This window comes from Pectobacterium zantedeschiae (assembly GCF_004137795.1).
Taxonomy (GTDB): domain Bacteria; phylum Pseudomonadota; class Gammaproteobacteria; order Enterobacterales; family Enterobacteriaceae; genus Pectobacterium; species Pectobacterium zantedeschiae.
Map to the genome: position 1 here is coordinate 6,033 of NZ_NWTM01000007.1, position 90,588 is coordinate 96,620.

The following is a 90,588-nucleotide window of genomic DNA, read 5'->3' on the forward strand; positions in this document are numbered from 1 at the left end:
TCGCCGGCTTTAACGTCGTTATCGACCTTACCGGTTACGGCGATGGTCTGGCCGGATTCGGCCGCATTAATCACGTTATCGGCGGTGACATTGTCAATTGAGATAGACGCCGTTGGCGCTACCGTATCCACACCGTAAGCATGGCTGGTATTGGCGGTGGTCACATTGCCTGCCGTGTCGCGGGTGGTGACGCTCGCACTGACATCACTGTTGGCGGCCAGTACCGAGCCCGGCACACTGACACTCCAGGTTTTGCCGTCCGCATTCACCGTGGTCTGGTAGGTCTCGCTGCCGACTTTCACCGTCACCGCATCACCGGCCTTGACGTCATTATCGACCTTACCGGTGACCGCAATGGTCTGCCCGGACTCGGCCGCATTAATCACGTTATCGGCGGTGACATCATCGATAGTAATCGACGCGGTAGGCGCCACCGTATCCACACCATAAGCATGGCTGGTATTGGCGGTGGTCACGTTGCCCGCTGTATCACGGGTGGTGACGCTCGCACTGACATCGCTATTCGCCGCCAGTACCGAACCGGGAACATTGACACTCCAGGTTTTACCGTCGGCATTCACCGTGGTCTGGTAGGTCTCGGTACCCACTTTTACCGTGACCACATCACCGGCCTTGACATCATTATCGACCTTACCGGTTACGGCGATGGTCTGGCCGGATTCGGCCGCATTGATCACGTTATCGCTGGTGACATTGTCGATAGTAATCGACGCGGTAGGTGCCACCGTATCCACACCATAAGCGTGGCTGGTATTGGCGGTGGTCACGTTCCCTGCCGTATCGCGGGTGGTGACGGTCGCACTGACATCACTGTTGGCAGCCAGTACCGATCCCGGCACACTGACGCTCCAGGTTTTGCCATCCGCATTCACCGTGGTCTGGTAGGTCTCGGTACCCACTTTCACGGTAATGCTGTCACCGGCCCTGACGTCGTTATCGACCTTGCCGGTCACGGCGATGGTCTGGCCCGATTCGGCCGCGTTAATCACGTTATCGCTGGTGACATCGTCGACAGTAATCGAGGCCACTGGCGCATCGGTATCGACACCGTAGGTGTGATTCGTGTTCGCCGTCGTCGCGTTCCCCGCCGTATCACGGGTGGTGACCGTCGCACTGACATCACTATTAACTGCCAGCACCGAGCCCGGCACCGTGACGCTCCAGGTCTTGCCATCGGCATTCACCGTCGTCTGGTAGGTCTCGCTGCCGACTGTCACCGTCACCGTATCACCGGCTTTGACGTCGTTATCGACTTTACCCGTTACCGCAATGGTCTGGCCGGACTCGGCCGCATTGATCACGTTATCACTGGTGACATCATCGATAGAAATTGAGGCTACGGGAGGTAAGGTATCAACCGTTACCGCTTCACTTCCCCCTGTGCCAGGAATACCCGCAGCATCAGTGTAGCTACCGTCAGGGATACTGACGCGGACCTCTCCCTCAAAATTTGCGGCTGGCGTCAATGTCGCCGTCCAACTGGTAGGATCGTTAGGATCCTGCACCAGATTCGTTACAGAGCCATTTGTTACGGTGATATCACTGAGGTCAAAACCAACGGGCGGTTTTGTGAAAACAAAACTGATTGTGCCATCACTATTAATGACAATGGTGACAGAAGGAGGGGTGGTATCGGTGGTATCCGTTGCGGCGGTAAGCAACGTAGATGAATCTGCGCCATCCAGCACGGACGAGGCTCGGTCAGTAAACGATATACCTGCGGTATCATAACCAATAGGGGCAGTCACGACATCAGCTGTTAAATCCAGCACAACCGTTGAATTGAAATGCCCACCACCGCCGTCACCCGCTTCGCCAGTGTCATCATTACCAGCGGCAGTCGCCTCTAGCACTTGTGTTGGGTCGGCGCCCTGAGCGATAGCATCTTGTATAGCAGCGACATCAGTGGCGACATCCGCATTTTTCTGAGAAGATGCACTGCTTACATCGCTCCAGCGGCTCTCACGCCCCAGGTCCAGTGTCTTGCCATCAGGTAATGTGATTGAAACCGCGCCGTTAGCACCAGTGACAACTTCTTCACCACTGTAAACCCGATCGCCAGCAACCAGTAGTCTCTGGCTCCCATCAAGCGCGACGACAAAAACTTGTCCAATAACGAATTTAATAATACCGATCACACCGTTCAAAATTATGTCTCCTTGATATCTATAATTATTTTTATGATATTGCGATATTGCAGCTATAGATTTTGACTATCATCCTGATAGGGTTGATTTGCTGTGTGTCGTCCTGACATTTTAAAAAAAACGCTACGATAGTGTTGCCGTTATGCGTCAAACGCTTGACTAGATGAGCGATATAATAAAAAATTCAGAATATTCTTTCCAGAACTTTACTCATTTAGGGTAAATCTTATTTACTCTCTCAATGCAACCTTTAGAAAAAAGATTAAAGCATTGATATTAAATGAATAAAAAAAACAAATTCACTAAGTGCTTGCATGGCACTCAAATACTTTAATAGGAATAATCACAAATAAAGTTTTTGTGAAGGAAAACTGCTGATGATTCGTAGATACCATTTTGCTTTATTACCTTTTATTACTGTTTTTTCCACAGCGACGTATGCCGATACGATCCAAGAAGCAATAAAAAGTACGCTCTACACACACCCCGAAGTGAGCGCATCGATTAATAGCCGTTTTTCTGCCGAACACGATTTACGCGCAGCAAAAGGTGGATACCTTCCTTCCATCACGCTGAGTGCTGGTGCTGGCCGCGAAGAGACAGATAGTCCCTCAACTCGTACCAGCATCAATAAACGCGTTGAACTCACTCGCCAAGAATCAAGCATCAATCTGAGCCAAACAGTATTCGATGGTTTTGCCACCTCCAGCGAAGTGGGCAGACAGCGTGCCACCGTTAATTCACGTGCCTATAAAGTATTAAATACCAGTGAAGCAACGGCGCTAGATGCTGTTCAGGTGTATCTTAATGTCCTGCAACGTCAGGAATTCGTGCGTTTGGCAGAAGCTAACCTTGCAAGCCATGAGCGCATTTACGATCAAATAAGGCTGCGCAGTGAGCAAGGCGTTGGCCGATTGGCCGATCTGGATCAGGCTGAAGCGCGTTTGGCGCAAGCACGAAATAACGTACTGACAGAACAAACCAATCTTAACGATGCCAAAATCAACTATATGAGTATTGTAGGCAAAGTGCCGGAGAATTTGGTGATGCCCGATGCGTCTGCGATAAAGCTCCCCGCCTCGTTGGAGGAAGCACAGCGCATCATGCTGGCGAACAGCCCGGCACTGAAATCCGCAGAGTCGGATATTGAAGCGACTCAGCAGCAATATGAGACCTCAAAATCAACGTTTTACCCACGCGTCAATGTTGAACTCTCCCGCACAATGGATAAGAACGTTGACGGGACACGCGGTCAGAACAATGAGTGGCAAGCGATGCTGCGGATGCGCTACAACCTGTATGAAGGCGGTAGCAGCAAGGCCAACATGGAATCCAAAGCCTATCAGGTAAAAGAAGCACAGGATGTCCGAAATAATGCCCTGCGCCTGCTGAATGAAGAACTCAAGCTAGCCTGGTCAGCGTTAAGCAACTCACGTCAGCAAGTTCCGATTGCTGCCGAATACGCAGACCGCAGTCTGAAAGTACGTACTGCCTATCAGAAGCAATTTGGTCTGGGGGAAAGAACGCTGTTGGACTTGCTGGACAGTGAAAACGAGCTGTTCACCGCACAACGCCGTCTGGTCGAAGTTCGCTTCATCGCCCTCTATACCGAATATCGGATCACATCACGTATGGGAGAGCTATTAAACCGTTTAGCGATCCCTGCTCCTGATGCGGGTACTAGTTTGACAAACGTGACAACCCACGCAGAGTTGCCTAGCCTCAATTAATATATTTCATTAGTCAGACAGCGATAAATTATGGTTTATATGCGAGGGAATTACGTTGCGTAAGGGAACGTTCAGTTAAATGAAGTTGCATTCAGTAGAAGAGACGAAGGGTTCTGATGAATTGATCGCCCATGAGCCTATCGTTCATGAACCCCTCGGCCATGAAAATAGTGACCCTCGCAGCCGTCACGATGATCCCTTATTGGATAGTTTGCTAATCCTCTGTACCTTGCAGGGGAAATCTGTCAGCCGTACAACACTCACCGCAGGGCTACCATTAGCCAACCAGCGGTTGTCCGTAAAATTGCTCCCAAGAGCGGCTGCACGCGCAGGGTTACAAGGGCGCGTTCTCAAGCGTTCTCTGAATAAAATTTCCGAGATGTCACTCCCTGCGATGCTGCTCTTACGGGAAGGGAGAGCGGCGATTCTACTAGGCTGGAACGCGGATGGCAGTGCACGCCTGATGCCCAGTGAAACGGAAGGCGGTGAAATTTCTGTTGAGCACAATACGCTGCAACAGAATTACCTTGGTTTGGTGATGTTCGCCCAACCTCGCCATCAGTTTGATCTACAGAATCCGTCTCTGATTCCTCGCACCAAATCCTGGTTCAAGGATACGCTTAAGCTTTCACGTTCACTTTATCTCGATGCCGTCCTCGCCAGTTTGCTGGTGAATATTATCGCGCTTGCCACACCACTATTCGTAATGAATGTCTATGACAGAGTTGTCCCGAATCAGGCAACAGCGACATTGTGGGTGCTGGCTATCGGCGTTACCGGCGCTTTCGTTTTCGATTTAATACTCAAAACGCTGCGTGGTATTTGCCTCGATATGGCAGGCAAAAAAACCGATCTGATTATTTCTGCCACGCTATTTGAACGCATTACCGGTATGTCGATGAAGGCTCGACCAGCACGAGTTGGTAGCTTCGCGCAGAATATTCATGAATTTCAGTCACTAAGAGATTTCCTTTCTTCACTAACGCTGACGACGCTGATCGATTTTCCCTTTACCCTGCTTCTGCTGTTGGTTATCGGCATCATCGGCGGCCCGCTGGTTTGGGTTTCCATACTGGCCTACCCTATTGCCCTGCTGGCAAGCTGGGCGATGCAAAAACCGCTGTCCGCTACGATCGAGAAAACGATGCATCTTGCCAGTGAACGGCAGGCTACGCTAATCGAAACCTTGAGCTGTCTGGATGCAATCAAAGTCAACAATGCGGAAAGTGAACGACAGCACCTGTGGGAACAAACGATTGGCAGCTTAAGCAAGCTGGAAATGCGGGCAAAAGCGTTATCGTCACTGGCGGTAAACCTCACGCAGTGGTTCCAGCAATTTGCTGGCGTTGCCATGATTGTCGTCGGCGTCTACATGCTGATTAACGGCAAACTCAGTATGGGTGGGCTTATTGCCTGTTATATGCTGAACGGCAGAGCGTTGATGCCTTTAGGTCAATTGTCTGGTTTGGTCAGCCGTTACCAGCAGGCCCGTTTAACCATGCAAACCACTGAACAAATGATGCAGTTGCCTCAGGAGCGTAGCGATAACGAACGTCCACTGAAGCGTGAGAGCATCCGAGGTGGTATCGAATTTCGCGATGTGACGTTCAATTACCCAGAACAAAAAACCAGTTCGCTACAAAGCATCAGCCTGACTATCGCTCCCGGTGAAAAAGTGGGCGTCATTGGCCGCAGCGGCTCGGGTAAAAGTTCGCTACAAAAGCTGATCGTAAACCTCTATCAGCCCAATGTGGGCAATATTCTGATCGACGGCGTCGATGCCCGTCAGTTGGATGTCAGCGATTTGCGCCACAATATCGGCTATGTTCCCCAGGATATTCAGTTATTCAGCGGTTCGCTGCGCAATAACCTCATTAGCGGCGCTCGTTATGTCGAAGATGAAGCCATGCTGCGAGCCGCAGAGATTTCCGGGGTAAATGAGTTCGCACGTCTGCACCCAGATGGTTACAACCTTCAGGTTGGCGAACGCGGTCAACAACTTTCCGGTGGGCAACGTCAGGCTGTCGCAATAGCCAGAGCGCTGTTGCTCGATCCGCCCATTCTAGTGCTCGATGAACCCACCAGTTCGATGGATAACACCAGCGAAGATCGGCTAAAGCAGGCTCTGGCTCCCGTGATTGCGGAAAAAACGCTCTTGCTGGTGACCCATCGAGTTTCCATGTTGGCGCTGGTCGATCGTTTAGTGATTGTCGACAGAGGTAAAATTATTGCTGATGGGCCGAAAGCGATCGTGATGGATGCGTTGAAGAAGGGGCAGATCAATGCGTCTCGGTAAATATATCAAACGAATCAAAAGATATTTTGTCGGCGGAGATGAAGAAAGCCTGCAAACGATGCCAGAAGTGAGCCGGGCAATGGCTGAGGATTCGCCACGCTCTATTCGCTTCACGCTATGGGCCATCGGCGCTTTTTTCCTGTTTTTTATCCTGTGGGCTGGTCTTGCGAATATTGACGAAGTCACTCGGGGCGACGGGAAAGCGATCCCTTCTTCCCGATTGCAAAAAATCCAAAACCTGGAAGGTGGCATTGTCACGGAAGTGTTTATCCGTGAGGGGCAGATCGTCAATGCTGGCGACCCTCTATTACGCCTTGATGATACGCGCTTTGCTTCTAATGTCGGTGAAACCGAAGCAGACCGGCTTGCGCTGCTGTCACGAATTGAGCGCCTGAACGCCGAAATTAGCGAGCAGGCGTTAGTGCTTTCCGAAGAAATTACGACGCAAGCCCCTAAAATCGCAGCAGGAGAACAGGAGCTTTATAATAGCCGTCGCCAGCAGCTTCATAACGAGATATCCGGTCTGGAAGAGCAGTTGATCCAGCGCCGTCAGGAACTGCGGGATTTCTCAGCCAAGGAGATTCAGTTCCGTAATAGTCTCGGCTTGCTTCAGCAAGAAATTAAAATGTCAGAACCGCTGATCGCAGAAGGCGCCATTTCTAAAGTAGAAGTTTTACGTTTGCGCCGTGCTGAAGTCGAAACTCGTGGTCAGCTTGATTCCATTAAACTCTCCATTCCGCGGGCAGAATCTGCGATTAAAGAGAGCGAGAATAAAATAGAGGAAACGCGCAGTCGCTATAAAAGCGAGGCGTTATCCCAGCTCAGTGAAGCACAAACTAACCTGAACAAAATTGAAGCCACGGGTAAAGCACTTGAAGATCGGGTAAACCGAACGCTGGTTGTATCCCCCGTTCGCGGTATCGTGCAGCAAGTTCTGGTGAATACTATCGGGGGTGTCATTCAGCCGGGTAGCGACCTGGTGGAAATTGTTCCGCTGGATGACAAACTGTTAGTCGAAGCTAAAATTCGCCCTCAGGATATTGCCTTTTTACATCCTGGTCAGGATGCCATTATAAAATTAACAGCCTATGACTACACCATCTACGGTGGTTTAAAAGGTCAGTTGGAACAAATTAGCCCAGACACGGTAACCGATAAAGAAGGAAACAGCTTTTATATTATCCGGCTGCGGACTGATAAGAATTATTTAGGTACGGCAGATAAACCACTTCTTATCATTCCTGGTATGGTGGCCTCTGTTGATATAATAACGGGAAAGAAAACGATCCTCAGTTATTTGTTAAAGCCGATTATTCGAGCAAAAGCAGAAGCACTACGAGAAAGATAATAAAAAGGCGTTCCATAAAAAGAACGCCTTTTCTATTTCATTCATCAACGATCGTCCATATCGTGATAAATCTGAGTTTGGCTCCGCCCCATCGCTTTAGCCTGATACATGGCTGAATCAGCATTAATTGCCAGCGTCAGAGAGTCGGAACCATGCTCTGGGTACAATGCAATACCGATACTGCATGATATATCAAGCATTTTCCCATTGATCTCAAAAGGTTTATTCAATGCGTTATGAATTTTATCTGCAACATAAAGTGTATTATCAATTTCTTTAATGCCCTGAAGCAGAATAATAAATTCATCACCGCTACGGCGATATACCGTATCCGAATCTCGAACCGCACCACGCATACGTGCAGCCGCTTCCTTTAATAACAAATCGCCAACAGCATGTCCGAATGAATCATTTATCTGTTTAAATTTGTCGAGATCCAGGAACATCAGCGCGATTTTTCTACCCGTTTGTTTAGATAACAAAATCGCCTGTTCCATTTGTTCAGCAAACGTCAGGCCGTTAGCCAATGACGTTAATGAGTCATAGTGCGCTAGCTGGCGATAGTGTTCCTCACTGCGCCGCAGCATATCGATGGCATGATAGCGTTCTATGGCGATAGCAATTAGCTGTGCCGATTTCTCTATAGAGAAAATTTCCTCTTCGGTCGGAACATACACTTTACGGTGATAAACACTTAAAACACCTAATATTTCTTTATTCTGACCGATGATAGGTTCAGACCAACACGAACGCAGCCCAGCATATAATGCGAGCCCTTTATACAACGACCAGTGTGGATGGACAGAGATATCGTCAGCGATTACCCGTTTACCGGTATAAGCCGCTGTACCAAAAGATGCAACGCCATCGGCGATTTTCACGTTGTGAATGGCATTTTTATAAAAACCTGGCAAGCTAGGCGCAGATCCCAGCGTCAGACATTTCTTGTCTTTATCGACTAACAGTACAGAACAGACTATACGACCAGGATTTTTTTCCTCAACGCTGAAAATGATCGCATCCAGAATGTCCTTTAGCGGCGCGCCACTTGATAACAGCTCCAACGCACGATTGTATGAATTATCATGATGCTCTTGCGATTTCCGCTCCGTAATATCTAACTTAATCCCTACATATTGAGTCGTGTTACTCGCTTTATTATATATTTTAACGATATTGGCCTTTTCCCAATACAACTGCCCATCTTTACGCCGGTTAACGAACTCACCGCTCCAAACATTACCTTTATTTATGGTAGCCCACAGATCTTCATAGACGCTGGCATTGGTCATACCGGAGTTTAATATATTCGTTTTTTTGCCAATAACCTCATCCGGCATATAACCAGACATGGTAATGAACTGGCGATTGACATAAATAATTTCACAATTTTCATCTGCGATCATAATTGACGCAGGACTATATTCCATTGCAAAGAAAGTCATGTTAAGAAAATCTTGTTTTTTCTGCTCAATTTTAAACTTTTGTTTAATTTTTCTATTTTTCACAGAAGAAAACAATAGCAATAGCAAAAGTAAGGTTATTATAATTTCATACACAATAACACTCTCCTCAGGCCCGAGTGGTCCTGATCGTACAAATCACAACACTGATGACGAAAAATCCCGGTAACAACCCCCTACCCCGTAGATTCTCGGGATTGGTACATTTCCGGAGAGCAGAAAGGATGAAAGAGAAAACGCTCCATGAAGCAGGAGTATTTAGAAACATAGCAACGTCAGCATAAAGCCCTCGCATATGACTGTGCGCAAATAAAAACAGCAAATTCAAAAGAGTATCTTAATTTAATAGTAGTAATTGTTCGGGTTATAAGCTTTTCTAATGGAATAAAAGAATATTCCTAAAGGTGTATAGCGATATATTTTGAACATCAATTTTTTGTAAGCAAATCAATTATACCAATAAGTATCATTGTTTTAATCAACAAAATCTATCACAAAATGATTTTCGATCGTTAACAGTAAACATTATATTTTTTTACCATTAAAAATCAAATAATTAAAAGAAAAAAATAAAATCATTAACGCAAGCGTCTGATTATATATGTCATAATTTGATGCAAAATCTCCTGTTCCCTTCGACTTTGTTTTTTAGAAATTAAACACTGACATAACAAATAAAACAAGAATTAAATAACAAAAATAAAACAAAACTCAGCATTATAACTTGAAATATAGGAAAGAAAACAAAGCAACTGGGTAGGTGTTTTTTTATACGACAACAAAGTATTAGGGAATATAATGAATTGATATGGGGGGGGTAGTGAAGGACGTGCGGAGGAACTCTACTTAGTAGAGTGATAGCCTAAACAAAAAGTTATCACCTATAGCTCGAGCGTCAACGCCTCAAAATTTTCAAACGGTTGTGGACGAGAGAGATAGTATCCCTGAGCAGCATAAGCATGAGATGCCTGAACAATTGCCCATTCCTCCTGTGTTTCGATTCCCTCAATCACCACATAATTACAAAAACGCGACAGTAGTGCGATCAATGCAGGGAAAACCGTGCGCCCCTCACCACTTTGTTGCAGGAGAATAAAAAGTTCACGCGCTACTTTAATGCAGTCATACTGCGCCAGCATAAGTGATGAAAAATTAGCCATACCACAACCAAAATCATCCAACCATAGGGTTTGTGCTTCAGGGAGCTTGGTTAAGATTTCTTTTGGCAGCCCTCCCTGATTTTCGACCATTTCAAAACGAATCCAGGGCATTGCTGCGATCAGACGTTTGGCTTCAAGATTATTTTGCAGCGCCAATAACGTCATGCCATCAATGTTGACGGAGGCAAAAAGATCATCGCGAATAAATCGAGAATTCCACTGAGATAAAAGTTGCAGTTGTTCTACAATAATTAACAGGCGGGTTTCAACATCAATATTCGCGAAGTATTTTTCAGGAGAGATGAATTTTTGCGGCAGGGTGGGAGAAAAAACGGAAGTCAGTAACTCAATAGCCATTAATTTACCTGATGTTCGATAAATGGGCTGAAAAGTATACCGCCGTTGACATTGGAGCCAGTAATCAGCGTCTAATGTTTCCACACTTTCCTGTTGGAAAAACCCTACCCCAACCTGATTAAGATGACCTTCCTGCTGCACTATGAGTTCCGCCATTAAACTGACACTATTAGTTATAAAATTATATCATATGGACATGCACCGTCATCGACTCTCCTGATGCAAACATCATCGGTAATACCGATTAAATCAATGTCCATTGATATTACAAAAATAAGTGGTTCAATATCACAACTAAATTTATTTAAATTGTAAATCAATAAATTAAAACCCAAGAAACAAATGTCGCACTGGCTGATTCATACAGTCTAAAGCATAGGTATAAAACCAATTTAACGAACAGATGGTAATTTTACCCTGTAACCTCACTATTTATGCAGCCAATAGGTTGCATGCTGAAGGCCGCCAAAACACACAGTAAACTGCCTCGGAAGCAAGGCGCACAAAGACAACAGCGAGTCAGCCCGCACTATATTATCGATCAATGACAGTTACGCGTGTCTAAACGGGCATCAACGGGTATAATCTGCGCCCTGTTTGTAAGGTAGAAGAACATCATGGCGTTACTCATCACCCATAAATGTATTAACTGTGACATGTGTGAACCTGAGTGTCCTAATCAGGCCATCTCCATGGGCATGGATATTTATGAAATTGATACCACCCTCTGCACCGAGTGTGTTGGCCACTACGACACACCGACATGTCAGAAGGTTTGTCCAATCGACAATACGATCGTCAAAGATCCAAACCATGTTGAAGGTAATGAGCAGCTGTGGGAAAAATACGTGCTCATGCACCACGCCGATAGGATTTGAGAATCCATTTACGAACGGTCAGCTTTCGATAATCACCGTCGCACAGGCATAGCGTCTTTCATCAGCCAGTGTCACATGTACATGTCTGACACCCATCTGTTCAGCCAGCTCAGCCGCTTTAGCAAAAAACCGCAGACAGGGTTTGCCCAGAGCGTCATTAAAGACCTCAAACTGATTGAACGCGAGCCCGTTGCGAATCCCTGTACCGAATGCTTTTGCTGCCGCTTCTTTCACGGCGAAACGCTTGGCGAGGAAACGGACAGGCTGCTGGTGCTGCTGATAATGCGCCCATTCCGCATCCGTCAGAATACGGCGAGCCAACCGCTCGCCTGAACGTTCAATCACCACTTCAATACGGGCGATTTCTACAATATCCGTTCCCAACCCAAGAATCGCCATCAGCGGCGTGCTTCCCGCATCAGACTCTTCATTTCGGCAACCGCATCCTTCAGCCCACTCATCACAGCACGCCCGATAATCGCATGCCCGATATTTAATTCGTGCATTTCCGGCAACGCAGCGATCGGCAGAACGTTATGGTACGTCAAACCATGACCGGCATTAACCTTGAGCCCTTTCGCCGCTGCGTAAGTCGCAGCATCACGGATACGTTCGAACTCATGCTGGCGAGTTTCATCATCTGCTGCATCGGCATATGCCCCAGTATGGATTTCGATATAGGGTGCCCCGCTGGCCACAGCAGCATCAATTTGCCGTTTGTCCGCATCAATAAAGAGAGAAACTAATATGTTAGCCTGGCTAAGTCTGGCTACCGCGTTATCGATTTTTTCTTGCTGACCTGCAACATCCAGCCCGCCTTCCGTTGTCACTTCCTGGCGTTTTTCTGGTACCAGACAGCAAAAATGCGGCTTCACCTCACAGGCGATGTTCAGCATTTCTTCCGTGACAGCCATTTCCAGATTCATACGAGTTTGAAGCGTTTCTCTCAGGATCCGCACATCACGATCCGTGATATGGCGACGATCTTCACGCAAGTGCACCGTGATGCCATCCGCCCCCGCCTGTTCAGCGACAAAAGCCGCCTGAACGGGATCGGGATACGCCGTTCCACGTGCATTACGCAGTGTCGCAATGTGATCAATATTAACGCCCAGCAACAATTCAGCCATGATAAATCCTCGGTAAAGTCATGCACGGTACGTGGCAGTTTACACTGATGTCACAGCGTCAGGGTACTGACGAAAAGGGATTATTTATCAGAAGAGGTGGGTTTGGGTAAATTAGCAGCAGGAACGAACTGCCGAAACAGCTCACGACTTTTCAACGGTTTCCCCCCCAGATAAGGCTTTAACGCGATGCGGGTGAAACGCTTTGCAGCCTTCAGAGTGCCAATGTCAGGAAATTCACGCGACGCCAGTGAATGTAACTCATGTCCGGTAAAACTTTTATTATCGACAACCAGGCTGGCAATAAACCCCCTTTCCTCTCGGTATTGATAGGTCATAGTATCTGCCACGGGTTCACCGCTGCCCGCACAATGCAGGAAATCGACGCCATATCCCAAATAGCCCAGTAAGGCGAGTTCAAAGCGCCTTAATGCCGGTTCAGGAGAAGCATCTTGTGCAGCAAGGTTTTGTAAACAGTGGAGATAATCAAAGAAAAGGGCAGAATAATTGGTTTCATGCTCCAGCACGCGAGACAGCAGTTCATTAACGTATAAACCGCTATACAGCATCGAGCCAGTCAGCGGCAGCGCCAGCGAGACGGGTTCTGCACTGCGTAATGTTTTCACTTCTCCCCGCCCGCTCCAGCGCACCAGCAGCGGAGTGAAAGGCTGTAAGCAACCTTTCAGGCTAGAGCGGCGAGCTCGTGCGCCTTTGGCAAGCACACGAACCCGACCATCGCTTTCACTAAACAGATCCAGCAATAAACTGGTTTCACTGTAAGGTCGCCCATGTAAGACAAATGCGCGCTGCCAGCCTTCCATCGGCGTGAACCTTACAGGTCTTCGCTATAACCCAAGCTACGCAGGGCTCGTTCGTCATCTGCCCAGCCGGATTTCACTTTGACCCACAGCTCAAGGTGCACCTTGGCTTCGAACATCTCTTCCATATCCTGACGAGACTCGATACCAATGGTTTTAATTTTGGCACCTTTATTGCCAATGACCATCTTCTTCTGGCCTTCACGTTCAACCAGAATCAGGCCATTGATGTCATAACCGCCGCGATCGTTAGTCACGAAACGCTCGATTTCGACCGTCACGGAATACGGCAATTCTTCACCCAGGAAACGCATCAGCTTTTCACGGATAATTTCCGATGCCATAAAACGCTGAGAACGATCGGTGATGTAATCTTCCGGGAAGTGATGTGTTGCCTGTGGCAAGTGCTTACGCACAATGCTGGCAATCGTATCAACATTCGTGCCCTTCTCCGCAGAGATCGGAACGACATCAAGGAAGTTCATCTGTTGGCTCAAGAACTGGATATGCGGCAACAGCTTGGTTTTATCTGTGACGTTATCGACTTTATTAATCGCCAACAGTACCGGGAGTTTCTGATCGCGCAGTTTATTCAATACCATGTCATCGTCGTCGTTCCAGTGTGTACCTTCGACAACGAAAATGATCAGCTCAACATCACCAATTGAGCTGCTAGCTGCACGGTTCATCAGGCGGTTAATCGCCCGTTTCTCTTCAATATGCAGCCCCGGTGTATCCACATAGATAGCCTGATAAGGCCCCTCTGTATGAATCCCCATGATGCGGTGCCGCGTCGTCTGGGGCTTACGTGACGTAATCGAGATCTTCTGCCCCAGCAATTGATTCAATAACGTCGATTTTCCGACGTTTGGTCGACCAACAATCGCGACAAAACCGCAGTGTGTCTGTACTTCGCTCATTCAAGCTCCAGTTTTTTCAACGCTTGTTCAGCCGCAGCCTGTTCAGCTTTACGACGGCTCGATCCGGTGCCAATGACCGACTCACTAAAGCCGCTCACCTGACAGTGGATAGTAAATTCCTGATCGTGGGCTTCCCCACGAACCTGTACCACCAAATAGGTTGGTAAAGGTAGATGACGCCCTTGCAGAAATTCCTGCAACCGCGTTTTCGGATCTTTTTGCTTATCGCCGGGACTGATTTCATCCAGACGCGTTTGATACCAATTCAAGATCAAACGTTCGATATTCAAGATGTCACTGTCGAGGAAAATTCCACCAATCAGCGCTTCGACCGTATCAGCCAGAATTGATTCACGACGAAAACCACCGCTTTTTAACTCACCGGGACCAAGGCGCAAGCACTCTCCCAGTTCGAATTCACGCGCAATTTCCGCCAGCGTGTTTCCCCGTACCAGCGTTGCTCGCATCCGGCTCATATCCCCTTCATCAACCTTGGGGAAACGGTGATACAGCGCATTGGCGATCACAAAACTCAGGATGGAATCACCCAGGAATTCGAGTCTTTCATTGTGTTTGCTGCTGGCGCTACGATGCGTCAACGCCTGTAACAAAAGCTCGTACTGCTGAAAAGTATAGCCCAGCTTTCTTTGTAAACGATTTATCAGGATGGGATTCATGTGTTACCAATAGATCAACGATGCGTCAAAAACAGCAGCATACGGAACAGCCCTGCTTACCAATTTGGTCAAAACTGTTTCGTTTGCATTGGCTCCCATAAGGGAGCCTGCCTTTCTGCCCGTCATACTTCGCGCTGCATGTTCGTTAACGAGGTTCAAACGATAACGTTTTGTCCTGCAACTCGCACTATTTAGGGCATGTTCTTTCAAAAAGAACGTTTCAGAAAATATTCTACAACGGACAGAATCAGAATGCTGCCTGTATCTTATTTTCATCAATGCTTACTTTTGATTAATGAATACCACCAATGCGACTCAAACGTACACCTGTAGGCCATTCACCTTCCTGCTTCTCAAAGCTCATCCAGATAGCTGTAGCTTTGCCGACCAGATTTCTCTCGGGTACAAAGCCCCAATAACGACTATCCAGGCTGTTGTCTCGGTTATCACCCATCATGAAGTAGTGCCCTGCTGGGACAACCCATGTCGCAAGCTGCTGCTGCGATTGCTGATAATAACCACCGAGCTGATCCTGCTGACCCGGCACCAACAGAATATTGTGCGTTACATTGCCTAATGACTCTTTGCGCGCGCCCATACGGACACCCTCTACGCTGTTGTCATTGGCAGGCACCTGATAGAAACCGCCACGCGACTCCACCCCAGGTTGGTTGAAAGTCTGAACAAAGTCACTAGGTTGCACATTACTGTATGTGACCGCCAGTGCCGTATCACAAGCCTGCTGCCCCTGACACGATGGACGGATCGTTACCTGCTTGGTCAACGGGTTATAGCTGACGCGATCGCCCGGCACACCAACCACGCGTTTGATAAAGTCCACCTTCGGATCGGACGGATATTTAAACACCACCACATCGCCACGCTTCGGGTGCCCCGTTTCGATCAGAGTTTGCTGCGTGAAGGGTTCTTTAATGCCATAGGCAAATTTTTCCACCAGAATAAAATCACCGATCAACAACGTCGGCATCATCGAACCAGATGGAATTTGAAACGGCTCATAAATAAAGGAGCGCACAACCAATACCAAAGCAACGACAGGGAATACGGATGCTATCGTCTCAATCCAGCCTGGTTGTTCAATGGCTTTCGATGAAACCGCGCCATCAGCCAGATCGGTGCCGCTCATAGCAGCAAATTTTTTCCGGCGAGCGGGCGCCCAAACGAAGCGCTCTAAACACCAGACTATCCCCGTGACCAGCGTCACCAATGCCAGAATTACGGCAAACATATTGGCCATGCCAACTCCTCAGAATTTATTTACTGTCTTTGCCGACGTGCAAAATTGCCAGAAACGCTTCTTGTGGCAGTTCGACATTACCGACCTGCTTCATGCGTTTCTTACCGTCTTTCTGTTTCTGCAACAGTTTCTTCTTACGGCTAACGTCGCCACCATAACACTTGGCCAGTACGTTTTTACGCAGTTGCTTAACCGTAGAGCGCGCAATAATGTGGTTACCAATCGCAGCCTGAATCGCAATATCAAACTGCTGACGCGGAATGAGTTCTTTCATCTTTTCGACGAACTCACGGCCACGATATTGTGAATTATCACGGTGAGTAATCAGGGCCAATGCATCGACACGCTCGTTGTTGATTAATACATCAACGCGCACCATGTCTGATGTCTGGAAACGTTTGAAGCCGTAATCCAGCGATGCATAACCACGAGAGGTTGATTTCAGGCGATCAAAGAAATCGAGCACCACTTCAGCCATCGGGATTTCATACGTCAACGCAACCTGATTACCGTGATACACCATGTTTGTCTGCACGCCACGCTTCTCAATACAAAGCGTAATCACATTGCCTAAATATTCCTGAGGCATCAGCATATGACACTCAGCAATCGGCTCGCGCAGTTCCTGAATATTATTCAGCGGCGGCAGTTTAGACGGGCTATCGACATAAATGGTTTCTTTAGCCGTCGTTTCTACTTCATACACTACCGTCGGTGCCGTGGTGATCAGTTCCAGATCGTACTCACGCTCCAGACGTTCCTGAATGATCTCCATGTGCAGCAGACCCAGAAAACCGCAGCGGAAGCCAAAGCCCAGTGCGGTAGAGCTTTCTGGTTCATAGAACAGAGAGGCATCATTGAGACTCAGCTTACCTAAGGCATCACGGAATGCTTCGTAGTCGTCAGAACTGATAGGGAACAGGCCCGCGTAGACCTGCGGTTTGACTTTCTTGAAGCCCGGCAACGCTTTTTCAGCAGGCTGACGCGACAGCGTCAGGGTATCCCCAACGGGTGCCCCCAAAATATCTTTGATGGCGCACACCAGCCAGCCTACTTCGCCGCAGTTCAATACATCGCGGTCGATCTGCTTTGGTGTAAAAATACCGAGACGGTCAGCGTTATACACCTGACCCGTACTCATCACCTTAATTTTGTCGCCTTTACGCATCGTGCCATTTTTGATACGCACAAGCGACACAACGCCAAGGTAGTTATCAAACCAGGAGTCGATAATCAGCGCCTGCAACGGCGCATCAGGACTGCCTTCCGGCGGAGGAATATCCCGAACCAGACGATCCAGAACATCCGGCACGCCAATCCCTGTTTTTGCAGAGCAGCGAACCGCATCAGTGGCATCAATGCCGACGATATCTTCAATTTCCTGAGCAACACGATCTGGGTCAGCGGCAGGCAGGTCGATCTTGTTCAGAACAGGCACGACTTCCAGATTCATATCTAACGCGGTATAGCAGTTAGCCAGCGTTTGAGCTTCAACACCCTGTCCGGCATCAACAACAAGCAGCGCACCTTCGCAGGCAGCGAGCGAGCGAGAAACCTCATAAGAGAAGTCAACGTGCCCTGGCGTATCAATGAAGTTCAGCTGGTAAGTTTGGCCGTCCTGCGCTTTATAATCCAGCGTCACGCTTTGTGCTTTAATCGTTATTCCGCGTTCACGCTCCAGATCCATGGAATCCAGAACCTGCGCTGCCATTTCACGCTCGGTTAAACCGCCGCAAATTTGGATAATGCGGTCAGATAACGTCGATTTACCGTGGTCGATATGGGCAATAATGGAGAAATTTCGTATATGCTTCATTATAAAAATTTTTCTACCTTGATATTCCTGAAATTCTTGCCGATGGGCATGCGCATAGGTGAAAACAGCAGCGATGTTATTCCACCTGAATCGCAGCATTCTACATGCGAGAAGCGTGAAAACCTAGTCATGTCCGGTGCATTCCCCTTGATTATGACGGTTTTATTTGGAATAGCAGAACAACGAGAGGAAAGCAGGAAGTAAAGTGTCATTACGTGGTAAACATCGTGTCGAAAGATAACAAAATAGTGAACACGTTCTCCGCACCGTGCGCCATTTACGCTCAGGCGCACCGATCAATTTTGTAATAGCGTGCCAGGCAACGCGATTTGCAGGATAACAGGCTCATAACGCTTATTTTTACCTAACCGCTTTGCCCACTGCTTCACGCCGATAAACGCCAATCCACTACCCAACAATGCACCGATAACCGCAGCCAGATCGGTACCGAACAACGTTTGGCAAATCGCTGCCCCAAACAACAATCCAACCAATGGGACAACGTAAACCAGAGCAGCGGAAAACAATAGCCGTCCTTCAGAAATCCCCAACTCTACTTTTTGGCCGATTTCCAAAGGTTTATCGTAAGAGACATACAGCGTATTTTCAGCGGAAAGTCCGAGCTGGCTTAATAAGCCCGTTCCACACGACGAGCGTGATTTACAGGTGCCGCAGCCTGCACTTGGTTCACACCGCAGCTCCGCGACGCCATCCTGCCATGACACAACCGTTGCCCACTCTTTAATCATGGCAGCGCCTTCAAAACAATACTGTCAGCCACGCGCTTAGCCGTAGAAGGAGGAATATCACCGACAACGGTAATCTCACGATTGCCCCGTATGACAGTGTGAATGGAGCGTCGCCCTGTCAGCAGAGACTGTTCCTCACTCACGTCAGAAGACGGGCTGATATTAATCGAGAAACTGAACAAACCATCGCCGTACAAACGTGTTTCAATCGGAATCGATGAGCCGGGCAAGACTTTTTTGCTGTGCGAAAGCGCTTTCATCCCCGCAGGCAACCATTCTGGTTCCCAGGTAAAATCACTTTTCTCTGCGGCAGGCGTCGGTAAAACAGGAGGAAGTTTAATCCCTTCCAGCGGACGCATCACGCCAACCACATCATCGTCAACAATCAGCGATGTCGTTAAAAATTGCTCCAACCGCTTGTCGCCATTACGATCCTGTAAATCAATGCGCAGGGGAAGTTTCGATTCCGCATCAATCCACACCATATAGCTGTACCGCGTCCCATCGCGTGAAATGACCCGAATCCCTGATGCCAAACGATCGGCAATACGCACCCTTCCGTCAGCGGGAATAAAGTCATAATAAGGCGATAGTTTCTGAAAATCAGCGAAAACCAGAGAAGGGAAAGAGTCAACGATATGATCGCTGGTGAGCGTAAACGGCTCAAAACCGGGATCGAAATAGCTCACTTCATTACCACGCAGCACAATCTCGCGTCGCGGCCCGTCCATAAACAGCAACTGTGCCAAGGAACGATTGTTGACTACGGCATGGCGATACCGTACCGACTCGAATCCTTGCGGAGTGATGTTGATAAATGAAATTTCGTAATTCAGAGAACGAATGGCGCTATTCATCTGCTGCAACAACACGCCCGGCTCAACATTCTGAGCCAGGGCGAAGGTAGAATAAAACAGACAGCCAATCAGAAAACAGGCGGCGGACCAAACACGCTTCATTACCGGGACTGTGTTCCTAATGATTGAGTGCCAGGCACCTGAATTGCCGCTTGCTGATCGTCCTGCGGCAGAGCGTGTTCGGCATGCAGCCGACGCTGTAATTCGTAGTCCTGCAAAATAGCGTTAAGGCGATTACGCTGCATATCGGATTTCTGTTGGCCACTGTGAGGGGCAACATTTTCTGACGGTACACCCAAACTCACCGGTGAGGCAGTGCCCATAGCAGGTAAAGTACTGAACACGCCGGATTCGACAACATGTTCGGGTGCATTACCCTGCTGATAATTTTGTACCCCAACAATCACTGCTAAAGATACACAGGCAGCGACACCGACTTGCGTCAGCTGGCTACCCCACGGGCGGATTTTGTGCCAGAAAGGCATCTTCGTCCACTCGACAGGTTGTGGCTGAGATTCAGGCTGCGCTTGTGGAACCAGACGAACAGGTTCTTTTTCGATGGCAGCAGCAACACGAGAAGCGATATCCAGGTGAATCACGTTTTCGCTAACGTCACCACGCAACGTATCACGAATTAGATGATAACTTTGCCAACTTTGCTGCAACGCATCATCGCGTGACAATGCGCCTAACAGTTCGGAATCTACTGCTTCGCCATCCATTAAAGCGGAAAGTTTCTCTTTCTGCATACCGACACCCTTACCTTGTCAAATCCATCATTAGTCATGCGGATAGCTGAAAACACTCGCTAGCGCTGAATAAGCGGTTGTACTTTATTATCAATAGCTTCCCGCGCTCGAAAAATACGAGAACGAACAGTGCCGACAGGACAATCCATAATCACGGCAATCTCTTCGTAGCTTAAACCGTCCAATTCACGCAACGTAATCGCTAAACGTAAATCTTCCGGTAAAGACTCGATAGTTCGGAAAACTATGCTTCGTAATTCTTCTGACAACATTAAATTCTCAGGGTTCGATATTTCTTTCAGTGCGCCCGCATTTTCGTAGTTTTCCGCGTCATTCGCATCAATGTCGCTGGAAGGCGGGCGGCGTCCCTGAGCTACCAGATAATTCTTGGCCGTATTCACTGCAATGCGATACAGCCACGTATAGAACGCACTATCGCCGCGAAATGATTCCAACGCGCGATACGCTTTAATGAACGATTCCTGTACCACGTCCGGCACGTCCCCTTGTGGAACATACCGCGATACCAGGCTCGCTACCTTATGCTGATAACGAACGACCAACAAGTTAAACGATTTTTGATCGCCTTTTTGGACTCGCTCGACCAGAACCTGATCTGCCAGTTGCTCGCTCATCCGAGGTAATCTCTACTCAATCCGTTCTCCACACATAAAATAGTACTGCCAGTTATATACGTCATATTTAGAGCAAGCTCCTCATTAGAACCAAGACGCTCAATAAAGTTCCGGGTCATCATTTTTCTTTTGCTTAGCGCCGTTACTCGTCTTTACGATGCGTACCATGACGCATTTCATCACACATGGTCTTCATCTGAGGCTTCTACGCTCTTGCGAGGATGATACGATAAATCTGGGGTATTCGCACGATTCACCATACTGCGTCATTCGCTTATTCTTTATAGCGTAGAGAAGGGGCTAAAAACCAATACAGCAATCAACCGTTGGGTGCTACCATCGGAATTCCTCTTCTTTTTGCACCCACGACACGACCATGCAAACGACCACTGAACACGTCTGTGATGTTTTAATCATTGGCAGCGGTGCTGCCGGGCTTTCCCTGGCGCTGCGTCTGGCTTCACAGGCCAACGTGACGGTATTAAGCAAAGGCCCACTCAACGAAGGCGCGACGTTTTATGCTCAAGGCGGCATTGCAGCCGTTTTCGATGAAACCGACACGATCGATTCCCATATCGACGATACCCTGATCGCCGGCGATGGCCTGTGTGAAAGGGAAGCCGTCGAATTCATTGCCAGTAATGCCAAACACTGCGTGCAATGGCTGATCGAACAAGGCGTGCTATTCGATACCGAAACCAGCACCAGCGGCGAAGAACGTTATCATCTCACGCGCGAAGGTGGACATAGCCACCGCCGAATTCTACACGCCGCGGATGCAACCGGAAAAGAAGTGGAAAATACACTGGTGCAAAAAGCGTTATCCCATCCGAATATTCGGATTATGGAACGCTGTAACGCCGTCGACTTAATTACCTCCAATAAGCTGGGTTTGCCCGGTACTCGCCGCATTATTGGCGCTTACATATGGAACCGTGAACGGGAACGCGTAGAATCCTGCCGGGCGAAAACGGTAGTTTTAGCGACTGGCGGCGCATCCAAAGTTTATCAATACACCACGAATCCCGATATTTCCTCCGGCGACGGTATCGCTATGGCCTGGCGTGCGGGTTGTCGCGTGGCGAATCTGGAATTCAACCAGTTTCACCCGACCTGCCTGTTCCATCCACAGGCGCGAAATTTCCTGCTGACGGAAGCGCTACGCGGTGAAGGCGCATACCTTAAACGTCCTGACGGCACACGCTTTATGCCCGATTTCGACGCCAGAGGCGAACTGGCACCGCGCGATGTCGTTGCCAGAGCGATTGACCATGAGATGAAACGGCTCGGCGCAGACTGCATGTATCTGGATATCAGCCACAAGCCCGAAGCATTCATCAAACAGCATTTCCCTACCATCGATGAAAAACTGCAATCTCTCGGCATCGATCTGACGCGAGAAGCGATACCGATCGTACCGGCAGCGCACTATACCTGCGGCGGTGTGATGGTTGATCAGCATGGGCGTACCGACCTTGACGGCCTGTATGCGATTGGCGAAGTCAGCTATACCGGATTGCACGGCGCAAACCGCATGGCGTCCAATTCACTGCTGGAATGTCTGGTTTATGGCTGGTCAGCCGCAGAGGATATTTTGCAGCGCTTACCGCAAATCAAAGCGGTGAAAAAATTGCCGGATTGGGATGAAAGCCAGGTCGACAACTCCGACGAACAGGTGGTGATCCAGCATAACTGGCATGAGCTGCGTCTGTTTATGTGGGATTACGTTGGGATCGTGCGAACCACTAAGCGATTAGAACGCGCACAACGCCGCATCCATCTGCTTCAGCAGGAAATCAATGAGTACTACTCCCACTTCCGTATTTCCAACAATTTACTGGAGCTACGTAATCTGGTGCAGGTCGCCGAACTCATTGTCCGCTGTGCGCTGGAAAGGAAAGAAAGCCGCGGGCTGCATTATACGTTGGACTATCCAGAACAGTTCGAATCACCAACACCAACGATTCTGGTGCCGTAGCTTGAAAAAATTATAGTTCGAAAAAATCGTAGCTCACAAAAATCATCGCGCCCTCAGAAAAGGCAGACGCGGCTACAAAGCGTCTGCCACCTACATAAAAAGATAGAAGTCTTTTGTCAGTCGCTGAAAATCCGTCGAATAACGTTTCTCGGCATCACGAATTGCCAATGAGGAATTTACACATTCCCTTCCCTGACGAGACAGCGCCAGCAAAACGCGATGCGCAGGCCTCTCTTCCCGTTCAGATACACAGAGCTGTTGCTGGACATGCCAATTATGTTGCTGTGCCAGAGGAATAAAGTGCTCCGCAACCTGAACAGGCAGCACCACACAAAACAGCCCTTCGGGCACCAACAGTTGATGAGCACAGCGCAATAGCACGTCGTGAGTTAACAAGGTAGTGTAGCGCGCCTGCTCACGCTGAGCTGAGCCACACGCGATCCCCGGTGAGAAATAAGGTGGATTGCTGATAATCAGCGAATAATCGGCGCTTCGCATCGCGGCGAAATCTACAATATCCTCAGCATAAACCGTTATCCTGTCAGCCCATGGAGAAGCAGAAATGTTTTCTTTCGCCTGCTGGCTGGCTGCGCTATCCAGCTCGACGGCATCAATCTGAATATGCGACTCGGAACGCTGAGCCAGCATCAGCGCGAGGAGACCTGATCCACTGCCAATATCCAAGATCCGCGAGGCAGAAGACACGGGTGCCCAGGCCCCCAGAAGAATACCATCGGTTCCAACCTTCATTGCACAGCGATCGTGCGCCACAAAGAATTGCTTGAAGGTAAATCCATCTCGACGCAATGTCAGTTTATTATCAGCCTGATGACTCATGAAAATAAGATTCCAAACACAAACCGCAGTAGCATAGGTGAAACATGAGTACAGGAAAAGTGCCGATGTCTGCTTAAACAGGTGAAGAAACCGGCCAATCCGTCTATAATCGGCGCCCCAAATAGAGGTAGACCATGACTGTAACCAATTTTTCCGAGCTCGATCTTGATGAAAGCCTGTTAGACGCCCTGCGTGATATGGGTTATGAACGTCCGACTGCGATTCAGGCCGAGGCAATTCCTCCGGCGATGGAAGGCCGTGACGTACTGGGTTCAGCGCCAACAGGAACAGGCAAAACCGCCGCTTATCTGCTGCCGGTTTTGCAGCATCTTATCGATTTCCCTCGTAAAAAATCAGGTCCACCTCGTATTCTGATCCTCACGCCAACTCGTGAACTCGCCATGCAGGTAGCCGATCAAGCACGGGCGTTTGCTGCACATACGCACCTGGATATCGCCACTATCACTGGCGGTGTAGCGTACATGAACCACGCAGAAGTATTCAGTGAAAATCAGGATGTCGTCGTCGCGACGACGGGCCGCTTGCTGCAATATATTAAAGAAGAAAACTTCGATTGCCGCGCGGTAGAAACACTGATTCTGGATGAAGCAGACAGAATGCTGGATATGGGCTTTGCCCAGGATATCGAACACATCGCCGGGGAAACCCGCTGGCGCAAACAAACGCTGCTGTTTTCTGCGACGCTGGAAGGGGACGCGATCAAGGATTTCGCCGAGCGTTTGCTCAATGAACCAGTTGAAATCGAGTCTGATCCATCACGTCGGGAACGTAAAAAGATTCTGCAATGGTATTACCGCGCCGACGATCTCAAACACAAAACGGCCCTGCTCTGCCATCAGTTAAAACAGCCAGATGTTACGCGTTCTATCATCTTCGTACGCAAGCGTGAGCGGGTGCATGAGCTCGTATCCTGGCTGCATGAAGCTGGTATTAACTCATGCTATCTCGAAGGCGAAATGGTGCAAGCCAAGCGCAACGAAGCGATCAAACGCATGAGCGACGGTCGGGTTAACGTGCTCGTGGCAACAGATATCGCAGCACGCGGCATCGATATTGACGATGTCAGCCACGTATTTAACTTCGACTTGCCGCGCACAGCCGATACTTACCTGCACCGCATCGGTCGCACTGGCCGCGCGGGTCGCAAAGGCTGTGCCATCTCTTTCGTTGAAGCGCACGATCACCTGCTGCTGGGAAAAATCAGCCGCTACCTGAATGAGCCGCTAAAACCGCGCGTCATTGAGGAGCTTCGCCCAGAGACCAAAGCGCCAAGCGCCAAAACGACGGGCAAACCGTCGAAAAAAGTGCTCGCCAAGCGGAAAGAGAAAAAAGAGAAGGAAAAAGAAAAAGTTAAAGTGAAGGTTCGTGACCGCGACAGTAAAAATATTGGTAAGCGTCGTAAACCAACGCAGAAAACTGACGAACCGTCTGCTGAATAAAACAGTCTATGTTTTATATAGATGTAAAAAAGGGAGCTTCGGCTCCCTTTTTGTTAAGGCTTAAGCAACAACTTACAGGCTTGCGGTAAAAGTACGAGCGATAACGTCGCGCTGTTGTTCCGGCGTCAGTGAGTTGAAACGCACAGCGTAGCCAGATACACGGATGGTCAGCTGTGGATAATTTTCCGGGTGCTTAACGGCATCTTCCAGCGTCTCACGGCGCAGAACGTTTACGTTCAGGTGTTGGCCACCTTCTACACGCACTTCAGGTTTAATTTCCAACGGAATTTCACGATACTCGATCTGACCTAGATCGCTCATTGGAACGATTTGATCTTCGCTATAACCAGATTTAGCACACACGCAACGCGCCTGTGATTTTTCTTCATCCAGCAACCAGAAGGAATTGATCAGAGTGCTGTCGTTAGCCTTGGTGATTTGAATACCAGTAACCATAATTGCCTCCGTAAAACGGCGTGTTATTGTCTTAGTTAAAACTAACTTAGTAAAATCGCTATCGGCAAAAAGCTGCCAGATTTCGTCACGATCGTATAAAACTATGTTTCTCTGCCCTCTTATATACCAGCCTGATAGCCAGACATCTTTGACTTAAATCAATTTTAAAGCCCCGCAAATCAACCACACGAAGACAATATATTGTTTTATATCAATTTTACCAACGTGCCGAATTGCAAATATTTTTGTAAATTTTCAATTTTTTTTTCAAAAAAGTCTCTTTCATCCCAACAATAGCGGTTACGGTTTTACCTCGGCACGATAGATCGGTAAGCTACCTACAACACCATTCAACCTGTAAAAAAAGAGTCCATGATGGCGACCTCTCTCACCTGGCATGACGTGCTGGCACAAGAAAAGCAGCAGCCTTATTTCATCAACACCCTTGAATTCGTAGGGAAAGAGCGGGCTGCGGGCAAGATAATCTATCCCCCGCAGAAAGATGTTTTTAACGCGTTCCGCTTTACCGAACTGCATCAAGTCAAAGTCGTCATTCTGGGGCAAGATCCTTATCACGGTCCAAATCAGGCCCACGGACTGTCATTTTCTGTACGTCCAGGTGTACCCGCACCGCCCTCTCTGGGTAATATCTATAAAGAACTGGCGAGCGATATCCCTGGATTTGAAATTCCACGACACGGTTTTCTACAAAGCTGGGCGGAGCAAGGCGTTCTATTGCTAAACACCGTACTGACGGTTGAAGCTGGGCAAGCGCATTCACATGCCAATTTGGGCTGGGAAACCTTTACGGACCGCGTCATTACTGCATTAAATGAGCAGCGGGAAGGTCTGATCTTTCTCTTGTGGGGCTCGCATGCACAGAAAAAAGGCAACATCATTGACCAACAGCGTCACCATATTTTGAAGTCACCACACCCTTCTCCACTGTCTGCACATCGAGGATTTCTGGGCTGTAAGCATTTTTCGCAGGCCAATCAGCTTCTGGAACAGCAAGGGCTGTCACCAATAGACTGGACGCCAAAGCTCCCGGAAGAGGCTTAAGCGGTAACAGTTTGGTTGCTTTCAAAGAGTGAGGGCAGCCAACTATCGTTTATAAAAAAACCGCTTACAGAATAATTAATCAAATGAAAAACAGTGATTGAGTCTGAATAAATCGAGAAGGATAAATAATAGGAAGTCATTCGATGATTTGGTGGAGCTAAGCGGGATCGAACCGCTGACCTCTTGCATGCCATGCAAGCGCTCTCCCAGCTGAGCTATAGCCCCACAACGTGTGGAATGTTCGTGATAATCAACCAAACAGAGGGAGTGTTTGGTGGAGCTAAGCGGGATCGAACCGCTGACCTCTTGCATGCCATGCAAGCGCTCTCCCAGCTGAGCTATAGCCCCATATCTTACAGCATTACCATAAAGACAAGTACTGTGCGAACGGGTCGCATAATATGAAACCCGATTAGCAGTGTCAACGGCTAAATCCGGTTATCCGATTAACCGCTGAAAAAGACGCCAAAGGTAAGAAAAAACAGGCAGCAATGACGGAGTCACATCATCATAATCACAATAAAAAGCTGTCAACGATAACGCGATTTATTATCATCGACTCACGTTACGCTTTTTCTTCTATTAAGCACCCAGCACATGCGCTATTTTCCTATGATTGTATTTTCTCTGATGATATCTACATCTGGCATGTTACCCGTTCGGGCCGAGCCAACTATTCCTGATATTACCGAACAAGCAAAAGCTCAATTTGAGTTCAAGCACGTTGAGATGCAAAGCAATACACAACATTCTTACCTGATTTTCATTGCGATCCCCCACCAGCCCGTGCCAGAAGGTGGCTATCCGGTGCTATACATGCTGGACGGCAATGCCCAGTTTCCTGTTGCCGTAAACAGCTATAATGCAAAAAACGGTGCAGCACCGCTGATTATTGCTATCGGTTATCCGATTGATAAACCTTACGATGTTCCCGCCAGAACGCGAGACTACACGCCGCCAACCACACTCACCGATCCAGACTTTGCCACAGGCGGTGAAGCCGAGGCGTTTTATCAATTCCTGCAATCCACGGTAAAACCCTGGGTTGACGCAAACTATGCCGTCAATAAACAAAAACAAACGCTTGCCGGGCACTCTTTCGGCGGCCTGTTTACGCTCTACACACTTTTTAATCACACTAAGTCTTTCCAGCATTATGTCGCCGCAAGCCCATCTATCTGGTGGGGCAATGGCATTGTGATTCCGGCAAGAACGCCACTGCTCGCTACTCAGCCGCGGTCAATTACCATTACAGCGGGAGCGAATGAAGATGAGCCAGTCAAAACACGGGCGGGTCAACCCGTTGATGAAAAACGGGCAGAACGACTCAGCCAAAGAAAAATGGTGGAAAGGGCAAAAATGCTGGCAGCACAACTCAATGAACAAGGCACAAAAGCCGACTTTATTCTGTTCCCTGGAAAGGGACATGGTGACGTGATTCCCGATGCTATCGGTAAAGCGGTCGCTATCGCTGGTCAATAATGTTCTATACCCACCATAAAAAACCCCGGCTATTTGGCCGGGGTCTGTTTTATATAACGTGATTCACGCACTAACGATTACTGCTGGGTTTCACGCTCGGCGATGAACGCCAGCGCTTTATCAATACGCGCCAGCGAACGCTGTTGACCAACTGCGTGCACAGTAACATCAACACCCGGTGACTGGCCTGCACCCGTTACCGCAACGCGCAATGGCATACCAACCTTGCCCATCCCCTGACCCAGCTCGTCCGCCGTCCCCTGAATAGCGTGATGGATGTTCTCCGCCGTCCAGCTAGTGATCGCTGCCAGCTTCTCACGTACCAGTTCAAGCGGTTGACGTGCAACCGGACGCAGGTGTTTCTTCGCCGCATCGGCGTCAAACTCAGCAAAATCTTCATAGAAATAACGGCAAGAGTCCGCCATTTCTTTCAGCGTTTTACAGCGTTCGCCCAACAGACCGACCAGTTCGCTCAACTGCGGTCCAGTGCGAGTATCAATTCCTGCCTGCTCAATATGCCATGACAAATGTGTTGCCACGTATTCTGCTGGCAGATGATTAATATAATGATGGTTCAGCCATTGCAGCTTCTCAGTATTGAAGGCGCTCGCAGACTTGCTGACCGCATCCAGTGAGAACAGAGATTTCATCTCATCAATAGAGAAGATTTCCTGATCGCCAGATGACCAGCCTAAACGCACCAGATAATTCAGCAGTGCTTCCGGCAGATAGCCATCATCGCGGTATTGCATCACACCAACTGCGCCGTGACGCTTGGATAATTTCTTACCGTCATCGCCCAGAATCATCGACACATGCGCATATTCCGGTACTGGTGCGCCCAGTGCTTTCAGGATGTTGATCTGGCGCGGCGTGTTGTTGATATGGTCTTCACCACGAATAACATGCGTGATTTCCATATCCCAGTCATCGATAACGACACAGAAGTTGTAGGTCGGTGAACCGTCAGTACGGCGGATGATTAGATCATCGAGTTCCTGATTACTGAATTCGATCGGCCCACGAATGCGGTCATTAAAAATGACTGAACCTTCCTGCGGGTTAAGGAAACGCACAACGTGCGGCTCACTGTCAGCATGATGCTCATGGGAACCACGGCAACAGCCATCATAACGTGGCTTATCACCCTTCTCCATCTGCTGCTCGCGCAGTGCTTCCAGACGCTCTTTAGAACAGTAACACTTATAGGCCGTACCGTTTTCCAGCATCTGATCAATAACGGCGTTGTAGCGATCAAAGCGTTTAGTCTGGTAGTACGGGCCTTCATCCCAGTTCAGGCTCAGCCAGTTCATACCATCCATAATGGCATCAATCGCGTCCTGAGTTGAACGCTCCAGATCGGTATCTTCAATACGCAGCACGAACTCGCCGTCCTGATGACGGGCAAACAGCCAAGAGTAAAGTGCGGTACGAGCGCCGCCAACGTGAAGATAGCCAGTAGGACTAGGGGCGAAACGAGTTTTGATTTTCATTTGGGATTACAGCCTTATTACGCAACGGCTGTCGGCACAGACCGACATAAGCTCAGAGAACAAAAGTGGGCAACATTCTATCACTCTGCTTCGATTCCTCAACGCCGTAACATGCCGCACGTGCTTTTATTGTGGTTGAAGGAGCAAGATAGCCGACTGAATTGCACAAGGATACAGCGCTAACGGCGATAAATACGACGCCTTGCCTAATTTTGCAACGAACAATCATTTTAGTTTTAAAAAGCGTTGACTCACATTCAAGGATCCCTATAATGCGACTCCACACAGCGGGGGTGATTAGCTCAGCTGGGAGAGCACCTCCCTTACAAGGAGGGGGTCGGCGGTTCGATCCCGTCATCACCCACCACTCTTTACTGGTTTTAAGTAAGAGTAGCTCGCTGTGTAGAGTAAGAAGATTTGAGATTGGGTGATTAGCTCAGCTGGGAGAGCACCTCCCTTACAAGGAGGGGGTCGGCGGTTCGATCCCGTCATCACCCACCAATCTCTACCAGCTGGTCTTCTTATTGGAAGTTGAAGTAAATCAAGAAGTAAATGTAGTTCAGAAGTGGGTGATTAGCTCAGCTGGGAGAGCACCTCCCTTACAAGGAGGGGGTCGGCGGTTCGATCCCGTCATCACCCACCACTTCTGCGGGTCGTTAGCTCAGTCGGTAGAGCAGTTGACTTTTAATCAATTGGTCGCAGGTTCGAATCCTGCACGACCCACCACTTCCGCAAAGTGAATCCTCTATGAAGTAAATCCACCAAATATTACCTGTTGCACGTGTCGTGTAGGTGAGACAAAATCATTGAAAATGGTTTTGAACAACGCTTGCGTTGGCCCTGCAAGGGTGAGCCTTAGAATACCTGTGTTCAGGTCAATGTACCTATTACAGCTTTTTTGCTAGCAACATTATATCGTCAGCATTAATGCTAAAAGTGTCAGCCTGCGCCCCCACCTACCTCTATTATCATCAAAATGAAGAAAAAAAATGGAGAGACGGGGCAGCCCAAACCAATGATGCTTACCCCTGCCCTATCTGATCTGTGACGGTGGAAAACCATACTGCTTCTTAAACGCTGCGCTGAAACTACTGACATGTTCATAGCACGCCAGCACGGCAGCTTCATCCACCGACACCGCATGTCTATGGAGCGCCTGATAGGCGCGTTCCAGCCGATGCTTGCGTAGGTAGGCAGCAATAGTGATACCGTTACGAGTGCGAAAACCATTCTGCAAATCGACCGAATTAGTCCCCAACGCTTTAGCCATCTGTCCGATACTCAGGCGATCGGCTTCTCCGCTATCCAGCCAGTCTTTCAAACGTACCAGGCAACATTCAAGATGAGCGCCAAAACGCTTTTTCCCGGGTGACGCATCAATACTCCGTAAAATGTCCGTCGCCAGATCCAGCGCGAAACTCTCGCATTGCAAACGTTGGATAAGCGAAACAGGGGACAGATCATCAAAAGCTAGTTGGCAGGCACGTTGCAGGACATCCGGTGCAGGTTGCCAGGAAAGGCTTTGCCAGTGTGAACGCCTGAATTGCAACAAACTGCTACTGCACAGGCTACTCTCGTTGGCGAACCGTTCAAACCAGGCCGGACTGAAACTCAGGCAGATCTTGGTTTCCCGTCGACCAGCCTGCCAATGACGCTGAAACTGATCGCTATCCGTCAAATTAACCAACATTGCGCGCTGGCGGGCGCAATGAGCGTCGAAACGCAAACGCTGGCCTGCCAGACTCACATCCGCTTCTCCCTGGAGTAGAAACGCGGCAGTAATACCCGGTGATAGCAAATTCTGACTAAAAGCATCGATTAAGTCTTCACTCTGGCTCAAATACAGCACCAGACCATTGCCTAAGGACTGAATTCGCTGCCTGCCAGCCAATACAGGCTGATCGGTCGGTAACTCATGACCGAAGTGCAGTCTCCCTCCCTGTTCGCTGGCAGCCTGACTTAATTGGCCACAGGTAAATACACGCATGAAACATACCTGAATAAATTTCGTCGCGCCTAACTTTTTCTTTTTTTAGCCTAAGCGGACGTTTTGAATTAGAAGTATTCTCATTTGTAACATGACGGCAATCGACTGTCTAAGGTCTGTGACGTTTTTCATTTCAAGGGTAACAACGCATGGTTTTACGTGTCACGCACACTGCACTGGTCGAGGCAGTGTTTCAGGAAAGCGTCAGCGCTGAGGAAATACGTGAATGGTTAGCGCACATCGAGCATCTCCTTGAATCGAAAAAACCCTTTTTCTTCATTGCCAGCACGTTAGCGCACACCGAGTTCTCCCCCGATTACCGATCCATTCAGGCATTCTGGTATCGACAGCACAAACCTGCGTTTCAGCGCTACTGCCGTGGTTTGGTGCGTATTGCCCGTAACGCATCCGAACAGGCACGTCTGGATGCCCCCGCACTGCACCGAACCTGGGGCGTGCCGTACTTCGTCACACTGGATAAATCCGAGGGCTATAACTGGATTGCTGGACGTCTGATGGACAGGGTGAATGATGACACGAACGTATGAGTTCGCACCGATCAGCCGATTAGGACTGACGGCGATCGTGATCCTCTATTTAGCGCATGCCCTGCCGCTTTATTTCTACAATGTCGCTATGCCGAGCATTCTGCGTAGTCAGGGAGTGGATCTGCGCTGGATAGGAATGCTTTCACTGCTTTACCTGCCCTGGGCCTGCAAATTTCTCTGGGCACCGTTAATTGACCGTTTTTATCTGCCGATCCTGGGGCGTCGCCGCACTTGGTTATGGTTGACGCAAATGGCGCTGGCAACTGGTGTACTGATTCTGGCGTTCACCGGACTGGATTACGGATTACTGCCATTCGTACTGATTGGATTATGGATCTCGACCTGGGCTGCTACGCAGGATATCGCCATCGACGGCTATACGGTGGAATCACTAGCAGAGTCAGATCATCGTCTTGGCAGCATGGCACAAAGCATCGGCGTGGCGCTGGGCAGCATGATCGGCGGTGCAGGCATCCTGTTACTGTATCAGTTGTATGGCTGGCGCAGCGCATTGCTGTCTCTGGCGGTCTTGACTGCACTGACGATGATCGCTGTCACCTGGATTAATGAACGACCCCGGCTCTCCCCAACGTCTGAACGTCCGAGCTTCGCCAATACGTTTAGGCGTCGTGAAATACGTTGGGCTTTGCTGCTTATTCTGCTCTATCGACTGGTTGAAGCCCCCGCAATGGCAATGCTTAATCCATTGCTGGTCGACCAACAATGGACGCTGGTACAAATCGGCCTTTTGATGTCGGTGGCTGGGGCGGGGATCGGGTTACTGAGCGCAATTCTCACAGCGTGGGCACTTAAACGCTACTCGTCCGACGTACTGTTGATTCGTGCTGGCTGGCTGCGCAGTGGCGTCTATCTGCTGCTCGCTGTGCTGCTCTATAGCGGCTCAGCCATGACTTCAGGATTTTGGCTCGGCACACTGGTCATCGTCATGCTGGCGATCCGCTACATGGCAATGACCAGCCTTTATGCGCTGTTCATGCGTCTGTGCTCACGCCGACAGGCAGGCACCGACTTCACTGTGCTGGTGTGCGTTGAACTTCTGGTGTTTTTCCTTGGCGGTTCACTTTCCGGCTTTCTCGCAGTTGGGCTGGGCTATGGCGCTTATTATCTGCTGCTCGGCGTTCTGTCGCTACTTAGCGTCCTGCTATGCCGACCGCTCATCAGACAACATCTTACCAAGACTATTTAACCCTTATCATTTAGTTATTCAGGAGACATTATGCGATATCTTGCGCCGCCCGCGCGGGTAACCTTCTTGAGTCTGGCAATCAGTGCTCAGGCGTATGCACAGACCGATGTGACTTCAGTGCAGCAAACTCGCAGCCAGACGCAGGACACCGATATCATGACGGTTACGGCTGCCCGTTCGGTGAAAAACATTGCCGACATCGCTGGAACGGTTTACAGCATTGAACGCGAAGATATCGCCAAGCAATCCTCCGCTGGCAGATCTACCGCAGATATCCTCGGCCAGTTAGTTCCTGGTCTGGCCACTGCATCCGGCACCACCAGCAACTACGGGATGACCATGCGCGGACGTACGGTACAGGTCATGATCGACGGCGTACCACTGACCGGTTCGCGTGACGGTTCGCGACAGCTAAACAGCATCTCTCCGACGATGATCGAACGTGTCGAAGTCGTATCGGGAGCCACAAGCCTCTACGGTGCGGGCGCTACGGGGGGCATTATCAATATCATCACCCGTAATGCCGATGATGAACCTTATGCTTTCAGCAGCCAATTTGGCTTGAAAAGCGCAGATAAGCCGTCTAAATCGGGTATGGCCTACAGCGGTACGCAAACCGCATCTTTCCATAACGATGACATCAGCGGCTTTGCCGGGCTGAACTATACCGCCCTAGGGGACATGCGCAATGCCCACGGGAATCGGATCGGGCCGGAAATTGCCCAAACCGATCGCCAGGACACAACCAGTCTCGATTTCAATAGCCGGCTGACCTGGAATCTGGACGACAACCAGCAGTTGAGCGGCGCATTCAGGTATTACAATGATGAACAAGACAGCGACTACGGCCCTGATTACGGACCCGGACTGGCCGCACTGTTCTCTCCCGCGACTTTTCAGCCCAGCCTCAAGGGCATCAAAGGGCTACAACTTGACGAACAGCCCCGAACTCGACATTACGGCTTCAATACTCAATACCAAAATCGGGACATACTGGGTGGTCAACAGTTAACGGCTGAAGCCTATTATCGCAAAGAGCAATCACGCTGGTTCCCTTCCGTCTCCGCGGTAACGCACTCAGCGCTACCTGGTGGCAGCACGTATGTGGCAATGCAATCCAATACGGATATTGATGTCTGGGGCACGCGTACCGCATTGCAAAAAAACATGAGTCTGGCAGGGCGCGACCTAGAGCTAACCTATGGCCTTGACTACGAACAGGAAAAAGACAGCCAAAGTGGGCAATCCTACGGTCTTAATACCTTCATCGCCAGTAACGGCTTGCGTTATCAAGCCGAAAACCGTTACGCCATGGGGCCGAATGTTAAGGTGGACAAAACCGGTCTATTCCTGCAATCGGACTATGCGCTGACTCAACGCCTTAACCTACAGGCGGGCATACGCCACGAGACCATCCGCAACAAGGTTTCCACCTCAACGCCCTACAGCGAAGCCATCACTGCGGATAGGGTAGCGGGCTATCAGGCCAAACAGCTCGAAGGCGGCCAGGTGAAGCATGGAGAAACATTGTATAACCTGGGGTTGGTGTACCAGTTGACCGATACCCATCAACTGTTCACCAACTTTTCTCAAGGCTTCAGCCTGCCCGACACACAACGCATGTTGCGCGACGTACCGGCGACATTCACCATTAACGGTGACAGCATCGACTCAATCAAAGTCAACAACTATGAACTCGGTTGGCGCATGAGGGATAACCATGGCCTGAATGCTGGCGTTACTGCGTTCTACAACACGTCCGATAAGGTGGTACAGTTCAACCGTGACTATAGCGTGTCAGTGGCCGATACCGATGAGCGTATCTGGGGCATGGAAGGCAACCTGCAATACCCGCTGTCCGAAAGCTGGAACGTCGGCGGCACGCTTGCCTACACCCGAGGCGAATATAAAGATGCCGCAGGCGAATGGCGAGAACTGAACGCGTTCCGCGTATCGCCGCTGAAAGCGACGTTATACAGCGACTGGGCATTTGCTGATGGATACGGATTACGCCTACAATCCCTGACCGTCGGCGGAACTGACCGCGCTTATAATGACGCCAAATCCGCGGCCGTCAGTTCAAGCATCCGCTCCACGCCAGCAGCAAAAATTCAGGGTTATACCGTGTTCGACCTTATCGCTCATGCCCCATTGTTGGGCGGCCAGGTCGGCTTTGGCATCTACAACCTGGCAAACCGGGACTATAAAACCGTCTACAGCCAACAAGCCGAAGCCACCTATGGAAAACTTTCCAGTCTGCCAGCGCAGGGACGTACGTTCGCTCTGACTTATTCGATTGACTATTGAAGCGCAAGATAACCGATACGGCAGCGTGATGTTCTGCGCTGCCATTACGCGACCTCCCAAACAGCTGCGGCGTGATGGGTGTTGAACACCCATTTATCGTTAGCCCCCGCAATTATGGTGCTATGCTTATCCGCGTTGACACGCTTCACCTAATTTTTTGACAGAAAATATCAAATTTATTTGTTTTCTATTCAGGCGTTAAATCGACGACACTGCCGCTTTATATCCAATAGCACTTTTAGCTAACTCACGAGGTTGTCTAGTATGATTTCTCAGTTGAATCAGTGGTTCACGCGTTTAACCGATCATCCCGATGCAGGTAAACTTTTACTGCGTTTAACCGTGGGTATTCTGCTGCTGTTTCACGGCGTAGCAAAAATTGAGCACGGCGTAGGCTGGATCGTACAGATGCTGCAAGGCGCAGGCCTGCCAGGTTTTATCGCTTATGGCGTTTATATGGGTGAAGTCGTTGCACCGATTCTGATTATTCTGGGCGTGTTTACCCGTATTTCTGGCCTGATTGCTGCGCTGACGCTGGTTGTCGCTACGCTGATGGTGGGCATGGGTAAATTCTTCACGCTGACCGAAGTTGGTGCCTGGGCACTGGAACTGGAAGCACTCTATTTCTTCGCTGGCATTATCATTATGCTGGTTGGCAGCGGCCGTTACTCTGTTGCCTCTAATCCCGCTTATCGTTAATTCTTTCAACCGCAAGTATTAACCGTAAAGACAAAAAACCCGCGAACTTCGCGGGTTTTTTATTTCTATCGTCAGCCTGCCGATCAGATTTCCCAATCGTGACTGTAACGTTTGGGTTTGAATTGGATAACATCACCTTTCTGTAACCCATGTAAACTCGCATCGTCTTTTGCGACTTCAGCTTCAATCAGCTCCGACTGTTCGCCCAATTTCAACGACAGGCGCGTCAAAGCGCCAAGAGGACGAATATCGCGAACCGTCACCGCCTGATAGCCATCCTGAGCCTGAACAGACAACGACACTTCATGCGGACGGAACAAAATGGTTTCTTCCGTTTGCGCCACTTTCAGACGGTTACTGTCGCCAAGGAAATGGTAAACAAATTCGCTGGCCGGGTTGTTATACACTTCCGCAGGCGTACCAATTTGTTCAATCACACCTTTGTTCATCAGCACGATACGATCGGCGACTTCCATTGCCTCTTCCTGATCGTGTGTCACAAATACTGATGTCAGATCGATATCTTCATGCAGTTGAGATAGCCAGCGACGCAGCTCCTTACGTACCTTGGCATCCAGCGCACCAAAAGGTTCATCCAGCAGCAGAATGCTCGGCTCAACGATCAATGCACGTGCCAGTGCAATACGCTGACGCTGGCCGCCAGAAAGCTGTTCAGGATAGCGATCCCCCAGCCAATCCAACTGCACCAGATTCAGCAATTCATGCACTTTCTTTTCGATCTCACTTTTCGATAGGCGGATATTCTTCGGCTTCATCCGCAACCCAAAGGCGACATTATCGAACACCGTCATGTGGCGGAACAGCGCGTAATGCTGAAAGACAAACCCTACGTTGCGTTTACGTACATCATGGACGGACACATCCTGACCGTGGAAGATGATACTGCCGCTATCCGGCTGCTCCAGCCCAGCGATAATACGCAGCAATGTCGTCTTACCACAGCCAGATGGCCCCAACAGCGCCACCAGCTCGCCGCTGTGGATCGACAAATTAATCTCGTTCAGCGCCCGAAACTGACCAAATTGTTTATTAATATTGCGAATCTCAATGCTCATTTTTGGCCAACTCCTGTTGTTTCTGTATTTGCTTCGTCAACCGACCTTCACTCCACTGGCGCAGTAGCAGCACCACCAGTGACATCAGCAGCAGCAGAATCGCTACGCTGAAAGCAGCAACGATGTTGTACTCGTTATAAAGAATTTCGATGTGCAGCGGCAGCGTGTTAGTCAGGCCACGAATATGGCCGGAAATGACGGAAACTGCGCCAAACTCCCCCATCGCGCGTGCGGTACACAACACCACACCGTAAATCAGTGCCCATTTCACATTCGGCAGCGTAATGTGCCAGAACATTTGCCAGCCGTTCGCCCCCAGCAGCCGAGCCGCTTCTTCTTCCTGCGACCCTTGTTCTTCCATTAGCGGAATCAGCTCACGGGCAACATAAGGCAATGTGACGAAAATCGTCGCCAGTACAATGCCCGGTACGGCGTAAACAATTTGCAGATCGTGTTCGAGCAGGAAGGGATAGATTTTGCTTTGCGCCCCGAACAGCAGCACATACACCAACCCCGCCACAACGGGTGAAACGGAAAAGGGTAAATCGATCAGCGCCAGCAAAAAGCTCTTGCCACGAAATTCGAATTTCGTCACACACCACGCCGTCGCCAGCCCAAACACTACGTTTAACGGCACGGAAATGACGGTCGCGAGTAACGTCAGCTTAAGCGCAGAGATCGCATCCGGTTCGCTAATCGCGTCCCAAAATGCGCCAATGCCTTTATCCAAACCCTGAGTCACCACCATCATCAGCGGTAGCACCAGAATCAGGAAAAAGACGATCCACGCCAGTGAAACCAGAATGTAATAGGCTGCGGGCTGTTTTTTTCTTTTAGCCGCGTTGGCCTGAGCGGAAATAACCTGTTCCATGACGACCAGCCTTACAGTTTCGGTTGAATGCGGCGCTGCAATACGTTAATCAGCAGCAGCATAATGAAAGAAACCAGCAGCATGAACACGCCGATCCCGGTTGCTCCCTTGTAATCATACTGATCGAGCTTGGAGACAATCAGCAGCGGCAGGATTTCAGTTTTAAAAGGAATATTTCCCGCGATAAACACCACCGAACCGTATTCCCCTACGCCGCGAGCAAAGGCCAGAGCAAAGCCCGTCAGCCATGCTGGTAACAGCGCGGGAAGTAATACATGGCGGAAAACCTGAAGCGGGCGTGCGCCAAGGCAGGCAGCGGCCTCTTCCACTTCTTTCGGAATATCAGCCAGCACCGGTTGCAGCGTTCTGACCACGAAAGGCAGCGTGACGAAAATGAGCGCCAACGTGATGCCAATGCCGGTGTAGGCAATTTTGAATGGAAATAGTGAACCAATCAGGCCATTCGGTGCATACAATGCCGTCAGAGCAATCCCTGCCACGGCGGTTGGCAGCGCGAAAGGCATATCGATCATGGCGTCAATCACTTTACGACCGGGGAAGGTATAACGGACGAGCACCCACGCCAGCAGGGTTCCGAGAATACCATTAATAAAAGCCGCGGCCAGTGCAGTACCAAACGAAAGTCGCAGAGAAAACAGCACCTGACGGCTGGTAATCAGATCCCAAAACTGACCAAACGTTAGTTGGCTGGCATACAAAAACATCGCTGCCAACGGAATAAGAACAATTAATCCTAAATAGCTCAGGCTAAACCCTAACGTTAGCCCGAAACCGGGGATCACTGAGGAAGAACGCTGTGACATACCGTGCCTTTAATTTTCATACTCACTATCCAGCCAACAACTGCTTGCCGACACGCACTACCTGACAGAGAATTTCAGGCGGCGATTACCTGCCTTTTTAACCTGAAAAAGCCGCTACGGTTAATAGCGGCCTTAATCCGTCAGACATTACAGAATTACTTATTGATCTCTTTAAAGATTTTGTCGAACACGCCGCCATCGTTAAAGAATTTGTCCTGCGCCGCTGTCCAGCCACCGAAATCCTTATCGATCGTGACCAAACTCACTGGTGCAAACTGATCTTTAAACTCTTCGGCAATCTTGGCGTTACGTGGACGGTAGAAGTTTTTACCAATAATACGTTGTGCTTCATCGCTGTAGAGGTATTGCAGGTAAGCTTCAGCCTGTTTCTGCGTCCCTTTACGCTCGACCACTTTGTCGACAACAGCGACCGGCGGTTCGGCCAGAATTGACAATGATGGCGTGACGATCTCAAGCTGATCGCCGCCCTGCTCTTTCAGAGACAGGTAAGCTTCGTTTTCCCAAGCCAGCAGCACATCGCCCAACTGACGTTGTACAAAACTGATGGTCGCGCCACGTGCACCGGTATCCAGTACGGGAGCATGGCGATACAGTTCGGTGACAAATTTCAGTGCAGTTTCATCATTACCGCCCGGTTGTGCTTTGGCGTAGGCCCATGCAGCCAGGAAGTTCCAACGTGCACCACCGGACGTTTTCGGGTTTGGCGTGATAACTTCAACGCCCGGTTTTACCAGATCGTTCCAGTCTTTGATTTGCTTCGGATTACCTTTACGCACCAAGAAAACGATGGTGGAAGTATAAGGGGTACTGTTGTCAGGCAAACGCGCCTGCCACTTAGGATCGATCAGCGGTTGATTCAGGTTTAATGCGTCGATGTCACCCGCCAGCGCCAGTGTCACCACATCAGCCTGCAAGCCGTCAATGACCGAACGCGCCTGTTTTCCAGAGCCACCGTGCGAATTTTTAATAGTGATATCTTCACCCGTGGTCGCTTTCCAATGCTTAATAAACGCGGCATTGTATTGCTGATACAGTTCACGCGTCGGATCGTAAGACACGTTTAATAATTCGGTAGCCGCCGAGGCCACACCAGAAAATAACAGCGCTGCCGTAGCAACAGATAACCCCAGACGACGTATTGACATTCTTATCACTCCCTAACCTTAATGCTTGAAAGTATTTAGATGAAATAATGATGAATGCGATCGATTGACGCCGTTGATGCGGCTATCAGGCTGACAACATGGAAGTGACAATAGTGGATATAGGGAAGGGGCAAAAATATTGTTTCGCGATAATTTATGCTATCGCGTTATATTGTTAATGGTTATGTCATAGTTTTCAGTCTAAGCAATTTTGTCACGACTGAAGAACGAAATGGTTGACCCTGATGCCGGACGGCATCAGGGGGACACGGTAGAAATCCAGATAACCTAAAAGTGGACGTAACGTCGTTTTTCTTCTGCACTACTCTTCTTCATCCAGCTGCAAGGCGACATACAGCAGCAGGCGGTCGTCAAAATTCCCCAGATCTAATCCCGTCAGCTCAGAGATTCGATTAAGACGGTACTCTAGCGTATTACGGTGAATAAACAGCGCTTTCGCCGTCGCACCGGGTTGAACGTTATTACGGAACCAGGCACCTAACGTACGGCGCAGCAGACCATTTCCATCCATTGCCTTGAGCTTCGAAAGCGGACGAACCAATTCGTTTGCCTGCCAACCACCGCGCAGACTATCCAGCAGCACGGGTAACATCAGATCCTGATAGTAATAACAACGCTGAGCGGGCATACGCTGCTTGCCTACGCTCATGGTTGTGCGCGCGGTGCGGTAAGAGCGTGCAATACTGCCGGGGCCAGCAAAATAGTTCCCTAGCGCCAGCCGCACCCGCAGCCGACTGCTTTCCGCCATGCGTGACATCAGCGTATCCACGCGTCTGCGATGATCTTCTGCATCCCAGCGCCCGTGGCTGTTCAGCGCTGGCTTTAGCACCACCATTTCCGTGAGGGAAACGATCGCGATCAGGTTGTCACGTTCCGGCGTGGTCAGCAGCGTCTGCAACTGCTGTAGTTCTGCCATTGCCGAATCTACGCCGAGCTGTCCGCTGTCCACTTCGATCACCGCTGCGACGCGAGGTTTATTCAGATCGATGCCTAAACGCTGCGCCCACTCCATAAGGGCGGGAGACAGATCGTCAGTGCGAATCAGGTTCAACACCAGCTCTTCGCGCAGGCGGCTATCCTGTGCCAGCATATGCAGCAATCTGGCCTGCTCCAGCATCATTTCCGCCGTCATGCAGACAAGCTCACCATATTGGCGCAACTGGCTAGGGTTCCCTGTCAGACCGATAACACCGACGATTTCACCGTCGATGCGCAGGGGTAAATTAATGCCCGGACGCACACCGTGCAGATGACGCGCCACGGCGTCATCAATATCGACGACCCGCCCCTGCGATAGCGCCAGCAGCGCCCCTTCATGCAATTCCCCCAATCGTTCCTGATCGCCACTGCCGATAATCTTACCGCGAGCATCCATCACGTTGATATTGCTATCAATGATCTGCATGGTCCGCGCGACAATATCCTGTGCCATCTTGGCATTGAGATGATACGACGCCATTTTTACCTCTGAGAGGAACATTGACAATTGCACCAGCATACCGCCACACGGTGCGCCACACATTGTGCAAATTAACAAAGAAATGGGAATTAGGTTAAATCTGTGGAAGAACTCACAAAAGCGCGTTTATGGAGAAGCGAGAAATAGCCGGGCACTTGAGCACCCGGCCAGAAAATAAACGTAACAAGTTGTTTTATAAATTAATTATCAACTTAATCATTGAACCACTCGATTACTGAGCCAGCAGATAAATCGTGCTGTCACCGCGACGAACGTTCAACGCCAAGACCGCTGGTTTGCTGTCCAGAATTTTACGCAATTCGCCAATATTCTGTACCGCCTGCTGGTTAACGCCGAGAATAATGTCATCCTTCTTCAGGCCAATTTTAGCCGCCGCAGAACCGGACTTAACGTTATCCACTTTGACACCTTTTTCCCCGTCCACCTGAGTATTGCTCAACTCGGCACCTTCAATGCCAGAATAGAGATTACCCGATGACACCTGCGCTTGATTGCTCTGTTGCAGCGTCACCTCAACCGTTAGCGGTTTGCCATCACGCAGCAGCCCCAGCGCGACTTTGCTGCCCACCGGCAGCGAGCCAACCTGTGCACGCAGCGCGGAGAAACTGCTCACCGCTTTGCCATTCAGCGTAACGATGACATCGCCCGCCTTGATGCCCGCAGCATCTGCCGCCGATTTCGGTCGCACCTGACTTACAAACGCGCCACGCTGAGCATCAACCTTCATCGCCTGTGCCAGTTCAGAGTTCAGCTCCGTACCAGTGATGCCCAGTTCGCCGCGCTTCACTTCGCCAAATTCGACAATCTGTGCGACGACGCTTTTCACCATATTGCTGGGGATAGCGAAACCAATCCCGATATTGCCGCCATCTGGAGCAAGAATTGCGGTATTCAGCCCAATCAATTCCCCATTCAGGTTCACCAGCGCGCCGCCGGAATTCCCCCGATTGATCGCTGCATCGGTCTGAATAAAGTTCTCGTAATTCTCAATATTCAATCCGCTGCGCCCCAGCGCGGACACAATGCCCGATGTCGCGGTTTCACCCAGACCATACGGGTTACCAATCGCTACGGTATAATCACCAACCCGCAGTTGGTCGGAATCTGCGACTTTGATGGCTGTCAGATTTTTAAAGTCTTTCAACTGCACTAGCGCGATATCAGAACGTGGATCTTTTCCTAACACTTTGCCGTCATACTTGCGGCCATCACTGAGTCGAATCTGGATCTTATCGGCGTTATCCACCACGTGGCTATTAGTCACCACGTAGCCCTTTTCTGCATTAATCACGACGCCCGCGCCCAACGCCTGGAAGTTTTCCTGTTTTGGTTGTTGTTGGCCGTCGTCATCGTCATCACCTTCTCCCTGACACATCGGCGACGACTGGAACGGCGATCCGTCTTGGCAGAAAGGTGAGTTCTCACCAAAAAACGGCTGAAGCTGCGGCGGAATACCTTCTTTGCCCGCATTGTTTTCTTTACCCAGATTGGTGGTATGCCCTTCCACGTAGATACTTACGACGGAAGGCATCACATTTTCCAACATGGGGGCAAGACTAGGTAATTGACCTGATGAGGCGGAAGACGCCGCTGACTCAGCCGCATTTGCCATGGTGGAGCCCATCGCCATCGCCAGACTTAACGCCAGCGCACTCAGAACCAGTGATTTTCTTTTCATAGGTGTATGTCTCATAGTAATCAACACGCGAGTCTTACGGCCCGTGTACCCGACACCGGGTACACTCAGTGGTCGTGCTGTATGAGATAAATATGAACCAACAATGTTCCCAAGGGGAAGACCGTGAAGCGTAAGTAAATATTGAACGGCTTTACAAAACTCGTGATTTCCGTTGCAGCCTGTTCATATCTAATCCGCCGCCATCAACTTACGGTATTCATCGTAGGCGTACAAATCAGTCATACCGCTGATGTAATCCTGAATCAAACGCGCCCGATAATAATATTCACGGACGATCCGCTCGGGTTCAGCGACGCCTTCCAACTCCGTGACCGCTTCACGATAGGCCAGACAATGCTTGCTGGATAGTTTGTGATAAAGGCGTGTTTCAATTGGATAATGCTTGTGCATATCGTCGCTGACGAGCTGACTGAAATCCTGATAGGGCATCTCGAGCAGCGGGCTATAGATATCCAGCAGACCGCGAATCACGCGGTCACCCTGTAGCTCCAGTTGCTCAACCTCATGATGATTAAAAACGTGCTTTAAGGCGACCCGCTTGAAGATGCCTAACAGACGGTTCTGCGGACTATCATCCTCAAGCAACGCCTGATTGAACGATCCGGCATAGACCGCCGGCAGATTGTCGATAAAACGCAGCGCAGCATGGGGCACCATTTGCCCTACAGTGTAAACGCGGAGGTTCATGAAGAACTGGTCGTCGTGGCTACGCCATTGAAAGCGCTCACGTTCTTTGTAAGCACGTTCGATCGTTTTGGCAAAGATGTCTTTCTCTGCGCCTGCACCCCAATTTTCACGCAGACGATCGTAAAGTTCTTCGATTGTGAGGATATCTTTCTCGACGGCGTCTTCTAAATCCGCGATGCAGTAAGAAACATCATCGGCCGCTTCCATAATATAGCTCAGCGGGTGGCGATGAAATTCCCCCATATCCAGCTCTTCACGCAGCTGCAAGACAAAGGCTTCTTCTGCCAGATAATAACCCGGCTTCTTCATCAAATAGTTGTAATTCGCCGGAAGCTCGCCGTGCCAATACGCAGGGCGGGTATATTTCAGGATACAGGCTACCTGACCGTAGGTCAGATTAAGTTTCAGCAACGTATGCACCAAACGGATCGCCTGTGCGTTGCCTTCAAAATGGCTCAGATCCTGTCGGATCTGCCCACGCAGATCGTCCAATCCATCTTGCTGCATCCTCAGCGTAGGGACTTTACAATCATCGACGCGCTCCGGGGACTCACTGTCCAGATAATGGCTATCCAGCAATTTCCTGAACCATTGATTAATCGCGGACTCGCCAAAATGGCCAAAAGGCGGATTGCCGATGTCGTGCATCAGACATGCCATTTCAACCATGCTTTCAAACGGCGTTTGTCTGTCGGCCAGCCCGAGCGATGTCAGTCGGTCGTCGGCTTGCAGGCGGTGCAAAATCTCTTTTGCGATGTAACGGCCAACCTGCTGAACTTCCATCGAGTGGGTTAGACGGGAACGGACGGCTGCATTACGTTCCAGCGGAAAGACCTGGGTTTTTTGCTGTAAGCGGCGAATGGCGGCGGAGTTAATGATACGACCGCGATCGCTCTCAAACTGACGCACAATCGCATATTCACTCTCAGCCGTTTTAGGTCGGCTAAAATGCCGCTGAAAGCTCATTTTTTTGGCGAAATCGATGTCAGACATACGGTTCTCCCTATCATTCCGCTACAGCACAATGATGTACACTCCATCTCATCCCGCTAGCCATGATAGACTAACGCCCGCGATATACACCTAATGCTGGTCATTTAATGATTGAGATACTCGGTGCGACCACAGGGGTGAGGCATCCCTGCGGGAACCTCCCCCTGTGTTTCCCCTAAAATGGGGCTTCAGTGACCAGCATTAGGTATACACCTTCCATTTATAACAGAATTTGCGGGGAACCTTATGAAAGTCGGCATTATCGGCGCGATGGAACAAGAAGTAACGCTGCTGCGCGATCGGATTGAAAACCGTCAAACCTTCCAGCGCGCAGGTTGCGAAATCTACACCGGACAAATTAACGGCGTAGAAGTCGCGCTGCTGAAATCTGGTATCGGTAAAGTCTCCGCCGCACTGGGCACCACGCTGCTGCTGGAACACAGCAAGCCAGACGTCGTGATTAACACCGGTTCTGCGGGTGGATTGGCACCGACATTGAACGTCGGTGATATCGTGATTTCCGATGAAGTGCGCTACCACGATGCCGACGTAACGGCCTTTGGCTATGAACCCGGCCAGATGGCGGGCTGCCCTGCGGCTTTCCCTGCCGATGAAAAGCTCATCGCACTGGCGCAGGAAGCCATTACCGATTTACAACTGAACGCCGTGCGCGGTTTGGTTGTCAGCGGCGACGCCTTCATTAACGGCGCAGAGCCGTTAGCACGCATCCGCACCACCTTCCCGAAAGCGATTGCCGTGGAAATGGAAGCCACCGCGATCGCACATGTCTGCCATCAGTTCGCCGTACCGTTCGTGGTGGTTCGCGCAATTTCTGATGTGGCCGATAAAGCCTCACACCTGAGTTTTGATGAGTTCCTGAGCGTTGCTGCACAGCAATCAACACGGATGGTAGAAACGATTCTGGCCAAGCTGGCTGCACGCTAATCGATGACCCTCAGGTTCTTCTTCTGGCTGACAGGGCTGCTGCTCTGCACTGCCGCTTATGCCATTCCGCAGCGTGTTATCAGTCTCGCACCTCACGCGACGGAAATGGCCTATGCGGCTGGAATGGGCGAACAGCTGATTGCAGTCAGTGCCTGGTCAGATTATCCGCCAGAAGCAAAAAAGCTGGAACAGGTTGCCTCTTGGCAAGGAATCAACCTGGAGCGGATCCTCGCCCTCAAGCCCGATCTTATTCTGGCCTGGCGCGAGGGTAACCCACAGCGTCCGTTAGAACAGCTCGCTAATTTTTCAATACCCATCGTTTATCTGGACGCGAAAACGTTAAACGATATCCCGGCATCGTTGCGACAGTTGGCGGCATATAGCCGTCATCCTGAACAAGCCGAGCAGGCCGCAGCAGATTTTCAGCAGCACTTAAGCAAACTCCAGCACGCGGGTGAGAAATATAAGGCGGCACACACCGCTCCGCTGAAGGTATTCATTCAATTTGGCACACAGCCGCTGTTTACGTCCTCAAAAGCCACGCTGCAAAGTCAAATCGTTTCACTGTGCGGCGCAGCAAATATCTTTGGCGACAGCCCAGTACCCTGGCCACAGGTAAGCCGTGAACAGGTATTAAGACGCCAGCCGCAGGCCATTATTATCGCCGGTACACCAGATAAAGTTGCCAATGTGCAGGCGTTTTGGCAGCCACAATTAGCGATTCCGGTTATTACCGTCAATGAAGACTGGTTTAGCCGCAGTGGCCCTCGTTTGCTATTAGCGACACAGCAAATTTGTTCTCAATTAGCAGAATTAAGACCCGCCTCTTTGTCAGCAAAGTGATTGTTAATTAACATAGTGAAATCACTCCGATAACAATAGATTCATTAGTATACAACTTGTAACACTAGCAGGCTTTTATTTCGCCAACACTTGCCGATAATCTGAACGTAACGGTGGAATCATAGACACCAATAAAGGTGTTGATTACCGCTCGGCGTTAAAGCCAAAGCAATACGAAATTAGAAAATTTTGAACCGATATCGGTTCCTTTTAACACCAGGTAAAATAAACATGAAAAGTGCGTTGCTTTGTGCAAGTCTGCTGATGGCGGCTTGTGGAACTGCTTATGCAGGAAGTAGCGGCGGGCAAATTAATGCTCAACTGACGATATTACCGTCGTGTGGCGTTACGCCACAATCCGGTCAATTTCAAATGAACTGTAACGTAGCATCTGTACCTCAACCTAAAATTACTGAGTCACGTATTCAGGTCGATCAGGCAAAATTTTCTACCTCTGCGACAAAAACGACGCAGGGTACAGAAACGCGTTTGATTACGGTCGAATGGTAATCACAGTAAAAACGGGGCGTATCTTTTAACGCTTCTGTTACAGGCTTATTGTCTACTATAAAAAATGTCTGCTATAAAAAAACCGTGTCTTGGTGACAGGACACGGTTTTTTATTTTTTAGCCGCTGAATAACCGCAATGCGGTATCAGACGCTGAAAGAAGAACCGCAGCCGCAGGTAGATTTCGCATTCGGATTCGTCACGATGAAACGAGAACCTTCCAGCCCTTCGGTATAATCTACCGCGCCGCCAACCAGATATTGCAGGCTCATCGGATCAACCACCAGCGCCACGCCTTGTTTCTCAATGGTCATATCGCCGTCGTTGATTTGATCGTCAAAGGTAAAACCATACTGGAAACCGCTACAGCCGCCGCCCGTAATATATACACGCAGTTTCAGCTCTGGGTTTTCTTCATCAGCAATCAGGTTTTTCACCTTGCTTGCCGCCGCATCGGTAAATTGCAGAGGCAGTGCTGCTATATCGTCGCTCATATTTTTACTCCCAACTCAGGGCTTATCAGGTGATAGACCCATATTCATACGCTTATTATCCGGCAGGATTAGAAAACGTTCAAGATTTGACAGAGATTGTTGAATTAATCTGCTGTTCCTGCTCGGCCAATGCCTGCCGCTGTAGCGTTCGCGCCAGAATAGACGCATAGAGTGGCTTGCCCCCCAGAAATTGGGCCAAAAGCGTAGCACCCAGACACGTCACAATCATGGGTAATATCAATTGATAGTTGTCAGTCATTTCCAGCACCAGGACGATACCAGTAAGCGGAGCGCGAACCGATGCCGCGAACAACGCCCCCATGCCAGCAACAGCAAACGTACTGGCACCAATCGAATAATCGGGAAAAATATGGCTTGTCACCATACCAAACGCGGCACCGAGCAACGTTCCCAACGCCAGCATCGGCGCAAAAATCCCTCCTGGTGCACCAGACCCGAAACAAAGTAGCGTCATGAAGACTCGGATCATAAAGATCCAAAACAGCATACTAATACTGTAATGCTCCGCCGCCGCAAATGGGATAAGCGTAAATCCGCCCCCAGTAGCTTCAGGAAAAACGACGGATAACACGCCACAAAACCCACCAGCCAGTGCGCCCACTAGCAAGAAACGCGACATCCGTTTACCGTGAAAGGCCAAAAACAACGTCTGAGTACGTAAAACCAAGGCATTAAACACCACGCCAACAACGCCAAAAATAATCCCGAGCACCAAATATAACCACAGCGTATTGAGCGGTGCGGAAGGCAGTTGCCCTATATCGATCACAGCCCGCTCACCGTTGAACAGCCGAAATACAATGCTCGACATAATTACGCCGATGAATACCGCTTTAATCGAAATGAGGCTGTAGCGGAACTGCGGTCGCATTTCCTCAATGATAAAAAGTATTCCAGCCAATGGCGCATTAAAGGCGGCGGATAGCCCGGCAGCAGCGCCAGTAGCAAGTAATGAATGGCGTCCGTCCTGTTGCCTTTTCGGCAGCATATCCGCAATCATGCCGCCGATATTCCCGCCTAACTGCACCGTTGGCCCCTCCCGGCCTAGCACCATTCCCGACCCGAGTGTGCCAATACCGCCAAAAAATTTGACGGGTAATACGCGCCACCACCGTACCGGCCGAAGTTCTTCTAATGCCCCCTCAATTTCAGGAATGCCCGACCCACCCGCTTCTGGAGCGAAACGCCGAACCAGAAAATATCCCCACACCGCGAGTACAGCAGATATCGCCGCAGCCAGAAACCAGTTCATCTCGCTTTCTGGTACGAGTACCAATAGTTCCATGCGCTGCTGTATAACCCAATTCACCGTGCGTTCAAATGCAACGCCGACCAATCCCGTTAACGTCCCCACTACCGCCGCCAGCAGAAGAATCAACACGGGTGTTTTATCGCGCCGCACAAATTGTGCGACAGCAGCACGACGCTTCAACGCAGAAGAAACGGATGAAGAAGATCTGATCACAGCAACCATAACCAAAGAAGAGAAATAAGAGTCACTATGTTACCCCTTAAGGGTAAAGTTGCCTATTCAGGGAGGGCTGAATACAAAGAGAGGTAAGCTTGCTGCACAACGATTTCATAACGGCGGCCAGTTTATTAGAATACCCTTACATTTTACGATCAAGACCAGTCAGGACCGCGTAATGAACAAATCTGAAAGCCTGTATGCTGCGGCACAACAACTTATTCCCGGCGGAGTGAACTCACCGGTTCGCGCCTTTAACGGCGTCGGCGGCACGCCGCTGTTTATCGAACGGGCAGATGGTGCCTACCTCTACGACGCCGACGAGCAAGCGTACATTGATTACGTGGGGTCGTGGGGCCCGATGGTGCTGGGCCACAATCATCCAGCGATTCGCGATGCGGTGATTGCTGCCGCAGAACGCGGTTTGAGTTTTGGCGCTCCTACCGAGATGGAAGTGCAGATGGCGCGACTGGTTACCTCTCTGGTGCCTAGCATGGATATGGTGCGGATGGTTAATTCCGGTACGGAAGCCACCATGAGCGCGATTCGTCTGGCTCGTGGTTATACGGGCCGCGATAAAATCATCAAATTTGAAGGCTGCTACCATGGCCACGCCGACTGCCTGCTGGTAAAAGCGGGTTCCGGTGCGCTAACGTTGGGTCAGCCTAACTCTCCCGGTGTTCCAGCCGATTTCGCCCGCCATACGTTGACCTGCGTCTATAACGATCTGTCATCGGTACGCGCCGCGTTCGAACAATATCCCGATGAGATCGCTGCGATCATTGTCGAACCCGTCGCAGGCAACATGAACTGCGTTCCACCGCTACCCGATTTCCTCCCTGGCTTGCGCGCGCTGTGTGACGAATTTGGTGCCCTGTTCATCATTGATGAAGTGATGACTGGCTTCCGTGTCGCCCTAGCAGGTGCACAGTCGCACTACGGCGTGGTACCGGATTTGACCTGTCTGGGGAAAATCATCGGCGGCGGCATGCCAGTCGGTGCATTCGGCGGCAAGCGCGAAGTCATGCAGGCACTGGCACCGACCGGCCCGGTTTATCAGGCGGGAACGCTGTCCGGCAACCCCATCGCTATGGCGGCAGGCTTTGCCTGTTTGACGGAAGTGGCGAAACCCGGCGTACATGAAAAACTCACCGCGTTGACCAATCAGTTGGCCGACGGCCTGCTGGCTGCGGCGAAAGCCGAAAATACTCCACTGGTCGTTAATCAGGCAGGCGGCATGTTCGGTCTGTTCTTCACCGATGCCGACAGCGTCACCAGCTATCAGGATGTGATGAAGTGCGACGTCGAACGCTTTAAGCGTTTCTTCCACATGATGCTGGAAGAAGGGATTTATCTCGCGCCGTCCGCTTTTGAAGCAGGCTTTATGTCGCTGGCGCATACGCCACAGGACATCGAACGCACTATCGAAGCGGCACAGCTCTGCTTCTCACGCCTGTAAAGCAAACGCGTACACCATGGCGTCAGGGAGTGACGCCATGGCTGCTTAATAACAGCCCTTCTCTACCCTCCACTTCTGCCTTTCACTTTTTTCGTCAGAATTATCGTTTGAGAATGACAAGCCATTTCAAATTGGTTATGAGTATGTCTACTTGCCTGAAAATAGCGGAGAAGTCATGTTAAAGGTTCTGGGACGTACGTCGTCGATCAACGTTAGGAAAGTGCTGTGGCTGTGCGATGAATTGGCAATTCCCTTTCATCGCGAAGACTGGGGTGATGGCTATAAGTCACCTCAATCACCGGAATTTTTGGCGCTCAATCCGAATGCCATGATACCGGTTATTCAAGACGACGATTTCGTCATGTGGGAATCGAACGCGATTTTACGCTATCTCGCTAATGCGAAAGACGGAAGCGGGCTCTACCCACAAGATCCGCGTAGCCGCGCCTCCATCGACCAGTGGATCGACTGGCAAGCTACCGAGCTCAATCCCTCATGGCGTTACGCCTTTATGTCGCTAGTACGCCAGTCTCCCGCGCATCAGGAGCAACAGCTCTTGGCAGAATCCTGTAACCTTTGGTCACGCACCATGGGCATTTTGAATCAGCAATTGGAGCGGACTGGCAACTACGTTGCAGGACAAGCGTTTACGCTAGCCGATATTCCCATCGGGTTATCGGTAAACCGTTGGTATGAAACGCCGCTGGAGCACACAGACTATCCTGCCGTCCGCGCCTACTATGAGCGCTTAAGCGAGCGCGCAGGCTACCTGACCTGGGGACGAAACGGCACGCCATAACACTATTCTGCGCTACCCGGCCCAATGCCGCTCATTTCACACGCCAGTGCCCCCGCGCGCTTGAGCGCATACGTGTAGCGTTCATCAAACGGGTAGCAGCAAGACAGCCGAAGCGAGTGTTTACAGCGGCTACTCAACGTGTAGAGCTCGCCGGGTGTGACGCAAATCTTCTCTTGCAACAGGCGATGGAATAACTCAACCCCATCCACACCACCCGGTAATTCGAGCCAGAAAACAAACCCGCCCTGCGGCTGCGTCGCGCGGGTACCCTGTGGAAAATGCCGGGCAATCAGCCCACGCGCCTCATCCATCTGCGCGGCATAGCGACGACGCAGCGTGCGCAGATGGTGATCGTAACCGCCGGACTCCAGAAACTGCGCCAGCGTTTCCGATAGCAGCGCCGATTCCGCCATTGACGACACTGCTTTCAGCCGCGCCACTTTTGCCCGAAAACGCCCCGATGCCATCCAGCCGATGCGAAAGTCGGGCGCCAACGTTTTCGTGAAGCTGGAACAGTAAATGACCCACCCCTCGCGGTCGAAGGCTTTCACCGTAGGTGACAGCGGCCAGGTAAACTGAAGCTCGCTGTATAATCCATCTTCGATAAGTGGCACCTGATAATCATTCACCAGCTTTGCCAACCGCTTTTTATCCGCCAGCGTCATGCTGCACCCTAACGGATTTTGCGCGTTCGGCATGGCGATAATCGCCTGTAACCGATTTTCTGATAGCAGCAACTCCAGCGCATCCATCGAGAGGCCACGTTGCGGATCGGTAGGAATTTCCACCGTTTTCAATCCCAGACTGGCTAACAGAGGAAAGAGATAAAAATAGGTTGGGGTTTCCAGCCCAACACAGTCACCCGGCTGCGTAACCGTGCGTAGCGACAGCTGTAGCGCTTCCATGCAGCCGTGAGTAATCGTGATGTCCTCACGGGTCAATGTCATACCCAAATCCATTGCTCGCCGTGCTACTTCGCGCCGCAGCCGTTCACTGCCCGGCGGCAGCGCATAGCGGCCAATCAGCTCAGGCTGTCGCCGCAGCAAGGAAGCAGCAATACGGCTGATTTTTTCAGTAGGATAGAAATCAGCATGCTGCGGGCACGCCAGAGAAATATTGGTGTAGTCGGGGTGAGTTTGGGCAGCAAACACGGTATCAATCAAATCCAGTTGCTCACTGCCCGGCACAATCACCTGCGCACGATGAGGTTTGCTTTCCGTCAGAGACGGCAGACGCCCTCGGACAAAATAGCCGGACTGCGGTCGTGCTTCGATTAACCCGCGATCCTCGAGAATACGCCAGGCATTCAGCACCGTATTCACACTCACCTGATGCGATCCAGCGACACGGCGAATAGAAGGTAAGCGGCTTCCCGGCGCTAACGTCCCTTGATGAATGGCGGTGGCGAAGGTTTCCGCGAGTTGTTGATAGAGCGTACTTTCTTGTGAGTCGATGATGGACACAGTTCCCCCGCCAGCCAATGAGTACAGTTAACGATTAATGCATTTTGTACCCATTACAATAATCATTTTGTGTATCTGTAACCATTTATTTTTTCTGCCTACTATAGTGCTCTTCCCCATCATCAGGATAACACCATGCTCGATCCTTCTTTTTTCAGCTACGTCACCGTCATGTCAATCACGCCGGGACCGAATAATCTGCTGCTGGCAACGTCAGGCGTCAATTTTGGCTTGCGCCGTACGTTACCGATGATGATGGGCATTTCCGTTGGCTGTGGGATACAAACAGCGCTGATGGGGGTGGCATTAGAGCTTCTGCTTAGCTGGATGAGCGTGATCCGCCTCCCTCTCACCGTGCTGGGATGTGTCTATCTGCTGTGGCTATCATGGAAAATCGTGCGCTCATCGGCACCGGAGTTACAAGGGCGAGTACAGCCGATGAGCGTACTACAAGGGACGTTATTTCAAGCGGTAAATCCGAAGGCCTGGCTGATGTCCAGTAATATAGCCCTACTCTATGCAGCCAGCGGTGGCCTTTTCACCACGGTAATCGCCTTTATGGCGCTCAATCTGCCCTGCATTTTGGTGTGGGCACTACTTGGCGATCGCATCGGTAAACATCTTCAGGAACCGTGGAAGCTGAAAGCCTTCAACGGCATCATGGCGCTTTCTCTGCTGCTCACCACGTTCTGGATGCTGATCGAAGCTATCAACGTTTCCAGCTAATCACACGGCGTCAGCGGGTTTCCCTTCCCGCCGACGCTCGCGTTATTTCACCTGTTTGCGCAACAGATAAATAAAGTAAGGCGCACCGATAAACGTCGCGAGCAGCCCTGCCGGAATCTGCGCCGGAAAGAGGATCATCCGACCAAACCAGTCCGCAATAACCATTAGTGCCCCGCCAATCAGCGCAGAGCTAGCGATTTGCGGCAACACCCGGCTAAAGCCCAGCATCCGCGCCATATGTGGTGCCATGAGGCCCACAAAACTCATCGGCCCAACCATCATGGTTGCCATCGCGGTCAGCACCGAAGCCAACAACAAAATCAGCAAGCGAACGGGCGTGACAGCCACACCAAGCGATCTGGCGGTTGTGGTGCCAAGCGGCAAAATACGCAGCCAGCGCTGACAGAGCGGGACAATCAACAGCAACAGAATCGAAATCACCGCCGTTCGTATCGCGTCTACAGGTTCGACCGCATAGGTTGATCCCGACAGCCAGGTCAGCACCGTCCCCATGCGCGGATCGCCGCTGGCTAACAACAGTGCGATCACCGTGGAAAACGCCATGCTCAGTGCTATCCCCGCCAGCAGCATTCGCTGCGTAGAGAAACCGCCTCGTCCGGCGATAATCACCATGATCAGCAGCGTCAACGCCGCCCCCGCGCTACCGGCTGGAAGCAACCACACGAACGCGTTGCCGGGGATGAAGAACAGCAAAATAATGACACCAAACGATGCACCGGAGCTAATCCCCAGCACTTCCGGGCTTCCCATCGGGTTACCCGTTAATTTTTGTATTAGCGTTCCTGCCACCGCCAGCATAACCCCAGCGGTCAGCGCCGCCAGAACCCGAGGCCAGCGCCATGAAAGCAATTGCGCTAATACATCACCACCGCCCCACTGCCAGCCTTCTGCATCTTTCCCCAACATCAGCGCCGTGATAACGACCATTCCCAGTAGCACGATACCGAGCACCAGCCACTTTCCCCATAGACTACGTTCGAGCGCCGGTGTGCTATTACTATCGACCAGCACGGGCTGGCCGCTATTACGCAGGCGAGGCAGCAACCATAGTAGCAGCGGCGCGCCAATCAGCGCAGTCGCCGCGCCCGTAGGTATTTCACGCCATACTCGGCTCAACCAGATAACGCCCTGATCGGTAACACCGAGCAGCAGCGCCCCCAGCAGCGGTGCTAACAAAAGGCGATGCAGTAAGCGCCGTGCGCCCAACATTTTCGCCAGCAGTGGCGCAAACAGGCCGATAAAACCAATAATGCCCGCTGCATTCACCAACTGAGCGCACAGGAAAATCGCCAACCCGAGCGCGCTCAGACGAGCCAGCGACAGCCCAAGCCCCAGATTACGTGCAACGCCGTCATCCAGCCCCATCAGCGTTAGCGGACGAATCAGAAGCAGTGCCAAACAGAAACACACCAGAAGGCGCGGGAGAACAAACTGCACATTGCTCCAGTCCTGCTGGTTCAGCACACCGCTGCTCCATAAGAACAAGCCCTGAAGCTGTTCATGATGAAAGAGCACCAACAGTTGATTGACCGCACTACAGTAGAAACTCAGCACCAGCCCCGCCAGTATCAGCGTCACTGGTGATAATCGCTTGCCCCAAGCTACGCCAAACACCAATGCGCCAACCACCAACCCGCCGATCATAGCAGCAGCCTGTTGGATCCATACACCGCCGGGTAGCGCCCAGAGCGTTACCACCGTGATGCCTAGCTGTGCGCCTGTGGCTATCCCCAGCGTTGACGGCTCAGCCAGCGGATTACGCAAGACCTGCTGGAACAACACGCCACACAGTCCCAGCCCTGCGCCAATCAGCGGTGCCAGCACCATGCGCGGTAACAGACTATAGTGGAACAAAAGTTGCTGGATATTATTCAAGGCAGGCTGTGTCAGCGCCTCAAACCACTGTGAAACGGGCAATTGCTGCTGCAAATTGTAGCTGCCCACTCCCAATATCACGAACAGCAGAAAACCCATTAAAACGATGGGAAGTACCAACGGGGGCATAGCACGTTTGTGCGCGACAGACAGCGAATTAGGCATGCTTTCTTGCCTCCAATGCCTGATTCAATACGCGGCAGAAGCGCATCGCCGAGATCGTTCCGCCATACAGCCAGACGGCTGGCACACGCTGTAAACGCTGTTGACGCACAAACGGCATGGCCTGCCAGAGCGGATTGTTATCAAGCTGTGCGCTAATAGCGCTATCGCCATGGTCAAAGCAGAGCACATTGGCATCACCGACTTCCGCCAGACGTTCAATCCCCACAATTGTGCTGCCCCAGAAACTGGTTTCACCCTGCCAGGCATTCTCTATCCCGATATGATCCATTACTTCCTGAAAAAGGCTGTTCTTGGCCATTATCAGAACATGGCGACTATCGACCAGTGTGATAAGCAGCAAAGGCCGCTCGGTATACGGCTGAAGCGCGATCTTTTCCTGCTGGAGAAACTGCGCCAACTCCGTCAGATGCCGTTCTCCGGCTGCCTTCATATTTAGCGCATCGGCAAGTTTCATCACTGAGGCCTGTGCCGAGGTCAGCGGCTTTCCTTGTCCGCTACTGAAGCCAAAACCCAGCAGCGGAGAAATGCGGGACATTTTCGCGACCGAAGGGCCGTAACCTTCAGAATAAAGAATCATGGATGGGCGAATCTGCGTCAGCAATTCAAGGTTTGGTTCGGTACGCAGCCCCACATCAATCACTGACTCAGGCAGTGCTGGCTCTTTCACCCACAGGTTGTAATTATGCTTATCGGCAATCGCAAAGGGCGTGATGCCCAACGCCAGAAGCAGTTCAACAGGCAACCATTCCAGTGCCACAATGCGGTTTAGATCAGGGAAAGCACTTGTGCTCCCTCTGCTCGCCGCTGAATAAACCAGCGGTGACAGCAGCAGCGCCGTCAATAAACGACGGCGTAGCGGATCGGGGGAGCGCGGAGAAGAAGAAAATTCAGGCATCATTAGTAGGTAAACCGAGTTAACAAACGAAGCTGACCGGTGCGCCACCAGCCGGATGAGGCAGAATGCCCATAGGGATGCCGTAGATATTTTCCAACACATCCCCTTGCATCAGCGCGACAGGCTCACCCTGCGCAATCATTTTTCCGCCACGCAACGCCACCAGATGATCGCAGTAGCGGGCTGCCATATTGATATCATGCAGCACCGCAATCACGGTGATGCCGCGCTCGTGGCTCATGCGCTGAATCAGCGCCAGAACCTCAACCTGATGCGCAATATCCAATGCAGAGGTCGGTTCATCCAACAGCAGGCAGCGACTGTCCTGTGCCACCGTCATTGCCAGCCAGGCTCGCTGCCGTTCACCGCCCGACAGACTATCCACCAAACGGTTAGCAAACGGCTTTAATCCCACCAGCGTAATGGCTTCTTCGACCTTTTCCCGATCGGCGCTGCCGAAACGGCCTAATGCGCCATGCCACGGGTAGCGCCCCACGGCAACCAGCTCACGTACGGTCATTCCCTCAGCAGCAGGAAGCTGCTGCGGTAAATAGGCAACCTGACGGGCGAATAATTTGCTGTCCCAGCTTCCGATCGCCTGTTCGCCCAACAGTGCGGTACCGCTGCTGGCAGACTGATGGCGACCCAGAATTTTCAGCAATGTCGATTTGCCTGAGCCATTGTGCCCAATCAGGCCACACACTTTTCCTACGGGGAACGTGATCGATAACGGGTGTAACAGCGTGCGTCCAGCAACGGAAAAGCTGACGTCGTCCAGTCTGAAGGTGGTATCAGGCAGTACAGTTTGATTTTGCATAGCGCTTTTGATTTTTAATGTCACGGACGGAAAGGGGTATAAGCGGCGATCGCTATTCCCGTAACTATCGAACCAGACCCATAACGATCAAGCTAAAAGAGAACGATAATGATTACGATAAAGGCAGCATGATAGGCGCAACAGAATGCCAATCGCAAGACTTTTACCTGTCGGTGCCAGAATGGCATGGCAGGAAAAGCGGTATCAGGCAGGATGCGGTGCTCGCCTCAAAATAGCAGAGAAAAAAAATCCACGTAGATTCAGCCTATTAGGAACATTTTATGCCACTATTGAGGCGGTTTCGTGCGCGATAATACCGTTATTTTCAGGCTATCTTGTAGCACGCGCCCGACATAGGGGGCTACGCCAGCCCCCTATGAACCTCGGCTTTTAGCGTGAATTATGCCGCTGACGCGGTTCCTTCGTCGGTATCAGGCTTAACGGACCGCTTGCGACACGTTCCATACGTGGCGCAAGCTTTCGCCGCGTCCATGCGGCTCATCCTAAGCCTGCTATCTCCTCAGCATAATTTTTTACGCCAGATAACGACAAAACACGCGATTCCTCTATCTTTGTCTATAAGAAACAATAGATTAACCAGGCGCAGTGAGAAGCGCTTATTGACCAAACATTTGTTTGATCCAGTCAGCGACACCTTCTCCATTTTGTTGATCCTGCTGCGCTGAAGGCTGCGGCTGGCTGGCCTGACACAGTGCCTGCGGATTATCCGTCCAGACTGGCAAGACGCGTCCGGCGCTGCTGCCGTTACAGATAAAGTTTCCGCTGGCATCCACCGTCATGGTCGTGATGCCTTCCGGCGGCGTCAGCATCAACGGCAGCGGCGTTTGGTTTTCCAGATAGCGACGATAAATCGTCAGCGCACCGTTTGCCCCAGTCAGCTTGGCCGGGCCGTTGTTATCACGCCCTACCCAGCTAATCGCCACTTCTTTACCGTCAATCCCGGCAAACCAGCTGTCACGCAGGTCATTGGTGGTACCGGTTTTTGCCGCCAGATGATAATTCGGGAATTTCACCGCCAGCGAACGCGATGTACCACGCTCGACTACCTGCTGCATGCCATACAGCGTCAAATAGGCCGCCTGCGCCGGAACCGCCCGTTCAGCCTGCGGGAAACTCTGATACAGCACCGTGCCATCTTCCGCAATCACCGAACGCAGTGAGGAAAGCGGAGCGCGATTACCACCGCTGGCGATCGTCTGGTATTCCTGCGCCACTTCCATCGGCGTCAGACTGATCGCGCCCAGCAGCATCGCAGGAACAGGCTGAATCACGTTTTCGGGGATACCTAAGCGCTTCAGCGTTTCCGTGATCTGATTCAGCCCTACAGCCATCCCCAGATTGACAGTCGGAACGTTCAGCGAGTTCGCCAGCGCATCGACCAGCATGACGCGGCCACGGAACTCACGATCGTAGTTCTTCGGCTGCCACAGCTGTCCGTTAGGCTGCTTGATCGACAGCGGCTCATCCGCCAGCAACGTATTCAGACGATAGGTGTCCGGCTGGCTCAGCGCCGTCAAATAGGTCGGTGGCTTCGCCAGCGACCCGACAGGACGACGCGCCTGTAGCGCACGGTTAAACCCGGCATACTGTGTTTGAGCACCGCCAACCATCGCGCGGACTTCGCCACTGAAACGATCGACAATCACCATTGCCGCTTCCAGATCGCTGACGTTACGCCCTGCACGCAGTGCCGGAACGCCCACTTCTACCGCTTTTTCCGCAGCATCCTGCGAGACCGGATCGAGCGTGGTGAAGACCTTCACGCCGGAGAGATCGTTAACCTTGTCGCCAAGCCGCTGTTGCAGTTCCTGACGCACCATCTGCATAAATGCCGGCTGAGGACTGATTACGCCGCCTTTCGGCTGTACACCCAGCGGACGTGCACTCAGCATGTTGTACAGATCGGCATCAATCACCTGTTGATTCTGCAACAGGCGCAGTACCAGATTGCGTCGCTCTAACGTAATTTCTGGATTACGCCACGGGTTATACAGTGACGCCCCTTTCACCATTCCCACCAGCAGCGCCTGTTGATCGAGACTCAGTTCATTCACCGGACGACCAAAGTAATACAGGCTGGCAAGCGGGAAACCACGGATCTGATCGTTACCGCTCTGACCGAGGTACACCTCGTTGAGATACAGTTCAAGGATACGATCCTTGCTGTAGCGATAATCCATAATCAGCGCCATATAGGCTTCGTTAGCTTTACGCCACAGTGAACGCTCGTTAGTCAGGAACAGGTTCTTCACCAACTGTTGCGTCAGCGTACTCCCGCCCTGGACTGCGCGTCCCGCCGTGATATTCGCTAAAAACGCACGGCCAATGGAGTACAGGCTGATACCATCATGTTCATAGAAATGGCGGTCTTCGGTCGCCACCAGCGTATCAACGAGTAGATCGGGGAAACCGGTACGCGGCACAAACAAACGCTGTTCGCCATTCGGCGACTGCATCATGGTGATCAGCTTCGGATCGAGACGGAAAAAGCCGAAGTTACGCTGGTTGTCCAAATTCTGAATCTGCGACAGACGATCGTTGGCAAAGGTCAGACGCGCTTGAATCTGCCCTTCTTTCCCATCAGGGAAATCAAACGGACGGCGCAGCATATCAATGCTGTTGCCGCGTACGCTGAATTCACCCGGACGGGTAATACGGCTCACCTGACGGTATTGCATACCTTCCAGCAGGCTAATCATCTCTTTCTGGCTATAGGCCATGCCCGGCTCGAGGTTGACCATTCGGCCATAGACGGCGGCGGGCAACTGCCAGACTTTGCCTTCAATACGGCTGCGGATCTGACTGTCGAGATACACGCCATAGATCGCCATCGCCACAGCAAAGATCAGGAACAGTTTAATCGCCAAGCCCAGCCAGCGACGTCTTCTCTGCGATTTCCGCGTCATGGTGTCATCGCCGTCGTAATCATCATCGTCGTCATAGTCGTCCTGATAATCGTCATAGTCATCATCATCATAGTCGTCATCCCTGCGACGTCGTATGGCCTGTTTGCGTTCAGGCTTACGTTTTGGCGCTTTCCCTTTACGTCCGATAGGTTCGCGGTCATCCCGAGACATTACAATAACTTCTCCATCAGGTTGTTCACGGCTATCAGCTCTGCGCTCAAGCCGCCTACTCTGTTTCCAGCCCCCTTTTTGGGAAAGCGGAAACGTCTGAAATTAGTGATTCTGATATTTCTTGGTACGTCTCGTTGGAGCCGTATTTGCCGGATCGTCCGGCCAGACATGCTTGGGGTAACGCCCCTTCATCTCTTTTTGCACGTCGCGGTACGTGCCTTGCCAAAATGCCGCTAAATCACGCGTAATCTGTAATGGACGCTGTGCTGGCGATAAAAGTTCCAACACCAGCGCCACACGACCTTCTGCCAGCAGCGGGCTCTGCTGCTCGCCGAACATTTCCTGCATCCGCACCGATAGCATCGGTGGCTTATCGTCATAATAAGCGATAGGCAAGCGGCTGCCTCCGGGGGCTGTGTAGTGCGTCGGCAATGCACTATCCAGCCGCTGGCGCAGTGACCAGTCCAGCGGCCGCAACAGCGCATCACTCAAATTAATCTGGTGCAGCGCACGTAAATCCCGCACGCCGGACAGTGACGGCTGTAACCAGATTTCCAACGTTGCCAGCAGCGTGTCGTCGTCCACTCGCGGCCAGTCAACCTCAGGTAACCATTGGTGTGCGCACTGTAACCGGGCACGTAGCTGCAAGGCCGTAGCATCCCAATGTAATGCTTTGAGCCCCTGCTCCCGAATCCAGGATAACATCGCCTGCTGTAATGCCTCATCAGAAGGCTTGTTCAACGGGCGCGTCCGCAAAGTCAGGCAACCTATCTGGTCGCGCTGGCTGGCGCGCAGAGTACCCTTTTCTTCGTCCCAGTGCACCACGTTACGTTCATTTATTAATCCGGGTAATCGCCGCTCCAGCCGTTCAATATCCAGCGGCAGCGCCAGCAGGATTCGCGCGTCTGCGCTTTGCTTGTTTTGCAACAGGGCCGGTGCCAGCAGCCACTCGCTACCCGACAACGCATCGTCAGCCGACATCATCGCGCCGCTTCCGTTAGCAAGCTGGTAACGCCCATCCTGACTGCGCCGCCGGGCGATACGGTCAGGAAAAGCCTGTGCAAGCAGCCAGTCGGCTTCGCCGCCGTCAATATGTCCCGAGGCCGTCGATAAACGACGCGTCAGCTGTTTTGCTCTCCGCTGCCAGTGCGCTAACGGACGATGCAGCCAATCAGTCAGATTGATCGACCCGCTACGCGGTGGCTCTTCAAGTATCGCGGCCAAACATCCGGCTGTGGCCAACGCCCCTGCACTGTGCTGTGATGCGGCATACAGCATCGTCGCCAATCTGGCATCGCTGCCTAGTGCCGCGATCTTCCGCCCTTCGGCAGTCAACCGACCCTGGTCATCAGTAATGCCAAGCTGGCGCAACAGTTGGCGTGCAGCATAAAGCGCAGGCGCCGGTGGCGTATCCAACCAGGTTAACTGTGCCACATCAGTACAGCCCCACTGTAATAAATCCAGCCAGACGCTGCTTAAATCACTATTCAGTATCTCGGCTTCGCTTTGCACCGCAGCACGTTCGGCCTGTTCGCGAGAGCATAGGTGCCAGCAAATACCGGGGCTTAAACGCCCCGCACGCCCCGCGCGCTGCACCATAGAGGCTTGACTAATACGCTGTGTCACCAGACGGGTCACACCGCTTTTTACATCGAAGCTGGCTACACGTTCAAGGCCGCTGTCCACCACCAGCCGGATCCCTTCAATCGTCAGGCTGGTTTCAGCAATATTGGTCGCAAGCACCACCTTACGACGGCCCGGTGCCGCAGGCAGAATCGCCTTTTGCTGTTCCGCCAGCGTTAAGGCGCCATATAAAGGGCAGAGGTCTGTCTCGCTCGACACGCTATTTTCCAGTAGCGCCTGCACGCGGCGAATCTCCGCCACACCAGGCAAAAAGAGCAGTAACGACCCTTCCTCTTCGCTGAGCAAACGCCGAACCTGTCGCGCAACACCTTCTTCCAAACGCTCCTGGCTATTTAGCGGTGCATAACACCGTTCTACTGGATAGCTGCGGCCTTCGGAAACCACGCAGGCGGCTTCCGGCAACAGCGCCGCCAGCCTCGCATTGTCGAGCGTCGCGGACATAATCAGCAGTTTTAAATCGTCGCGTAACCCTTGCTGCACATCGAGCAGCAACGCCAATGCCAAATCGGCCTGCACGCTGCGCTCGTGAAATTCATCCAGAATGATCAGCGCAACGCCTTGTAGTTCCGCATCCTGTTGTAGCAAACGGGTCAGCATGCCTTCGGTGACAACTTCCAGCTTCGTGGCATGACTCACGCAGCTTTCCGACCTCATGCGATAACCTATCGTTTGCCCCGGTTCTTCACCCAACTGCTGCGCCAAACGCCAGGCAACACTCTTCGCCGCCAGACGGCGCGGCTCCAGCATGATGATGCGCCCGTTCACGTTGCCCTGTTGCAGTAATTGCAACGGCAACCAGGTTGATTTCCCCGCACCCGTTGGGGCATTGAGCAGCACCTGAGGCGCGTTATGTAGCGCCGTTATCACATCATCCAGCACGGCGCTGACGGGCGGTAAAATCACAGACATCTCCGTATTAAGGTTAACTTTCAGCGGTGAGCATTGTAGCATCTGGATGAATGTAGCATCGGATGGAATCAGAACAAGAGAGCGTGCCATGTCAGCCACCCGCCGCCTGTTTTTTGCCTTATCACTACCGGAAACCACACAGCAAGAGATTATCCGCTGGCGTGCCGAACACTTTCCTCTGGAAGCGGGTCGTCCAGTCGCCGCCGCCAATCTTCATCTGACGCTGGCGTTTTTAGGCGATGTGAGTGAACAAAAGGCACAGGTCTTACAGGCCTTAGCAAGTCGTATACGCCAGCCCTCGTTTGCCCTCACGTTGAATGATGCCGGGCACTGGCCACGTCCCGGCGTGGTTTGGCTGGGCTGCCGTCGTGCACCACGCGGATTGCTACAGCTCGCGGAACTGTTACGTTCTCAGGCCGCGCGCAATGGCTGCTATCAAACGGCATTGCCTTTTCATCCGCACATAACGCTATTGCGCGGCGCAACTCGTCCTGTGGCGATTCCCCCCGCGACGTTCAACTGGCAAGATGACATGACGCATTTTTCTCTTTATCAGTCACTTTTCGACAATGGCAAAACCCGCTATCAAAAGCTGGAAAGCTGGTCATTTATTAAATAGGCGAGTCGTTGTCGTTAGATAAAACGAATAAGACAGGATACCCATGGACTATACCCCACGTTTACAACCTGCCCGGTTGATTAAACGGTACAAACGCTTTTTGGCCGATGTCGTAACATCAGAAGGCGAGACGCTCACGCTGCACTGTGCCAATACTGGTGCAATGACGGGCTGTGCTACACCCGGTGATACCGTCTGGTATTCAACGTCCGATAACCCTAAACGTAAGTATCCGCAAAGTTGGGAACTGACTGAAACGCAACAACATCACTGGATTTGTGTCAATACTCTGCGTGCCAACACATTATTGTACGAAGCCTTGTTGGAAAATCGCATAGAAGAGCTGGCAGGCTATTCAGACGTAAAAACGGAAGTAAAATATGGCACGGAAAACAGCCGAGTCGATCTGCTTTTACAGGCGCCAGACAAGATTGACTGCTATATTGAGGTGAAATCCGTCACATTATTGCAACATGAATGTGGTTACTTTCCCGATGCAGTTACACTCAGAGGGCAAAAGCATCTACGTGAGCTGCAACAGATGGTTTCCAATGGAAAACGTGCAGTCCTTTTTTTCGCCGTTCTCCATTCAGGAATCCAACAGGTTTCTCCCGCCCGACATATTGATTCACGCTATGCGGAATTATTTATAGAAGCACAACAGGCAGGGGTTGAAATTTTATGTTATGGCTCCACATTATGCCCTGACGGTATTAAATTGACGCATAAACTACCGTTGTTGGGATAAAGCACAAGCATTGCATAACACGCCGAACGTACCACCAAAGGCGTAACACATTGTTTATTATTTAATGGTTACCCTAAATAATTCGAGTTTCAGGAAGGCGGCAAGGGAAGGAGTTCCGATGAGCTTACATAGGTAAGTGATTCGGGTGACTGACAAATCTGCCACAGGCAGATTTGAACGCTGCTTGCAGCGGCCCTTACGGGGCGAGGTCCACGCAAGTGGGCCGAGTATCGAAGCCAACGCACATGCAACTTGAAGTATGACAGGTATAAGCAGGTTGTTCCTCACACTTTATCAGGCCGGTGTCAGGAAGCATTGCCAACCCCATCTTCATCTGCTATTTATAGCGGCCTGTTTTTCCCCCCTTTGGGGGCCGATATACCCAAATAGCTGGAGTTATGGCCAACAACGCCGCAATTTCACTACATAAAAGGGTATTATGCGTGTCGTGTTATGTAGGAGAGGCAACATGCAAGAAGGGCAAAATCGTAAGACATCTTCTCTGAGCATTCTCGCAATTGCCGGAGTAGAGCCGTACCAGGAGAAGCCGGGCGAAGAGTATATGAACGACGCTCAGCTGGCTCATTTCAAGCGTATTCTTGAAGCATGGCGCAACCAACTCATGGATGAAGTGGATCGAACTGTATCGCACATGCGCGATGAAGCCGCTAATTTCCCCGATCCCGTGGATCGTGCTGCGCAGGAAGAAGAGTTCAGTCTCGAACTGCGTAACCGCGACCGTGAGCGTAAACTGATCAAGAAAATCGCCAAAACACTGGTGAAAATCGAAGAAGAGGATTTCGGATTCTGCGAATCCTGTGGCGTCGAGATTGGCATCCGCCGTCTGGAAGCACGTCCGACCGCCGATCTGTGTATCGACTGCAAAACATTGGCAGAGATACGCGAAAAGCAAATGGCAGGATAATTTTTCTGTCCAGAATTGGCTCCTGCCACTCGCAGGGGCCGATTTCGATAACCTACCGCTGATGAATGATGTTCATCACTCTATCTTCTGTCTGGATAAAACACTGACGAGATAGCACTAATCTCTTATGTCTGTAACCGATCGCGCTACTGAAATTAATCATTTTACCGAAACTCATCGTTATGTCGGGCGTTTTGCTCCCTCTCCCTCTGGTGACCTGCATTTTGGTTCACTGATCGCCGCACTGGGTAGTTACCTTCAGGCTCGTTCTCAACAAGGGCGCTGGCTGGTACGTATTGAAGACATCGATCCTCCACGGGAAATTCACGGAGCCGCTTCCCGAATACTTGCACAGTTAGAACACTACGGTTTGCACTGGGACGGCGATGTGGTTTATCAGTCACAACGACATGCGCGTTACCGTGAAATTCTTCATCAGCTTCAACAGCAGGGAATGAGCTATTACTGCACCTGTACGCGTAGCCGTATTCAGCAGTTGGGTGGGCACTATGACGGCTATTGTCGGACACGCAACCTGCCCGCCGACAACGCCGCGCTACGCCTGCGGCAAACGACGCCAGTGTTTCACTTTCACGATAAATTACGTGGCGATCTGTATGCCGACCAGGCTCTCGCTCAGGAGGATTTTATTATCCACCGCCGTGACGGACTGTTTGCTTATAATCTCGCGGTGGTCATCGACGATAACGATCAGGGTATTACGGAGATCGTGCGCGGTGCCGATCTTATCGAACCGACAGTTCGGCAAATTTCGCTCTATCAACAGTTAGATTATACGATCCCCACCTATGTTCATCTGCCGCTGGTTCTGAATACCGAGGGAAATAAACTTTCCAAACAGAATCACGCCCCGGCACTGCCGGACAGCGATCCACGTCCCGTGCTGCTTGCTGCGCTGCAATTTTTAAATCAACCACTGCCGGAAAATGGGCAAGAAATGACGCTTTCCTCACTTCTGGCATGGTCTGTCGCGCATTGGTCGCTTGATGTCGTCCCGTTACAGGCGGCAATAAACGCGTCCGCGATCACATCGGCATTCTCAAAGGGGCATTGGTGAGCTATGATTAGCCGCTATTTTTCGTGACGCGCCATCCTTGACCGTCATTTTTGCAGGCCGTCGCCGGGGTGACGTCAAAAATGTCTTCCGGAAGTTTTTGTTGTGCCGTTGATTTATCCATCACTATCGAGGTGTATTATCTTTTCCCGAGTTGCTAATTTTTGTCGTAAAGTACTGAATCGTGAGAACGAAATGGTCGAATCAGAGGAACCGCGTCAGCATCTGACGGTAATCCCGCGTGACCAACATACTATTTCACGCAGTGACATCAGCGATAACGCGCTGAAAGTACTTTATCGCCTGAACAAAGCGGGCTACGAAGCTTATCTGGTTGGCGGCGGCGTACGCGATCTGCTGCTGGGCAAAAAGCCGAAGGATTTTGATATCACCACTAACGCTACGCCCGAGCAGGTGCGCAAGTTATTTCGCAACTGTCGTTTGGTAGGGCGCCGTTTCCGTCTCGCACATATCATGTTCGGGCCCGAGGTGATTGAAGTTGCTACATTCCGTGGTCACCACGAGCAGCATCAGGAGCAGCAAGAAACCAAAAATTCTTCTCAGCAGGCTCAGAGCGGCATGCTGCTACGCGACAACATCTTTGGTTCAGTTGAAGAAGACGCCCAGCGTCGTGATTTCTCGATCAATAGCCTCTATTACAGCATTGCTGATTTCAGCGTACGCGATTATACCAATGGCCTGAACGATCTGCGTCAGGGTGTTATTCGTATGATTGGCGATCCTGAAACGCGCTACCGTGAAGATCCGGTGCGGATGCTGCGCGCCGTCCGTTTTGCCGCCAAGCTGAACATGACCGTCAGCCCGGAAACCGCCGAACCGATTCCTCGTCTGGCTGCACTGCTGCACGATATTCCTGCGGCGCGGATGTTTGAAGAATCGCTGAAGCTGCTTCAGTCAGGCTACGGCTATCCAACCTATAAAATGCTGTGCGAATATCAGCTGTTCCAGCCGCTTTTCCCGCTGCTGAGCCGCTATTTCACACCAAACGGTGATTCCACGCTGGAGCGTATGGTTGCTCAAGTGTTGAAAAACACCGATGAGCGTTTGCAAAACGATATGCGGGTGAATCCAGCATTTTTGTTCTCCGCAATGCTGTGGTATCCGCTGATTGAACATGCACAAAAGCTGGCTCAGGAAAGCGGTCTGGCCTACTTTGATGCATTCTCACTGGCGATGAACGATGTACTGGATGAACAGTGTCGTTCTCTGGCCATTCCTAAGCGTATTACCTCGTTAGTCCGCGATATTTGGCAACTGCAAACGCGCCTGTCTCGCCGTCAGGGTAAACGCGCTTATAAACTGATGGAACATCCTAAATTCCGCGCCGCGTATGACCTGCTTTGCCTGCGCGCCGAGATTGAAAATCATCAGGAGCTGCTGCGTCTGGCTCAATGGTGGGGAGAATTCCAGGTCGCCGCGCCACCGCGTCAGCAAAATATGCTTAGATCGCTGGATGATGGCCCGACACCACATCGTCGCTCCCGTCCTCGTCGGCCGCGTAAACCGACGACAGCCCGTAGGGATCAAGCCTGATGACACGCGTGTATCTGGCGCTGGGCAGCAATCTTGCCCAGCCTTTACAACAGGTACGCGCTGCACTGTCTGCGCTGGATGCGATTCCACAGACTCGCGTCGTACGCTGCTCCTCGTTTTACCGTAGTCGTCCGCTTGGTCCGCAGGATCAGCCAGATTATCTTAATGCCGTCGTTGAGCTGGAAACCGCATTAGCCGCAGAATCGTTGCTCGATTGCACACAGGCTATAGAACTGGAACAAGGTCGAGAGCGCAAGGCGCACCGCTGGGGTCCACGCACGTTGGATCTGGACATTTTGCTGTTCGGAGATGCCACTATCCAGACGGAACGCCTGACCGTGCCGCATTACGACATGAAAAATCGCGAATTCATGCTCTACCCGCTCGCGGAAATCACGCCTGAACTGACGTTCCCCGACGGCGAAACACTCGCCCGCCGGTTAACCCATGTCAACCGCAACGGTCTGACATTGTGGGACAACAGCCATCCCGTCTGAGCCATAATAAAGCCAACATACAGGCAGATTGAAGCATGGCGGCTATATCGCTACACGTCGGCTTACATTAGAATGTTCCCCTCAATTCTTCGCCCTATTGACATAGGAAGACCGTCATGAAACCGACGACTATCTCCCACTTGCGCCAATGGAAACAAGAGCAGCGAAAATTCGCTACGATAACGGCTTACGACGCCAGCTTCTCTCGTTTGTTTTTTGAACAAGGCATTCGTGTGATGCTGGTGGGTGATTCTCTGGGAATGACCGTACAAGGTCACGATTCCACCTTGCCCGTAACTACAAACGACATCGTTTACCATACTCAGTGCGTCCGCCGTGGTGCTCCGCTGGCTCTGGTTCTTTCCGATATGCCATTTATGACCTACGCCACGCCGGAACAAACATTCAGTCAGGCGGCAGAACTGATGCGTGCCGGTGCGAATATGGTGAAGCTGGAAGGTGGAAGTTGGCTTGCCCCAACGGTAAAAATGTTGACCGAACGTGCCGTGCCGGTTTGCGGTCATCTGGGTCTGACGCCGCAATCCGTTAACATCTTCGGTGGTTATAAAATTCAGGGGCGAAGTGAAAGCGACGCTAATCAACTGCTGGCCGATGCACTCGCGCTTGAAGAAGCCGGTGCGCAGTTGCTCGTACTGGAATGCGTACCTGTCGCGCTGGCCAAACGTGTAACAGAAGCGCTATCGATCCCGGTGATCGGTATTGGCGCTGGCAATGTTACCGACGGGCAGATTCTGGTCATGCATGATGCCTTCGGCATTACCGGTGACAGCACGCCTAAATTTGCCAAGAACTTTCTGGCGCAAAGCGGTGACATCCGCGCCGCGGTACGCCTGTATACACAAGAAGTCGAACAAGGTATCTATCCAGCCGAAGAGCATTCGTTCCATTAAAGAACGCGCATTCCACTAATCAGACTGTTTTTAAGGAGTACGGGTGTGTTGATTATTGAAACCCCTCTACTGCTGCGCCGCGAAGTCCGTCGCTGGCGTCAGGAAGGGAAACGCATTGCTTTGGTTCCCACCATGGGTAATTTACACGACGGGCATATGACGCTGGTCGATGAAGCCAGAGCACGCGCAGACATCGTTATTGTCAGCGTTTTTGTCAATCCCATGCAGTTTGAGCGGCCAGATGATTTAGCCCGCTACCCCCGGACATTGCAGGAAGACTGCGAAAAATTGAACCGCCGTGGTGCCGATCTGGTTTTCGCACCGAGCCCGGATGTGATATACCCGAATGGACTGGAATCGCAAACGTTTGTCGATGTGCCAGGCCTGTCTTCCATGTTGGAAGGCGCCAGCCGTCCCGGCCACTTCAGAGGGGTTGCTACCATCGTCAGCAAGCTGTTCAATCTGGTACAGCCGGATTTAGCCTGCTTCGGTGAGAAAGATTACCAGCAGTTAGCGCTGATTCGGCAGCTTGTTCGCGATATGGGCTATGACATTGATATCGTCGGCGTCCCTATTGTGCGTGCAAAAGACGGTTTGGCATTAAGTTCACGCAATGGCTATCTCAGTGCTGAGGAACGCCAGTTGGCACCGATACTTTATCAGTTGATGATGGCGCTTTCAGCGCAGTTAGACAACGGCGATCGCCAGATAGATACATTGCTGGAACAAACGGCAGAGAAATTGCGCGAAGCAGGCTTTACGCCAGATGAACTGTTTATCCGCGATGCTGATACGCTGCAACCGCTGAGTGCTGCCAGTACACGCGCAGTGATTTTGATGGCTGCCTGGTTAGGCAAGGCCAGATTGATTGATAACTACCAGGTCGATTTGACTGTATGAACCGAGGTAACAAAGCGATGATACGTACCATGTTGCAAGGCAAGCTGCACCGGGTCAAAGTAACTCAGGCTGACTTGCATTATGAAGGCTCTTGCGCCATCGATCAGAATTTTATGGATGCCGCAGGTATTCTGGAATACGAAGCGATTGATATCTATAACGTTGATAATGGTCAGCGTTTCTCTACCTACGCCATTGCAGGCGAAAGAGGCTCACGCATTATCTCTGTGAACGGTGCCGCCGCTCGCTGCGCCTGTGTGGGCGACAAGTTGATTATCTGTTCCTACGTGCAGATGTCAGACGAACAAGCCAGAAGCCACAACCCCAAGGTTGCTTATTTCTCTGGTGAGAACGAACTACAACGTCAAGCCAAAGCGATTCCGGTTCAGGTCGCCTGATCGCTTTATCGATAAGCAAAAGGCGGTGTTACCACCGCCTCAGGCCATTGACAAACCTATTTACTGAATGAAAACGGGAGTAACGGAATAGAAGAGTAAAGCGTTTGCGCCAGGGATGGCGCAAGCCGAGCGTACAAGGATGTATTCACAGCGTCTTTACGATCTATCCGTTACTCTCGCTGTCAGCAACCTCAGGCGGTGTTACCACCGCCTTCTCATCAAGCTATATATAACTGACAAACTATGTCCGCAGCCCACGTCCGCGTTCAATCAACCACCAAACCAGCAGATAAAACACCACGATAAAGGCAATCAGCACCGACATCGTGAACAACAGCGGCACATCCTGAATTCCGAGGAAGCCATAGCGGAAACCGCTAATCATGTACACCACTGGGTTCAGTTTAGAAATAGCCTGCCAGACGGGCGGTAACAGCGTTAACGAGTAAAACACGCCACCCAGATAGGTCAACGGCGTCAATACAAACGTTGGGATCAGACTGATATCATCAAAGGTTTTCGCAAACACCGCATTCAGTAATCCCGCCAGCGAGAACAGCGTCGCCGTCAGTAGCAATGTCAGAACGATGATCCACCAGGCATGCACATGCAACGGGACGAAAAACAGCGACACCGCCGTTACCAGAACCCCTACGCACACGCCACGCGCGATCCCCCCGCCAATATACCCCGCAATAATCACATGAGTTGGCACTGGCGCGACCAGCAACTCTTCAATATTGCGCTGAAATTTGGCGCTGAAGAAGGAAGAGGCTACGTTGGCATAGGCGTTGGTAATCACCGCCATCATAATCAGGCCCGGTACGATAAACTGCATGTAGGTGAAACCGTGCATTTCACCAATACGTGAACCGATCAGGTTGCCGAAAATAATAAAGTACAGCGTCATGGTGATCACTGGCGGCACCAGCGTCTGAATCCAGATCCGGCCAAATCGGGTCACTTCTTTGACCCAAATACTCTGTAGCGCCACCCAATACAAATGCATCATGCTTTTTCTCCCTTACCGTTCGTCCCGTCCCCATTAACCAACGTGACAAACAGCTCTTCCAGCCGGTTAGCTTTATTACGCATACTTAATATTGTTATCCCTTGCGCGCTTAGCTGGCTGAATAGCGCGTTCAGGCCTTGCTCGCGCATCACATCTACTTCCAGCGTTGACGTATCCATCAGGCGGAACGTATAACCTTCAAGCTGTGGTAGCGGGCTTTTTGCCGCCAGATCGAAAATAAACGTTTCGGACTTCAACTGAGCAAGAAGCTGCTTCATCGACGTATTTTCCACCAGTTCCCCGCGCTGAATGATCCCGATGTTGCGGCACAGCATTTCCGCCTCTTCCAGGTAGTGCGTCGTCAGGATAATCGTGGTGCCCTGCGCGTTCAGTTCCTTCAAAAAGCCCCACATGGAGCGGCGTAGTTCGATATCTACCCCCGCAGTTGGCTCATCAAGAATCAGCAGTTTGGGCTCATGCATTAACGCACGTGCGATCATCAGGCGACGCTTCATCCCACCGGACAACATCATCGCTTTTTCGCTGCGTTTCTCCCATAGATCCAGCTGTTTCAGGTATTTTTCGGCACGCTGCAACGCATCCTGACGTTTCACGCCATAGTAACCGGCCTGATTAACCACAATCTGTAATACCGTTTCGAAAGGATTGAAGTTGAACTCCTGCGGAACCAATCCCAGTTGGCGCTTCGCATTCACTTTATCCAACTCAAGATCGTAGCCAAAGACGCGAACTTTACCGGCGGTTTTATTCACCAACGAGCTGATAATCCCTATCGTGGTTGATTTTCCCGCGCCGTTCGGCCCCAGTAGCGCATAGAAATCCCCCGCTTCCACGTTCAGGTCGATTCCCCGTAACGCCTTGACGCCTCCCGGATAAGTTTTGGTGAGTTGCGCCAGTTCCAGTGCATATGTCATAAGAAATGGATTGCCTTATTATCAGTGAGTTCTACAGATTCGAAGTGTGACAAATAAATACTCTAAATAATTCAAGTTTCAGGCAGGCGGCAAGAGAAGGACAAATTCGTCGGGAACGAATTTGTCCAGCCAACGGCTGGCCTCCGGTGAGAGACAGGATGTCTCTCATTTCATCCCGATGAGCTTACTCAGGTAAGTGATTCGGGTGACTGACAAATCTGCCAGAGGCAGATTTGAACGCTGCTTGCAGCGATCCCTACGGGGCGAGGTCCACGCGAGTGGGCCGAGTAGCGCAGCCAACGCACAGGCAACTTGAAGTATGACGAGTATAAACTATCGTTTTTCAAACGACGCATGTTGCCTTATATTACTCCCCACTGCCCCTTGTTTGTTACAGGTCATTTACTTTCATGAAAGAAATTGAAACGCTCATCGCGAACAACCAACTTTGGTCTAAAACGATGGTGGAAGAGGATCCTGGCTATTTTGAACGTCTGGCGCAGGCACAACGACCCCGTTTTCTATGGATTGGATGCTCGGACAGTCGCGTACCTGCGGAAAGTCTGACCAGCCTTGAGCCTGGTGAACTGTTTGTTCACCGCAACGTCGCAAATCTGGTTATTCACACCGATCTCAATTGCCTGTCTGTCGTGCAATATGCCGTCGAAGTTCTCGAAGTCGAGCACATCATCATCTGCGGTCACTACGGCTGCGGCGGTGTTCAGGCGGCGGTGGAAAACCCAGAATTGGGTTTGATTAATAACTGGCTGCTGCATATTCGTGATTTGTGGTACAAGCATAGTTCGCTGCTGGGGGAATTGCCTCCTGAACAGCGACTGAACACGCTCTGTGAAATCAACGTTGTCGAGCAAGTTTATAACCTTGGCCACTCGACGATCATGCAGTCCGCCTGGAAGCGCGGGCAGAAAGTCACGATCCACGGTTGGGTTTACGGTATTCAGGATGGCCGACTGCGCGATCTGGAAGTGACTGCGACCAACCGGGAGACGCTGGAACAGCGTTATCGCCGCGCGATTTCGTCACTGCCTTGATCCACTGCCTGACGCCCACTCGCTGGGCGTCGTTCACGGCATCAGCCTTACCTTGACCGTTATTCTTGCGGAACAACCTTGCCGACGTAAGGTAAATGACGATAGTGCTGAGCATAGTCGATGCCGTAACCCACAACGAACTCATCAGGGATCGAGAACCCAACCCACTCCACTTTCACCGCTACTTCACGGCGCTCTGGTTTATCCAGCAGCGTACAGATAGCCAACGATTTCGGCTCACGCAGTTGCAGAATTTCCCGCACTCTGCTCAATGTATTACCCGAATCGATAATATCTTCAACGATCAATACGTCTTTACCGCGAATATCTTCATCCAAATCTTTCAGAATTTTAACATCGCGCGTACTGTTCATACCGCTGCCATAGCTGGATGCCGTCATGAAATCCACTTCGTGAGGGACATCGATCGCTCGGCATAGATCGGCCATAAAGATAAACGATCCGCGCAATAGCCCCACCAGCACCATATCGCTGCCGCTATCACGGTAGTGTTCGCTGATCTGTTGCCCCAGTTCGGTAACCCGCGCCATCACTTCCTGCTCAGAAATCATGACTTCCACGGTATGTTTCATCATACTGATAACTCTTTGAAGTAAGGTATTCAGCACCATCGACAAAATGACAGACTCATTCCCGATGATGCGCCAATGCTGACGTTTAAATCAGTCTGGGCAGTGCCCAGGCGCGCGAAGTATATCAGAAACCACACCATGAAGGAGACATCATGAGCACACCACCCGTGGATGTTTGCTACAAAGTGAACGCCCCGCTTTCCAGCCAGCAGTTCATTGAGCTGTTGGCAAAAACCTCATTGGGGCCACGCCGCCCGCTGGATGATGAGACGGCGATTGCAGGTATGCTTAAGCACGCCAACCTGCTGGTTTCCGCATGGCAAGGAGAAACGCTGGTTGGCATCGCACGTAGCGTGACAGATTTTCATTTCTGCTGTTATCTGTCCGATCTGGCGGTGTCAGACGACTGTCAGCATGTGGGGATAGGAAAAAAGCTCATTCAACAAACCGCTCAGCAGTTGGAAAAAGGCTGCAAAATCATTTTGCTGGCCGCACCGCTGGCGGTGGATTACTACCCGAAATTAGGGTTTGAAAAACACAACAGCGCCTGGCTCATACCTGCATCAGATCTGCACTCAGAGGCGTAATCATTTTTTCTCAGGATCTTCAGCCGTGCTGTTGACGGCCGGTAAAGCAGGATACAAAACCGGAGGATCCGTCTTAATACTTAAACGCACCTGCTGCCCTGGTTCAAACCAGTTGCCGGTCTGCACCAGCAGCATCAACTCTCCCAGTTTCACCCGATACAAGTTTGATGTGCCCATAAACAATCGATCTTCGATCGAGGCTGGGCCATCAGGATCGAGCGCCAATGCCACGTCTGCCGGGCGCACCATCCAGTCGCACTGCGAATCGATTGACTGATTGAGTGGATGTGTCGCGAGATGATCGCCCAATGGGCTCTGCCATTGATGGTCGCTCATGATTTTCACGGGCAAATAGTTCGTATTCCCCATAAAATCAGCCACAAAGCGACTATTCGGGCGATGATACAACTCGGATGGATAACCCTGCTGCACTATCTTCCCTTCATCAAGCAAGATCAGATGGTCGGCACAGGCAAACGCATCCTCTCTACTGTGCGTAGCAAAAACCGCCGCGACATGACGCTGTTTGAGAACCTGTCGTAACTCGGTGATCAGGCGATAGCGAGTCTGGCTGTCCAGTCCTGGAAATGGCTCGTCCAGCAGCAGCAGTTTCGGTTCACAGGCCAGCGCACGGGCAATGGCCAAACGCTGTTGCTGTTCATTAGAGAGCTCATGTGGATAACGCGCAGCAACATCATCCAGTTGCAAGAGCACCAGCATCTCCGCACAGATTGGCTTCACCTCACTTTCCGGGCGGCCATATAAACCAAATGCAATATTGCCTTCAACGGTCAGATGCGGAAAAAGCGCGTAGTCCTGAAAAATCAGCCCAACCTGACGCCGTTCAGGCAAGACGTATTCCTGCGGTGAGCTGATGGGCTCTCCCTCCAGCAAGATCTTGCCCTGAGTAATCGGCAGCAAGCCCGCGATCGCCTGTAATAACGCCGTTTTACCGCTGCCGTTCCTGCCCAGTAGACAGATAGTCTCATCATCGCGCACGGCAAATGAGATGTTCTCCAACACGGGGGTCTGCTGCAACGTACAACTTACCGCCTGAACGCTAAGAATATCTATCGACGCAACCATGTGATTATCCTTTTATATTCAGTGCGCGATTCAGCCAGAAAACCGGTATCAGCCCTACAGCGACTAACACCAGCGCTGGAAAAGCAAATGACGCAATCTGCTCACTCGCCGTAAAGCGAAAAACATACGTTGCCAACGTATCAATCCCAAAAGGACGCAGCAGCAGCGACACATTCAGCTCTTTCATGCTTTCCGTGAAGATCAGCAACGCACCGATGAAGATACTGCGGCGCAACAGCGGAATATGCACGCGTGACCAGCGACTGAGGGGAGAAGCTCCCAGCACGAGACTCGCACTATCCAACGATCTTGGGATGGCTTCCATGCTGCGTTCAAGACTGTCCAACATCAAGCGTCCAAATTTAACGCTATAGGCAAGGATGAGAATAAATAGCGAGCCTGCGAGCAAAGCATCCGCAGTAGGGAGCCCGGCAGCACTGGCAAGCAAATTAATCCCGTTATCCACCAGCGACAACAAGGTAAACAGCCCTACGGCCAGTACCGCGCCAGGTAAGGCAAAACTCAAACTAACCAACCGAACTGGCGTCTGATTGGCAAACACGCCAGCCGTGCGCGTGTAGAAGATAAACGACAACGCCATTAGCGTAATGATGGCGGTCGCCGTCGCAGATGCCAACAGGCTATTCATTACCGCGTGGAGGAACACCATATCCCATATCGACATCATGTGCCGGAGAGCCAGAAATAACAGATACAGTACAGGGAGCAGGAACGACAGACAAACAACTCCCCAGCAATAACTGCGAACCACCCTGCTACGCCACCCGCTCAACACAGGCGGTACTACCAGAGGGGAATTTGCCTGAGCTTGATAAATTTTTTGCTTCCGACGCCAAAGATTAACCAAAAACATCAAAAGAAAAATCGCGGGCAGAATCAAGACCCCAAGACGCGCAGCCGCCCCTACATCACCCTGCATCTGCCAGATATCCAGCACCTGCGTTGTCATAGTTGGGATACCCAGATAAGACGCGGTACCATAATCGCCCAGTGTCTCGACCATCACTAGCGCGCCACCACAGGCAATAGCTGGCAGCGCAATGGGCAAACATAAGCGTCGGAATACCTGAGTGCGAGTCTGATTCAGTAAACGGGCCGAATGGATGAGGCTGGCGGGCTGTTTCACCAGCGCTTCGCGCACCAACAGGTAAATGTAGGGATACAACACCAGCGCCAGTATCAAACTCACACAGCCGAGTGAAAGAGGTAGCTCAGCAGCATGGGATTCTCCCCATAGCGATGCTATCCACAACCCTCCTTCCCTTAACAACAGGAACAGATGCCGTAACGCATCGGTATAAAGGTAAGCGAGCAGAAAAGCAGGCATAGCAAGCGGCAGGCAAAGCGCCCATTGCAACACGCGATGGCCAGGAAAGCGGTACATGGCGATAAACCACGCTGAAGGCAAACCAAACAGTAGACTGAAGAAAAGCGTACCCATCACGATGACCGCAGAATGTATCAGATAGGTAGGTAAACCGATTTGCCACAGTTGGGTAAATCCCAGCCCGTCGGCAAAAAAAGCCTGATAAAAAACCGTTGCTAAAGGAAGCAGCAACAGTCCCGCCAACAACCAACTACTGACGCGCCAGACACCGGAGATCATAGAATAAAAACTGTATTGGGTGAGATCTCTGTTATTAATAACAGAGCCTGACAGCGGCGTCATCGTATCAAACAGCGATAAATAGGCTCTAATCCTGCGATTAACCCAAGATGGTTTTCACCACTTAAGACAATCCAAATAAATATTATTAATTTCAACAAATTATACTCACTAACTTTCTTTCTTCTTGGCACTTATTCTTTATCGCTATTCTCTAAATAATTCGAGTGGCGGAGCAAAGCGTGGGTATTTTGCACCACGCAAAGCGCGATCCCGTCAGAGAGAGGGCAACGAATGAGTCCAATAACAAAACCAACGCACATGCAGCTTGCAGAATAACGGGGGATATCAGATGTTTCCCGTAAGAAAACTTGGAACCCCATGGGATATCTGTGATAACGTCATCTGACGATATTTGGAACAGGTTCAACCATGAAAAACTCTGCGCTGGCTCTGCTCCTGCTAAGCCTGATGAGCTTCTCTTCCGCCAGTAAGGCGCTGAATGAATTTGAAGCGGAAGATCTGGCCGATCTGACCGCGATCTTTGTCTATTTGAAAAACCACTGTGGCTATCAAGATCTGCCGAATGAACAGATTCGTCGGACGCTAGTTGCATTTGCTCAGCAGAATCGCTGGGATCTCAGCAACTACAACGCTTACGACATGACGGCAATGGGTGAAGACAGCTATCGCGATCTCAGTAACATTGCGATCCCGACACCGAAGAAATGTCAGTCTCTGGCACGCAATTCACTCGGTCTGCTCTCCTACGCACAGTAATTCTCCCTCTTCCTCCGCACTGACTGAAATTTGACCGTGCAAGCGGTAAAAGAGTCGGCTATGATGGCGCGCCAATTTTCATGGCTGTTATCGCGGAGGAAGCCCTAACATGTCCCAGAAAGAAATTTGGTATGAAACCCTACATGCCAACTTTGGCCAGTATTTTTCGGTTGATCGGGTGCTGTATCACGAGAAGACCGATCATCAAGATCTCATCATCTTTGAAAACGACGCATTAGGTCGCGTGATGGCGCTTGACGGCGTGGTGCAAACCACCGAGCGCGATGAATTCATCTATCACGAAATGCTCACCCACGTTCCCCTTCTGTCACACGGCAATGCCAAACGCGTACTGATTATCGGTGGCGGAGATGGCGGCATGCTGCGGGAAGTCAGCCGACACCGTGGCGTCGAACAGATCACGATGGTAGAGATCGATGCTGGCGTGGTGGAATTCTGTCGCCAATATTTGCCCAACCACAGCGCTGGTAGCTATGACGACCCGCGTTTTAACCTGGTGATTGATGACGGCGTAAATTTCGTCAGACAGTGCAGCGAAAAGTTTGACGTCATTATTTCCGATTGCACCGACCCTATCGGCCCCGGCGAAAGCCTGTTCACCTCCGATTTCTATCAGGGTTGTGCCCGTTGCCTGAACGAAGGCGGAATTTTTGTCGCCCAGAATGGTGTCTGTTTCCTACAACAGGATGAAGCCGTCGGCAGCCATAAAAAACTCAGCCATTATTTCCATGATGTCAGCTTTTATCAGGCGGCTATCCCGACGTATTACGGCGGCATTATGACTTTCGCCTGGGCCAGCAATAACCCGGCACTACGCCAGCTAGACGCCGCAACGCTGCGCCAGCGTTTTTCGCAATCAGGTATAAGCTGTCGCTATTACACGCCTGATGTTCACATCGGCAGCTTTGCCCTGCCGCAGTATCTGTTAAGTGCGCTACAGAATGCGCGATAATCCATCACTTAGGGTAATCACACAGCCACAAGGGGGTGACGTAAATTGCACAAGCTGAAGCTACACGGCTTTAACAACCTGACGAAAAGCCTGAGTTTTTGTATCTACGATATCTGTTACACCAAAACGGCCGACGATCGCGATGGTTACATCGCCTATATCGACGAACAATATAACGCTAATCGTTTAACAGAAATCCTCACCGAAACCTGCTCAATTATCGGTGCCAACGTCCTTAACATCGCACGTCAAGACTATGACCCACAAGGTGCCAGCGTAACCATTCTGGTCAGCGAAGAACCCATCGATCCACGTGACGTGGATACCTCAGAACACCCAGGGCCGCTGCCTAACTCCGTCGTTGCGCATCTGGATAAAAGCCATATCTGCGTTCATACCTACCCGGAAAGCCACCCCGAAGGCGGACTTTGCACCTTCCGCGCAGATATCGAAGTTTCTACCTGTGGCGTAATCTCACCGCTAAAAGCGCTGAACTACCTCATCCACCAGCTCGAATCCGATATTGTGACCATCGACTATCGCGTACGGGGGTTCACTCGTGATATCAATGGGATAAAGCATTTTATCGACCATCAGATTAACTCAGTCCAAAACTTCATGTCTGAGGATATGAAATCGCTCTATCACATGATGGACGTGAATGTGTATCAGGAAAATATCTTTCATACCAAGATGTTATTGAAAGACTTCGACCTCAAGCATTACCTATTCAACGTCAGTCCTGAAGAACTCAGCACTGCCGAACGGAAGAGGATTACCGATCTGCTATATCACGAAATGCAGGAAATCTATTACGGCAGAAACCTGCCCGTCCTGTAATCGATCGCCTCAGGCAGCGATGCTGCCTTTGGTAAACCGAGATCGGAGATACCCGGGGCTATCACGGTGCGAGGTATCCCTACGGGAACCTCATCACCGTGCTTCCCCTAATATCAGACATTGTCATCAACCCGAATCACTGCTCTATTCGGATCGGGTAAAAGCAGCACTTTCCATCTCCCACCTCTCCCTTTCATTTCTTCGCACACTATTTCGTCAAAAATGATGCGTATCACATTTATTTCTTTCTGCATTTTTTACTTGCATTCTCTAACAGCCTTGCCACATCTGGGTTCGCGTGAATTTGTATAAGGTCAACTAAAAATCATATATCTTGTGTGGTTGAAATTTTAAATGTCCACATCTAGTATTCTTTGTGTAGCCCTCACGTAACGGGTCGCTACCCAGTGGATCGGTTCGGGTGAACACACCCTGAAGATAGCCGTTCCGACATACTTCTTTCACGCCAAAGGGTAAATACGAATCATGCGTATTACTATTTTCACTAAGCCAGATTGTGTTCAATGCAACGCCACGTGCCGTGCGCTGGATAAGCAAGGAATTAACTATCAACTGGTGGACTTAACTGAAGATGAACAGGCGTTACAGCAGGTAAGAGCGTTGGGCTATCAGCAGGTGCCCGTCGTGATGACGGCCGATGACCATTGGAGCGGCTTCCGCCCAGATAAGATCAGTACTCTGAACGCCGCCCTGCAATTGCAGTAAGGGAGGCAATATGAACCCGCTGGTCTATTTCTCCAGCCAGTCGGAAAACACGCATCGCTTCATTTCCAGGGTTGGTTTACCAGCCCTAAGAATACCGATTGCGACAGAACAGCCTGTATTGAAAGTTGATCGCCCCTATATTCTGGTTGTCCCCAGCTACGGCGGAGGCAGTCCGAAAGGGGCTGTGCCGCGTCAGGTCATCATCTTTCTCAACGATCCGCACAATCGCGCTTATCTGCGTGGCGTGATTGCCGCAGGCAATACCAATTTCGGTGCAGCGTACTGCATCGCCGGTGACATCATAGCGCAGAAATGTCAGGTGCCCTACCTGTACCGCTTTGAATTGCTCGGCACGGCAGAAGACGTTGCAAATGTGCGTAAGGGAGTAACTGAATTTTGGCAACAACAGACCACGTGAGTGCAAAGGCAACCAAAACCGACGCGGATGCCCACTCACTCGATTACCATGCGTTGAACGCCATGCTGAATCTCTACGACGCGGAGGGAAATATCCAGTTCGAGATGGATAAACTCGCGGCACGCCGTTATTTCCTACAGCATGTAAACCAGAACACCGTGTTCTTCCACAATCTGGAAGAAAAGCTGCGTTATTTAGTTGAAGAAGGTTACTACGAAGCAGAAGTACTGGACCAATATCACTTCGATTTCATCAAGAGTCTTTTCCAACAAGCCTACGCTCACAAATTTCGCTTTCAAACCTTTCTGGGCGCGTTCAAGTACTACACCGGCTACACGCTCAAAACCTTTGACGGCAAACGTTATCTGGAACGCTATGAAGATCGTGTTTGCCTCGTAGCGCTGGCCCTCGCCAAAGGGGACACCGCACTAGCTAGCGCGTTGGTCGACGAGATCATCAGCGGACGCTTTCAGCCCGCCACGCCCACGTTTCTCAACTGTGGTAAAAAACAGCGCGGTGAGCTGGTTTCCTGCTTCCTGCTACGTATCGAAGACAATATGGAGTCGATTGGTCGAGCGATAAACTCCGCGCTTCAGCTTTCAAAACGCGGCGGCGGCGTAGCCTTCATGCTCAGCAACATCCGCGAAACCGGCGCACCAATCAAGCGTATCGAAAACCAGTCGTCCGGCATTATTCCCATCATGAAAATGCTGGAAGACGCATTCTCCTACGCCAACCAACTGGGCGCACGTCAAGGCGCAGGTGCGGTGTACCTCAACGCCCACCACCCAGATATTCTGCGTTTTCTGGATACCAAGCGGGAAAATGCCGATGAGAAAATCCGTATCAAGACGCTGTCTTTAGGTGTGGTCATTCCCGATATCACGTTCCAACTGGCGAAGAATAATCAGGTGATGTACCTGTTCTCACCTTATGATGTCGAGCAGGTTTACGGGGTGCCGCTGTCAGAAATTAGCGTAACCGAAAAATACCATGAAATGGTAAACGACAAGCGCATCCGTAAATCCCAAATTAAGGCCCGCGAATTCTTCCAGATTCTCGCCGAAATCCAGTTCGAGTCCGGTTATCCCTACATGATGTTTGAGGATACGGTGAATCGCGCGAATCCGATTCACGGCCGCATCAATATGAGTAACCTGTGCTCTGAGATTTTACAGGTCAATGACGCCAGCCTGTACGACGACGATCTCGGCTACCGCCACATTGGCAAAGACATCTCCTGCAACCTCGGCTCGATGAATATCGCCAATGCGATGGCCTCGCCGGATTTCGGACAGACGGTTGAAATGGCGATCCGTGCGCTGACCGCCGTTTCCGATATGAGCCACATCCGTTCTGTGCCATCTATCGAAAAAGGCAACGACGAATCGCACGCGATTGGTTTAGGGCAGATGAATCTGCACGGCTATCTGGCGAAAGAGCGTATTTTTTACGGCACAGAAGAAGCCGTCGATTTCACTAATATCTATTTCTACACCGTCGCTTTCCACGCAATTCGGGCATCGAACGCGCTAGCGATAGAACGTAATCAGCGCTTTTCCGGGTTTGAGCTCTCCAAATACGCCACAGGCGAGTATTTTGATAAATACATCGAACAGCAGTGGGAGCCGACAACCGCCCGCGCGCGTGAACTGTTTGAACAGGCGGGCATCCATATTCCTAACCAGCAAGACTGGGCAGCGCTGCGCGAATCCGTTATTGCGCACGGTATTTACAACCAGAACTTGCAGGCTGTTCCACCGACCGGTTCGATTTCGTATATCAACCACTCGACGTCCAGTATCCATCCGATTGTGTCACGCATTGAAATTCGTAAAGAGGGCAAGATCGGTCGCGTCTACTACCCTGCCCCTTATATGAACAACAACAACCTGGAGTATTACCAGGATGCCTATGAGATCGGGCCGCAGAAGATCATCGACACCTACGCCGCCGCAACGCAGCACGTCGATCAGGGGCTGTCGCTGACGCTATTTTTCCGCGATACCGCCACCACGCGTGACATCAATAAAGCGCAGATTTATGCCTGGACCAAAGGTATTAAAACTATTTATTACATTCGCATACGGCAGATGGCGCTGGAAGGCACCGAAGTTCAGGGCTGTGTGTCCTGTGCGCTATAAGCCATCGCGGAAGGAAATCGAAGCATGACCGCACTCACTCGCGTCCAGGCGATTAACTGGAACAAAATTGAAGACGACAAAGATTTGGAAGTCTGGAACCGGCTAACGTCTAATTTCTGGCTGCCGGAAAAGGTGCCGCTGTCGAACGATATTCCGTCATGGAGTACGTTGAATGCCCGCGAGCGTCAGTTGACGATTCGTGTTTTCACCGGTCTGACATTGCTGGACACCATCCAAAATACGCTAGGTGCGCCGACGCTAATGCCCGATGCGGTAACGCCGCATGAAGAAGCCGTGCTGTCTAACATCAGCTTTATGGAAGCCGTGCACGCTCGCTCGTACAGCTCTATTTTCTCAACGCTGTGCCTGACCAGCGAAGTGGACGATGCTTATCGCTGGAGTGAAGAGAATCCGGCGCTACAGAAAAAGTCCGACATTATTCTGTCGCACTATCGCAGTGACGACCCGTTGATGAAGAAAGTCGCCAGCGTGTTTCTGGAGTCATTCCTGTTCTACTCGGGATTCTACCTGCCGATGTACTGGTCAAGCCGCGCCAAACTTACCAACACGGCGGATTTGATCCGACTAATCATCCGTGACGAAGCCGTACACGGCTACTACATTGGCTACAAATTCCAGAGAGGATTAGCGAAGGCCGATCCCGCACGCCAACAGCAGGTAAAAAACTTCGCTTACGACCTGCTACAGGATTTGTACGACAACGAAGTGCTGTATACGCAGGAACTCTATGACGGCGTGGGCTGGACAGAAGATGTGAAGAAATTCCTTCACTACAACGCAAACAAAGCACTGATGAATTTGGGCTATGAAGCGCTGTTCCCCGCCAGCATGACGGATGTGAATCCCGCGATTCTCTCGGCGCTATCGCCAAATGCCGATGAGAACCACGACTTCTTTTCTGGCTCCGGTTCGTCTTATGTGATCGGTAAAGCCGTGAACACCGAAGACGAAGATTGGGATTTCTAAAAAAATGGCCACCGCATTCTGGGTGGCCATTTTTTCTATACGCTATTTTCCGCAGCTCTTTTTTTCTATAAGAACCAGAAATGAAAAAACCCTGAATCATTGCTGATTCAGGGTCTTCAATAAGTGGCGGAACGGACGGGGCTCGAACCCGCGACCCCCTGCGTGACAGGCAGGTATTCTAACCAACTGAACTACCGCTCCACTCGTGCTCACTGAGCGGTGTGAATACTAAGATGATGGCACTATTACGTCAATGCTTTTTATAACTAACCGTTTCTGTTTGCTTATAATTTCATCTTACTAACTACTATCTCACCAGGGATATAATCCACTTATCCGTTTTGCCATGTAAAGGACGATACTTCGGCTGTGTTATTCCGCTCGCCACAGGCAACTCCCCCCTTTTTTAGCAATCAGATCCAGTCGTTGTTCATGCGCTAATAACTCTGCCTCATCGGCATAGAGTACCTTTAACGCCGATTGTGGACGGACAATTCTTTGGATCGTTTCGCTATTCTCATTCTGCTGCTGCGCTTCCCCCTCCATCGCAAAGGTCAGGGAAGTTTGGCCACCGGTCATCGCCAAATAAACTTCTGCCAGAATCTCGGCATCGAGCAATGCGCCGTGCAGCGTACGCTTGCTGTTGTCTATCAAATAGCGATCGCAGAGCGCATCCAAACTGTTTCGCTTACCGGGAAAGATCTTCCGTGCCATAAACAGGCTATCGGTGATCTTACAGAACGTCTCCGTCTTGGGAATATCCCGGCTCAGCAACCGGAATTCGTAATCCATAAAGCCGATATCAAACGTCGCGTTATGAATGACCAACTCCGCACCACGGATAAAATCGAGAAAATCATCTGCGATATCAGCATATGTCGGTTTATCAGCAAGAAACTCATCGCTGATACCATGTACGTTATACGCTTCGGGATCGACTAAACGATCGGGTTTGATATAAACATGAAAATGGCGGCCAGTCAGGCGGCGGTTAATAACTTCGACCGCACCGATCTCGATAATTTTATGCCCTTCGTAGTGGACCCCCAGCTTATTCATACCGGTGGTTTCTGTATCCAGGACGATTTGTCGCGTAATTTCAGTGCTCATCGTTTTCGTTTATGTCAGACTTGCCGTTTTTACCATGAGGGAGAGTCTACCAGAGATGCGCAAACAGGTAGAAATTTTCACCGACGGATCTTGCCTCGGTAATCCCGGCCCCGGCGGTTATGGCGCCCTGCTGCGCTACAAGCAGCACGAAAGAGCATTGAGTGCAGGTTATCGTCTTACGACGAATAACAGAATGGAACTAATGGCCGCCATTGCAGCGCTTGAAACACTGACCACCGACTGTGACGTTATACTCAGCACAGACAGCCAATATGTTCGCCAGGGAATCACCAGTTGGATTCATAACTGGAAAAAGCGTGGTTGGAAAACAGCCGACAAAAAGCCTGTCAAAAATGTCGATCTCTGGAAAAGACTAGATACCGCGATTCAGCGCCATTCAGTGCGCTGGGAATGGGTAAAAGGGCACGCAGGTCACCCGGAAAACGAACGCTGTGATGAACTGGCTCGCGCTGCTGCCACTGCACCAACACTTGATGACACCGGCTACCAGGCGGAGTAAATCATATGAGGCGCGTGCCTCATCTTCGATATATCTTTGTTGCGCCCACCGTGCGGCGCACAGATGCTTTCCGCAATCGTGCTCTCATCGGCGTGAACGTTAGTGGAATTGTTCGCTTCCGGGCAATAATCAGTGTCAGACACCCCAACATCGGAATATGTTTATTCAGCTTCCCTTTATTCCTTCGCCATGGCGTAACGTGAAAATGGGTCTGATGAATAACCTCATAGTTCAATAGTCCCAGCCAGTCCATGATACGCATTTGAGTGAACATTCGACTGCAATAGGGATGCTTTTTATTAAGTTTGGGAATCAGTTTGCCAAGACCAACCAGACTGATCGGATTAAACGTACTGAGTATTAGCCAACCATCATCCACCAAGACACGATCAACCTCCCGCAAAATACGATGCGGATCCGATGAATAAGAGAGCGTTTGAGCGAGCAAACAGGCATCAATAGACTTTTCAGAGAAGGGTAATTGATAGGCATCAGCCATGACCTGAAGATTATCACCGTGTGGAGCAACGTTAACCTGATGCGCAATCGCACACTCTGTTACGTGGATTTCCGCACTCAGCGCTCCTACCTTGATAAGATGAAAGCCAAAGAGTTTTGGCCACCATGGCAACAAGGCCTGTTCAAGCGACTCACGATAAAATTGCCCGCAGGTGATATCATCCCATGAATCAGGTGCAACAATGGTCTGAGGGATTTGTGCCGATTTCATCTTCTATTGTCGTCCCCAGGCTACTAGCAAAAAGAGGTGATGAATGAATCTTATCAGTATCCCCGCACTTCAGGACAACTACATTTGGTTATTGAGCAATAAAGCAAATCGCTGTGTTATCGTCGATCCTGGTGAAGCAAGCCCAGTGCTTGATACGCTCGATCAAAACTCACTTTTCCCCGAAGCAATTTTACTCACTCACCACCATAACGACCACGTGGGAGGTGTCCGCGAGATACTCAATCATTACCCTAACTTGCCCGTTTTCGGCCCGAAAGAAACTGCGAAATGCGGCGCAACCTACTTATTAGAGGAAGGAAATACCGTCGCTTTGTTAAATTCGGAATTTTCTGTAATTGAGGTTCCAGGACACACATCTGGTCATATTGCCTACTATAATGCGCCATTTTTGTTCTGTGGCGATACGCTATTTTCAGCGGGATGCGGTCGTATATTTGAAGGAAATCCAAAGCAAATGTATGAATCAATTAAAAAAATAGCAGAGCTTCCTGACGATACGCTGGTGTGCTGCGCTCATGAATACACGCTATCAAACTTAAGATTTTCTAATACCATATGGCCTGAAGATCCAGATATTGAATCTTATCTTCATAAAATCAGTCAGATACGAGAAAAATCGCAGTCTAGTCTGCCAACAACACTAGCTCTGGAGAGAAGAATCAATCTATTTCTCCGCTGCCATGAGATTGATTTAAAAAGAAAATTATCAAAAGAACCTGAAAATATAGAGAATTGGCAAGTTTTTGAGATGCTACGTAGCAAGAAAGACTGCTTTTGAAGGTTTAGGTTGTGCTATTCCTCTAATCAAAGTATCCTTGCTCGTCTTTTAAGCAACTATTGACCAACATATGAAGGCTAAAGCGATGATCATCGCCTCAGTCTTGCTGGCGGGTTGTCAGGTATCACCTCATGACACCTCGCAACCTAAGCAGCATGCACAGAGTTTGTCTTCGGCAAGTCAAAGTGAAGCAGGAAAGTACACAGATGGTCGAGAGGCCTCCGCGCGATGGCTAGATGACGATAGTCTCGCGCAACGAGATCTGTGGAACTTCATTGGCGACGAGCTGAAGATGGAGGTTCCGGATAACGCCCGGATCCGCGAGCAAAAAACGCGTTATTTGAAGAATAAGAGCTATCTCCACGATGTAACATTACGGGCAGAGCCGTACATGTACTGGATAGTCGAGCAGATTAAGCAACGTAAAATGCCGATGGAACTGGTACTGCTACCCATAGTGGAGAGCGCTTTTGATCCAAGTGCCACATCATCCGCCAATGCCGCAGGGCTATGGCAGATTATCCCTGGCACAGGACGTAATTATGGTTTGAAACAAAACCAATGGTATGACGGGCGTCGCGACGTGATTGCGTCTACGACGGCTGCGCTGGATATGATGCAACGGCTCAACACGATGTTTGATGGTGACTGGTTATTGACAGTTGCTGCATACAACAGTGGCGAAGGGCGTGTCATGCAAGCGATGAAGTCGAATAAAGCGAAAGGGAAATCAACCAACTTCTGGGCATTGGCGTTACCGCGTGAAACGTCTATTTATGTTCCTAAGATGCTGGCCTTGAGCGACATTCTTAAAAACAGCAAAAAATACGGTGTAAATCTGCCACAGCCCAATGAAAGCCGGGCATTAGCCAAGGTGGAACTGGGGCAACAGATAGAGTTGACACAAGCCGCTGAGATGGCTGGCCTGTCGTTGAACAAGCTGAAGAGCTATAACTCGGGCTATAAACGTAATGTTACCGCGCCAAATGGGCCACATTACATTATGGTTCCTAAAGCTCACGTTGAGCAGTTGAAAGATTCGCTGGCTGATGGCGACATTGCAGCGGTTCAACCAACACGTTTAGCGCAAACGCAGTCAACGCCAGCGTCACAGCAGTATAAGGTACGCTCAGGTGATACCTTATCGGCGATTGCGGCACGACTTAATGTCAGCACGAAAGATTTGCAGAACTGGAACAATTTGCGTAGCGCTGGTGCGCTCAAGGTTGGTCAGACACTGCAAGTTGCTAAAGCTTCAAGCAATAGCGACTCTATCACCTATCAGGTACGAAAGGGTGATTCGCTGGCAAGTATTGCTAAACGCCATGGCGTAAATATCGCTGATGTGATGCGCTGGAATACGGTCATCAACAAGAATGCCAACATACAGCCAGGCGATCGTCTGACGCTTTATGTTAGCAACAACATAAAACCTGATTCTTAATGTCGTATTAGAATCAGCAACGAAAAACAGCCCTCCTACAGTTTTTGTAGAGGGCTATTTTTTTATGGCGATTAAATCAGGCTAAACTCGACGAGCAGTGGGTTATGATCTGAGGCCTGAGTCACCAATACAGAAGACTGGTTTACGGTCATCTCACGGTAAAAAACGAAATCTAACGGTCGCCCAAACGCTTTACGCCGTTGATCATCAACAAAACTCACTTCCTGCAACGCCATCCTTATCGCAAACCGATTAAGTGCATTGATCCTTTGTTGACTCCATGCATTAAAATCTCCAGCCATAATAGCCGGCCCCTGATGATGTGCGAGTTGCTCCCCAATTGCAGCGAGTTGTTTGGTATAAACCTCAACACCAAAACTAAAGTTAACCGCATGGATATTGATAACCATCAGCTTCTGGCCATTCTGAAGCGCATAGACAGTTACCAAAGAGGACTTGGCCAAACGCAACAAGGGTTCCCTTTCACGTAAAGGACAGCAATATACTGGCTGGGCCGCTGACAGCGTCATCACACCTGATGGGTGTTGTGGAAGGATAATTGCAGGTACCTGATCGGCAGAAAGGTAGTTAGTGGTTGCAAAACGAATGAGGTCTGGCGTACTTTGTGCTTCCTGCAACAGGACTAACTGAGTACCTTTACCGAAATTCTGCAATACGGAAAGCCAGTCCAGCCTTTGCTGCTTGAAAATGTTCCACACCATTACACGTAAGACATCCCCCTCCAACAGCAATGAGCCTGTCGGTAGAGTTTGCTCGGGATAATGAATTTCCCCTGGGGGGAAGATACGTTCAGCTGGTTGGCCAGCAACATATCTCATTGCATAGGTTTTTTTCCGCACGCCTCATCCACTATTAGTTTCAATACACCAAATACCCTATCAAAAAAGAGTCCCCTTCCGTTATAAGAATTTTATCGCAGACTTACGGCACACGCCCATAGATAGGAAAGGAAAAGATAAAATGGTCGGCAAAAAAACGTAAAGAGAAGGAAAAATAGGAAATGATCTAAAAAATTCTAATTTATACATATGAAAAAGCCCTAAGCGTTAGCTTAGGGCTTTTCAAA

At 50.6% G+C, this 90,588-nt stretch carries 81 protein-coding genes and 7 tRNA genes; 44 read left to right on the plus strand and 44 right to left on the minus strand.

Annotated features, from left to right (window positions below):
* Positions 1-2,159, minus strand: a 2,159-nt coding sequence (locus tag CLR69_RS21910; RefSeq protein ID WP_242451678.1) for a retention module-containing protein, incomplete at its 3' end; no start/stop codon positions are given.
* Between the two features lie 386 nt (positions 2,160-2,545).
* Here CLR69_RS21910 and CLR69_RS21915 point away from each other — a divergent pair.
* The 3 genes from CLR69_RS21915 (at position 2,546) to CLR69_RS21925 (ending at position 7,542) form a co-directional block, all read left to right on the plus strand.
* The gene (locus CLR69_RS21915) at positions 2,546-3,898 is read left to right on the plus strand and encodes a TolC family outer membrane protein (protein ID WP_129712002.1); all 1,353 of its coding nucleotides are present in this window, start codon (positions 2,546-2,548) and stop codon (positions 3,896-3,898) included.
* 79 nt (positions 3,899-3,977) lie between these two features.
* Entirely contained in the window at positions 3,978-6,194 is a 2,217-nt protein-coding gene (locus CLR69_RS21920; RefSeq protein WP_129712003.1) for a type I secretion system permease/ATPase, read from the plus strand.
* Entirely contained in the window at positions 6,181-7,542 is a 1,362-nt protein-coding gene (locus CLR69_RS21925; protein WP_129712004.1) for an HlyD family type I secretion periplasmic adaptor subunit, read from the plus strand. The genes CLR69_RS21920 and CLR69_RS21925 overlap by 14 nt, the downstream gene beginning before the upstream one ends.
* A 44-nt stretch (positions 7,543-7,586) precedes the next feature.
* On the opposite strand, the gene CLR69_RS21930 is transcribed toward CLR69_RS21925, so the two are convergent.
* The gene (locus tag CLR69_RS21930; RefSeq protein ID WP_129712005.1) at positions 7,587-9,101 is read right to left on the minus strand and encodes a sensor domain-containing protein; all 1,515 of its coding nucleotides are present in this window, start codon (positions 9,099-9,101) and stop codon (positions 7,587-7,589) included.
* Between the two features lie 785 nt (positions 9,102-9,886).
* Positions 9,887-10,678, minus strand: coding sequence for a cyclic-guanylate-specific phosphodiesterase (gene pdeH, locus CLR69_RS21935; RefSeq protein ID WP_129710134.1), 792 nt, complete (start codon positions 10,676-10,678; stop codon positions 9,887-9,889).
* A gap of 461 nt (positions 10,679-11,139) precedes the next feature.
* On the opposite strand from pdeH, the gene CLR69_RS21940 reads away from it, so the two are divergent.
* Entirely contained in the window at positions 11,140-11,400 is a 261-nt protein-coding gene (locus tag CLR69_RS21940) for a YfhL family 4Fe-4S dicluster ferredoxin (protein ID WP_039293116.1), read from the plus strand.
* A gap of 18 nt (positions 11,401-11,418) precedes the next feature.
* Here CLR69_RS21940 and acpS read toward each other — a convergent pair whose 3' ends face one another.
* From acpS to lepA, 7 genes are all read right to left on the minus strand, one after another.
* Positions 11,419-11,799: a holo-ACP synthase gene (gene acpS, locus CLR69_RS21945; RefSeq protein ID WP_129710136.1), complete on the minus strand. Its 381-nt coding sequence runs from the start codon at positions 11,797-11,799 to the stop codon at positions 11,419-11,421.
* Positions 11,799-12,530 (minus strand): pyridoxine 5'-phosphate synthase, encoded by a 732-nt coding sequence (gene pdxJ / locus CLR69_RS21950; protein WP_129712006.1) that lies wholly within the window; start codon positions 12,528-12,530, stop codon positions 11,799-11,801. Before pdxJ ends, acpS begins: the two co-directional genes overlap by 1 nt.
* A gap of 80 nt (positions 12,531-12,610) precedes the next feature.
* Complete coding sequence (recO, locus tag CLR69_RS21955) at positions 12,611-13,348, minus strand: DNA repair protein RecO (protein WP_129712007.1); 738 nt, start codon at positions 13,346-13,348, stop codon at positions 12,611-12,613.
* Positions 13,349-13,359: 11 nt separating this feature from the next.
* Positions 13,360-14,265, minus strand: coding sequence for a GTPase Era (gene era, locus CLR69_RS21960; RefSeq protein ID WP_129710142.1), 906 nt, complete (start codon positions 14,263-14,265; stop codon positions 13,360-13,362).
* Entirely contained in the window at positions 14,262-14,942 is a 681-nt protein-coding gene (rnc, locus tag CLR69_RS21965) for a ribonuclease III (protein WP_012822897.1), read from the minus strand. The genes era and rnc overlap by 4 nt, the downstream gene beginning before the upstream one ends.
* A 292-nt stretch (positions 14,943-15,234) precedes the next feature.
* Positions 15,235-16,200 (minus strand): signal peptidase I, encoded by a 966-nt coding sequence (gene lepB / locus CLR69_RS21970; RefSeq protein ID WP_129710144.1) that lies wholly within the window; start codon positions 16,198-16,200, stop codon positions 15,235-15,237.
* A 16-nt stretch (positions 16,201-16,216) separates the two neighbouring features.
* Entirely contained in the window at positions 16,217-18,016 is a 1,800-nt protein-coding gene (lepA, locus tag CLR69_RS21975; RefSeq protein WP_129710146.1) for a translation elongation factor 4, read from the minus strand.
* On the opposite strand from lepA, the gene CLR69_RS21980 reads away from it, so the two are divergent.
* The gene (locus CLR69_RS21980; protein WP_129710148.1) at positions 18,008-18,220 is read left to right on the plus strand and encodes a hypothetical protein; all 213 of its coding nucleotides are present in this window, start codon (positions 18,008-18,010) and stop codon (positions 18,218-18,220) included. The genes lepA and CLR69_RS21980 overlap by 9 nt on opposite strands.
* Positions 18,221-18,312: 92 nt before the next feature.
* Here CLR69_RS21980 and rseC read toward each other — a convergent pair whose 3' ends face one another.
* Genes rseC through rpoE form a run of 4 tightly spaced genes read right to left on the minus strand, consistent with a single transcriptional unit; the run spans position 18,313 to position 21,006 of the window.
* Positions 18,313-18,765 (minus strand): SoxR-reducing system protein RseC, encoded by a 453-nt coding sequence (gene rseC, locus CLR69_RS21985; RefSeq protein ID WP_129712008.1) that lies wholly within the window; start codon positions 18,763-18,765, stop codon positions 18,313-18,315.
* The gene (rseB, locus tag CLR69_RS21990; protein WP_129712009.1) at positions 18,762-19,724 is read right to left on the minus strand and encodes a sigma-E factor regulatory protein RseB; all 963 of its coding nucleotides are present in this window, start codon (positions 19,722-19,724) and stop codon (positions 18,762-18,764) included. The genes rseC and rseB overlap by 4 nt, the downstream gene beginning before the upstream one ends.
* On the minus strand, positions 19,724-20,371 hold the full coding sequence (rseA, locus tag CLR69_RS21995; RefSeq protein WP_039308763.1) for an anti-sigma-E factor RseA: 648 nt from the start codon (positions 20,369-20,371) through the stop codon (positions 19,724-19,726). The genes rseB and rseA overlap by 1 nt, the downstream gene beginning before the upstream one ends.
* A 59-nt stretch (positions 20,372-20,430) precedes the next feature.
* Positions 20,431-21,006: an RNA polymerase sigma factor RpoE gene (gene rpoE / locus CLR69_RS22000; RefSeq protein ID WP_005973561.1), complete on the minus strand. Its 576-nt coding sequence runs from the start codon at positions 21,004-21,006 to the stop codon at positions 20,431-20,433.
* A gap of 376 nt (positions 21,007-21,382) precedes the next feature.
* Here rpoE and nadB point away from each other — a divergent pair, with 376 nt between their 5' ends.
* A complete protein-coding gene (gene nadB / locus CLR69_RS22005; RefSeq protein ID WP_129712010.1) occupies positions 21,383-22,984 on the plus strand; it encodes an L-aspartate oxidase in 1,602 nt (533 codons plus the stop codon).
* Positions 22,985-23,074: 90 nt separating this feature from the next.
* On the opposite strand, the gene trmN is transcribed toward nadB, so the two are convergent.
* Positions 23,075-23,821, minus strand: a complete 747-nt coding sequence (trmN, locus tag CLR69_RS22010; protein WP_129712011.1) for a tRNA(1)(Val) (adenine(37)-N(6))-methyltransferase TrmN — start codon at positions 23,819-23,821, stop codon at positions 23,075-23,077.
* Positions 23,822-23,955: 134 nt separating this feature from the next.
* Here trmN and srmB point away from each other — a divergent pair, with 134 nt between their 5' ends.
* On the plus strand, positions 23,956-25,281 hold the full coding sequence (gene srmB, locus CLR69_RS22015) for an ATP-dependent RNA helicase SrmB (protein WP_129710160.1): 1,326 nt from the start codon (positions 23,956-23,958) through the stop codon (positions 25,279-25,281).
* 72 nt (positions 25,282-25,353) lie between these two features.
* Here srmB and grcA read toward each other — a convergent pair whose 3' ends face one another.
* On the minus strand, positions 25,354-25,737 hold the full coding sequence (gene grcA, locus CLR69_RS22020) for an autonomous glycyl radical cofactor GrcA (RefSeq protein WP_129710162.1): 384 nt from the start codon (positions 25,735-25,737) through the stop codon (positions 25,354-25,356).
* A 375-nt stretch (positions 25,738-26,112) separates the two neighbouring features.
* Between grcA and ung the strand changes: the two genes are divergently transcribed.
* On the plus strand, positions 26,113-26,799 hold the full coding sequence (gene ung / locus CLR69_RS22025; RefSeq protein WP_129712012.1) for a uracil-DNA glycosylase: 687 nt from the start codon (positions 26,113-26,115) through the stop codon (positions 26,797-26,799).
* 149 nt (positions 26,800-26,948) lie between these two features.
* Here the strand turns inward: ung and CLR69_RS22030 are convergent.
* Both CLR69_RS22030 and CLR69_RS22035 read right to left on the minus strand, forming a co-directional pair.
* Positions 26,949-27,024, minus strand: a tRNA-Ala gene (locus tag CLR69_RS22030).
* Between the two features lie 47 nt (positions 27,025-27,071).
* Positions 27,072-27,147 (minus strand) — tRNA-Ala (locus CLR69_RS22035).
* Between the two features lie 264 nt (positions 27,148-27,411).
* Between CLR69_RS22035 and CLR69_RS22040 the strand changes: the two genes are divergently transcribed.
* Positions 27,412-28,281, plus strand: coding sequence for an alpha/beta hydrolase (locus tag CLR69_RS22040; RefSeq protein WP_242451676.1), 870 nt, complete (start codon positions 27,412-27,414; stop codon positions 28,279-28,281).
* A gap of 77 nt (positions 28,282-28,358) precedes the next feature.
* Here the strand turns inward: CLR69_RS22040 and gltX are convergent, their stop codons facing one another.
* The gene (gltX, locus tag CLR69_RS22045; RefSeq protein ID WP_129710168.1) at positions 28,359-29,774 is read right to left on the minus strand and encodes a glutamate--tRNA ligase; all 1,416 of its coding nucleotides are present in this window, start codon (positions 29,772-29,774) and stop codon (positions 28,359-28,361) included.
* A gap of 291 nt (positions 29,775-30,065) precedes the next feature.
* Here gltX and CLR69_RS22050 point away from each other — a divergent pair.
* The 4 genes from CLR69_RS22050 (at position 30,066) to CLR69_RS22065 (ending at position 30,500) form a co-directional block, all read left to right on the plus strand.
* Positions 30,066-30,141, plus strand: a tRNA-Val gene (locus tag CLR69_RS22050).
* Positions 30,142-30,199: 58 nt separating this feature from the next.
* Positions 30,200-30,275 (plus strand) — tRNA-Val (locus CLR69_RS22055).
* Positions 30,276-30,341: 66 nt separating this feature from the next.
* Positions 30,342-30,417 (plus strand) — tRNA-Val (locus CLR69_RS22060).
* Between the two features lie 7 nt (positions 30,418-30,424).
* A tRNA-Lys gene (locus CLR69_RS22065) sits at positions 30,425-30,500 on the plus strand.
* Between the two features lie 307 nt (positions 30,501-30,807).
* On the opposite strand, the gene CLR69_RS22070 is transcribed toward CLR69_RS22065, so the two are convergent.
* Positions 30,808-31,761, minus strand: coding sequence for a helix-turn-helix transcriptional regulator (locus tag CLR69_RS22070; protein WP_129712014.1), 954 nt, complete (start codon positions 31,759-31,761; stop codon positions 30,808-30,810).
* Between the two features lie 149 nt (positions 31,762-31,910).
* On the opposite strand from CLR69_RS22070, the gene CLR69_RS22075 reads away from it, so the two are divergent.
* The 4 genes from CLR69_RS22075 (at position 31,911) to CLR69_RS22090 (ending at position 36,522) form a co-directional block, all read left to right on the plus strand.
* The gene (locus tag CLR69_RS22075) at positions 31,911-32,309 is read left to right on the plus strand and encodes a hypothetical protein (protein ID WP_129712015.1); all 399 of its coding nucleotides are present in this window, start codon (positions 31,911-31,913) and stop codon (positions 32,307-32,309) included.
* Positions 32,290-33,516, plus strand: a complete 1,227-nt coding sequence (locus tag CLR69_RS22080; protein ID WP_129712016.1) for an MFS transporter — start codon at positions 32,290-32,292, stop codon at positions 33,514-33,516. Before CLR69_RS22075 ends, CLR69_RS22080 begins: the two co-directional genes overlap by 20 nt.
* 30 nt (positions 33,517-33,546) lie before the next feature.
* On the plus strand, positions 33,547-35,823 hold the full coding sequence (locus CLR69_RS22085) for a TonB-dependent receptor (protein ID WP_129712017.1): 2,277 nt from the start codon (positions 33,547-33,549) through the stop codon (positions 35,821-35,823).
* A gap of 264 nt (positions 35,824-36,087) precedes the next feature.
* Positions 36,088-36,522, plus strand: a complete 435-nt coding sequence (locus CLR69_RS22090) for a DoxX family protein (protein WP_129712018.1) — start codon at positions 36,088-36,090, stop codon at positions 36,520-36,522.
* Positions 36,523-36,605: 83 nt separating this feature from the next.
* Here the strand turns inward: CLR69_RS22090 and CLR69_RS22095 are convergent, their stop codons facing one another.
* The 7 genes from CLR69_RS22095 to dgt form a co-directional block, all read right to left on the minus strand.
* On the minus strand, positions 36,606-37,598 hold the full coding sequence (locus CLR69_RS22095) for a sulfate/molybdate ABC transporter ATP-binding protein (protein ID WP_129710181.1): 993 nt from the start codon (positions 37,596-37,598) through the stop codon (positions 36,606-36,608).
* Positions 37,588-38,469, minus strand: a complete 882-nt coding sequence (gene cysW / locus CLR69_RS22100) for a sulfate ABC transporter permease subunit CysW (protein WP_129712019.1) — start codon at positions 38,467-38,469, stop codon at positions 37,588-37,590. Before cysW ends, CLR69_RS22095 begins: the two co-directional genes overlap by 11 nt.
* A gap of 11 nt (positions 38,470-38,480) precedes the next feature.
* Entirely contained in the window at positions 38,481-39,293 is an 813-nt protein-coding gene (gene cysT, locus CLR69_RS22105) for a sulfate ABC transporter permease subunit CysT (RefSeq protein WP_107168728.1), read from the minus strand.
* 155 nt (positions 39,294-39,448) lie between these two features.
* Complete coding sequence (locus CLR69_RS22110) at positions 39,449-40,453, minus strand: sulfate ABC transporter substrate-binding protein (RefSeq protein WP_395303121.1); 1,005 nt, start codon at positions 40,451-40,453, stop codon at positions 39,449-39,451.
* Positions 40,454-40,781: 328 nt separating this feature from the next.
* Positions 40,782-41,939 (minus strand): CdaR family transcriptional regulator, encoded by a 1,158-nt coding sequence (locus CLR69_RS22115; protein WP_015841264.1) that lies wholly within the window; start codon positions 41,937-41,939, stop codon positions 40,782-40,784.
* A 232-nt stretch (positions 41,940-42,171) separates the two neighbouring features.
* A complete protein-coding gene (degP, locus tag CLR69_RS22120; protein WP_129712020.1) occupies positions 42,172-43,638 on the minus strand; it encodes a serine endoprotease DegP in 1,467 nt (488 codons plus the stop codon).
* A gap of 189 nt (positions 43,639-43,827) precedes the next feature.
* Entirely contained in the window at positions 43,828-45,339 is a 1,512-nt protein-coding gene (dgt, locus tag CLR69_RS22125) for a dGTPase (protein ID WP_129712021.1), read from the minus strand.
* Positions 45,340-45,585: 246 nt separating this feature from the next.
* On the opposite strand from dgt, the gene mtnN reads away from it, so the two are divergent.
* From mtnN to CLR69_RS22140, 3 genes are all read left to right on the plus strand, one after another.
* Positions 45,586-46,284 (plus strand): 5'-methylthioadenosine/S-adenosylhomocysteine nucleosidase, encoded by a 699-nt coding sequence (mtnN, locus tag CLR69_RS22130; protein ID WP_129710191.1) that lies wholly within the window; start codon positions 45,586-45,588, stop codon positions 46,282-46,284.
* A gap of 3 nt (positions 46,285-46,287) precedes the next feature.
* Entirely contained in the window at positions 46,288-47,127 is an 840-nt protein-coding gene (gene btuF / locus CLR69_RS22135; RefSeq protein ID WP_129712022.1) for a vitamin B12 ABC transporter substrate-binding protein BtuF, read from the plus strand.
* A gap of 231 nt (positions 47,128-47,358) precedes the next feature.
* Complete coding sequence (locus CLR69_RS22140; RefSeq protein ID WP_129712023.1) at positions 47,359-47,637, plus strand: hypothetical protein; 279 nt, start codon at positions 47,359-47,361, stop codon at positions 47,635-47,637.
* A 145-nt stretch (positions 47,638-47,782) separates the two neighbouring features.
* Here CLR69_RS22140 and erpA read toward each other — a convergent pair whose 3' ends face one another.
* On the minus strand, positions 47,783-48,130 hold the full coding sequence (erpA, locus tag CLR69_RS22145; RefSeq protein ID WP_005969047.1) for an iron-sulfur cluster insertion protein ErpA: 348 nt from the start codon (positions 48,128-48,130) through the stop codon (positions 47,783-47,785).
* Between the two features lie 79 nt (positions 48,131-48,209).
* Positions 48,210-49,625 (minus strand): H(+)/Cl(-) exchange transporter ClcA, encoded by a 1,416-nt coding sequence (clcA, locus tag CLR69_RS22150; RefSeq protein WP_165345968.1) that lies wholly within the window; start codon positions 49,623-49,625, stop codon positions 48,210-48,212.
* Positions 49,626-49,797: 172 nt separating this feature from the next.
* Here clcA and hemL point away from each other — a divergent pair, with 172 nt between their 5' ends.
* Positions 49,798-51,078, plus strand: coding sequence for a glutamate-1-semialdehyde 2,1-aminomutase (hemL, locus tag CLR69_RS22155; RefSeq protein WP_129712024.1), 1,281 nt, complete (start codon positions 49,798-49,800; stop codon positions 51,076-51,078).
* A 175-nt stretch (positions 51,079-51,253) separates the two neighbouring features.
* Positions 51,254-51,877, plus strand: a complete 624-nt coding sequence (locus CLR69_RS22160) for a glutathione S-transferase family protein (protein ID WP_129712025.1) — start codon at positions 51,254-51,256, stop codon at positions 51,875-51,877.
* A 2-nt stretch (positions 51,878-51,879) separates the two neighbouring features.
* On the opposite strand, the gene CLR69_RS22165 is transcribed toward CLR69_RS22160, so the two are convergent.
* On the minus strand, positions 51,880-53,340 hold the full coding sequence (locus tag CLR69_RS22165; protein WP_129712026.1) for an aminotransferase-like domain-containing protein: 1,461 nt from the start codon (positions 53,338-53,340) through the stop codon (positions 51,880-51,882).
* A 135-nt stretch (positions 53,341-53,475) separates the two neighbouring features.
* On the opposite strand from CLR69_RS22165, the gene CLR69_RS22170 reads away from it, so the two are divergent.
* Complete coding sequence (locus CLR69_RS22170) at positions 53,476-54,066, plus strand: LysE family translocator (RefSeq protein WP_129710205.1); 591 nt, start codon at positions 53,476-53,478, stop codon at positions 54,064-54,066.
* Between the two features lie 42 nt (positions 54,067-54,108).
* On the opposite strand, the gene fhuB is transcribed toward CLR69_RS22170, so the two are convergent.
* From fhuB to hrpB, 5 genes are all read right to left on the minus strand, one after another.
* Complete coding sequence (gene fhuB, locus CLR69_RS22175; protein ID WP_129712027.1) at positions 54,109-56,127, minus strand: Fe(3+)-hydroxamate ABC transporter permease FhuB; 2,019 nt, start codon at positions 56,125-56,127, stop codon at positions 54,109-54,111.
* The gene (fhuD, locus tag CLR69_RS22180; protein ID WP_129712028.1) at positions 56,120-57,046 is read right to left on the minus strand and encodes a Fe(3+)-hydroxamate ABC transporter substrate-binding protein FhuD; all 927 of its coding nucleotides are present in this window, start codon (positions 57,044-57,046) and stop codon (positions 56,120-56,122) included. Before fhuD ends, fhuB begins: the two co-directional genes overlap by 8 nt.
* Before the next feature lie 16 nt (positions 57,047-57,062).
* Positions 57,063-57,860: a Fe3+-hydroxamate ABC transporter ATP-binding protein FhuC gene (gene fhuC / locus CLR69_RS22185; RefSeq protein WP_129710211.1), complete on the minus strand. Its 798-nt coding sequence runs from the start codon at positions 57,858-57,860 to the stop codon at positions 57,063-57,065.
* A 617-nt stretch (positions 57,861-58,477) separates the two neighbouring features.
* On the minus strand, positions 58,478-60,958 hold the full coding sequence (gene mrcB / locus CLR69_RS22190; RefSeq protein ID WP_129712029.1) for a bifunctional glycosyl transferase/transpeptidase: 2,481 nt from the start codon (positions 60,956-60,958) through the stop codon (positions 58,478-58,480).
* 102 nt (positions 60,959-61,060) lie between these two features.
* Positions 61,061-63,505: an ATP-dependent helicase HrpB gene (gene hrpB / locus CLR69_RS22195; RefSeq protein ID WP_129712065.1), complete on the minus strand. Its 2,445-nt coding sequence runs from the start codon at positions 63,503-63,505 to the stop codon at positions 61,061-61,063.
* 94 nt (positions 63,506-63,599) lie between these two features.
* Here hrpB and thpR point away from each other — a divergent pair, with 94 nt between their 5' ends.
* The 9 genes from thpR to panD all read left to right on the plus strand — a co-directional run bounded on the left by thpR (position 63,600) and on the right by panD (position 71,138).
* Positions 63,600-64,130 (plus strand): RNA 2',3'-cyclic phosphodiesterase, encoded by a 531-nt coding sequence (gene thpR / locus CLR69_RS22200; protein ID WP_129712030.1) that lies wholly within the window; start codon positions 63,600-63,602, stop codon positions 64,128-64,130.
* Between the two features lie 43 nt (positions 64,131-64,173).
* Complete coding sequence (gene sfsA, locus CLR69_RS22205; protein ID WP_129712031.1) at positions 64,174-64,878, plus strand: DNA/RNA nuclease SfsA; 705 nt, start codon at positions 64,174-64,176, stop codon at positions 64,876-64,878.
* A 469-nt stretch (positions 64,879-65,347) separates the two neighbouring features.
* Positions 65,348-65,803, plus strand: a complete 456-nt coding sequence (gene dksA / locus CLR69_RS22210) for an RNA polymerase-binding protein DksA (protein ID WP_010280759.1) — start codon at positions 65,348-65,350, stop codon at positions 65,801-65,803.
* Between the two features lie 127 nt (positions 65,804-65,930).
* Complete coding sequence (gene gluQRS / locus CLR69_RS22215; protein ID WP_129712032.1) at positions 65,931-66,881, plus strand: tRNA glutamyl-Q(34) synthetase GluQRS; 951 nt, start codon at positions 65,931-65,933, stop codon at positions 66,879-66,881.
* A 138-nt stretch (positions 66,882-67,019) separates the two neighbouring features.
* Positions 67,020-68,432, plus strand: a complete 1,413-nt coding sequence (gene pcnB / locus CLR69_RS22220) for a polynucleotide adenylyltransferase PcnB (protein ID WP_207104608.1) — start codon at positions 67,020-67,022, stop codon at positions 68,430-68,432.
* Positions 68,432-68,929 (plus strand): 2-amino-4-hydroxy-6-hydroxymethyldihydropteridine diphosphokinase, encoded by a 498-nt coding sequence (gene folK, locus CLR69_RS22225; RefSeq protein ID WP_129712033.1) that lies wholly within the window; start codon positions 68,432-68,434, stop codon positions 68,927-68,929. Before pcnB ends, folK begins: the two co-directional genes overlap by 1 nt.
* 116 nt (positions 68,930-69,045) lie before the next feature.
* Positions 69,046-69,840 (plus strand): 3-methyl-2-oxobutanoate hydroxymethyltransferase, encoded by a 795-nt coding sequence (panB, locus tag CLR69_RS22230; protein ID WP_129710225.1) that lies wholly within the window; start codon positions 69,046-69,048, stop codon positions 69,838-69,840.
* Between the two features lie 45 nt (positions 69,841-69,885).
* Positions 69,886-70,740: a pantoate--beta-alanine ligase gene (gene panC / locus CLR69_RS22235; RefSeq protein WP_129710227.1), complete on the plus strand. Its 855-nt coding sequence runs from the start codon at positions 69,886-69,888 to the stop codon at positions 70,738-70,740.
* A 17-nt stretch (positions 70,741-70,757) separates the two neighbouring features.
* On the plus strand, positions 70,758-71,138 hold the full coding sequence (panD, locus tag CLR69_RS22240; protein ID WP_129710261.1) for an aspartate 1-decarboxylase: 381 nt from the start codon (positions 70,758-70,760) through the stop codon (positions 71,136-71,138).
* Positions 71,139-71,379: 241 nt separating this feature from the next.
* On the opposite strand, the gene CLR69_RS22245 is transcribed toward panD, so the two are convergent.
* Positions 71,380-72,150: an ABC transporter permease gene (locus tag CLR69_RS22245; protein WP_039307158.1), complete on the minus strand. Its 771-nt coding sequence runs from the start codon at positions 72,148-72,150 to the stop codon at positions 71,380-71,382.
* Positions 72,147-73,085, minus strand: coding sequence for an ABC transporter ATP-binding protein (locus tag CLR69_RS22250; RefSeq protein WP_129712034.1), 939 nt, complete (start codon positions 73,083-73,085; stop codon positions 72,147-72,149). Before CLR69_RS22250 ends, CLR69_RS22245 begins: the two co-directional genes overlap by 4 nt.
* Before the next feature lie 410 nt (positions 73,086-73,495).
* Here CLR69_RS22250 and can point away from each other — a divergent pair, with 410 nt between their 5' ends.
* Complete coding sequence (gene can, locus CLR69_RS22255) at positions 73,496-74,137, plus strand: carbonate dehydratase (protein ID WP_010280785.1); 642 nt, start codon at positions 73,496-73,498, stop codon at positions 74,135-74,137.
* 59 nt (positions 74,138-74,196) lie between these two features.
* Here the strand turns inward: can and hpt are convergent, their stop codons facing one another.
* Positions 74,197-74,730: a hypoxanthine phosphoribosyltransferase gene (gene hpt / locus CLR69_RS22260; protein ID WP_011094841.1), complete on the minus strand. Its 534-nt coding sequence runs from the start codon at positions 74,728-74,730 to the stop codon at positions 74,197-74,199.
* A gap of 152 nt (positions 74,731-74,882) precedes the next feature.
* Between hpt and CLR69_RS22265 the strand changes: the two genes are divergently transcribed.
* The gene (locus CLR69_RS22265; protein WP_129712035.1) at positions 74,883-75,317 is read left to right on the plus strand and encodes a GNAT family N-acetyltransferase; all 435 of its coding nucleotides are present in this window, start codon (positions 74,883-74,885) and stop codon (positions 75,315-75,317) included.
* Here the strand turns inward: CLR69_RS22265 and CLR69_RS22270 are convergent, their stop codons facing one another.
* Together CLR69_RS22270 and CLR69_RS22275 are read right to left on the minus strand one after the other, a co-directional pair.
* Entirely contained in the window at positions 75,318-76,403 is a 1,086-nt protein-coding gene (locus CLR69_RS22270; protein WP_129712036.1) for an ABC transporter ATP-binding protein, read from the minus strand.
* 4 nt (positions 76,404-76,407) lie between these two features.
* Complete coding sequence (locus CLR69_RS22275; protein ID WP_242451677.1) at positions 76,408-78,030, minus strand: ABC transporter permease; 1,623 nt, start codon at positions 78,028-78,030, stop codon at positions 76,408-76,410.
* 432 nt (positions 78,031-78,462) lie between these two features.
* Between CLR69_RS22275 and CLR69_RS22280 the strand changes: the two genes are divergently transcribed.
* From CLR69_RS22280 to nrdF, 7 genes are all read left to right on the plus strand, one after another.
* Positions 78,463-78,810, plus strand: coding sequence for a YacC family pilotin-like protein (locus CLR69_RS22280; RefSeq protein WP_129710237.1), 348 nt, complete (start codon positions 78,463-78,465; stop codon positions 78,808-78,810).
* Between the two features lie 109 nt (positions 78,811-78,919).
* Positions 78,920-79,783 (plus strand): polyamine aminopropyltransferase, encoded by an 864-nt coding sequence (speE, locus tag CLR69_RS22285; protein ID WP_129710239.1) that lies wholly within the window; start codon positions 78,920-78,922, stop codon positions 79,781-79,783.
* Positions 79,784-79,828: 45 nt separating this feature from the next.
* Complete coding sequence (speD, locus tag CLR69_RS22290; protein ID WP_129710241.1) at positions 79,829-80,623, plus strand: adenosylmethionine decarboxylase; 795 nt, start codon at positions 79,829-79,831, stop codon at positions 80,621-80,623.
* Positions 80,624-81,109: 486 nt separating this feature from the next.
* Positions 81,110-81,349: a glutaredoxin-like protein NrdH gene (gene nrdH, locus CLR69_RS22295; RefSeq protein ID WP_014916295.1), complete on the plus strand. Its 240-nt coding sequence runs from the start codon at positions 81,110-81,112 to the stop codon at positions 81,347-81,349.
* Between the two features lie 10 nt (positions 81,350-81,359).
* Positions 81,360-81,767 (plus strand): class Ib ribonucleoside-diphosphate reductase assembly flavoprotein NrdI, encoded by a 408-nt coding sequence (gene nrdI, locus CLR69_RS22300; RefSeq protein ID WP_129712038.1) that lies wholly within the window; start codon positions 81,360-81,362, stop codon positions 81,765-81,767.
* Positions 81,746-83,911: a class 1b ribonucleoside-diphosphate reductase subunit alpha gene (gene nrdE / locus CLR69_RS22305; RefSeq protein WP_129712039.1), complete on the plus strand. Its 2,166-nt coding sequence runs from the start codon at positions 81,746-81,748 to the stop codon at positions 83,909-83,911. The genes nrdI and nrdE overlap by 22 nt, the downstream gene beginning before the upstream one ends.
* A 24-nt stretch (positions 83,912-83,935) precedes the next feature.
* Positions 83,936-84,898: a class 1b ribonucleoside-diphosphate reductase subunit beta gene (gene nrdF, locus CLR69_RS22310; RefSeq protein ID WP_015841298.1), complete on the plus strand. Its 963-nt coding sequence runs from the start codon at positions 83,936-83,938 to the stop codon at positions 84,896-84,898.
* Positions 84,899-85,022: 124 nt separating this feature from the next.
* Here nrdF and CLR69_RS22315 read toward each other — a convergent pair.
* Positions 85,023-85,099: transfer RNA gene (locus CLR69_RS22315), tRNA-Asp, on the minus strand.
* Positions 85,100-85,270: 171 nt separating this feature from the next.
* Positions 85,271-86,008: a DNA polymerase III subunit epsilon gene (gene dnaQ / locus CLR69_RS22320; RefSeq protein WP_129710247.1), complete on the minus strand. Its 738-nt coding sequence runs from the start codon at positions 86,006-86,008 to the stop codon at positions 85,271-85,273.
* Between dnaQ and rnhA the strand changes: the two genes are divergently transcribed.
* Entirely contained in the window at positions 85,962-86,528 is a 567-nt protein-coding gene (rnhA, locus tag CLR69_RS22325; RefSeq protein ID WP_165345969.1) for a ribonuclease HI, read from the plus strand. The two genes, dnaQ and rnhA, sit on opposite strands and share 47 nt — an antisense overlap.
* 19 nt (positions 86,529-86,547) lie before the next feature.
* Here rnhA and CLR69_RS22330 read toward each other — a convergent pair whose 3' ends face one another.
* Entirely contained in the window at positions 86,548-87,258 is a 711-nt protein-coding gene (locus CLR69_RS22330) for a class I SAM-dependent methyltransferase (RefSeq protein WP_129712041.1), read from the minus strand.
* A 43-nt stretch (positions 87,259-87,301) separates the two neighbouring features.
* Between CLR69_RS22330 and gloB the strand changes: the two genes are divergently transcribed.
* Both gloB and mltD read left to right on the plus strand, forming a co-directional pair.
* Positions 87,302-88,057 (plus strand): hydroxyacylglutathione hydrolase, encoded by a 756-nt coding sequence (gene gloB, locus CLR69_RS22335; protein ID WP_129712042.1) that lies wholly within the window; start codon positions 87,302-87,304, stop codon positions 88,055-88,057.
* A gap of 70 nt (positions 88,058-88,127) precedes the next feature.
* A complete protein-coding gene (gene mltD, locus CLR69_RS22340) occupies positions 88,128-89,501 on the plus strand; it encodes a murein transglycosylase D (protein ID WP_129710255.1) in 1,374 nt (457 codons plus the stop codon).
* 71 nt (positions 89,502-89,572) lie between these two features.
* Here the strand turns inward: mltD and CLR69_RS22345 are convergent, their stop codons facing one another.
* On the minus strand, positions 89,573-90,361 hold the full coding sequence (locus CLR69_RS22345) for an endonuclease/exonuclease/phosphatase family protein (RefSeq protein WP_129710257.1): 789 nt from the start codon (positions 90,359-90,361) through the stop codon (positions 89,573-89,575).
* Between the last annotated feature and the right edge of the window lie 227 nt (positions 90,362-90,588).

Excerpts from the sequence above, each read along its gene's own strand:
- CLR69_RS21915 (WP_129712002.1), top strand. The coding sequence starts at position 2,546 with ATGATTCGTAGATACCATTTTGCTTTATTACCTTTTATTACTGTTTTT.
- CLR69_RS21920 (WP_129712003.1), top strand. The coding sequence starts at position 3,978 with ATGAAGTTGCATTCAGTAGAAGAGACGAAGGGTTCTGATGAATTGATC.
- CLR69_RS21925 (WP_129712004.1), top strand. The coding sequence starts at position 6,181 with ATGCGTCTCGGTAAATATATCAAACGAATCAAAAGATATTTTGTCGGC.
- pdeH (WP_129710134.1), bottom strand. The coding sequence starts at position 10,678 with ATGGCGGAACTCATAGTGCAGCAGGAAGGTCATCTTAATCAGGTTGGG.
- CLR69_RS21940 (WP_039293116.1), top strand. The coding sequence starts at position 11,140 with ATGGCGTTACTCATCACCCATAAATGTATTAACTGTGACATGTGTGAA.
- acpS (WP_129710136.1), bottom strand. The coding sequence starts at position 11,799 with ATGGCGATTCTTGGGTTGGGAACGGATATTGTAGAAATCGCCCGTATT.
- pdxJ (WP_129712006.1), bottom strand. The coding sequence starts at position 12,530 with ATGGCTGAATTGTTGCTGGGCGTTAATATTGATCACATTGCGACACTG.
- recO (WP_129712007.1), bottom strand. The coding sequence starts at position 13,348 with ATGGAAGGCTGGCAGCGCGCATTTGTCTTACATGGGCGACCTTACAGT.
- era (WP_129710142.1), bottom strand. The coding sequence starts at position 14,265 with ATGAGCGAAGTACAGACACACTGCGGTTTTGTCGCGATTGTTGGTCGA.
- rnc (WP_012822897.1), bottom strand. The coding sequence starts at position 14,942 with ATGAATCCCATCCTGATAAATCGTTTACAAAGAAAGCTGGGCTATACT.
- lepB (WP_129710144.1), bottom strand. The coding sequence starts at position 16,200 with ATGGCCAATATGTTTGCCGTAATTCTGGCATTGGTGACGCTGGTCACG.
- CLR69_RS21980 (WP_129710148.1), top strand. The coding sequence starts at position 18,008 with ATGCTTCATTATAAAAATTTTTCTACCTTGATATTCCTGAAATTCTTG.
- lepA (WP_129710146.1), bottom strand. The coding sequence starts at position 18,016 with ATGAAGCATATACGAAATTTCTCCATTATTGCCCATATCGACCACGGT.
- rseC (WP_129712008.1), bottom strand. The coding sequence starts at position 18,765 with ATGATTAAAGAGTGGGCAACGGTTGTGTCATGGCAGGATGGCGTCGCG.
- rseB (WP_129712009.1), bottom strand. The coding sequence starts at position 19,724 with ATGAAGCGTGTTTGGTCCGCCGCCTGTTTTCTGATTGGCTGTCTGTTT.
- rseA (WP_039308763.1), bottom strand. The coding sequence starts at position 20,371 with ATGCAGAAAGAGAAACTTTCCGCTTTAATGGATGGCGAAGCAGTAGAT.
- rpoE (WP_005973561.1), bottom strand. The coding sequence starts at position 21,006 with ATGAGCGAGCAACTGGCAGATCAGGTTCTGGTCGAGCGAGTCCAAAAA.
- nadB (WP_129712010.1), top strand. The coding sequence starts at position 21,383 with ATGCAAACGACCACTGAACACGTCTGTGATGTTTTAATCATTGGCAGC.
- trmN (WP_129712011.1), bottom strand. The coding sequence starts at position 23,821 with ATGAGTCATCAGGCTGATAATAAACTGACATTGCGTCGAGATGGATTT.
- srmB (WP_129710160.1), top strand. The coding sequence starts at position 23,956 with ATGACTGTAACCAATTTTTCCGAGCTCGATCTTGATGAAAGCCTGTTA.
- grcA (WP_129710162.1), bottom strand. The coding sequence starts at position 25,737 with ATGGTTACTGGTATTCAAATCACCAAGGCTAACGACAGCACTCTGATC.
- ung (WP_129712012.1), top strand. The coding sequence starts at position 26,113 with ATGGCGACCTCTCTCACCTGGCATGACGTGCTGGCACAAGAAAAGCAG.
- CLR69_RS22040 (WP_242451676.1), top strand. The coding sequence starts at position 27,412 with ATGATTGTATTTTCTCTGATGATATCTACATCTGGCATGTTACCCGTT.
- gltX (WP_129710168.1), bottom strand. The coding sequence starts at position 29,774 with ATGAAAATCAAAACTCGTTTCGCCCCTAGTCCTACTGGCTATCTTCAC.
- CLR69_RS22070 (WP_129712014.1), bottom strand. The coding sequence starts at position 31,761 with ATGCGTGTATTTACCTGTGGCCAATTAAGTCAGGCTGCCAGCGAACAG.
- CLR69_RS22075 (WP_129712015.1), top strand. The coding sequence starts at position 31,911 with ATGGTTTTACGTGTCACGCACACTGCACTGGTCGAGGCAGTGTTTCAG.
- CLR69_RS22080 (WP_129712016.1), top strand. The coding sequence starts at position 32,290 with ATGATGACACGAACGTATGAGTTCGCACCGATCAGCCGATTAGGACTG.
- CLR69_RS22085 (WP_129712017.1), top strand. The coding sequence starts at position 33,547 with ATGCGATATCTTGCGCCGCCCGCGCGGGTAACCTTCTTGAGTCTGGCA.
- CLR69_RS22090 (WP_129712018.1), top strand. The coding sequence starts at position 36,088 with ATGATTTCTCAGTTGAATCAGTGGTTCACGCGTTTAACCGATCATCCC.
- CLR69_RS22095 (WP_129710181.1), bottom strand. The coding sequence starts at position 37,598 with ATGAGCATTGAGATTCGCAATATTAATAAACAATTTGGTCAGTTTCGG.
- cysW (WP_129712019.1), bottom strand. The coding sequence starts at position 38,469 with ATGGAACAGGTTATTTCCGCTCAGGCCAACGCGGCTAAAAGAAAAAAA.
- cysT (WP_107168728.1), bottom strand. The coding sequence starts at position 39,293 with ATGTCACAGCGTTCTTCCTCAGTGATCCCCGGTTTCGGGCTAACGTTA.
- CLR69_RS22115 (WP_015841264.1), bottom strand. The coding sequence starts at position 41,939 with ATGGCGTCGTATCATCTCAATGCCAAGATGGCACAGGATATTGTCGCG.
- degP (WP_129712020.1), bottom strand. The coding sequence starts at position 43,638 with ATGAAAAGAAAATCACTGGTTCTGAGTGCGCTGGCGTTAAGTCTGGCG.
- dgt (WP_129712021.1), bottom strand. The coding sequence starts at position 45,339 with ATGTCTGACATCGATTTCGCCAAAAAAATGAGCTTTCAGCGGCATTTT.
- mtnN (WP_129710191.1), top strand. The coding sequence starts at position 45,586 with ATGAAAGTCGGCATTATCGGCGCGATGGAACAAGAAGTAACGCTGCTG.
- btuF (WP_129712022.1), top strand. The coding sequence starts at position 46,288 with ATGACCCTCAGGTTCTTCTTCTGGCTGACAGGGCTGCTGCTCTGCACT.
- CLR69_RS22140 (WP_129712023.1), top strand. The coding sequence starts at position 47,359 with ATGAAAAGTGCGTTGCTTTGTGCAAGTCTGCTGATGGCGGCTTGTGGA.
- erpA (WP_005969047.1), bottom strand. The coding sequence starts at position 48,130 with ATGAGCGACGATATAGCAGCACTGCCTCTGCAATTTACCGATGCGGCG.
- clcA (WP_165345968.1), bottom strand. The coding sequence starts at position 49,625 with ATGGTTGCTGTGATCAGATCTTCTTCATCCGTTTCTTCTGCGTTGAAG.
- hemL (WP_129712024.1), top strand. The coding sequence starts at position 49,798 with ATGAACAAATCTGAAAGCCTGTATGCTGCGGCACAACAACTTATTCCC.
- CLR69_RS22160 (WP_129712025.1), top strand. The coding sequence starts at position 51,254 with ATGTTAAAGGTTCTGGGACGTACGTCGTCGATCAACGTTAGGAAAGTG.
- CLR69_RS22170 (WP_129710205.1), top strand. The coding sequence starts at position 53,476 with ATGCTCGATCCTTCTTTTTTCAGCTACGTCACCGTCATGTCAATCACG.
- fhuB (WP_129712027.1), bottom strand. The coding sequence starts at position 56,127 with ATGCCTAATTCGCTGTCTGTCGCGCACAAACGTGCTATGCCCCCGTTG.
- fhuD (WP_129712028.1), bottom strand. The coding sequence starts at position 57,046 with ATGATGCCTGAATTTTCTTCTTCTCCGCGCTCCCCCGATCCGCTACGC.
- fhuC (WP_129710211.1), bottom strand. The coding sequence starts at position 57,860 with ATGCAAAATCAAACTGTACTGCCTGATACCACCTTCAGACTGGACGAC.
- mrcB (WP_129712029.1), bottom strand. The coding sequence starts at position 60,958 with ATGTCTCGGGATGACCGCGAACCTATCGGACGTAAAGGGAAAGCGCCA.
- thpR (WP_129712030.1), top strand. The coding sequence starts at position 63,600 with ATGTCAGCCACCCGCCGCCTGTTTTTTGCCTTATCACTACCGGAAACC.
- sfsA (WP_129712031.1), top strand. The coding sequence starts at position 64,174 with ATGGACTATACCCCACGTTTACAACCTGCCCGGTTGATTAAACGGTAC.
- dksA (WP_010280759.1), top strand. The coding sequence starts at position 65,348 with ATGCAAGAAGGGCAAAATCGTAAGACATCTTCTCTGAGCATTCTCGCA.
- gluQRS (WP_129712032.1), top strand. The coding sequence starts at position 65,931 with ATGTCTGTAACCGATCGCGCTACTGAAATTAATCATTTTACCGAAACT.
- folK (WP_129712033.1), top strand. The coding sequence starts at position 68,432 with ATGACACGCGTGTATCTGGCGCTGGGCAGCAATCTTGCCCAGCCTTTA.
- panB (WP_129710225.1), top strand. The coding sequence starts at position 69,046 with ATGAAACCGACGACTATCTCCCACTTGCGCCAATGGAAACAAGAGCAG.
- panD (WP_129710261.1), top strand. The coding sequence starts at position 70,758 with ATGATACGTACCATGTTGCAAGGCAAGCTGCACCGGGTCAAAGTAACT.
- CLR69_RS22245 (WP_039307158.1), bottom strand. The coding sequence starts at position 72,150 with ATGATGCATTTGTATTGGGTGGCGCTACAGAGTATTTGGGTCAAAGAA.
- CLR69_RS22250 (WP_129712034.1), bottom strand. The coding sequence starts at position 73,085 with ATGACATATGCACTGGAACTGGCGCAACTCACCAAAACTTATCCGGGA.
- can (WP_010280785.1), top strand. The coding sequence starts at position 73,496 with ATGAAAGAAATTGAAACGCTCATCGCGAACAACCAACTTTGGTCTAAA.
- hpt (WP_011094841.1), bottom strand. The coding sequence starts at position 74,730 with ATGAAACATACCGTGGAAGTCATGATTTCTGAGCAGGAAGTGATGGCG.
- CLR69_RS22265 (WP_129712035.1), top strand. The coding sequence starts at position 74,883 with ATGAGCACACCACCCGTGGATGTTTGCTACAAAGTGAACGCCCCGCTT.
- CLR69_RS22270 (WP_129712036.1), bottom strand. The coding sequence starts at position 76,403 with ATGGTTGCGTCGATAGATATTCTTAGCGTTCAGGCGGTAAGTTGTACG.
- CLR69_RS22275 (WP_242451677.1), bottom strand. The coding sequence starts at position 78,030 with ATGATCTCCGGTGTCTGGCGCGTCAGTAGTTGGTTGTTGGCGGGACTG.
- CLR69_RS22280 (WP_129710237.1), top strand. The coding sequence starts at position 78,463 with ATGAAAAACTCTGCGCTGGCTCTGCTCCTGCTAAGCCTGATGAGCTTC.
- speE (WP_129710239.1), top strand. The coding sequence starts at position 78,920 with ATGTCCCAGAAAGAAATTTGGTATGAAACCCTACATGCCAACTTTGGC.
- nrdH (WP_014916295.1), top strand. The coding sequence starts at position 81,110 with ATGCGTATTACTATTTTCACTAAGCCAGATTGTGTTCAATGCAACGCC.
- nrdI (WP_129712038.1), top strand. The coding sequence starts at position 81,360 with ATGAACCCGCTGGTCTATTTCTCCAGCCAGTCGGAAAACACGCATCGC.
- nrdF (WP_015841298.1), top strand. The coding sequence starts at position 83,936 with ATGACCGCACTCACTCGCGTCCAGGCGATTAACTGGAACAAAATTGAA.
- dnaQ (WP_129710247.1), bottom strand. The coding sequence starts at position 86,008 with ATGAGCACTGAAATTACGCGACAAATCGTCCTGGATACAGAAACCACC.
- CLR69_RS22330 (WP_129712041.1), bottom strand. The coding sequence starts at position 87,258 with ATGAAATCGGCACAAATCCCTCAGACCATTGTTGCACCTGATTCATGG.
- gloB (WP_129712042.1), top strand. The coding sequence starts at position 87,302 with ATGAATCTTATCAGTATCCCCGCACTTCAGGACAACTACATTTGGTTA.
- mltD (WP_129710255.1), top strand. The coding sequence starts at position 88,128 with ATGAAGGCTAAAGCGATGATCATCGCCTCAGTCTTGCTGGCGGGTTGT.